This window comes from Noviherbaspirillum sp. L7-7A, assembly GCF_019052805.1.
In the GTDB taxonomy this organism is placed as follows: domain Bacteria; phylum Pseudomonadota; class Gammaproteobacteria; order Burkholderiales; family Burkholderiaceae_D; genus Noviherbaspirillum_A.
This window is the reverse complement of record NZ_JAHQRJ010000001.1, coordinates 222,933-338,275: the sequence shown is the minus strand read 5'-3', so window position 1 is coordinate 338,275 and position 115,343 is coordinate 222,933. Positions and strand designations below refer to the sequence as shown.

Annotated in this window: 86 protein-coding genes and 3 pseudogenes (2 of these 89 cut by a window edge); 47 read left to right on the top strand and 42 right to left on the bottom strand. The window is 62.1% G+C overall.

Annotated features, from left to right (window positions below; translation table 11 throughout):
* Positions 1–632: the 5' portion of an NAD-dependent protein deacetylase gene (locus KTQ42_RS01530; protein WP_217343897.1), read on the bottom strand. It extends 226 nt beyond the left edge of the window; the window shows 632 of its 858 coding nt (coding positions 1–632); the start codon lies at positions 630–632; the stop codon falls past the left edge of the window.
* 94 nt (positions 633–726) lie between these two features.
* On the opposite strand from KTQ42_RS01530, the gene KTQ42_RS01525 reads away from it, so the two are divergent.
* Positions 727–1,440 (top strand): SGNH/GDSL hydrolase family protein, encoded by a 714-nt coding sequence (locus KTQ42_RS01525; protein WP_217343896.1) that lies wholly within the window; start codon positions 727–729, stop codon positions 1,438–1,440.
* A gap of 14 nt (positions 1,441–1,454) precedes the next feature.
* On the opposite strand, the gene KTQ42_RS01520 is transcribed toward KTQ42_RS01525, so the two are convergent.
* The 4 genes from KTQ42_RS01520 to KTQ42_RS01505 form a co-directional block, all read right to left on the bottom strand.
* The gene (locus KTQ42_RS01520; protein ID WP_217343895.1) at positions 1,455–2,501 is read right to left on the bottom strand and encodes a hypothetical protein; all 1,047 of its coding nucleotides are present in this window, start codon (positions 2,499–2,501) and stop codon (positions 1,455–1,457) included.
* 113 nt (positions 2,502–2,614) lie between these two features.
* Complete coding sequence (locus tag KTQ42_RS01515) at positions 2,615–3,865, bottom strand: MFS transporter (RefSeq protein ID WP_249222606.1); 1,251 nt, start codon at positions 3,863–3,865, stop codon at positions 2,615–2,617.
* A gap of 58 nt (positions 3,866–3,923) precedes the next feature.
* Entirely contained in the window at positions 3,924–4,439 is a 516-nt protein-coding gene (locus tag KTQ42_RS01510; protein ID WP_249222605.1) for a hypothetical protein, read from the bottom strand.
* Positions 4,436–4,930, bottom strand: coding sequence for a hypothetical protein (locus KTQ42_RS01505; RefSeq protein WP_249222604.1), 495 nt, complete (start codon positions 4,928–4,930; stop codon positions 4,436–4,438). The genes KTQ42_RS01510 and KTQ42_RS01505 overlap by 4 nt, the downstream gene beginning before the upstream one ends.
* A 293-nt stretch (positions 4,931–5,223) precedes the next feature.
* Here KTQ42_RS01505 and KTQ42_RS01500 point away from each other — a divergent pair, with 293 nt between their 5' ends.
* From KTQ42_RS01500 to KTQ42_RS01485, 4 genes are all read left to right on the top strand, one after another.
* Positions 5,224–6,138, top strand: coding sequence for a phytanoyl-CoA dioxygenase family protein (locus KTQ42_RS01500; protein ID WP_217343893.1), 915 nt, complete (start codon positions 5,224–5,226; stop codon positions 6,136–6,138).
* A 204-nt stretch (positions 6,139–6,342) separates the two neighbouring features.
* Positions 6,343–8,241 carry a histidine kinase gene (locus KTQ42_RS01495; protein ID WP_217343892.1) on the top strand — a complete coding sequence of 633 codons (1,899 nt, stop codon included), beginning with the start codon at positions 6,343–6,345 and terminating at the stop codon, positions 8,239–8,241.
* A 132-nt stretch (positions 8,242–8,373) separates the two neighbouring features.
* Positions 8,374–9,888, top strand: a complete 1,515-nt coding sequence (locus KTQ42_RS01490; protein WP_217343891.1) for a tyrosinase family protein — start codon at positions 8,374–8,376, stop codon at positions 9,886–9,888.
* Positions 9,889–10,240: 352 nt separating this feature from the next.
* Entirely contained in the window at positions 10,241–11,683 is a 1,443-nt protein-coding gene (locus tag KTQ42_RS01485; RefSeq protein WP_217343890.1) for an alpha/beta hydrolase, read from the top strand.
* A 53-nt stretch (positions 11,684–11,736) separates the two neighbouring features.
* Here the strand turns inward: KTQ42_RS01485 and KTQ42_RS01480 are convergent, their stop codons facing one another.
* The 4 genes from KTQ42_RS01480 to KTQ42_RS01465 all read right to left on the bottom strand — a co-directional run bounded on the left by KTQ42_RS01480 (position 11,737) and on the right by KTQ42_RS01465 (position 14,560).
* Entirely contained in the window at positions 11,737–11,934 is a 198-nt protein-coding gene (locus KTQ42_RS01480; protein ID WP_217343889.1) for a 4-oxalocrotonate tautomerase, read from the bottom strand.
* 12 nt (positions 11,935–11,946) lie between these two features.
* Positions 11,947–12,708, bottom strand: coding sequence for a class II aldolase/adducin family protein (locus KTQ42_RS01475; RefSeq protein WP_217343888.1), 762 nt, complete (start codon positions 12,706–12,708; stop codon positions 11,947–11,949).
* A 114-nt stretch (positions 12,709–12,822) separates the two neighbouring features.
* The gene (locus tag KTQ42_RS01470; protein ID WP_217343887.1) at positions 12,823–13,287 is read right to left on the bottom strand and encodes a DUF2269 domain-containing protein; all 465 of its coding nucleotides are present in this window, start codon (positions 13,285–13,287) and stop codon (positions 12,823–12,825) included.
* Between the two features lies 1 nt (position 13,288).
* Positions 13,289–14,560 (bottom strand): NAD(P)H-binding protein, encoded by a 1,272-nt coding sequence (locus KTQ42_RS01465; RefSeq protein ID WP_249222603.1) that lies wholly within the window; start codon positions 14,558–14,560, stop codon positions 13,289–13,291.
* A 158-nt stretch (positions 14,561–14,718) separates the two neighbouring features.
* On the opposite strand from KTQ42_RS01465, the gene KTQ42_RS01460 reads away from it, so the two are divergent.
* The 8 genes from KTQ42_RS01460 to KTQ42_RS01425 all read left to right on the top strand — a co-directional run bounded on the left by KTQ42_RS01460 (position 14,719) and on the right by KTQ42_RS01425 (position 27,119).
* Positions 14,719–15,177 carry a hypothetical protein gene (locus KTQ42_RS01460; RefSeq protein WP_217343885.1) on the top strand — a complete coding sequence of 153 codons (459 nt, stop codon included), beginning with the start codon at positions 14,719–14,721 and terminating at the stop codon, positions 15,175–15,177.
* 309 nt (positions 15,178–15,486) lie between these two features.
* Positions 15,487–18,138 (top strand): FAD-dependent oxidoreductase, encoded by a 2,652-nt coding sequence (locus KTQ42_RS01455; protein ID WP_217343884.1) that lies wholly within the window; start codon positions 15,487–15,489, stop codon positions 18,136–18,138.
* A gap of 254 nt (positions 18,139–18,392) precedes the next feature.
* A complete protein-coding gene (locus tag KTQ42_RS01450; protein ID WP_249222602.1) occupies positions 18,393–20,564 on the top strand; it encodes a family 1 glycosylhydrolase in 2,172 nt (723 codons plus the stop codon).
* A 254-nt stretch (positions 20,565–20,818) separates the two neighbouring features.
* Positions 20,819–21,160 (top strand): hypothetical protein, encoded by a 342-nt coding sequence (locus KTQ42_RS01445; RefSeq protein WP_217343883.1) that lies wholly within the window; start codon positions 20,819–20,821, stop codon positions 21,158–21,160.
* A 756-nt stretch (positions 21,161–21,916) separates the two neighbouring features.
* The gene (galT, locus tag KTQ42_RS01440) at positions 21,917–23,053 is read left to right on the top strand and encodes a galactose-1-phosphate uridylyltransferase (protein WP_249222601.1); all 1,137 of its coding nucleotides are present in this window, start codon (positions 21,917–21,919) and stop codon (positions 23,051–23,053) included.
* 18 nt (positions 23,054–23,071) lie between these two features.
* On the top strand, positions 23,072–24,169 hold the full coding sequence (locus tag KTQ42_RS01435; protein WP_217343882.1) for a M24 family metallopeptidase: 1,098 nt from the start codon (positions 23,072–23,074) through the stop codon (positions 24,167–24,169).
* Positions 24,166–25,281: a galactokinase gene (gene galK / locus KTQ42_RS01430; protein WP_217343881.1), complete on the top strand. Its 1,116-nt coding sequence runs from the start codon at positions 24,166–24,168 to the stop codon at positions 25,279–25,281. Before KTQ42_RS01435 ends, galK begins: the two co-directional genes overlap by 4 nt.
* A gap of 14 nt (positions 25,282–25,295) precedes the next feature.
* Positions 25,296–27,119 (top strand): glycoside hydrolase family 2 TIM barrel-domain containing protein, encoded by a 1,824-nt coding sequence (locus KTQ42_RS01425; protein ID WP_217343880.1) that lies wholly within the window; start codon positions 25,296–25,298, stop codon positions 27,117–27,119.
* Between the two features lie 231 nt (positions 27,120–27,350).
* On the opposite strand, the gene KTQ42_RS01420 is transcribed toward KTQ42_RS01425, so the two are convergent.
* A complete protein-coding gene (locus KTQ42_RS01420; RefSeq protein ID WP_217343879.1) occupies positions 27,351–27,617 on the bottom strand; it encodes a hypothetical protein in 267 nt (88 codons plus the stop codon).
* A 148-nt stretch (positions 27,618–27,765) separates the two neighbouring features.
* Here KTQ42_RS01420 and KTQ42_RS01415 point away from each other — a divergent pair, with 148 nt between their 5' ends.
* Positions 27,766–27,996, top strand: coding sequence for a hypothetical protein (locus KTQ42_RS01415; RefSeq protein WP_217343878.1), 231 nt, complete (start codon positions 27,766–27,768; stop codon positions 27,994–27,996).
* 488 nt (positions 27,997–28,484) lie between these two features.
* On the opposite strand, the gene KTQ42_RS01410 is transcribed toward KTQ42_RS01415, so the two are convergent.
* Entirely contained in the window at positions 28,485–29,534 is a 1,050-nt protein-coding gene (locus KTQ42_RS01410; RefSeq protein ID WP_217343877.1) for an NAD(P)-dependent alcohol dehydrogenase, read from the bottom strand.
* A 293-nt stretch (positions 29,535–29,827) separates the two neighbouring features.
* Here KTQ42_RS01410 and KTQ42_RS01405 point away from each other — a divergent pair, with 293 nt between their 5' ends.
* Positions 29,828–30,046, top strand: a complete 219-nt coding sequence (locus KTQ42_RS01405) for a hypothetical protein (RefSeq protein ID WP_217343876.1) — start codon at positions 29,828–29,830, stop codon at positions 30,044–30,046.
* A 110-nt stretch (positions 30,047–30,156) separates the two neighbouring features.
* Here the strand turns inward: KTQ42_RS01405 and KTQ42_RS01400 are convergent, their stop codons facing one another.
* Positions 30,157–30,837, bottom strand: a complete 681-nt coding sequence (locus KTQ42_RS01400; protein WP_217343875.1) for a type 1 glutamine amidotransferase domain-containing protein — start codon at positions 30,835–30,837, stop codon at positions 30,157–30,159.
* A 177-nt stretch (positions 30,838–31,014) separates the two neighbouring features.
* Here KTQ42_RS01400 and KTQ42_RS01395 point away from each other — a divergent pair, with 177 nt between their 5' ends.
* The gene (locus KTQ42_RS01395) at positions 31,015–33,375 is read left to right on the top strand and encodes a transglycosylase domain-containing protein (RefSeq protein WP_217343874.1); all 2,361 of its coding nucleotides are present in this window, start codon (positions 31,015–31,017) and stop codon (positions 33,373–33,375) included.
* 81 nt (positions 33,376–33,456) lie between these two features.
* Here KTQ42_RS01395 and KTQ42_RS01390 read toward each other — a convergent pair whose 3' ends face one another.
* Positions 33,457–34,290, bottom strand: a complete 834-nt coding sequence (locus KTQ42_RS01390; RefSeq protein ID WP_217343873.1) for an ankyrin repeat domain-containing protein — start codon at positions 34,288–34,290, stop codon at positions 33,457–33,459.
* 303 nt (positions 34,291–34,593) lie between these two features.
* Between KTQ42_RS01390 and KTQ42_RS01385 the strand changes: the two genes are divergently transcribed.
* From KTQ42_RS01385 to KTQ42_RS01370, 4 genes are all read left to right on the top strand, one after another.
* Positions 34,594–36,063 carry a Wadjet anti-phage system protein JetA family protein gene (locus KTQ42_RS01385; RefSeq protein ID WP_217343872.1) on the top strand — a complete coding sequence of 490 codons (1,470 nt, stop codon included), beginning with the start codon at positions 34,594–34,596 and terminating at the stop codon, positions 36,061–36,063.
* Entirely contained in the window at positions 36,060–36,740 is a 681-nt protein-coding gene (locus KTQ42_RS01380) for a DUF4194 domain-containing protein (RefSeq protein ID WP_217343871.1), read from the top strand. Before KTQ42_RS01385 ends, KTQ42_RS01380 begins: the two co-directional genes overlap by 4 nt.
* Positions 36,737–40,375, top strand: a complete 3,639-nt coding sequence (locus tag KTQ42_RS01375; protein ID WP_217343870.1) for an ATP-binding protein — start codon at positions 36,737–36,739, stop codon at positions 40,373–40,375. Before KTQ42_RS01380 ends, KTQ42_RS01375 begins: the two co-directional genes overlap by 4 nt.
* Before the next feature lie 427 nt (positions 40,376–40,802).
* Positions 40,803–41,954 carry an ATP-grasp domain-containing protein gene (locus KTQ42_RS01370; RefSeq protein WP_217343869.1) on the top strand — a complete coding sequence of 384 codons (1,152 nt, stop codon included), beginning with the start codon at positions 40,803–40,805 and terminating at the stop codon, positions 41,952–41,954.
* A gap of 327 nt (positions 41,955–42,281) precedes the next feature.
* Here the strand turns inward: KTQ42_RS01370 and KTQ42_RS01365 are convergent, their stop codons facing one another.
* Positions 42,282–42,827: a hypothetical protein gene (locus KTQ42_RS01365; protein WP_217343868.1), complete on the bottom strand. Its 546-nt coding sequence runs from the start codon at positions 42,825–42,827 to the stop codon at positions 42,282–42,284.
* 409 nt (positions 42,828–43,236) lie between these two features.
* Between KTQ42_RS01365 and KTQ42_RS01360 the strand changes: the two genes are divergently transcribed.
* On the top strand, positions 43,237–44,535 hold the full coding sequence (locus KTQ42_RS01360) for a DUF4832 domain-containing protein (RefSeq protein WP_217343867.1): 1,299 nt from the start codon (positions 43,237–43,239) through the stop codon (positions 44,533–44,535).
* 14 nt (positions 44,536–44,549) lie between these two features.
* Here the strand turns inward: KTQ42_RS01360 and KTQ42_RS01355 are convergent, their stop codons facing one another.
* Together KTQ42_RS01355 and KTQ42_RS01350 are read right to left on the bottom strand one after the other, a co-directional pair.
* Positions 44,550–46,766 (bottom strand): polysaccharide biosynthesis tyrosine autokinase, encoded by a 2,217-nt coding sequence (locus tag KTQ42_RS01355; RefSeq protein ID WP_217343866.1) that lies wholly within the window; start codon positions 46,764–46,766, stop codon positions 44,550–44,552.
* Between the two features lie 146 nt (positions 46,767–46,912).
* Positions 46,913–47,980, bottom strand: coding sequence for a polysaccharide biosynthesis/export family protein (locus tag KTQ42_RS01350; protein WP_349292112.1), 1,068 nt, complete (start codon positions 47,978–47,980; stop codon positions 46,913–46,915).
* A gap of 1,082 nt (positions 47,981–49,062) precedes the next feature.
* On the opposite strand from KTQ42_RS01350, the gene KTQ42_RS01345 reads away from it, so the two are divergent.
* Complete coding sequence (locus KTQ42_RS01345; protein ID WP_217343864.1) at positions 49,063–50,907, top strand: DUF4832 domain-containing protein; 1,845 nt, start codon at positions 49,063–49,065, stop codon at positions 50,905–50,907.
* A gap of 246 nt (positions 50,908–51,153) precedes the next feature.
* Here KTQ42_RS01345 and KTQ42_RS01340 read toward each other — a convergent pair whose 3' ends face one another.
* The 11 genes from KTQ42_RS01340 to KTQ42_RS01295 form a co-directional block, all read right to left on the bottom strand.
* Complete coding sequence (locus tag KTQ42_RS01340) at positions 51,154–52,380, bottom strand: glycosyltransferase family 4 protein (protein WP_217343863.1); 1,227 nt, start codon at positions 52,378–52,380, stop codon at positions 51,154–51,156.
* Positions 52,381–52,516: 136 nt separating this feature from the next.
* Positions 52,517–54,493 carry an asparagine synthase (glutamine-hydrolyzing) gene (gene asnB / locus KTQ42_RS01335; RefSeq protein ID WP_217343862.1) on the bottom strand — a complete coding sequence of 659 codons (1,977 nt, stop codon included), beginning with the start codon at positions 54,491–54,493 and terminating at the stop codon, positions 52,517–52,519.
* A gap of 2 nt (positions 54,494–54,495) precedes the next feature.
* On the bottom strand, positions 54,496–55,620 hold the full coding sequence (locus KTQ42_RS01330; protein ID WP_217343861.1) for a glycosyltransferase: 1,125 nt from the start codon (positions 55,618–55,620) through the stop codon (positions 54,496–54,498).
* 54 nt (positions 55,621–55,674) lie between these two features.
* Positions 55,675–56,646: a polysaccharide deacetylase family protein gene (locus KTQ42_RS01325; protein WP_217343860.1), complete on the bottom strand. Its 972-nt coding sequence runs from the start codon at positions 56,644–56,646 to the stop codon at positions 55,675–55,677.
* A gap of 17 nt (positions 56,647–56,663) precedes the next feature.
* A complete protein-coding gene (locus KTQ42_RS01320) occupies positions 56,664–57,962 on the bottom strand; it encodes an O-antigen ligase family protein (RefSeq protein WP_217343857.1) in 1,299 nt (432 codons plus the stop codon).
* A gap of 15 nt (positions 57,963–57,977) precedes the next feature.
* The gene (locus tag KTQ42_RS23835; RefSeq protein WP_349292111.1) at positions 57,978–58,898 is read right to left on the bottom strand and encodes a glycosyltransferase; all 921 of its coding nucleotides are present in this window, start codon (positions 58,896–58,898) and stop codon (positions 57,978–57,980) included.
* Positions 58,899–58,966: 68 nt separating this feature from the next.
* Positions 58,967–59,143 carry a glycosyltransferase gene (locus KTQ42_RS23830; RefSeq protein WP_249222600.1) on the bottom strand — a complete coding sequence of 59 codons (177 nt, stop codon included), beginning with the start codon at positions 59,141–59,143 and terminating at the stop codon, positions 58,967–58,969.
* On the bottom strand, positions 59,140–60,480 hold the full coding sequence (locus tag KTQ42_RS01310; RefSeq protein ID WP_349292164.1) for a lipid II flippase MurJ: 1,341 nt from the start codon (positions 60,478–60,480) through the stop codon (positions 59,140–59,142). The genes KTQ42_RS23830 and KTQ42_RS01310 overlap by 4 nt, the downstream gene beginning before the upstream one ends.
* Before the next feature lie 2 nt (positions 60,481–60,482).
* Complete coding sequence (locus tag KTQ42_RS01305; protein ID WP_217346767.1) at positions 60,483–61,523, bottom strand: SDR family oxidoreductase; 1,041 nt, start codon at positions 61,521–61,523, stop codon at positions 60,483–60,485.
* Positions 61,524–61,549: 26 nt separating this feature from the next.
* A complete protein-coding gene (gene tviB / locus KTQ42_RS01300) occupies positions 61,550–62,827 on the bottom strand; it encodes a Vi polysaccharide biosynthesis UDP-N-acetylglucosamine C-6 dehydrogenase TviB (protein ID WP_217343855.1) in 1,278 nt (425 codons plus the stop codon).
* 68 nt (positions 62,828–62,895) lie between these two features.
* Positions 62,896–64,053, bottom strand: coding sequence for a glycosyltransferase (locus KTQ42_RS01295; RefSeq protein WP_217343853.1), 1,158 nt, complete (start codon positions 64,051–64,053; stop codon positions 62,896–62,898).
* A 461-nt stretch (positions 64,054–64,514) separates the two neighbouring features.
* Between KTQ42_RS01295 and KTQ42_RS01290 the strand changes: the two genes are divergently transcribed.
* Together KTQ42_RS01290 and KTQ42_RS01285 are read left to right on the top strand one after the other, a co-directional pair.
* Positions 64,515–65,540, top strand: coding sequence for a LysR family transcriptional regulator (locus KTQ42_RS01290; RefSeq protein ID WP_217343852.1), 1,026 nt, complete (start codon positions 64,515–64,517; stop codon positions 65,538–65,540).
* A 321-nt stretch (positions 65,541–65,861) separates the two neighbouring features.
* Complete coding sequence (locus tag KTQ42_RS01285) at positions 65,862–67,958, top strand: acyltransferase family protein (RefSeq protein ID WP_217343851.1); 2,097 nt, start codon at positions 65,862–65,864, stop codon at positions 67,956–67,958.
* Positions 67,959–68,128: 170 nt separating this feature from the next.
* Here KTQ42_RS01285 and hrpA read toward each other — a convergent pair whose 3' ends face one another.
* On the bottom strand, positions 68,129–72,052 hold the full coding sequence (hrpA, locus tag KTQ42_RS01280; protein ID WP_217343850.1) for an ATP-dependent RNA helicase HrpA: 3,924 nt from the start codon (positions 72,050–72,052) through the stop codon (positions 68,129–68,131).
* A gap of 55 nt (positions 72,053–72,107) precedes the next feature.
* Between hrpA and argA the strand changes: the two genes are divergently transcribed.
* From argA to KTQ42_RS01265, 3 genes are all read left to right on the top strand, one after another.
* Positions 72,108–73,418: an amino-acid N-acetyltransferase gene (argA, locus tag KTQ42_RS01275; protein ID WP_217343849.1), complete on the top strand. Its 1,311-nt coding sequence runs from the start codon at positions 72,108–72,110 to the stop codon at positions 73,416–73,418.
* 79 nt (positions 73,419–73,497) lie between these two features.
* On the top strand, positions 73,498–73,770 hold the full coding sequence (locus KTQ42_RS01270) for an oxidative damage protection protein (protein WP_217343848.1): 273 nt from the start codon (positions 73,498–73,500) through the stop codon (positions 73,768–73,770).
* Positions 73,771–74,332: 562 nt separating this feature from the next.
* Positions 74,333–76,015, top strand: coding sequence for a hypothetical protein (locus tag KTQ42_RS01265; RefSeq protein ID WP_217343847.1), 1,683 nt, complete (start codon positions 74,333–74,335; stop codon positions 76,013–76,015).
* An 18-nt stretch (positions 76,016–76,033) separates the two neighbouring features.
* Here the strand turns inward: KTQ42_RS01265 and KTQ42_RS01260 are convergent, their stop codons facing one another.
* Entirely contained in the window at positions 76,034–76,255 is a 222-nt protein-coding gene (locus KTQ42_RS01260) for a hypothetical protein (protein ID WP_217343846.1), read from the bottom strand.
* A gap of 226 nt (positions 76,256–76,481) precedes the next feature.
* Here KTQ42_RS01260 and KTQ42_RS01255 point away from each other — a divergent pair, with 226 nt between their 5' ends.
* Together KTQ42_RS01255 and KTQ42_RS01250 are read left to right on the top strand one after the other, a co-directional pair.
* Entirely contained in the window at positions 76,482–77,678 is a 1,197-nt protein-coding gene (locus tag KTQ42_RS01255) for a GNAT family N-acetyltransferase (RefSeq protein ID WP_217343845.1), read from the top strand.
* 184 nt (positions 77,679–77,862) lie between these two features.
* Entirely contained in the window at positions 77,863–78,975 is a 1,113-nt protein-coding gene (locus tag KTQ42_RS01250) for a GNAT family N-acetyltransferase (RefSeq protein WP_217343844.1), read from the top strand.
* A 195-nt stretch (positions 78,976–79,170) separates the two neighbouring features.
* Here KTQ42_RS01250 and rpiA read toward each other — a convergent pair whose 3' ends face one another.
* The 6 genes from rpiA to edd all read right to left on the bottom strand — a co-directional run bounded on the left by rpiA (position 79,171) and on the right by edd (position 86,289).
* Positions 79,171–79,842 carry a ribose-5-phosphate isomerase RpiA gene (rpiA, locus tag KTQ42_RS01245; protein ID WP_217343843.1) on the bottom strand — a complete coding sequence of 224 codons (672 nt, stop codon included), beginning with the start codon at positions 79,840–79,842 and terminating at the stop codon, positions 79,171–79,173.
* Between the two features lie 73 nt (positions 79,843–79,915).
* Positions 79,916–81,250 (bottom strand): hemolysin family protein, encoded by a 1,335-nt coding sequence (locus KTQ42_RS01240; RefSeq protein ID WP_217343842.1) that lies wholly within the window; start codon positions 81,248–81,250, stop codon positions 79,916–79,918.
* Between the two features lie 97 nt (positions 81,251–81,347).
* Positions 81,348–83,039, bottom strand: a complete 1,692-nt coding sequence (locus KTQ42_RS01235) for a CHASE domain-containing protein (protein WP_217343841.1) — start codon at positions 83,037–83,039, stop codon at positions 81,348–81,350.
* Positions 83,040–83,042: 3 nt separating this feature from the next.
* Complete coding sequence (locus KTQ42_RS01230) at positions 83,043–83,408, bottom strand: hypothetical protein (RefSeq protein ID WP_217343840.1); 366 nt, start codon at positions 83,406–83,408, stop codon at positions 83,043–83,045.
* Positions 83,409–83,707: 299 nt separating this feature from the next.
* Positions 83,708–84,340, bottom strand: a complete 633-nt coding sequence (eda, locus tag KTQ42_RS01225) for a bifunctional 4-hydroxy-2-oxoglutarate aldolase/2-dehydro-3-deoxy-phosphogluconate aldolase (RefSeq protein WP_217343839.1) — start codon at positions 84,338–84,340, stop codon at positions 83,708–83,710.
* On the bottom strand, positions 84,340–86,289 hold the full coding sequence (gene edd, locus KTQ42_RS01220) for a phosphogluconate dehydratase (RefSeq protein WP_217343838.1): 1,950 nt from the start codon (positions 86,287–86,289) through the stop codon (positions 84,340–84,342). The genes eda and edd overlap by 1 nt, the downstream gene beginning before the upstream one ends.
* A gap of 246 nt (positions 86,290–86,535) precedes the next feature.
* Between edd and pgi the strand changes: the two genes are divergently transcribed.
* From pgi to tal, 4 genes are all read left to right on the top strand, one after another.
* The gene (pgi, locus tag KTQ42_RS01215) at positions 86,536–88,203 is read left to right on the top strand and encodes a glucose-6-phosphate isomerase (RefSeq protein ID WP_217343837.1); all 1,668 of its coding nucleotides are present in this window, start codon (positions 86,536–86,538) and stop codon (positions 88,201–88,203) included.
* Positions 88,204–88,206: 3 nt separating this feature from the next.
* On the top strand, positions 88,207–89,679 hold the full coding sequence (zwf, locus tag KTQ42_RS01210; protein ID WP_217343836.1) for a glucose-6-phosphate dehydrogenase: 1,473 nt from the start codon (positions 88,207–88,209) through the stop codon (positions 89,677–89,679).
* Positions 89,680–89,685: 6 nt separating this feature from the next.
* A complete protein-coding gene (locus KTQ42_RS01205; RefSeq protein ID WP_217343835.1) occupies positions 89,686–90,555 on the top strand; it encodes an SIS domain-containing protein in 870 nt (289 codons plus the stop codon).
* A 106-nt stretch (positions 90,556–90,661) separates the two neighbouring features.
* Complete coding sequence (gene tal, locus KTQ42_RS01200; protein WP_217343834.1) at positions 90,662–91,594, top strand: transaldolase; 933 nt, start codon at positions 90,662–90,664, stop codon at positions 91,592–91,594.
* Positions 91,595–91,741: 147 nt separating this feature from the next.
* Here the strand turns inward: tal and alaS are convergent, their stop codons facing one another.
* Positions 91,742–94,363, bottom strand: coding sequence for an alanine--tRNA ligase (gene alaS / locus KTQ42_RS01195; RefSeq protein ID WP_217343833.1), 2,622 nt, complete (start codon positions 94,361–94,363; stop codon positions 91,742–91,744).
* 557 nt (positions 94,364–94,920) lie between these two features.
* On the bottom strand, positions 94,921–95,196 hold the full coding sequence (locus KTQ42_RS01190) for a hypothetical protein (protein ID WP_217343832.1): 276 nt from the start codon (positions 95,194–95,196) through the stop codon (positions 94,921–94,923).
* Between the two features lie 374 nt (positions 95,197–95,570).
* Here KTQ42_RS01190 and KTQ42_RS01185 point away from each other — a divergent pair, with 374 nt between their 5' ends.
* The 6 genes from KTQ42_RS01185 to KTQ42_RS01160 all read left to right on the top strand — a co-directional run bounded on the left by KTQ42_RS01185 (position 95,571) and on the right by KTQ42_RS01160 (position 101,571).
* Positions 95,571–96,809, top strand: a complete 1,239-nt coding sequence (locus KTQ42_RS01185; protein WP_217343831.1) for a CaiB/BaiF CoA-transferase family protein — start codon at positions 95,571–95,573, stop codon at positions 96,807–96,809.
* Between the two features lie 134 nt (positions 96,810–96,943).
* Positions 96,944–97,324, top strand: a complete 381-nt coding sequence (locus KTQ42_RS01180) for a DUF2306 domain-containing protein (RefSeq protein ID WP_217343830.1) — start codon at positions 96,944–96,946, stop codon at positions 97,322–97,324.
* Between the two features lie 3 nt (positions 97,325–97,327).
* Complete coding sequence (locus tag KTQ42_RS01175) at positions 97,328–98,392, top strand: histidine kinase (RefSeq protein ID WP_217343829.1); 1,065 nt, start codon at positions 97,328–97,330, stop codon at positions 98,390–98,392.
* Positions 98,389–99,183, top strand: coding sequence for a LytTR family DNA-binding domain-containing protein (locus KTQ42_RS01170; protein WP_217343827.1), 795 nt, complete (start codon positions 98,389–98,391; stop codon positions 99,181–99,183). Before KTQ42_RS01175 ends, KTQ42_RS01170 begins: the two co-directional genes overlap by 4 nt.
* Positions 99,184–99,235: 52 nt before the next feature.
* Positions 99,236–99,733: a DUF1499 domain-containing protein gene (locus KTQ42_RS01165; protein WP_217343826.1), complete on the top strand. Its 498-nt coding sequence runs from the start codon at positions 99,236–99,238 to the stop codon at positions 99,731–99,733.
* A gap of 83 nt (positions 99,734–99,816) precedes the next feature.
* Entirely contained in the window at positions 99,817–101,571 is a 1,755-nt protein-coding gene (locus KTQ42_RS01160; RefSeq protein WP_217343825.1) for a glutamine--tRNA ligase/YqeY domain fusion protein, read from the top strand.
* Positions 101,572–101,814: 243 nt separating this feature from the next.
* Here the strand turns inward: KTQ42_RS01160 and KTQ42_RS01155 are convergent, their stop codons facing one another.
* Entirely contained in the window at positions 101,815–102,600 is a 786-nt protein-coding gene (locus tag KTQ42_RS01155; RefSeq protein WP_249222826.1) for a helix-turn-helix domain-containing protein, read from the bottom strand.
* Between KTQ42_RS01155 and KTQ42_RS23825 the strand changes: the two genes are divergently transcribed.
* The 4 genes and pseudogenes from KTQ42_RS23825 to KTQ42_RS01140 all read left to right on the top strand — a co-directional run.
* Entirely contained in the window at positions 102,481–102,855 is a 375-nt protein-coding gene (locus KTQ42_RS23825; RefSeq protein WP_249222978.1) for a hypothetical protein, read from the top strand. The two genes, KTQ42_RS01155 and KTQ42_RS23825, sit on opposite strands and share 120 nt — an antisense overlap.
* Positions 102,852–104,033 (top strand): 4-hydroxybenzoate 3-monooxygenase, encoded by a 1,182-nt coding sequence (gene pobA, locus KTQ42_RS01150; RefSeq protein WP_217343823.1) that lies wholly within the window; start codon positions 102,852–102,854, stop codon positions 104,031–104,033. The genes KTQ42_RS23825 and pobA overlap by 4 nt, the downstream gene beginning before the upstream one ends.
* A 344-nt stretch (positions 104,034–104,377) precedes the next feature.
* Entirely contained in the window at positions 104,378–105,538 is a 1,161-nt protein-coding gene (locus KTQ42_RS01145) for an ABC transporter substrate-binding protein (RefSeq protein WP_249222825.1), read from the top strand.
* A 752-nt stretch (positions 105,539–106,290) separates the two neighbouring features.
* Positions 106,291–106,691 (top strand): annotated as a pseudogene (locus tag KTQ42_RS01140) (IS30 family transposase); the annotation flags it as partial.
* A gap of 266 nt (positions 106,692–106,957) precedes the next feature.
* On the opposite strand, the gene KTQ42_RS01135 reads toward KTQ42_RS01140, so the two are convergent.
* Positions 106,958–108,397, bottom strand: a complete 1,440-nt coding sequence (locus tag KTQ42_RS01135) for a tyrosinase family protein (RefSeq protein WP_217343821.1) — start codon at positions 108,395–108,397, stop codon at positions 106,958–106,960.
* Positions 108,398–108,925: 528 nt separating this feature from the next.
* Here KTQ42_RS01135 and KTQ42_RS01130 point away from each other — a divergent pair.
* Positions 108,926–109,758: pseudogene (locus KTQ42_RS01130) on the top strand (IS5 family transposase).
* A gap of 275 nt (positions 109,759–110,033) precedes the next feature.
* Here the strand turns inward: KTQ42_RS01130 and KTQ42_RS01125 are convergent.
* Positions 110,034–111,048 (bottom strand): annotated as a pseudogene (locus KTQ42_RS01125) (IS701 family transposase); the annotation flags it as partial.
* Between the two features lie 290 nt (positions 111,049–111,338).
* Positions 111,339–112,070 (bottom strand): XRE family transcriptional regulator, encoded by a 732-nt coding sequence (locus KTQ42_RS01120; RefSeq protein WP_283093281.1) that lies wholly within the window; start codon positions 112,068–112,070, stop codon positions 111,339–111,341.
* A gap of 427 nt (positions 112,071–112,497) precedes the next feature.
* Here KTQ42_RS01120 and KTQ42_RS01115 point away from each other — a divergent pair, with 427 nt between their 5' ends.
* The 3 genes from KTQ42_RS01115 to KTQ42_RS01105 are packed head-to-tail and all read left to right on the top strand — an operon-like array spanning position 112,498 to position 114,321.
* Positions 112,498–112,947: a hypothetical protein gene (locus KTQ42_RS01115; protein WP_217343819.1), complete on the top strand. Its 450-nt coding sequence runs from the start codon at positions 112,498–112,500 to the stop codon at positions 112,945–112,947.
* A complete protein-coding gene (locus KTQ42_RS01110) occupies positions 112,944–113,918 on the top strand; it encodes a helix-turn-helix domain-containing protein (protein ID WP_217343818.1) in 975 nt (324 codons plus the stop codon). The genes KTQ42_RS01115 and KTQ42_RS01110 overlap by 4 nt, the downstream gene beginning before the upstream one ends.
* Before the next feature lie 19 nt (positions 113,919–113,937).
* Positions 113,938–114,321, top strand: coding sequence for a hypothetical protein (locus tag KTQ42_RS01105; RefSeq protein ID WP_217343817.1), 384 nt, complete (start codon positions 113,938–113,940; stop codon positions 114,319–114,321).
* Between the two features lie 570 nt (positions 114,322–114,891).
* Here the strand turns inward: KTQ42_RS01105 and KTQ42_RS01100 are convergent.
* Positions 114,892–115,343: the 3' portion of a fumarylacetoacetate hydrolase family protein gene (locus KTQ42_RS01100; protein ID WP_217343816.1), read on the bottom strand. 256 nt of this gene lie beyond the right edge of the window; the window shows 452 of its 708 coding nt (coding positions 257–708); its start codon lies off the right edge, out of view; its stop codon occupies positions 114,892–114,894.

Sequence of the window (115,343 nt, the reverse complement as noted above, 5' to 3'; positions counted from 1 at the left end):
AGCCGGTCGCTGGCGGCGGCCGTGCGCTCGGCGGGCACCATGTCGCCGAAGAACACCACGTCCGGCTGCAGCATGCCGCCGCAGCGCGGACAGTCGGGTATGCGAAAGCTTTCCAGCCATGCCGGGTCGAGATGGGCGTCGCCGTCCGGCGCCGGCACTGCCGTGACTTCGGCCATCTGCGGGTTGGCCGCGCGAAGCTGGGCCTGCACATCCGCCCTCTCCCGCCTGTCGCCGCAATGCAGGCAGCGCACCGCGCGTATGCTGCCATGCAACTCCAGCACATCGCTGCTGCCGGCGCGCTGGTGCAGGCCATCGACATTCTGGGTGATCGTTGCGCCCAGCCGGCCATGCGCCTGCAGGCGGGCCAGCGCCCGATGGCCGGCGTTGGGGGCTGCCTGGTCGATCACGGGCCAGCCGGCAAAGCTGCGCGCCCAGTAGCGTCGGCGCACCGCCTCGGATGTCCGGAATTCCGGCCCCTGGATCGGTGCCCGGCCACGGCGCACGCCGTCCGCATCCCGGTAGCCGGGAATGCCGGAAGCGGTGCTGATGCCGGCGCCGGTCAGCACCAGGGCATCGGGATGGCGTTCGATGAAACGGGCCAGCTGCTGCAGGCCATCGTCGGTGCTGCTCAAGTTCTTCTCCTGGTGACGGACTGATTAACTGCTGACTTGAACGCCGGGCCCGAAACGGGGTCATTACCGTTCATGGCAAGACAACAATCGATTCATGAATCCCTTACGTCGGCGTTTTCTGGCGGGTTCCACGCTACTGGCGGCCGCACCCATCGTCAATAGCATGCCCTCCTCTGCCCATATCCAACTGCTGGGTGATTCGATTTTCGACAATGCCGCCTATGTCGGCGGCCAGCCGGATGTGATCGCCCGCCTGCGCTCGCGCCTGCCCGCCGGCTGGAAGGCGCAGTTGCTGGCGCAGGATGGCGCCACCACACGCGATATTGCATCCCAGCTGGCGCGCCTGGCGCCGGATGCGACGCACCTGGTGCTGAGCGTCGGCGGCAATGATGCGCTGATGCGGCAGAATTTGCTGGACACGCCGGTGCGCTCCAGCGCCGAGGCGCTCGACAGGCTGGCGCTGGCGGCACGGGAATTCGAGGCATCCTACCGGCGCGCGGTCGAAGCCTGCCTCCAGCGCCGCCTGCCGCTGGTGGTCTGCACCATCTACAACGGCAATTTTCCCGACGCCGGCTATCGGCAGCGGGTGGCGTTTGCGCTGGCCGGCTTCAATGACGTGATCATCAGGCTGGCGCTGGAAAAGCGGCTGCGGGTGCTGGAGCTGCGCCAGATCTGCCGCCGGCCCGGGGATTATGCCAATGCGATCGAGCCTTCCAGCCTGGGCGCCGACAACATCGCCCGCGCCATCCTGCGCACGCTGGCCGAGACCGATGCGCCGCGTCGCGGCGCCCTGCTGCTGGGGGAGTGAAGGTGCTTTGCCGTTCAGGCAGCCTGGCGCATGTCGGCCTGACGATGCGGCAGGAACATCTCACGCTGGCTGCGCACGCCGTTGGACACATCGGCAACACGGTAGCGGTCCAGGTCAAAGCCGGGATAAGCCGCGCATTCCTGTTCGATCGCCACAACGATGTCTAGCCAGTCGATCGTGCCAGCCAGCCTGGCCGCGCCGTGCAGCGCGACCTCCAATTGGACTTCGCACGGCCGGCCCTGCCGGTTCAGATAGAAGACCGTGAAGCAGGTGCCCGCCGCATTGCCGCGGATCTGCAGCGCCTCGTCCTGGCCGATGTCGTCAGCCCAGAAGAATCCTTCCCGCAGCAATCTTCCGTGCACCGGCACCTCGAATGCCTGGTAATCCTCGCGCCGGATGTCGGCGCAGCGCGAGAACTGCTTTTCCACCGCCTGCAGGATCTCGGCCGGCGTGCTCCAGCCGGAAGCGCAGGCCGGGCGCGGCAGCGACTTGTCGACATGGTTGCGCATGTCGATGCCAAAGCAGCCACGCGATCCGTCGGCGGCGATGTAATCGACCAGGAAACTTTCGGGCGCCATTTTCCCGGCGGTCGAGGGCCTTTGCCGCACCCGCAGTGTCTTGCGCTGCATGGCTTGGGTCGCCCACAGCGGCAATTTGTTGAATGCGCTGCGCTGGCAGTCGTTCAGGATGTCTGCATAGGCCTGGCGGTAGTCAGCCGGGTCGGCCACGGTCACTTCCGGGAATTCCTGCGGCGGCCCGTAACGTTCGGCAATGGTGTCGAGGTAGGCAATGGCCAGCGGCATGCCCGTAGCCGGATTCCTGTCACCCAGCGCGCGTTCGGCCGAAAAACCGGGCGTCTGCCGCAGCGGCGTGATCGCCAGCGGATAGACCTGGTAGCACAGGACGCCGTTGCCATCGGTAAATGGCGCCGCCGCATCGTAATGGTAGGCGCCGTAGATCGCGCCGCCGGCGGCGTCGAGCAGGCCGGCGTCCGCGCACTGGGCGCTGACGTCGACCACGATGACGCGCGGCTGGATAATGACAGGCTGGACGAAATGCATGATGGATGGCCTCGGTTGACAGGGCTGACCCGACCGATTATATCCATGAGGCAACTTGTGTAAAGCAAACTTTTTACGCTGCCAACAGAACGTCGGCTAAACAATACAGTTGTTTATCGAACGACATCCTGGCCAGCGCGTGGCGCCGGCAGCAGGGTGAAGGCCAGCACTCCAGCTGTCAGCATCGCGGCGATCAGCGCCAGCGCGGCCGAATGCGGATCGGCATGCCAGGCCGGCGCGGCGGAGGCCACTGCACCGCTGAGCCATTGCACCAGCGCCACGCCGAGGAACATCGCCATGTTCAGCAGGGCCATTGCGCGGCCGATCTGCGCCACCGGATAGGAGGCGCGCACATCGGCATACTGCAGCACGACGAAGCCGGACAGGAAGCCGACCAGCACCGAGCAGCCGACCACCACCGCGCGGCTCGACACCATGGCCATGATGGCGAACAGCGCCACCAGCGCCAGCGTGAAGGCGATGATGCAGCGGCGGCGTCCGGCGCCTTGCGGACCGAAGCGGCCGAACAGCGGCGGCCCGAACAGCGACACCACCGATACCAGTAGAGCCACATTGCCGCTCTGCACCAGGGTGTAGCCATAGCGGCTGATCAGCAGCGGACCCAGCCACAATCCGCGAAGCGCCATGAAGGCGGCATAGGTCACCGCACCCAATGCCATGATGCCCAGCGTATGCGGCAGCACCAGCAATGCTCCTAGTCCACGCAGGGCGGTTGCCAGGGATTCGTGGCAACCGCCCTGCCCTTGCGCCGGCTCGCGCACCCGCAGGAAGATCACCAGCCAGGCCAGCGCCGACAGGCCGGCCAGCATCAGGAAGCCGGCCCGCCAGGACGCTTCCTGCACCACCCAGGCCAGCGGCGTGGCAGTGAGCAGCATGCCGCCTCCGCCTATGCCCAGCACCAGGCCGGACACCGAAGCGAAGCGCTCCTGCGGAAAATAACGGCTGATGAAGACGGTGCAGACCAGGAAGGCGGCGGCGCAGCCGACACCGATCAGCACCTGGCCCAGGACCAGCATGGCATAGCTGTGCGCCGACGCGGACAGCAGCGCGCCGACGATGGCTACCGGGAAGGAGGCCAGCATGGTCTTGCGCACGCCATGCAGGTCGATGCCCAGCCCCATGAACAGCTGCATCGCGCCAAAGGCGAAATGGAATGCGCCGGCATAGCTGCCCAGCTGTTGCGGCGACAATGAAAATTCGGCCTGCAGGCGGCTGGCCATCATGGCGGCGGCGGTGCGATAGGCCTGGCTCAGCATGAAGGCCATGCACAGCGCAGCCAGCATGGCCCACAGGGAACGGACAGTCGGCGCCGCAGCACAGCCGACGGAGGATTGCAGGGGCATGTCTCTTCCTTTTTATTGTGGCCGTATCCGCTTTTTCCGGTACGGCAAGCGCGCCACTTTAATGCAAGGCGCCCCAGCGTTCCACTGCCGGTTCGGCATTTGCCCATTTCCAGCCGTTTTCCTGAAGGCAGACATGTGCTGCAAACCAGCCGCGCGCCGCGCCATCGGACACCTGGGCTGCCCTGGCATCGTCCACTGTGAACATCACTTCCTTGCAACTGGCCAGGGGCGTGACGATGGCGCGGGTTATCTGCATGTCGCCCTGGTTATTTCCATATGGAATTTTATGCCGCACTTTCCAGGAACGCACTTCCCCTTCCTGCATCGCGCCGGCAAGCGCGGCGATCTCATCCTGCTCATCCTGTTGCAGGGAACGCAGCAGATTCTTGATGCCGGCGTCGGTGGCCGCCTTGACGCTCACCGACACCGCGATGCCGATGGCCGGGTTGCTGGTGAAGGAACCGGTGGCAATGCCGGCCACCGTGCCGGCCAGGCCGCCCACCGTCGAACAGGCTGGCAGCGCCAGCGCCGCCGAGGCCATGAGCGCCCTGGCGGCCAACCGCAGCGTCATCATTGCAGCGATCCCCAGCGCTCGGTGGCAGGCTCCGCGGATGCCCATTTCCAGCGGGTGCCGTCGCGGCAGATCATGGCCACGTAGAAGCCCTTGCCATTCTCCGCACGTGGTCCGTTTTCCACGGAAAACACGATTTCCCGGCAATCCAGCGCACGCGCGCCCACGATACGGCTAACCGTCACCTCGCCACGGCTGGCCGGCTCGATCGGAATGTCATGCACCACTTCCCAGTTGCCGACCTCGCCCACCGCCAGACCGCCGGCGACGGCGGCGATCCGGTCCTGGAAGGTGGTATGCACCGCCTTCTGGGCTCTTTGCACACCCGCTTGGGCAAGGGACTGCAAGCCCACGCCTATGCCGGTCGCCACCGCGGCATCAGAGGTAACGCTGGCGGCAACCCCGGCACCTCCTACGCCCGCAACGGCACCGGCGCCCTGTTGCAAAAAGGAACTACAGCCGCTCAGTGCGCCGAGCGTCCCGATTGCCGTCATGGCAATGGCTGAACGTACAGTAAAAAAGATCATTATCTGGTGCGTTTATCGCTGGCATGAAAGGGGAAAAATTATAGCCAGCGAAAGCATGTGCCTTGCTCACAGCAGCGCGCCGATACCGATTTCCTTAAATCGCCTCCGTATGACCAAGAGATTTTCTTATAAGAAAGTTGCTTTTGTTAAAAGTTAATGAATATTAACTTTTACACCAGGAAAGCTAGTACGATTTCCAAAAAGGCAACTTTTATACGGCACTTCAATGTCATTCCTGTTTCTTTCATAAAGGAAATTTGATGGATTATGTGCAATTGATGCCGGGACGCACTTTCAGGCCATGGCACAGCCTGATGTACTACGCACAGCGGGCCGTAACGCCACGCCCCCTGCGGCGAGCGGTCGCCAATGGCGTGGCAGGCTACCTGCGCATCCGGCACGGCATGCCGGAGCTGGTCAATGCAGCCAGCAAGGATGACACGGCAAGCCTGCAGGCGCTGCGTGCCGAAGGCCTTGCGATGCTCCCCAGGCTGCTCGACCATAACCAGATCGACGATATTCATGCCTACCTGCGCAACCGGCCGCTGTCGCCACATGGCCGCTCGACGCCCACGTTCCTGGCCGATGCGCCACCGCCGGAAGTGCGCATGGCGGAATACAGCCTGGCGGACGTGCTTGGCTGCCCGCACCTGCTCGAACTGGCCAACAGCGCGCCCCTGATCAGGCTCGCCGCCCACTATATCGGCTGCAAGCCGACGATTTCCGCCATCGGCCTGCGCTGGTCTTATCCGCGGGAAGGCACCGGTACCGGATTGCAGGGCTTTCACCGCGACTGCGACGACTGGCGCTTCATCAAGGTGTTTGCCTACCTGACCGATGTCGACGAAGGCGCCGGCCCCCATGTCTATGTCACCGGCAGCCACCGCGAGCATTGCAGCGCGCGGCTGGCACCGTATGCGGACGAGGAAGTCGCTGCGCGCTACGGCCAGCAAAAGATGGTCAGGGTCACCGGGCCGGCTGGCACCTTCTTTGCCGTCGATACCCATGGCATACACAAGGGCCTGCTTCCCAAAAGCAAGCCACGGCTGCTGCTGCAGATCCAGTATTCGCTGCTTCCGGTTTATATGTACGACTATGCGCCGGCGGCCGGCTTGCAAATGGCCAAGATCGATCGCTATATAAACCGGCTTTTGTTGAAGAGGCCCAAAGCCTGAGTCCATGAGCGCCATGACAATCAGCCATCATGTGTCGTAACATTCGGACACGATTTTCGCCGCCAGCCACCAGTCGCTCCGGCGATTGCCCCAGGACCGGAGATGGATGACAGAGGCGTTTCAAGACTCATCAGAATGTGCGTTGCCCTGGCCTTTGTCCTGATGGCGGGATTTGTCGGCTGGGATACCGCGCGAACGCTGTCCATGATGTCCGCGTCCGGAGCAAACCTAGCGAACGCACTTGGCCACCTTGTCGACGCCAGCCTGCATGTTCCCGCCACCGGCCCGCGCGACCGCGAGCAGCGCAGCGCGGCGCTGGCCGGCCTCGACGACAGCCTGGCGGGCTATCCCGCGCTGCAGGGCAGCGTCGCGCAACTGCGCGCCGGGTTGCAGGACAGCTCGCAGCATCAACAGCAGGCCGAGCGCATCGCTGCGCTTGCAGCCCAGGTGAAGTCGGAAGCCAGCCGCAACGATGCCGGCCTACAGGTGCGCTTTTATGCCGATATGGCGGCACTTGCGCTGCTGTCAGGCCTGCTGGGGGCGCTGGCTGTCCTGTCCTGGCGCGGCCGCGGCAGCGCTGCCGGAGCGCCGGACCATCATGACGGCCTGCTGCACCAGGCGCTGCAGGCCTTGCCCTATCCGTTCTGCATGGTCGACCGGGATGGTCAGCCAGTCATAGTGAATGCGGCCGCCCAACGGCTATGGACCGAAGACCTTACCCAGCAGCGCGAGTGGCGGCGGCCGGACCTGGAGATGCGGCCTGAAAACCGCGCGCTGTTTCTGGCGCTGCGCCGCGGCACCGAGCGCAGCATGGACCCGGTCGACATCGTGGCGCAGGACGGCGCCACCAGGCGGCTGATGGTCAGCGCGGCGCCGCTGCGCGACGCCAAGCGCAAGGTGGCTGGCGCCTTTGCCATCTATCTTGACTCCAGCACGGCCGCTCTGGTCGCGCCTGATCAGAAGTCCGCGCAGATTTCCAGCATCACCGCACCACCGCTGTCGGACTACAGCACCGAGAGCCGTCCGGGTGCCGTGCAGCCCTCGCATGTGTTCCTGCTCGACCGCGACGGCAAGATCCTGATGGTCAACCAGCCACTCATTGAATTCAGCGGCATGGACTGCACCGGCAGGAATTATCTGGACGTGTGCGCTTCATCGGCAGCCCAGGGCGTGGCCGAAGCGGCGCGGATCGCAGCCGGCATACGTTCGGTGGCAGCGGGCGAGATGCCGATGTTTTCGATGGAATATATCTGCCGTACCGCTGGGGAATACTTCTGGTGCCGTGCCACGGTAAGCCGCATGGGCAGCAGCGGCACGCCGCATATCCTGGTGGTGCATGAGAACATTACCCAGCACAAGGCGACCGAGTCGGCATTGCGCGCCTCGGCGGTGTCGATGCGCGAACTGGCCGAGCATCAGGAATCGGTGCGCGAGGAAGAGCGCAAGCGCATCGCGCGTGAAATCCATGACGAGCTCGGCCAGCAGCTGCTGGCGCTGAAGATCGATGTCTCGATACTGCAGGGCCAGTTGTCGCATGTGCCGCAGGCAGCCGCGCAGCTGGACGGCATGCTGCGCAGCATGACCACCCTGATGCAGAGCATGCGCGCCATCATCAATGACCTGCGCCCGGCCGTTCTGGACCTGGGCCTGCATGCGGCAGTGGAGTGGCAGACAAGGGAATTCCAGCGCAAGACCGGCATTGCCTGCACCCTGCTCTCCGACGGCGAGGACATTGCGCTGCCGGATGCCTGCGCCACTGCGCTGTTTCGCACCCTGCAGGAATCGCTGACGAATGTAAGCCGCCATGCGCATGCGAGCCATGTCGATGTCCAGCTCTATACCACCGAAGAAAGCCTGCTGATGCGCATTTCCGATGATGGCATTGGCCAGCTCGGCAAGCAGGACAAGCCCGAAGCCTTTGGCCTGCGCGGCATGCGCGAGCGCATCGGCTCGCTTGGCGGCAAGCTCACCATCACCGCCGCACCCGACCAGGGCGTGACGGTCACCGCGGCGATACCGCTCAGCCCGGAACTGCAGATGCTGCAGCCCGGCTTCGACCGCAGGTCCGCCACCGACCGGCGCGCGCGCGCCCGCGTGAGCTAGAGCGCTTTTTAGCTGCCGCCCCAGAATTCTTCCATTCGATGCCGAGGCATGTATACCGGCATCGTTGAGGTTTCTCAAGGGAGCATGAGTCAACGTCAATAACATGGTCTGGTGATTCACTGGAGACAGACCATGCACAGGAGAGTAGTTACGCGCCGCGGTTTTCTCAAGGGCGCATCGGCGCTGCTGGCCGCCGCCTTGCCTGGCCAGCACCTGCTTGCCCAGTCCACCGCCATGCGGCGCCTCGACTGGAATACCTTTCGCAACACACGCGACTATGGCTCGCTGGTCGACGGCATATCGCGCATGCGTGAAAACACCAATGCCAGCGACAAGCGCAGCTGGGCCTACTGGACCAATATCCATCTCAATTCCTGCCCGCATGGCATTGCCTATTTCCTGGCATGGCACCGAGGCTACCTGTATTACTTCGAGCAGCAGCTGCGCGCCGTATCGGGCAACAAGTCACTGGTGCTGCCCTACTGGGACTACTACACCACGCCCGAGATGCCGGGCGAATTCACCAATCCGTCGCCATTCAATCCGCTTTACCTCGCGCGCCAGAACACCAACGTGATCGACGCCCTGACCCTGGCGCCATTTGCCAGCACCGTCACCAACATGCAGCGCGGGCTCGCGAATCCGTTCGAGGTGCTGATCGAGGACCAGCCGCACAACCCGGTGCACAACATTATCGGCACCACCATGGCGACCCTGCAGTCACCCACCGATCCGATCTTCTGGCTTCACCACGCCAACATCGATCGCCTGTGGTCGGCATGGCAGCAGGCCGGCGGCGGACGCACCACGCCACCGGCCGATAGCACCTACTGGGCCGGCACCTTCACCTATGCCAACCGGCTGGCGATGCAGCGCAGCCGTACGATCGATACGCGCAACCAGCTGTCCTACTACTACCAGAACGAGACCATGCCCACGTCCCTGCCGGCGGCGCAAGTCGCCCAGGCCGGCGATGGCGGCTTCGTGCTCGCCTCGATGCGGCAGGGCGACAGCCCGCTGCAACTGGCGCAGCTCGGCCCGCGGCCCAGCGGCGCCGCGCCGCGCCTGCTCCTGCGGCCCGCAATCGCCGAGCTTGCCGCTTCACCGAGCCGTCAGATCAGCGGCAACCGGCTGGCGGTCGGCGGCGTGCTGCGCATACCGCTGAATGAAAACTCGCTCAGCGTGCAACTGCAGCTGGACCAGACCAGCGCCGACCTGTTGCAACGCACGCTCAGCACCGCCGCGCCGCAGGCTGCCAGTCCGTACCGCTCGGCCCGGGTGGTGCTGGACAGCGTACGCATCAGCGGCAGCGGGGATATTGGCGGCTATTTCTATCACCTGTACCTGAACCTGCCCTCCAGCACCGACGTCAGCAGCGCCACCGCCTACCGCATCGGCAGCGTCGGGCCATTCGAAATCGACGCGGCAGCGCACCGGGTGCATATGCGGCAGGATCCCGGCGGCAGCGAACCGGGGACCGTGGCGCTGACGTTCGCGCTGAGCCGGCAACTGAGCGAACTGGTGGCGGCAGACCCGCGCAACATCACGCTGTCCTTCGTTCGCGTCAGCGGCAACAGCGCGCCCGGCGGCGAAGTCATTCGGGTCGGCGAGGCGCGTCTGGAACTGTCTACCGATACGCCGCAGTAATCCCGAGCCGGGCAGCACGGCAGGAAGGGCAACAGGAGGCTGCGATCCCGCGTCGCAGCCTCCTGTTGCCCTTCCTGCCATTCCCGTTCCCTTCGCTGCTTTCCTCTTCCTGGCCTCCAGCCCAGTACAGGTCTGCGGCAGCGCCTGTTGCGCCTGGTCGCAATCATTCCTGACAAGCTGGCCTGACGCCCTGGCGTTGCAAAAAACTAACTAAGTCGCTTTCTCCTTTACAAGCTTTTAGCGCCGCTTTAACATTTCCAAGCCAATTTCGAAACCGTGTTTCGCAGTGCAGAACACGTCTTTTGCAGGCAGCTTTTCCAAAATTATTCCAATCAAAACGGAGACTGTTTTAATGAAACAACCAGTACGTTCCGCGTTTGCGCTCGCGACGCTCACGCTTGCCCTGTCCGCCTGCGGCGGCGGTTCCAGTGACCCCGCCCCCGAAGCCCAACGCCCGCAAGACACCCGCACTTTCGCTGTCACCGAGACCAGCCTGCCCTTCACCGCGCTGGCCGGCGCACCTGAAACAGACCGCTGGTCGGGCACGCTGGAAGGCGCGGGCTATCGCATCGAAGTGCCCAAGAACTGGAATGGCAAGCTGGTCATGTATGCCCATGGCTATGCAGGGACCGGCGCCGCTCTCACCGTCAGCAACCCGGCCATCCGCCGCTACCTGATCGAGCAGGGCTATGCCTGGGCTGCATCGAGCTACTCCAGGAATTACTATGACGTCCGGGCCGGCGTGGAAGACACCAATGCGCTGGCGCTGGCATTCAACAAGATCGCCGCCGCCAACAGCCGCCCCTTGGCCACGCCCAGCAAGATATACATCACCGGCGTCTCCATGGGCGGCCACGTGACTGCGGCGGCGATCGACGAAGAGGCGCTCGCTTATGCCAACCACAAGGTCAGCTACAACGGCGCAGTGCCAATGTGCGGCGTGCTGGGCGACACCGAACTGTATGACTTCTTTGCCGCCTACCAGGCAGCCGCGATGCAGCTTGCCGGCGTGCCTGCCACGAGCTGGCCGGTGACGAACTGGGCGACCATCCAACCCGCAGTCAAGAACGCCCTGTTCACAACCTTTCCGAGCACCACCGCGACCGGCGCGACCACCGCGCAGGGCGACAAGCTCAAGACCATCGTGCAGAACCTGACCGGCGGCCAGCGTCCCATGTTCGACGTCGGCTTCGCCGGCCCCTACACCGATACGGTCTGGGGCACGTTCGGACGGGACGGCAAGATGCTGGGCATCCTAAACGATGACGTGGTCTCGACCAAAAATTTCGTCTACCAGCTCGACAATGCACCGGCGCTGTCGGCGGAGGAAACCGCCTTGAACAACACGATCTACCGCGTGCAGGCAACGCCCGACGCAAACCGGCTGCGTACCGATGGCCTGCGCTGGGTGCCCAAGACCAATGCGCGCTTCAACATCCCCGTCGTGACCATCCATACCCTGGGCGACATGTATGTGCCGTTCAGCATGGAGCAGATCTTCAAAAAGCGCGCTGATGCAGAAGGCACCTCCGGGATGCTGGTGCAGCGGGCGATCCGTGGCGTGGCGCACTGCGACTTCACCATCAATGAGCAGGTGAAGGCATTCCAGGACATGGTGACCTGGGAAAGCGGCGGCGCCAAGCCGCAGGGCGACGACGTGCTGACCGCTTCAACGGTGGCCGATCCGAAGTATGGCTGCAAGTTCACCGACAACACGCTGACCGTCGATGAACCGGCAAGCTCCGCCATCGCCAGGTCGCGCGCCCAGCTGGCCGCGGCCTATTCCTGCAATTAACCCAAGCTGTCGTGTGCCCGGCCGCTGTTGAAGCGGCGGCCGGGCGCGGCTTGTCAGTCTGCTGGCGCCGGCTCGCTCCAGAGCCTGCCGCCGGTAGCCCAGTTATCGCGGCTGACATCCTGGATGATGATGTCCACGCTGCCGGGCGCGCAGCCCAGGCTCCTGCAGGTGGCTTCCGTCACCGCCTCCACGAAAGCGCGTTTCTGTTCCACGCTGCGGCCTTCAAACAGTTGTACGTTAATGGTGGGCATGGCTGTTTTTCCTCATTGCTGATAAGTGGGATCGATGTCGTTGAGCAGGCGCAGCAGCGCCGGCCATTCCAGCGCGCCTTCCGGAGCGCCGTCGCCGACCAGTTCGCGCCAGGTCTTGCGGCATACGTCGGGAGACGGCTGCACCAGCCTGCCGCCGCCGGACTGCCCCTTTAATTGGTAGGCGCAGGCCTTGTCCAGCGTATCCATCAACACAAAGGCTTCAGCCACGGTACGGCCGCACACCAGGGTGCCATGGTTACGCAGGAACAGCGCCGGATAGCTGCCCAGGCGCTGCACCAGCCTGCCCTGCTCCTGCGCCGACAGCGCAAGGCCTTCATAGTCGTGATAGCCGACCTGCTCGTAGAAGCGCAGCGCATGCTGCGATAGCGGCAGCAGGCCCTGCTCCTGCATGCCCACCGCGATGCCGTTGGCATGATGCAGGTGCATCACGCACATGGCGTCGGGGCGCGCCGCATGCACTGCGCCATGGATCGCAAAGCCGGTCACGTTGACCCGGCGCGTGGCGTCGCCCAGGATGCGTCCCTGCAGATCGATCTTGACCAGGCCGGAGGCGCGGATTTCATCGAAGCGTTCGCCGAAGGGATTGATCAGGTAATGGCCCGGCTCGCCAGGCACGGTGGCCGAGATATGGGTGTAGATGATGTCGTCCCACTGGCGCAGCGCGCACAGGCGGTAGCAGGCGGCGAGGTCGACCCGGACCCGCCATTCGGCATCGCTGATGCCGTCGCTTCGCGACGAAGGTGCAAGGTTCATGAGCAGGCAGGCAGAAGCGGCGCAACGGCCGCGATGCCGTGCATTTAATCAGCCGGCGGGCCCGCTTGTAAAGCCTGCCGCGCCGCCTCTTGGAAAGGGCCTCGGCGCCAATTTCTACGCCGGCTTGGCCACCATCAGGTAGAACACCACCACCAGCGCCAGGAAAGCGGGTATGCCCAGCAGCACCCAGTAGCGCAGGTAGCGCCAGTAGATGGGCGGCAGCTCGGTGCCGGCCTTGACCGCATCCTGGGCGAAGCCGCGCATCCTGATCTGCAGCCATACCACCGGCAGCCAGCAGGCGCCGGCCAGCAGGTAGAGCCCAATGGTCCACATGATCCAGCGGCTGGTCAGCGGATAGCCCGCCAGATGGATCAGGTAAAAACCCGTCAGCGGCTGGATGATGATGGTGGGCGTGGTAAAGAGCCAGTCGGCCAGCACCACATGGCGCACCACCACCGCGGTGGCCCGCACATCCCGCGACAGGCTGGTAAACAGCATGTAGAACGCTGAACCGATGCCGGTGCCGAACAGGAAGGTCGACGACAGGATGTGCAGCCACTTCACGAGTACGTATTCCATCTCATTTCTCCAGTTCGTAAAGCAGCCAGATGGCAGCCAGCATCGGCAGGTTCTTCAGGAGCGGGCCGTAGGGATGCAGCCAGAATTCAGGCAGGCGAATGCTGATGACGACGGTGTAGAACAGGATCAGACCCAGCTGCAGCAGCCACAGCCAGCGCCGCCGCTTCAGGAGCAGCGTACCGATGCCGAAGGCCAGGTCCATCAGCGCCGCGCCATACAGCATCAGCGGCGCCAGCGCCCCGGTGATGCCGGTGCGTGCCAGCAGCGCATAGCTTTCCTGTACCGGATACAGGCCCAGCGAGACGATGCCGGTCACGATCCATACCAGCGCGATCGACCAGCGCAGCACCGGCAGCAGCCAGTTGAGCTGGGCACGCAGCCGCACCGCGGGCGCCTCGGCGGGCGTGATGAACAGCGACAGCGGGCGTGGCGCATGGCCCAGCAAGGCAGTCATGTCAGCCACCTCGCCGGTATTGCCGCGTTCCAGCATGGACAGGGTTTCCGCGTCCAGCAGGCCGCCCGGCAGCAGCGTGCCGGCCGATGCGGCCATGCGGGCCAGCGGCATCGGCATTGGCAGCACATGGAGCCGTCCCAGACCCATGGCGGCGCGCAAGCCGGCCAGCATGGCGCGCAGCGTGATGGGCTGCGGGCCGGCCACGGTAATGGTGCGCACCGATGCAGGGGGCGCGGACAATACGGCCAGCACCAGCGCGCACAGGTCGTCCACATGCACCGGCTGCACGCGCTGCCGGCCACCGCCGGGCAAGGCTAGCATTGGCAGGCTGGCCAGGGTGGAGAACAGGGTGGCGCTGGCGCCGTCGGCGCCATACACCAGCGAAGGCTGCAGGATCACCGCCGGCAGGCCAAGCCAGCGCAGGTAATCGTCAGCCGCCTTCTTGCTCAGGTGGTAGCGGCTGGTTGCATGCTGGTCCGCGCCCAGGGCCGACAGTTGTATCACCAGCTTCACGCCCGCCTCGGCGCAGGCGGCGAACAGCGCGCATGGCGCGCGTTCATGCAGCAGGTCGAAACGCTGGCCCGGGCTTTCCCGCAGGATGCCAACGGCATTGATCACCACGTCCACGCCGACCAGCCTTGGCAGCCAGGCCGCAGGCTCGATGTCCCTGCTGAAGTCCGCTTCCAGCTCGCGCAGGCCGGGCCGGGCGGCATGGCCTGGCCTGCGCGAGGTGACGATCACGTCATGGCCGCGCGCCTGCAGCGTGTCGGCAAGATGGCGGCCGATGAAGCCGCTGGCGCCGGTAAGCAATATGATCAAGAGCCCTCCTTTTGAATGCGGTGCGAGAAGCGATTTGTTTTTATCCCGGTGCGCATGCCATGCCGGGAACCGACGGCCATTTCTCCCATCCCACCGCATGCCGGTACGACCCCGGCCTGAACGGCGAGTTCATGGGGAACAGTTTGATGAAAGACAGCATGAAGACATGGCGACAAGCCTGGAAGGACGGCCTGGTGTCCGGCGCCGTCGGCAGCCTGGCGTCGACGGCTGCCTTGTCCCTGGCCGGCCAGAAGGAAATCGGCTCTGTGCTCGGGCCGATCAATGTGATCAGCCGCTGGTTATGGGGCGACCGCACCGCGCATCATCATGAAGCCAGCCTGCGCTATACCGCCACCGGCTATGCGATCCACCATGCATCGGCGACCCTGTGGGCCGTGGTCTATGAAAAGCGGTTTGAAAGGTCCGGGCAATCGCTTCCTGCCAGGATAGGCGGCGGCCTGGGCGTGGCGGCGATGGCCTGCTTCACCGACTACAAGCTGGCGCCCTACCGGCTCCAGCCCGGTTATGAAAAGCACCTGTCGGCGCCTTCGCTTGCGCTGGTGTATGCCAGCTTCGGGCTGGCGCTGGCAGCGCGCGGCGCGCTTGCGCGGCATTGACTGGACGGACTTATTTTCATAGGGGAACCTCCTGCATTCCTACAAAGGCATAAGGCAATGTCCGATAGTGACAAAATTAACATTCTAGTAATCTTCGGTGACGAATACCGTTGCAATGCGAGCCGGTTCATACGCCGGTCGGCTAGCCCGACCAGATTTTCGCGTGACCGTTTCCGCCCCTGATGGAACGGCTTGTCACAGACCAGCCTCCTGCTTTGGCGCTCCAAGTCACTGCGTCCGCTACAGGCGATGACGCCAGGCGACGCATTGCGTGTCATCAAGCGCTGCACGTGCCAACCAGGAGATAGCATGCCGACCATACTAGTGTTTTCCCATCTTCGCTGGGATTTTGTCTATCAGCGTCCCCAGCACCTGTTGTCACGACTGGCTCAGCATTACAAGATCTGCTTCTTTGAGGAACCGGTTTTCCGACAGGGCGAAAGCGGCCTCGAATCCACTAGTCCCCTTCCCAACATCACCGTCTGCAAGCCCCATACGCCGGTCGACATGCCCGGCTTCCACGATGACCACCTGCCTTACCTGAAGAAAATGGTGCGCGAACTGGTGCGCGACGGCGAGGAATACATCGTCTGGTTCTATACGCCGATGGCATTGCCGCTGCTGCAGGAACTGCCGCCGCGCCTGGTGGTGTATGACTGCATGGATGAACTGGCCGCCTTCAAGAATCCGCCGCGCCAGCTGCTGCAGCGCGAGAATTCGCTGTTGAAGCGGGCCGAGATCGTCTTCACCGGCGGCCCCAGCCTGTACAACGCCAAGAAGGACCGGCATCCGAATGTGCACTGCTTTCCCAGCAGCGTGGATGTCAGGCATTTCGCGCAGGCGCTGGACCGCGCCAATGCCCATCCGGCGCACCGCGACATTCCCGGCCCGCGTTTGGGCTTCTATGGCGTGATCGACGAGCGCTTCGATACCGAACTGATCGGCAAGGTGGCGCAGGCCCATCCGCAATGGCAGATCGTGCTGGTCGGCCCGGTGGTCAAGATCGACCCGGCCACGCTGCCGCGCCACGACAACATCCATTATCTCGGGCAGCAGCCGTATGAAGCGCTGCCGCAGCTGCTGGCGGGCTGGGACGTATGCCTGATGCCGTTCGCGATGAATGAATCGACCAAGTTCATCAGCCCGACCAAGTCGCTGGAATACATGGCGGCCGAACTGCCCATCGTCAGCACCCCGGTGCGCGACGTGGTCGACCTGCACAGCGACGTGGTGGCGATTGCGCACACGCCCGAGGAGTTCATCGCCGCCTGCGAGGCTGCGCTGCTGATCTCGATGGAAGAGCGCGAGGAAATGATCCAGAAGATGCGCGACAAGCTTACCCGCACTTCCTGGGACAGCACCGCGCTGACCATGCGCGACCTGATGAGCGCGCTGGAAGAGTCCGCACGCGAGCGCGCCGCCGCCGCGGAAAGCGCCGTGCCTGTCACGTCGCGCAATGTCAACCAGCTCTACAGCCACCAGCCCACCCGCAGCTATGACACGGTGGTGATCGGCGGCGGCCCGACCGGCCTGTCCGCGGCCTATCACCTGGACCAGGACACGCTGCTGCTGGAACGTAACGAGACTGTCGGCGGCTGGTGCCGTTCGATCGAGGACAAGGGCTTCACCTTCGATTACGCCGGCCACATCATGTTTTCCAATGATCCTTATGTACTGGATCTGTACCGTACCCTGCTGGGCGACAACCTGCACTGGCAGAACCGCGAAGCCTGGGTCTACAGCAAGGGCGTGCATACCCGCTACCCGTTCCAGGGCGCGCTATATGGCCTGCCATCCAGAGTGATTGCCGAATGCATCACTGGGGCCATCGAAGCCCGCTATGGCAGCACCCGCCAGCCCGACACCACGTCCAGCGCCGCCAACTGCAAGGTGGCGTCCGGCGACGTGAAGGACCTGGACGACTGCTGCGCCGACGGCGCGGTGTTGCCCTCAACCGCAGCATCGCCCACCGCCAGCGCCGTGGCGCTGCAGAGCCAGGCACCGCGCAACTTCGAGGAATTCATCTACAAGGTATGGGGCGCCGGCATTGCCAAGCACTTCGCCATCCCCTACAACCGCAAGCTCTGGACCGTGCCGCTGACCGAGATGGAAACCTCCTGGCTCGGCGGCCGCGTGCCCCTGCCCGATCTGAATGAAATCATCGAGGGCGCGCTGGAGCCGGTAGCCAAGCCCATGGGTCCGAACGCCCGCTTCGGCTATCCGTTGAAGGGCGGCTTCGAGGCGCTGATGAAGGGCTTCCTGCCGCATATCAAGGGCACGGTGGAAACCAGCGCCAAGGTGGTGCAGCTCATTCCCCAGGAAAAGCTGGTGGCGCTTGCCGACGGCCGGCGCTTCCACTACGAACAGCTGGTCAGCACGATGCCGCTGCCGGAGCTGGTCAAGGTGATTGGGGCCAACGCGCCGGCCGAGGTGCAGCAGGCCGCGCAGGGACTGCGCCATATCTCTATCCGTTGCGTCAACCTGGGCATTGCCCGTGAAAACATCACCGACAAGCACTGGATCTATTACCCCGAAGACAGCATCTTCCACCGCATCTTCGTGCAGGGCAATGCGAGCCCGCATTGCAATCCGCCGGGCGGATTCGGCCTGACCTGCGAGATTTCCTACTCCGAGCACAAGCCGCTGCCGCTCGACGGCGACGCGCTGGTGCAGCGCTGCATGGAAGACCTGGTGAAGGTCGGCCTGCTGCAACCGGACGACAAGCTGATCACCTCCAGCCTGGTCGACATGCCCTATGCCTACGTGCTGTACGACCATGCGCGCTCGCGCAACGTGGAGCTGATCCGGCGCTGGATGGCGCAGCACGACATCATCCTGGCCGGCCGCTACAGCGAATGGGAATACTACAACTCCGATCATGCTTTCCTGGCTGGCAGGAAGGCAGCAAAGGCCGTGGAAGCCATGCGTCCGAAGAAAAGGGCGCTGGGCTTGAGCGAGTAAGCAATCATCACGCATGTCAATCGAGTGCGGGCCGGCCGGCGGGACGGCTTGGACAGGAGCCTGCGCGACAGAAGTCGGCGAAGCGAAACGTGCAAAATACGAGGGCAATCTGGTATCAGCGACAAGTCCAGGGTGGGCTCCTGGGCGCAGGCGGTGATGCCGGATTGCACCGTTTTCTCGCCCGTTGCAGCCGCCGATCCTTCTGCCGCGCAGGCTCCTGACCTGCCCGTCGCTCCCGTTGTTAAGGACAAAGTATGACGATGGTCAGCAAGAATGCACGCCGACGAGCGCTGCCCGAGGTATGGGGTGGCATCGAATGCACGGTGGCGAGGGTACATGACACCGTGCGCGACCAATCCCGGGAAACCGGGCACTGGGAGCGCGAAAGCGATCTGGAACAGGTCGCTGCGCTGGGCATCCGTACGCTGCGTTATCCCGTACTCTGGGAAACCATCGCGCCGGAATCGCCAGACCGCTGCGACTGGCGCTGGCACGACCAGCGCCTTGCCAAGCTGCGCGAACTGGGCATCAGCCCGATCGCCGGCCTGGTGCATCATGGCAGCGGCCCGCGCTATACCAGCCTGGCCGATCCCGCGTTTCCCGAGATGGTGGCGCAGCATGCGGCCCGCGTCGCCGAACGCTATCCCTGGATCGACAAATACACGCCGGTCAACGAGCCGCTGACCACAGCGCGTTTTTCGGGCCTTTACGGCCACTGGTATCCGCACGGCACCGACGAAGCCTGCTTTCTGCGCACCCTGATCCACCAGTGCCGCGCGGTGGTGCTGTCGATGCAGGCGATACGCCGCATCAACCCGGCCGCCCAGCTGGTGCAGACCGAGGACCTTGGCAAGGTGTTCGCCACGCCGGCCCTGCAATACCAGGCCGACTATGAAAACGAACGGCGCTGGCTGAGCTTCGACCTGCTGTGCGGCCGCGTCGACCGCAGCCATGCCTGGTATCAGCGCTTCCTCGACCATGGCATCGGCGCCGAGGAGCTTGCCTTCTTCGTCGAGCAGCCCTACCCGCCCGACATCATCGGCATCAACCACTACCTGACCAGCGAACGCTATCTCGACGAGCGCTTCGAGCTGTTTCCGGCCCATCATCACAGCGGCAACCTGCGCGAGCGTTATGCCGACGTGGAGGCCGTGCGCATCGACTTCGAAGGCCGGCCGACCGGGCCGCTGGCGCGCCTGCGCGAAGTCTGGGAACGCTATCGGCTGCCCGTGGCCGTCACCGAAGTCCATCACGGCAACACCCGCGACGAGCAGCTGCGCTGGCTCAAGGAAGTATGGGACGCCGCCTGCACCTTGCGCGACGAAGGCGCCGATATACGGGCCGTCACGGTCTGGTCCCTGTTCGGCTGCGTCGACTGGAATTCCCTGCTGACCCAGCGCAATGGCTTTTACGAGCCCGGCGTATTCGACGTGCGCTGCGACCCGCCGCGCCCGACGGCGCTGGCACTGGCCGCGGGTGCGCTGGCCACGAACGGCGACTTCAGCCACCCGGTGCTGGACCATGCCGGCTGGTGGCACCGGCACGACCGCTACTACCAGCCGCCGCAGCGCGAGCCGGCATCGCCCGCCCTGGTGCACAGGCCACGCGTGATTGCCATCGTCGGCGCCACCGGCACGCTGGGCCGGGCCTTTGCTCGGGTCTGCAATCACCGCGGCCTGCCGCACATCCTGCTCTCGCGCAGCGACATGGACATCACCGATGCCGACTCGATCGATGCCGCGCTGGAGCGGGTGCGCCCCTGGGCCGTGATCAATGCGGCGGGGTACGTCCGGGTCGACCAGGCAGAGCGCGAGGAAGAACGCTGCTTCCGCGAGAACGCCCACGGTGCCGGCATGCTGGCCCGCGCCTGCGCCCGCTTCGACATTCCGTACGTGGCCTTCTCCTCGGACCTGGTATTCGACGGTCGCCTGGGGCGTGCATACGTCGAAAGCGATGCGGTCTGCCCGACCGGCGTGTATGGCCGCAGCAAGGCCTTCGCCGAGCAGCTGGTGCAGGAAGCCTTCCCCGAGGCCCTGGTCGTGCGAACCAGCGCCTTCTTCGGCCCATGGGACCAATACAACTTCGTGCACATGACGCTGCGCGCGCTGAAGGAAGGCCGGCATGTCGAAGCCAGCGACGCGGTGATGGTATCGCCGACCTACGTGCCCGACCTGGTGCATGCAACGCTGGACCTGCTGGTCGACCGCGCCGCAGGCGTCTGGCACCTGGCCAACCAGGGCGTGATTTCCTGGCACGAGCTCGCCGCCCGCGCCGCGAGCGAGGCAGGGGTGGATGCATCACGGCTGGTGCGGGTGGACGGCGGCAGCAGGAGCGCGACGGCGCTGTCGTCGGAGCGGGGGCTGCTGCTGCCGACGCTGGAAGGGGCGATCCAGCGGTATGTGAGGGACGCGGCGGCGTACGAATGAGGGGTGGGCCGGCAGCGCGGCTGGCTTGCGAATGCGGATGCATTGGACCTTGAGTGACGGTGCGGCCGTTCAACTCAGCTCCAACTGCGCCGTGACAGCGATGTCTGGCAAGGGAACGGTGGATCGTCCGTAGTCCGTAGGGTGCAATACCCCGCAGGGGCATTGCACGAATGGTTGATCAAGAAAATCGGTCGCCAACGCCATTGCGGTCTGCGAACGGCCGTGCAATGCCCTTCGGGTATTGCACCCTACGAATGCAGTTGCAGTTGCAGTTGCAGTTGCAGTTGCAGTTGCAGTTGCAGTTGCAGTTGCAGTTGCAGTTGCAGTTGCAGTTGCAGTTGCAGTTGCAGTTGCAGTTGCAGTTGCAGTTGCAGTTGCGGTTACGCGTAACGACAGTTGCCGTTGCCGTTGCCGTTGCCGTTGCCGTTGCCGTTGCCGTTGCCGTTGCCGTTGCCGTTGCCGTTGCCGTTGCCGTTGCCGTTGCCGTTGCCGTTGCCGTTAGATGTGAAATCCCGTTGAGCGCGCCGTGTCAGCGGTGCCCGGAGCGGGAAAAGGTGCGGCGTCTGTCTGAGCGCAACGCAGTGGAGCGAGTTTAGCCGCGCCCCGCTCCGGGTACCGCTGACACGGGCACCCCGCGCAGCGGGGCGCGATCACCGGGTCGCCTTTTTTGGTTACTTTTTTGGCGAAGCAAAAAAAGTGACCCGGCCGCCGGGACGGACTCCCGGCTTGTCTCCACGGCAGTGCAAGCGCATTGCGTCACCCTGCAAGGCACGGGCAGCACTGTCGGTGTTGTCGTTCAACGTGGTTCGAGCAAAACCCTTAACGTCAAAAGCAACTGCTGCTTCGCAGTGACGCCTTTACGCCGGGTGAAACAAGCCCACTGCACTGTCGTCATGACCAGGCCGGGTGTTCGCCCCGGCAGGCGACCTACTTCTTTTGCTTCGCCAAAAGAAGTAGGCAAGAAAAGGCGACCCGGTGATCGCGCCCCGCTGCGCGGGGTCCCCGTGCCGTCGACGCCTGAAGCGGGGCGCGGCTAAACTCGCTACGCTGCGCTGCGCTCAAACAGACGCCGCACCTTATCCGCTTCAGGCATCGCCGTCACGGCGCGCTCAACGGGACTTCACTGCAACGGCCACTTCAAAAGCAACGACAACAGCAACAGCAGAAGCAATAGCAGAAGCAACAGCAGAAGCAACTGCAACAGCAGAAGCAACTGCATCCTGCATCCGCAACCCCACCCTTCACCCGCCGCATCCCCTCCCCATCAACACCCCTGCGCAAATATGCGACTCTTTTTTGAATCCTTTTCCAGGAACACGATCAAACCCGTGATCAGGTGACTGGAGACAACATTGGAGCAAGACCAACATCAACCACCCCCGCCCACACCCGCCAGCCCGCAATACATGCTGGACCTGACCAAGCCGGATGGCCGCGCCATGACACTCTACGGTTGCGGCGGTCCGGTGCGGCTCGATGGCCCGGTGCCCAGCCCCTTCCCCGATCCGCTGCATGCCAATCCCCACCTGCGCTGGCATCCGATGCGCGGCGAGTGGATTACCTATGCAGCCTACCGGCAGGGCCGCACCTTCCTGCCGCCGCCGGAATATAACCCGCTCGCGGTCTGCGTCGATCCGGCCAATCCGACCGAGCTGCCTGCCGGCGACTATGCGATCGCGGTGTTTGAAAACCGCTTCCCCTCGCTCTCGCCCGAAGCCCATGACCCGCCCTCCGCGCTGGTCGAGACCGCGCCCGGCAACGGCCTGTGCGAGGTGGTGGTGTTCACCACCGACCCCAAGGCCTCGCTGGGCGCTCTGCCGCTGCCGCAGATCGAGCTGCTGCTCCAGGTCTGGGGCGACCGCACCAGCCGCGCCGCGGCGCGTGGCGATATCCGGTATGTGCTGCCGTTCGAGAACCGCGGCGCGGAAGTGGGCGTGACGCTGCATCATCCGCATGGCCAGATCTATGCCTATCCCTTCGTGCCGCCGGTGCCGGCGCGCATGCAGGCCATGCAGGAGGAATTTCATGCGAAGCATGGCCGGGCGCTGCTGGCCGACATGGTGCAAAAGCACATGGCCGCCGGCGACAACATGGTCTACCAGGGCGAGCACGCAGTGGCCTTCGTGCCGGCCTGCGCCCGCTATCCGTATGAAGTCTGGGTCAGCACCATTGAACCGGTGGCCTACTTCAGCGATCTGTCGGATGCGCAGCGAGCCGACCTGGCGCGGGCGCTCAAGACCGTGCTGCTGAAGTACGACGGCCTGTGGCAGCGGCCCTTCCCCTACCTGATGGCGTGGTACCAGGCGCCGACCGATGGCAAGCCGCATCCGGAGAGCATGCTGCACGCCACGTTCTCGCCGCCCTATCGCACCCGCGACCGCCTCAAGTACCTGGCCGGCACCGAACTGGGCGCCGGCATGTTCGCCATGGACGTGCTGCCGGAGGAAAAGGCGCGCGAGCTGCAGCAGGTCCAGGTTTCGCTAGATTGATTCAAGCAGGGAGCATCGATGCAAGAACGCAGTAAGGAAATACAGGAAAAGCTGGCCGCCATGCGCGGCTGGCTGCGCCACAGCGGCGCGGCCATGCTGCGCCTGCGCGGCACCGACTGGTTTGCCTGGGCCACCGCCGGCGGCTCCAACACGGTGCTGCTGGCGGCCGAGACCGGCGTGGCCGAGATCGCGGTCACGGCCAGCCAGGCCTATGTGCTGACCGACGAGATCGAGGCGCAGCGGCTGCAGGACGAGGAAGTGCCGGCAGGTTGCTATGAATGGCATGTCGCCCCCTGGGCCGATCCGCGGGCCAGGCGCGCCTTCTGCGCCGAGCTTGCCGCCGGCGGCAAGGTGCTGTCGGACCGGCCCGCAACCGGCGAACAGGCGCTGGACCAGCACATGCTGCGCCAGCGCTATTGCCTGGTTGACAGCGAGATTGCGCGCTATCGCGAAGTCGGCCTGCTGGCGGCGCAGGCAATGACGGAAGTGATGCAGGCGGCGCGGCCCGGCTGGACCGAGTTTGCCCTCGCCGGCGCCGGCGCCGAGGCAATGTGGGCGCGCGGCCTGCATCCGACGCTGACGCTGGTGGCCAACGAGCGGCGGCTGCCTATCTATCGCCATGCAACGCCGACCCGCGAGAAGCTGGGGCGGCGCGCCATGCTGGTGTTCTGCGCCCGCGGCTACGGGCTGTATGCCAACCTGACCCGCTTCGTGCATTTCGCCGGCGCGCCGGCCCAGCCCGACTTCCCGGCGCTGATGGAGATCGAAGCGGCGGGGCTGGCGGCCTGCCGGACCGGCACGCCGCTATCGGATGTCTATGCGACGCTCGAGCAGGCTTATTGCAAGCACGGCTTTTCCGACGGCATCCGGCGCCATCATCAGGGCGGCATCTGCGGTTACCTGTCGCGCGAGGTGGTGGCCACGCCCGCCACCGATACGCCGCTGGCGGCACGCATGGCGGTGGCCTTCAATCCCAGCCTGCCTGGCATCAAGCTGGAAGACACCTTTCTGATCCATGACGACGGCCTGGAGAATCTGACCATGGACCCCGACTGGCCCACCGTGGAACATGCCGGCCGCCAGCGCGCCCTTCCCCTGGAAACGGAGGCATCATGAGCGAGACATCGACATTCTTTGCCGAAGGCGGCGTCCAGGTCTCGGCGCCGGGAAGGGTCAACCTGCTGGGCGAGCACACCGATTACAACGACGGCTTCGTGCTGCCGGTGGCCATACCGCAGCGCACCCATGTGCAGGCCGCGCCCAGCCCGGATGAGCGCTTCCATGTCTATTCCAGCAACCTCGACGAGCATGCCGAATTCGAGGTCGATGGCGAGCTGCCGGACGGCTTTGCCCGCTATGTCGCCGGCTGCGTGCACATCCTGCGCGACCATGGCGTGGCGGTGCCGCCGCTGTCGATGAAGGTGCATTCGGACGTGCCGATGGGCTCGGGCCTGTCGTCATCGGCCGCGCTCGAAGTGGCGGTGCTGCGCGCGCTGCGGCGCATGCTGGGCCTGGAACTGGACGACGTGCAGATCGCGCAATATGCGCAGGCCGCCGAGATCCGCTATGCCGGCGTGCAGTGCGGCATCATGGACCAGATGGCGTCCAGCCTGGCCGACACCGGCCACATGCTGTTCCTGGATACCCGCACGCTGGACCGCAAGATCCTGCCGATGCCGGCCGACACCGAATTGATCGTGATCGACTCCGGCGTGGCGCGCACCCTGGCCGGCTCCAAGTACAACGAGCGCTTCGCCGAATGCCGCGAGGCCGCGCGCCTCCTGGGCGTGCCGATGCTGCGCGATGTCACCGACGTGGCCGCGCTGAGCCAGCTGCCGTCGACGCTGCAGAAGCGCGCCCGCCATGTGGTCACGGAAAACGCCCGGGTGCTGGCGGCGATTGCAGAAGGCGTCGACGGCCCGGCCTTCGGCCGCCTGATGAACGCGTCCCATGCCAGCCTGCGCGACGACTATGAAGTCTCGGTGCCGGCGCTCGACACGCTGTGCGACATGCTGCGCGCCGAGGACGGCGTGCACGGCGCCCGCCTGACCGGCGCCGGCTTCGGCGGCGCCTGCGTGGCGCTCTGCAGGCGCGGCCAGGCTGCCAGGATCGCCGAGGCCGTCACCACCCGCTACAACCAGGACCGCCTGCTGCAACTGGCAGGCGTGCTGCTGCCGGCCCCGGCCAGCCAGAATGGCGACAGCCAGCCGCAGCCCTTATTCGACTGATGGAAAGGAAAGACATGGCTGATGCATATCCGCGACCGCAACTGGTGCGGCCCAACTGGACTTCGCTGAACGGGAAGTGGCAATTCACCTTCGACAACGAGCAGCGCTACGACCTGCCGATGCGCCCGGTGCAGTGGACCAGTGAAATCCTGGTGCCCTTCCCGCCCGAGTCGCAGACCAGCGGCATAGGCGACCGCGGCTTCCACCTGGCCTGCTGGTACCAGCGCGAGTTCGACTGCATGCCGGGCGACGACCGTGTGCTGCTGCACTTCGGCGCGGTGGATTACAAGGCCACGGTCTGGGTCAATGGCCATCGGGTCGCGATCCATGAAGGCGGCCATTCGCCGTTTTCCGCCGACATCACCAGCGCGCTCGACCCGTCCGGCAAGCAGACCGTCACTGTCCATGCCGAGGACGATCCGCACGATCTGGCCAAGCCGCGCGGCAAGCAGGACTGGCAGCTCGAAGCCCATTCGATCTGGTATCCGCGCACCACCGGCATCTGGCAGACGGTGTGGATCGAGCGGGTGCCCAAGACCTATATCCACAAGCTGCAATGGACGCCGCACTTCGAAGGCTTCGAGATCGGCTGCGCCGTGTTCGTGCATGGCGACCCGGAAGACAACCTGTCGGTGGAAGTCGAGATCCGTCATGGCGACAAGGTGCTGGCCTATGACCTCTACAAGGTGATCGGCAACGAGGCCCACCGCAAGATCGGCCTGTCGGATCCTGGCATCGACGATTCCCGCAACGAGTTGCTGTGGAGCCCCGAGCGCCCCACCCTGCTCGACGCCCGCATCACGCTGCGCCGCGACGGCCAGGTGCTGGATGAAGTGACCTCCTACACCGCGATGCGCTCGGTGGCGATCTCGCGCGACCGCTTCATGCTCAACGGCCGGCCCTATCACCTGCGGCTGGTGCTTGACCAGGGCTACTGGGAAGACACCCTGATGACCGCGCCCGATGATGACGCCTTGAAGCGCGACGTCGAGCTGGCCAAGGAAATGGGCTTCAATGGCGTGCGCAAGCACCAGAAGATCGAGGACCCGCGCTACCTGTACTGGGCCGACAAGCTGGGCCTGATGGTGTGGGAGGAAATGCCCTCGGCCTACCGCTTCACGGCCAAGGCCATCACCCGCATGGTGCATGAATGGACCGAGGTGATCGAGCGCGACTACAGCCATCCCTGCATCGTGGTCTGGGTGCCGTTCAATGAATCGTGGGGCGTGCCCAACCTGATGTCGACCCAGTCGCATCGCAACGCGGTGGAGGCGCTCTACCACCTGACCCGCACGCTCGACACCACCCGCCCCGTGATCGGCAACGACGGCTGGGAAGCGGCGGCCACCGACATCATCGGCATCCATGATTACGACGCCGACCCGGAGAAGATCAAGGCGCGTTATTCCGACAAGACCCAGGAACTGTTCGACCGCAGGCGCCCCGGCGGCCGCATCCTGACGCTGGACGGCTATCCGCACCGCGGCCAGCCCATCATGCTGACCGAGTTCGGCGGCATCGCCTTCGTCAAGCCGCAGCAGAACGAGGGCAACACCTGGGGCTATTCGGTTGCCAATGAGCAGAAGCAGTTCGCCACCAAGTACCGCAAGCTGCTGGAAGTGGTCAACACCACGGTGATGTTCTCTGGCTTCTGCTACACCCAGTTTACCGACACCTTCCAGGAAGCCAACGGCCTGCTGTATGCCGACCGCACGCCGAAGTTTCCGATCGAGCAGATCCACGCGGCCACCAAGTCGGCGCGCTATGGCTTTGACGGCCATCCGGTGCCGGCGGAGAAGGATGGCGACCAGGCCGAACTGGCCGGCAACGCGGAGTAAGGGGAAGGAAGGTCGGGAAGTCAGCAAGGTCAGCAAGGCGGGCACGCCTTGCTGCAATACGCCCCGACGGCGCAGGCCACCGGGCGTTTTCACGTTTTCACCCTTTCAGGCAAGCATGGCCGGATCAAGCTTGCCGGACATCCGCATGACGAATTTCTCATGCCACGATGCTGTTGCAATAGTCACCCCAGGCCATGCCGCCGGTATGCATTTCCTCGTTGTTGCAGTTCCCTACAAAACCATACTCGCAATCTTGTTCCATTCCCATGCTGCAGGCATCGCACTGGGGGAGACGGTACTACCCCATTCATCGCGCCAGGTCCACAGGCCGGAGTCGCATGCGCCGCAGTTCCGGATCAGCATCTGCGCGTGATGCGAGCCGGTGTCGTGCAGCTGGAAGTCAGGGCGCTGGCCGCCATTGCTGGTAATGGCGGCACGATCGGCCTTTGAATTGAAGCATGGTATGTCTTCATGGGGGATCAGGATGGTGTCGGCCAACGCTGCCAGAAACGAGAAAGAAATCCGGTAGCTGAACCAGCCAGGTTTTTCTGATACATAAATTCAGCCGGGGCACGCATGTGCTGTGCCTGCGCCGTGATTGATTTTCCAACGTACCGCCCTGACTACTATTCCACCGGAGGGAATCATGGATGAAGACAACATTTCCATTAACGATAAAGCGCTTGAAGCAATTTCGGCCGGACAACTCTTATCCTATGAGGAATTCGTGGATCAACAAAGCCAAAAGGATAAGGAGGAAAAAATACGTCATTCCAACCAAGGCTATTATTCACCCACGCTTGACTACAAAAATTATCTGGAAGCCGAATTGAAAAAGCTTTTTCCAGGATGTATGCCTTGGTTCGAGAAACCCTAAGGCCCGCGCGGGTGCCAGAGCCCGGGAGGGGCCCGTGAGTGCTGCTCCCGGATAGATGCGAGGTGCGGCAACAAAACGGTCACTAATTACGACAACGGACCGCCATGCCGCAAGTACCGGGTGATGGCTACCCCTACTCCCTGTAAACTTCCGGCCCCTTTATACCCTTTCAATCATGGCTCTGGACGCCCTTGCCACCCGAACGTTATGCGGCAAGCGTCTGAAAAGCCGCTTTATACCCACGCTGCCCAGTCATTCCCATCACTGCGCATCCCAACCGCTCCAACTGCCATAACACCTCCCGCGCAGCCTCTTCCGACGACGCCGGATTCTACCCGGCGAACAGATTCCCGTCGCTCACCAACCGACGCTGCCAGTCCGGTCCGCGGCCGAAGTCCGCGCCGCCTTGCTTAATGGAGTCTTCCACCAGCAAGGGGAACTCTTCTCCGAAGACCCGATGGCACATGCCGCCGGGCGTGTTCCCGCACTCACGCCAGCGTGCCCATGTCGATCACGAAGCGGTACTTCACGTCGCTTTTCAGCATGCGCTCATAGGCCTCGTTGATCTGGTCCATCCGTATCATCTCGATGTCCGACACGATGCCGTGCTCGGCGCAGAAATCCAGCATTTCCTGCGTTTCGGCGATGCCGCCGATCAGCGAGCCGGCCAGGTGGCGGCGCTTCATGATCAGGTTGAACACCTGCGGCGACGGATGCGGCGTGGCCGGCGCGCCGACCAGGGTCATGGTGCCCTCGCGCTTCAACAGCACCAGGAAGGCATCCAGGCTGTGGGGCGCGGCCACGGTGTTCAGGATGAAATCGAAGCTGTTCTCATGCCGGGCCATTGCGTCGGCATCCTTCGACACCACCACTTCATCGGCACCCAGGCGCAAACCATCCTCGCGCTTGCCAGGCGAGGTGGTGAACAGCACCACCTGCGCGCCCATTGCATGGGCCAGCTTGATGCCCATGTGGCCGAGTCCGCCCAGGCCAACCACGCCCACCTTCTGCCCCGGCCCCACCTTCCAGTGGCGCAGCGGCGAATAGGTAGTGATGCCGGCGCACAGCAGCGGCGCGGCGGCGGCCGGGTCGAGCTTGCCGGGTACCCGCAGCACGAATTTCTCATGGACCACGATGCTGTCGGAATAGCCGCCATAGGTCATGCCGCCGGTATGCATTTCCTCGCCGTTGTAGGTGCCGACGAAGCCGTTCTCGCAATACTGTTCCAGTCCGATGCCGCAGGCGTCGCAGCGCTGGCAGGAGTCGACCATGCATCCAACGCCGACGATGTCATCCACCTTGTGGCGCGTCACATGGTTGCCGACCGCGACCACGCGGCCGATGATTTCATGGCCCGGCACCACCGGATAGATGGTATTGCCCCATTCATTGCGCACGGTATGCAGGTCGGAATGGCAGACGCCGCAGTACTGGATCTGGATCTGCACGTCATGCGGGCCGGGGTCGCGGCGCTGGAAGTCGAGGTGGTGCAGTGCATCGTCGGCGCTGGTCGCGCCATAGCCTTTGGATTGAAGCATGGTGTCCTTTTGCGTTTTGAGAAAATCAATGTTCCAGGCAGTGAACCGCTAGCTGGCCGACATAGGCGCAGGCGCAAGCGGTATTTGCAGGTGCATGCGATAGGAAGGCGCCATATGAAACAGGGGCGCTGCGGGAACCGGTTGCAATTGCTCAGTACTCACTTTCAGGCAATTGTTTTTTCTTCCTGCGATTGAAATCCCGAGTTGAGACATATCCATCACGGACCGAATGCGCCAACCGGAGCGCCTGCAACGTGCAATATGCACCTTGCCAACTCTTGTGAAGACCCGCCATGAACGACAAAGTCACCTGCCTATCCGACAACGCGTTATCCGCCATTCGCGCAGGCGACTACATCACATTGGAGGAATTCATAAAGATGAATAATCTTGATGCCTTTCGGGTGGAGAGCGACCCAAAATACCAGCGCCTAGTCACCTATGCATTAGCGCTGGTTAATTACACAGCCGGGTTGGAAAAAGCAGCAAGCCTGCCAAAAAAACCAAAATAATGGGCATAGTCGACCAACCAACCAGAAAAGCCGCACTGTACGAAGCTTGTTTCGGAAAACCTGGACCTGGCTGACGCGCCCTTCGCCTGACAACTGTCCGGCTAAATTCACTACCGCTGCAACCGCCCCAGCACTTCCCGCGCAGCCTCCTCCGACGAGGCCGGATTCTGCCCCGTGATCAGGTTCCCGTCGCTTACCACATAAGACTGCCAGTCCGGCCCGCGGCTGTAGTTCGCGCCGCTCTGCTTCATCGCGTCTTCCACCAGGAAGGGCACTACATTGGTCAGCTGCACCGCCTCTTCCTCGCTATTGGTGAAGCCGGTCACCTTCTTGCCAGCCACCAGCGGCTTGCCGTCCGCGCCGCGCACATTGCGCAGCGCCCCGGGCGCGTGGCAGACCAACGCGACCTGCTTGCCGGCCTGGTGCATGGTTTCGATCAGGCGGATGGAATCGGCATCCTGCGCCAGGTCCCACAGCGGGCCGTGGCCGCCTGGATAGAACACCGCGTCATAGTCTTCCGCCTCCACGCTCGCCAGCGGCACGGTCGAGGCCAGCGCGCGTTGCGACTGCTCGTCGCCCTTGAAGCGGCGGGTGGCGTCGGTCTGGGCATCGGGCTCGTCGCTCTTCGGGTCCAGCGGCGGCTGGCCGCCCTTGGGCGAGGCCAGCCTGATGTCGGCGCCGGCATCCTTGAACACGTAATACGGCGCGGCAAACTCTTCCAGCCAGAAGCCGGTTTTCCTGCCGGTGTCGCCGAGCTGGTCATGCGAGGTAAGCACCATCAGTATCTTCATGAAAACTCCGGGGTGGCTGTATTGTCGGGCTTGTTTGGATTACAACTGCAGCCAATGGTTCCAGCAACCCAAGCAAGCGCATGGCGGCGCTCGGGTATCATCGCCGTTTTCGCGCGCAGCGCCACCGAACCACGCAGGGAGCAATTCTTGGAACACCAATCACCAGCCGCGAAGCGGATGGAGGCCGCACGACGGCTGGCACGCCGCATCGCCGGCTATTTCAATGGCGCGATCGCGCCCGGCGCCAGCCGCAGCGAGCGCGCAAGGTCCGCGGCCAAGGCCCTGGGCGCGTCGGCCGCAATCCTGTTCGTGCTGCTGTTTTTCTATACTTTGCTGCTGATCCCCTTCACACCCGGCATCAGCGACATCCGCAAGGCCAAGGCCGACCAGCCCAGCGTGCTCATGTCCCTCGACGGCAAGCGCATCGCCGCCTTCCGCCGCAGCAACCGGGAATGGGTGCCGCTGGCGAAGATCTCGCCGAATGTGGTCAAGGCGCTGATCGCCACCGAGGACCGCCGCTTCTACGAGCACCACGGCATCGACTTCAAGCGCACCGCGGCCAGCATGGCGCATACCCTCGCCGGCGATACCCAGGGCGGCTCGACCCTGACCCAGCAGCTGGCGCGCAACCTGTATCCGGAGGAGATAGGCCGCAGCCGCTCGGTCACGCGCAAGATCAAGGAAGTGATCACTGCGCTCAAGATCGAGCATGCCTACACCAAGGACGAGATCCTGGAAACCTATCTCAACACCGTGCCCTTCCTCTACAACGCCTTCGGCATCGAGATGGCGGCCCGCACCTACTTCGACAAATCCGCCGCCAAGCTCAATGTGCTGGAAAGCGCCACCCTGATCGGCATGTTGAAGGGCACCAGCTATTACAACCCGGTGACCAATCCGGAGCGGGCGCAGAAGCGGCGCAATGTCGTGCTGGCGCAGATGCACAAGGCCGGCCACCTGAGCGAGGCCAACCTTGCCAGCCTTGCGAGGCGGCCGATACGGCTGGACTTCGAGCGCCAGGATGAAGAGACGGGCCCGGCGCCGCATTTCGCCGAGTATGTGCGGCGCTGGCTCATTGAATGGGCCGACAACAATGACTACAACATCTACCTCGACGGCCTAGTGGTCAGCACCACGATCGACAGCCGCCTGCAGGCGGCGGCCAACCAGGCAGTGGCGCGCCAGCTGTCCGGCCTGCAGGCGGTGGCCGATGTCGAATGGGGCGTGGCCTCGCCGCGCCTGCTGTCGTCGTCGATGTCCGCCTATGCCGGCATGCGGCAGCGGGTCGCGCCGTTCGGCTATTTCTGGAGCAGCCGCGACGAGGTGGTGAACGCCTTCGTGCGCGAATCCGGCGCCTACCGCAATGCGGTCGAGGGCGGCGAGGCCGCAGCCGATGCGCTGGCCAGGCTGCGTGCCGACAAGGCCTTCATGAACCGGCTCCGCGAGGACAAGACCCGGCTGCAGGCCGGCTTCATCGCCATGGACCCGAACAGCGGCGAAGTGCGGGCCTGGGTCGGCAGCCGCGACTTCCAGACCGACCAGTACGACCACGTGGCGCGCGCGCAGCGCCAGCCGGGATCGACCTTCAAGCCCTTTGTCTATGGCGCGGCGCTGGCCCAGGGGATGACGCCGGAGACCGAGTTCGTCGACCGCGCAGTGGAGATACCGCTCGGCGGCGGCGCGGTGTGGCGGCCCAGCGACCTGAACCCGCCCAGCAACCAGCCGATGACGCTGCGCCAGGGCCTGATGTATTCCAGGAACACCATCACGGCCCAGGTGATGCAGGAAGTCGGGCCGAAGCGGGTGGTGGATCTGGCGACCCGCATGGGCGTCAACCAGAGCCGGCTGGAAGCGGTGCCGGCGCTGGCATTGGGCGCCAGCCCGGTCACCATGCTCGAAATGGCCACGGCCTATGGCGCCATTGCCAATGGCGGCGACTATCGCCAGCCGGTGGTGGTGACCCGCATTACCGATCGCCGAGGCAAGGTGCTGGCCGAGTTCGAAGGCATGCAGCAGCGCGCGCTGCCGGCGCGGGTGGCGCATGAGCTGGTGGACATCCTGCGCGCCGCGGTGAACCAGGGTACCGGCACGGCGATTCGCTCGCAGTTCGGCATCACGGCCGATGTGGCCGGCAAGACCGGCACCACGCAGAACAATACCGATGGCTGGTTCATGCTGATGCATCCGACGCTCGTATCAGGCGCATGGGTGGGCTTCAACGACGCCCGCGTCACCATGCGCAGCAGCTACTGGGGCCAGGGTGCGCACAATGCGCTGTACCTGGTGGGCGACTTTTTCCGGCAGGCGCAGAACGGCAGGCTGGTGGACGTCAATGCCCGCTTTGGCGGCTTGTCGGCGCAAATGGCGCAGCCGGCTCCGCAGCAGGGACAGGGGCAGGAAAGAAACCCGCTGGCCGTGCCGGAGGCGCAACCGGATGCGGATACGCCGGTGCCAGCCGAACCTGGCCAGGATGAACTGGAACGCATCATCGAGCAGGCACGGGAAGCCTCGCGCGAACCGGCACAGGCGCCGCGCTGACCGCTTCCACAAACCCGCACCGTCCCGCTTCCTGCAGCAGCCATGCCAGGGCTGACTGCACGGTAGCGCCAGGCAAGGATGCTATTGGTCTGCATCGCATCGCGGCGAGACAGCCATGCCGGCTTGTTCCAGCAGGCGCACGCAGCGGCTCCAGTTCATGCCCAGTTCCGGGTCGTGCATGCTGGTGTTGAACAGCATGCTGCCTCGTGCCAGCCACTGCCTGGCATGCGCCAGCGCCGTCATGCCGTCGACATCCACGGCATTGGCAGCGGCGCCATGGGCAAGCAGAATATCAACGACACTGTCATGGCCTTCCCTGGCAGCGATGATGAGCGGCGTGCGGCGGTTTTCCGGGTTGCAGCTTTCCAGCGATACGCCAAGCGCGCACAGGTCCTTGACCGCATTTGCATGGCCCATTTGGGCCGCGAAACACAGGGCGTTGTTGCCGTGATGCCAGTTCATGCCGATATTGCATGCATACATCAGCACCTGCTCCTTTTTCATTGCCCGTGCCGCGCCATGCATCGCGATCAGGGCATGCCGGACATCCCGGGCAACGACATTCCTGACCACGAGCGCTGTGCGCATGATGGTATCGGCGTCGGTTTCGCCGCGATCGAATGCCTCCAGCAGGCTGTCCACATAGTGCCCGAGCAGGCGCGCATCCAGCCGTGCCCGCGGCCTTTGCGCCATGGCCAGCAGCGGGCTGGCCTGTGCGGGTTCGGCACGCAGCACGGGTTGCGTGGCGGTGGCCGTGCCTGTCGTGATCGTTGTCGTTACGGTGGTGGCAGTGGTGCTGGTGGTCGTGGTTGTGATGGCTCCAGGCGTCGCTGTCGTCGTCAGCGGACTGCTTGCTGGAAAGGCGGGGGGAAAGCGATCGGGCTGATGCCCGTTTGCAGAAGAAGAGGCGTGCATGTATGGAATCCCTGGTGCTGGTTGATCGAGGCGGACAGGCTGCGGCGCTGCCTGAGGCAGCCGCCTGCGGTTTGTACCGGGCGTGGCCAGATGCTGCCTGCCATGGGCCGCCAGGCTCACATTCCTTGCGGTGCCACAAAGAGGCAGCAGGCCAGCCGCGGGCAGCAGAACGCTGGATGGCAACGACAGGCGCGCCGCACCGCCAAACTGCGGCGGCACGGTCACACCGGCGGCAAAACCAGTAGCGCTGCGCGGCCTCTTGCCCTTATAGTTGCACGCTGCTGATTTCTGACTGCAACATTTGTGTTTTTTGAAACTGAACGACGCCACTTCTTCCGTCCCCTCTCTGGCAAGCACCGTGAAGTCATCGTCGCCTGCGTACGCGCCCTGTACGAGCGGCTGCATGGCCCGAGTGCAAATTACGCGCAGAACCTGAGCCGCGACGGCTTGCGCGACCTGCTGCTGCCCGTCGTGCGCGAGGCGCGCCGGCTGCCGGCGCCGGAGGACGACAATGATGGCGAACCGGCGCTGATCCCCGAGCATGCGGACGATGTGCAGGGAACAGCCGCAGTGGTGCGCGCGCTGCAGCGCGACGGCTGGGTGGAAGCCTTTCCCGACCGTGCCGGCCTCGTCACCGCCTACCGCCTGACCCGCGCCGGCAAGCTGTTTGCCGAAGCCTTCTGGTCGGTCGAGCGGCGCAGCAGCCGCACCCGGCAGCGCAATGTGCGCAGCTGCCGCAATGCATTGGATGCCACCCTGCGCAACCTCGATGCGCACGACCTCGTCGACGCCTGGGACTATGCGGAAAAGGTCATCAGCGACCTGTCCGAGGGCGTGGATTATTTCCAGGAGCTGGTGCGCCGGCTGATGCTGGAAGCGTCGCAGACGCCGTGGGAAGGCTTCATGGAATTCCTCGACCGCTTCGAGAAGGAATTCAAGAAGCAGCTCACCGCGGACAGCGTGGAGCGGCACCGCCAGGCGATACGGGAAGCGATCGTGCAGCTGCATGCGCTGGACCCGGTGCGCCGCGACCTGCTGGAGAACCGGCTCAACGACGTGGCCCGCTGGGCCATGCAGGAACGCAGCGGCGGCTCCACGCTGGACTGGATGCTGTTTCGCATCGAGGACATGGTGGAAGCGGCCTGCAACAGCCGGCATCCGGAACTGATCAAGGCGATGAGCGTGTACATGCAGCGCGCCGCCGCCATCGTGCAGCAGGCATTGCTGCTGGGCGGCGGCCGCGGCCGGCGCGCCTGGAGCGACGCCATCGGCCGCGTGGCCGATGCCGGCCAGGCGCAGCAGGCGCTGCTGCTGCGGCTGGGCCAGGCCATGGCGCCGGCCGAGGTGCGGCTGCTGGACCCATCGGCATTCCGGCTGCGCGGGCCGTCGCAGCGGCGGCGCGCGCTGGCCGTCACCGCCCGGCCCAGGGTCAGCCGCGATGCCCGGCTGGCGGCCGCGATGCAGCGCGCCGAGGCCGATGCCTTTGCCCTGCCCAATGACGATGTGCTGCGCCGGGTCGGCGCGGCGCTGGCCGCACGGCGCGAGCCGCTGCGCCTGTCGCAACTGCCCGCCGCCAGCGCGGCCGACCTGCTGGCCAACATGCAGCTGGTCGAAGCCATCCGCAGCGGCCGCGGCCACGGCATGAGGGCGACAAGGCTGGCGGCGCGCATGGAAAACGACTACTACAGCGGCGCGGATTACCGCATCGCGCTGAATGCATCGGATGCATCGGATGCACAGGATGAAGTGAACGAAGGGGAAAAGCAGCCATGAGCCTGACCGACGCGCTGATGGCGCAACTGGAGCCGCACAACGTGCCGCTGGAACGTTTCCGCGAGATCGTCGGCCGCATGTATGCCGCCGGCATCATGGTGCGCGACGAGGATGGCGTCGAGCAGCGGCTGTACGACGACATGCGCCGCATCGAGGCGCCGCTGGCCGAGTACTTCGGCCTGGCCGGCTTTACCCTGGTGCACGATGCGCAGAACGCCTTCTTCCGGCTGTATGCGTCAGGCGCCGACATTCCCGGCATCGCCGACGGCAGCGACGGCGATGCGATGCCCGGCCTGCGCGCCCGGCTCTCGGCCGACTTCGTGGCGGCCGCGCTGGCGCTGCGCTTCCTGTACCAGCAGGGCCTGGCCGATGCCGGCGGCCGTCTGACCGACGACGGCGAAGTGCTGGCCCGCTTCGAGGAACTGGCCGCCACCCTGCAGACGCAACTGAAGCGGCCGCTGCCGGCCGGCGCGGTGGAACGTCAGCGCCTGCTCAATGACCTGAAGCGGCACCGGCTGATCCGCCTGGCGCCGCTGTTCGCGATGGAAGACGAGGAAGCGCTGCTGGCGATCCGCCCCACCATACTGGGCATCATCAGCGACGACATGCTGGCGCGCGCGCTGGAATCGGAAGAGCCGATCCCCGAAGCCGCCGAGGAAGAAGGAAACCCGCAATGAAACTGGACCGGCTGATCCTGGTGAACTGGGGCGCGCTGCGCAGCCAGGAATATGCCATGGGCGACATGACCCTGCTGACCGGCCCGACCGGCTCCGGCAAGTCGACCATGCTGGACGCGCTGCAGACCGTGATGACCGCGGTCTACCAGAACATCTTCAACTACAACCCGGGCCAGGATGAAACCACCCAGTCGGCGCGCAACGGCAAGACCAAGCGCACCCTGTGGTCCTACATCGTCGGCGCCGAGGACAACCTGTTCGCCCGCCCCGATGGCGCCCATGGCTATGTGGGCGCGGTGTTTCGCCCCAGCGAAGGCGAGGAAGGCCGCGAGTTCACCGCGCTGGTGGCCGCCTCGGCCCGGGTCGACGGCAGCGGCGGCAGGCGCCAGGCGGTGGCCGAGCGGCTGGCGCTCTTGATCATCGACGATGCGGCGCTGCGGCTGGAAGACCTGACCGCCCGCGATGAGGGGGCGGAGGGCGGCGCTGGCGCGCTGCTGGTGGTGCCGGCCGAGCGCATCGAGGCGCATCTATCGTCACGCTATCGCGGCGTGACGAGTTTTCGCGACAGCAAGCGCGAGTACCTGTGCCAGCTGTATGGCCGCTTCCGCGGCCAGAAGGCGGTGTCCTTCGCCGAAGCCGAAAGCGCGGCCCGGGCCTGGAGCCAGTCGATTGCGCACAAGCCCATCGGCAGCGTCGATGAACTGGTGCGGCGCCAGATCCTGGAGCTCGACGCCGGCATGCTGGCGCAGCGCATTGCCCAGACCAGCCGCCTGATGCGGCAGGTCAATGAACTGCGGCGCGAGGGCGAGCGGCTGTCGGCCAATGTGGAACGCCTGGAACGGCTGGGCACGGCCGCGGCCGCCGCCGGCGGCGCGCATGAGGCGGCGGCGCTGGCCCAGTTGCTGGCCTCGTCGCTGGCGCTGCGCGACGACCAGCGCCAGGTCGAACGCGCCAACGCCGCCATCGCCGGACTGGAAGCGTCGATTGCGCAGGACAATGACACCCTCTCCAGGCTGGAACAGGAGCGCAGCGCGCGCGGCCGCAGCCTGACCCAGGTGCATGCGCAGATGATGGGCATACCGGCGGTGGAGCAGCAGCGCCGCATCCAGGGCCAGATCGATGAACTCAATGGCCGGGTCCGCACTGCCCTGTCGGCGCTGCGCCAGAATGCCGATGCCGCGCGCCGCCTGGAGACAGCGGCGCGCACGGTGGCAGACATGCAGATACCGGCGCAGCAGGCCGAGCTGTCGCGCGCCGCGCAGGCGGTGGCCGGGGCGCTGGCCGCGGCCGACGCCCGCGGCCTGGCCGCGCCCCTGGATGCGGTGACGCGCCTGGCCGCCCTGCCCGAGGCCGATGTGCTGCAGTCGCTGCTTCTGGCGCAGGAGCTGGAGGGCATCGAGGCTGCGCTGGAACAGCTGTTTGCGGCGCTGGCCGGCGCCGACCACAGCTTCGTGGCGGCGCTGCATGCGCAGATGGCCCAGTTGCGCGGCATCGAGGCCGACGCCCTGCGACGCGAGCGCGATGCCCAGTCGCGCCGCGCCAACCTGGCCGAAGGCGGCGCCGACTACCCGGCCCATGTGCGCCATGCATTGAAGGAATTGCGCAGCGAACTGCCGCAAGCGCGGGCCCAGGTGCTGTGCGACCTGGTCGAGCCGCTGTCGCCGGAATGGCAGGGGGCCATCGAGGGCTATCTCGGCGGCGCCCGCTTCAACCTGGTGGTGGACCAGGAATGGGAAGCGCGGGCGATTGCCTTCGTGCGCCAGAAGAAGCTGCGGCTCTCGGTGATCCAGGGCAGCCTGTGCCTGAAGAACGTCAGGACCGAGCGCACGCCTGCCGAATCCATCGTGCACGAGCTGCGCGCCGAGCATCCGGTGGCGCATGCCTACCTGCATGAGCAGTACGGCCCGGTGGTCAAGGTGGCCGATGTCGATGCGCTGCGCCATGCGCCGCGCGGCCTGACCCGTGACGGCAAGGGCAGCGGCGCGCGCACCATGTTCGTCTCAGACGCCGAGCAGCTGGTGCTGGGCCAGGAGTCGCGGCGCCAGGCCAGGGCACGGGCCGAAGAGGAGCATGCAGCAGCCGAGCAGGAACTGCAGGCGCTGCGGGCCATGCTGCGCGAGCTGCAGGGCGCGCTGGCCTTGCTTGCGCAACTGCAGCGGCCTTCCTTCGCCGCCCGCGCGGATCTTGAGCATGCGGTGCGCGAGCTCGATGCGGCGCGCGCCGACCTCGGCCGGCTCGACCTGGCCGCGGCCGGCAAGCTGCAGGACGAGGCCGAGGCGCTGGGCGAGGAAATCGCGCTGCTCGAACAGAAGAAGGCGGCCTGCAACAAGCAGATCGGGGGCCATGAACGCGCGCTGCAACAGCAGCAGGCCGCGCTGGCGCGCATCGTCGCCGGCAGCGCAGAACGCAGGCAGGCGGTGGAAGCCGACCGCAGCCGGCTGCGCGCGCTGTGCGCGGTCAATGCCAGCCTGTCGCTGGTGGCGCTGGAAGACCAGATTGCGGCGCAGGTCGAGCGCGGCCGCCAGGGCCAGGCCGATGCACAGGAAGACGTGGCGCGCCAGCGCGAACACGCCTGGCAGCTCTACAGCGACGTGCGCGCCGCGCTCGGCGCCTACCATGCCCATGCCCGAGCCGACGAGCAGTTCGACGCCCAGTCCGGACTGGACAGCCGCGACGGCGACTTCGGTCCGCTGTATGCGCAGATGATCGCCCTGCGCGACCAGACCCGCGCCCAGCTGCTGCGGCAGAAGGACATCGGCCTGGTGCGCAACCTCGAACAGCTGCGCACCGCCGAGCTGTCGTTCAACGATGTCTTCACCAAGCAGTTCTGCTACGAGATCAGGAATGGCGTCGACGCCGGCGTGCATACGCTGCGCACGTTGAACATGGAACTGGAAAAGCTGCGCTTCGGCACCGACCGCTTCCGCATCGACTGGTCTGAATGGGTGCCCGAATACAAGGCCTATTACGACTTCTTCCGCGCCACCGCAGCGCTGTCGGATGGCGAGGAAACCGCCAGCCTGTTCGGCGATCCGCAGCTCACCCATGAGCAGCGCGAAGTGCGCGACCGGCTGCTGGGCCTGTTGCTGTCGGAGGACGAGGAACATGGATTGCGCGAACTGCAGCGGGTAGCCGACTTCCGCAATTACCGCCGCTATGAAATCTACAAGGAATCCGATACCGGCTCCAAGGTCAGGCTGTCCGAATGGGGCACCGGCTCCGGCGGCCAGCTGGAGACGCCGGCCTACATCATCCATGCGGCGGTGGTGACCAACAAGCTGAAGCATTTCGAGAAAGGCCCCAGCCTGCGCCTGCTGGTCAATGACGAATCCTTTTCCAAGATGGACGAGGTGCGGGCGCGCGATGTGCTGAAGTTCCTGCGCGAGAACCTCGGCATGCAGCTGCTGTGCGCCATGCCGACCAAGCATGCCGGCGCGATCAAGCCGGAATTCTGCCGCGAGTGGAGCTTTTCCCGCACCGAGGCCGTGGGCAATGGCGAGGTTGGCTTCGTGTCCGAGGCGGATGAGCGTGAACTGCGCCCCGACCGCCTGCGCGAGTTATGGGAGCTGCGCCGCAGGCAGGTGCGCGAGCAGGCGCGCATGGCCTTCGAGGATGGCGAGCGCGAGGCGGCGTGAGTGCTTATGCCAATCCCAACAGGATTGGCATTAAACAGGCCGACCAGTCGCCAGTCGAGGCAGCCGGCCTTGGTCGCAGGCCCCTTCATCAATATGGCAGGGCCTGGCTTCCCTCGTCCGTAAATCATCGGCTTCATCGCCTCGCCCTCTCGCTGCGGACCTATCGGGAACGCCAACAGGCTACCCGGGAGAACTCTTGGTTCCCGCGCAAGGCAGTTACGTGGATGTCGGGGTTCCCGGTCTAGCAGGAAAGACGGGCGCGGGCGATGGCTTACCATCCGGGAAAACCATCTAAATGTTAGATCGGTTTTGTGTCGGACAGCGTGACTCCCGGCGTATAGTGAGGGCCATAGAAACAGGATTGCGGACTTTGCGTTCTCTTCCGACCTTCCCCGACTGGCTATTCACTGTTCATTTAGGTGAAGTAATGACAACCAGGAAAAAGCCCTTCATTCTTTTAAGCGAGGCAGCGGGTATCCTGGTACAGGTGCTGACTGCCGTTCATGCGATTGGTCCCGCCAACTGCACTGTTGTCATTTCAAGGGAAACGCGCCATTTTTCCCTTACGAACATGACCAGCCAGTCCATCCAAGCCAACTTTGATGGCAGCGATGACGATTACCTGGTTACGGCAATAAACCGATTGGCCATGGAGATGCCCGACTTGACCGTCATTCCCTGCGACTGTCCTGCCGAAAGAGTCGTGGACCGCATCGGCCCTAGACTGAACGCCTCGGTTATCCCCGCGCCGAACGCAGCCATGCTGGACTGCTTCGACGACAAATGGGAGTTTTACCAATTCTGCAAGAAGCATGGGCTCAATGTTCCGCCAGCCCGACTGGTCGCTTGCAAGCAGGATATTGATTTTCACGAGATATCAGGCGAGTTGGGGCTGCCCATCGTTTTCAAGCCGCTAAACCAGGCTGGCTCGGCAGGCGTCCAGGTGATTCATTCCGAACAGGAATACCAAAAGAAAATCGTGGAGGCTGACGATTACCAGTTCGCGCCCTTACTCGTCCAGCAGTACGTTCGAGGGCTTGATATCGGCTTGAATCTGCTGGCTATTCACGGCAGTATCACGGCCATTGCGGTCCAGCAGCGCGACTTCCCGCAAAATTTCGGCGCTCCCATCGAATTCCTTTCCAGCCCTGAGCTGGAAAACGCAGCACGCACGATTTGCGAAAGCAGCAACTACCACGGCGTAATGAATATCGATGCGCGCGTCGAGGAAAAAACCGGGCGGGTATTCCTGTTCGAGTCCAATCCCCGATTCTGGGGGAGCCTGTCGGCTTCCGTCTGGTGCGGCCTCAACTTTGTTGAAGCATGCATGGAGGCGGCACCGCCGCCGCCACAGGTACGCCGCCTGCAATCCGGCAGGGCCAATGTGCATTACCATCCCATGGTGCAACCGGCACTCTGGGGCCAGGCGCTGTTTTCACGGCATGGGCAGCGGCGGAGGATGGTCAGGTTCATGATGGGCGACCTATGGACCTTTCTTGTGCAGGCCAAATCCTTGCGTCAGAAAGTGGAGCGGTATATCAGCAGCATACAGATGCACTTTTTTCAGATCAGGCATTAACGCTTGCTTTCAGGCCAACCCTGCAGACAGCAGCAGCGTCACGATCCTGATCAATTTCCATGTTGGCCTTTCGATGTTCAGCTTTAAGCGCCGGACCTGCAGCAATCCGGTTCGCTCGGCACCTTCCACAGCTGGCATATCACCCGCGGACCAGGGAACGGCAACGGCATCAGCACCGACGTTGCGGGCCGCCAGCGCTCATCCGCCCGGCAAGCGCTGCCATGACCGGCCTCGAAACACCCGCCTGGACAGGCTTACAGCGTCGCTGGTGCGAGTTGGCACTGCGAACGCGGACAAGGGACCGGGCGTTGCCGTGCGACGCTTGCCTCAATCAGCGTTACCGGGGCAGAGCTGCATTGCGCGCAGCGCTTCGGGGCAGGCGCCTGGCGGCGCGGCGGCGGATGGCTGCGCCGCCGCCTCGGGCACGGCGGCCCGCAATGGCACCTGGGCGCCAGGCGTTTCCCCGGCCGCGGGCGCCCTGGCGAGCGTGGGCGCCGACGACGCAGGCCTTGTTGCCGCGGCGGGCGACTGCACGGACGCAGCGGGCGTGGCTGGGTCTGCGGCGGATACTGGCGCGGGCAAGGGATCATCGAACGGATCGTCGCTCGCGGCCGCGCTGCGCGGCAGGTACGACGCCATGCGCACAGCCTGCGCTGCAGCTTCGGCGCTGGCCGCGCCGGGTTCGGGATGTCCTGGCTTGACCAACACGCTGGACAGGTCCATGAAGCGCAGCGCAATCGCGACCGCCGCCAGCGCGACCAGCAGCCACAGTCCCAGCAGCGCGACGAACTCGGTGCGACGCGCTGGCCTGGGCTGCCAGGCGCCGGCGGTCGCCGGATGCCGCGCTGTATGGACAAATGCCTGTGCCGGCATGGGCTGTTGCAGCTGATGTTGCGGCTCCCGTTGCCACTGTCTCGGCAATGGCTCTACCCGGTTGCGGGGACGGTAGCCAGACCGGACCGGATCGTTAGCGGCCGGTTGCGGATCTGCGTTGCTGTTGGACATAGTTGATTTCAAATGGAAGGTGAGCGCACGCCCGCAGGCCTGATGCGCATACCGGAAAGGCCGCTTCCCATTTGAATGCCGGCCGGCCTCCCTGTTATTGAGAAGCGTCAAGCCGATTTGCGGAAGCCGTGATATCACCTCCAAAAGACTGTGCAAAATGATATCGCGCCTACTCACCTCTTCCAAACTTTGCTCATTACCAGCTGTGCCGCGGGCCCTGGCGCTCGGGGTCGCACTGGCATGTTGTGTCGTGCCGGCCGTGGCCCAGGTTGCCGGCATGCCCGAAGCGACCGTTGCCTACCCGCCGTCCGGCGAGGCCTTCAGCAATCCAGAACGCGGCTTTTACCAGCAGGTGGACTGCAGCAGCGGACCGCTGGATGCGGCCCGGCTGCGTACATACCGCAATGTGCTTCATCAGAGCCTCGTGCTATGCGCCTTCATTCTCAGCGATGCGCTTGAAGGGCCGATACCGCCGTCGCGGCTGGCGCTTTTCCAGCGCCAAATGGATGCGGTGCGAACCGCCGGCCTGAAGGTAGTGCTGCGCTTTGCCTATAACTACGCTGACAATGCGCAGGATGCGCCGCGCGCGCTCGTGCTTTCACACCTGGATCAGCTTGCGCCCTACCTGGAGCGCAACAGCGATGTCATTGCGGTGCTGCAGGCCGGCTTCATCGGCAGCTGGGGCGAATGGGCCAACAGCCGCAACTATGGCAGCGGCAACTTCAGCGAGGAAAACTGGCGCGACCGCAAGGCCATCTTCGACAAGCTGCTGCAGGTAGTGCCGTCAGGGCGCATGGTGCAGTTGCGAACGCCGGAGTTCAAGTACCGGCTCGCCGGCCCCGGCGCCCTGTCGCCGGAGGACGCATTCCAGAACACGCTTAGCGCGCGCACCGGGCATCACAACGACTGCTTTCTTGCCTCCGACAACGACTGGGGCACCTACCGGGCAATGTCGCCGGCGAGCCGTGACTATCTCGCCGCCGACACCTCCTACGTGCCGATGGGCGGCGAGACCTGCAACTACAATCCGCCGCGCAGCGACTGCAAGTCGGCGCTGCGCGAGATGGCGCGGTTTCACTGGTCCTACCTGAACGGCCATTTCCATGAAGCCGTACTGTCGGCATGGAAGGAACAGGGCTGCCATGCCGAGGTAGAGCGGCGCCTGGGCTACCGCATCAGCCTGCGCCACGGCATCTTCGACCGCACGGCCACGGCGGGCGGGCCGATGCACCTGCTTCTGACATTGCAGAACGAAGGCTGGGCCGCGCCCTTCAATGCCAGGCCGGTGGAACTGGTCCTGCGCAGCGAGAGCGACGGCGTCAGCTATCCCGTGCGCCTCGACGCGGACCCGCGATCCTGGCTGCCCGGTCGCACCCTGGTGCTGCGCCAGACGGTCACGCTGCCGCGGTCATTGCCGCCGGGGGACTATGCGCTGCTGCTGCATCTGCCCGATGCGGCGCCGGCGCTGCGGGGCCGCAGCGACTATGCGCTGCGGCTCTCCAACCAGGATATCTGGGAAGCCAGCACCGGCTTCCATCAACTGGGGGCGACGGTGAAGGTACGGCAGGCGCCGTAGCGCGCCGGGCCGCCTCAAGCTTGCTTCTCTTCAACCGCCGGCCGCGTGCCGTACTCCACCTTCCAGTCGCGCCCGTAGCCATAGCCATACTGCCGGTTGCGCAGAGGCACGCCGTTGAACAGGAACCCGTTTGCCGAGAGGCCGGCCTGGTTCAGCTGCTTGAGCGACTCCGACACATCGCCAGCCGTGGTGACACCGGCACGCGTAAGCAGGTATATGGCTGAGGCGTGCATGCCGAGGATGACAGAGTCGGACACCGCCAGCACCGGCGCGCTGTCAATCAGGATCACGTCGTATTGCGCCTCGAGGGCGCCAAGCAGGTTGCCCAGCACCGGCCTCATCAGCAGCTCGGAAGAGTCTTCCGGCAGCGTCCCGGTGGACAGGAAGTCCACGCTGGGCAAGACCTCGCGATGCAGCACGTTGTCAATACGCTTGGCGCCGGCCAGCACCTCGGCAAGGCCCAACTGCCGAACCACGCCGAAGTAGGTGTGCAGGTGGCCGTTGCGCAGGTCGCCGTCGATCAGCAGCACCCGCTTGCCGCCGGAACCCAGCAGTGCCGCCAGGTTGGCCGATACGAACGATTTGCCGGTGCCGGCGGTTGGTCCCGTGATCAGGACCACCTTGCCGCTTTGCCGGGACATCGTGTACTGCAAAACGGTGCGGAAGCTGCGCAGGCTTTCGATGGCCACGTCGGTGGGGGCGCTTCTCGCCAGGAGCGGCATATGAACTCCGCCTGGGCCGGAGTTGGCCAACAGTTCCGCCTGCATTTTGCTGTGAGGAATGGCAGCAAATACCGGCACCCCTATCATCTGCTCGATTTCCGCAGGATCATCGATCGCCTTCTGCAGAGCCTTGCGCACGAATGCCGCGAACACGCCCAGCATCAGGCCGGCCATCAGCGATATGCCGACAATGCGCACCCGGTTGGGCGACATCGGCTTCTCCGGCATGAGCGGCATGTCGACCAGCCGCACATTGCTGGTCTTGGCCACTGTGGTCAGGCGCAGCTGGCGCGCGGTGTTGAGCAGCGCGGTGTAGAGTTCGGTGTTGACTTTCACGTCGCGGGAGAGCCGCACCAGTTCCTGCTCAACCTGGGGCAGCGTGCGGATATGCCCGGCCAGCTTGCGAATCTCGCCGTTCACGTCGGCCAGCTGCGCGTCCACCCCCTTGACGAAAGGATGCTCCGGCATGAAGCGCGTCAGCATATCGATGCGCTTCTGCTCCAGCTCGATCTTGCGCGTCTTCAGCGCTGCCGACTGCTGCAGGCCAATCCGCGCTTCCTCGCCAAGGTCGATAGTGCTGTTCTGATTGCGGAACTGGGAATAGCGCATTTCGGACAGGTCAAGCTGCTTCTTCATGTCGGGCAGCTGCTTTTCCAGGAACGCCAGCGCGCTATCGGCCTCCTGCGTCTTACGTGCCGCGTTCTGGGCGATATAGGAGCGGGCGATCTCGCCCAGCAGGTTGGTTACGTCGACCGGGTCATTGCCTACCAGCGAAGCGCGAATGATGCCCGACTGCTTGCCCTGCTCTGTGACGGACATGCGTTTCAGGATGTCGTCTATCAGTACCTGGCGGGACGCATGCTTCAGGATGAAGCGGGTGCCCGGCCAGGCGTCGATGCTGTCGATCAGCAGCTCGAAGCGACCGTTTGGCAGAGTAATGGACAGCGGCTCGCCGACGTATCCGGATGCGGCAAAGCGACTCTCGGGTTCGTTGATCCGGAATTTTCCCTTGCCTTCCAGCGTCAGGCTGAATTCCCGATTGAGCAGTTCGTCCGGCACCGTCATCAGGGCGACCTTGATCTTTTCCTTGCCCCAGGCATAACCCCGCTCCCTGACCCAGGCGGGCGATGGCAGTATCTCTCCGTAGTTCGCCAGCCACTTGCCGACCACTGGCAGGTAATCCGGCTTGCCGCTGATGTCGAGATGCAGCTTGTCGACCGCACGCGATATCACCAGCCGCGACTGGAACAACTCGATCTCTGCGCTTGCGCTGGTTTTCATGCTGAACATCGAGCCGCTCTCAGCCAGAAGATTGCGTGACTCCTTGGGATTTTCCTCTTCCACGTGGATCAGCACATTGGCCTCGTAGACCGGGGTGGCGAGCAGCGCATACCCTGTGCCGATCAGCAGCAGCACCACTGTGAAGATGGTAATCAGCCAGCGCTGCTCGTACAGAAGATTGAGATAGCTTGAAAGTTCAGGCTCTTCACCACTTTTCGGCGGTGGCATGATGAACTGCTGTACCGGTAGTGCACCGGGCTGTTGTCTTTGTAGGGAATTTGCCATGGCTACTCTTCAGGTCGTATTAAATGAAGCGCCGGCGTACGAATCCGGCACATTTTCAGACTAGGCAACACTGCAAGGCGGACCGCCCGCTAGCGCATTGGCGTTATCGCGCCAACGGCCGATGAAAGCGCGCCGGGGAATATCTGGCTGATGGTTCGATGCCAGTTTGTCAGCGGCGTGGCGGCAACATAGATCAGGTCCTTCGGATCGAGTTCGAAGCTTTCGGCCATGGCCAGCGCGCCGGGCGCCTGGGCATCGAGGCGATACACGATCGGCTCGGAGGCGGAGCGCCTCACGACATAGACCTGGCTCGCGTCGCCGGAAAGTGGATTGATGCCGCCCGCCTCGCCCAGGGCCTCGTTGAGGGAGAGCCTGCCGTTATGCATGATCAGAGCGCGCGGCGCCACGACTTCGCCCGATACGAACACCTTGCTCTCATCGCGCGAACGGATCCGCAGCACGTCGCCGTTGCGCAGCATGATGCTGGACGGATTGATGCCGCGCTGCACCAGTTGCGGCAAATCGATCGGGTGGCTCACGCCTTCGCGGATCAGGATGATGCGGCTCTGGTCAGCGCTGGGCAACATGCCGCCGGCGCGGTTGATGGCTTCCATGAGCGTCATTGCGATGTCATTGATCGGCTGCACGCCGGGCTGCTTGACCTCGCCGTCTATATAGACCCGCTTGCTGCGGAAGGACTGGACCCGGATGGTGATGTTCGGGTCTCTTATATAGCGTGCCAGGCGCGAGGCCAGCAGGGCGCGGGCGCCCTCTTCCGTCAGGCCCGTGACCTTGATCTTGCCGGCATAGGGAAACTGGATCAGGCCTTCATGATCAACGGTGAAGCCGGCCGATGGCATCACCACGGAAGGGTTGGTGGGGGAGCTCGCCGGCGGGGCGAGTCCATTGTTGAGTTCCGGATGGTCCCATACGACGATGGAGAGGACATCGCCGCTTTCGATCGCATAGGGCGCCACCGGTTCCGTCAGGCGGCTGATGTCCTGGTTGTTCTGACTGCTGCGCGCCATGCGCTCGGCCTGCAGCAACTGCGGCGTGATTTCCTTGAACGATGCCGGCGTCGCTTTGCCTCCCGCTTCGGTCGCAGTGGACGCGGTGGACGCCGTGGCGCTTCCTGTGGCGAGGCCCAGAGTTGGCACAGTGGGCGAGCCGCAGGCACCAACGAACAGGCTTATTCCTGCAATTGAGCAAACTTTGCAGGGCCAACCAAAAATTTTTTTCATATCCCAGCCTCGGACAGGTTTGTCATTCATGCATGAATAAATCTAGGCTAGTGGCCTGTCTGCGCATTGACACAGGTCAGCAATCCAAACATATCGTTTGCTGTTCGCACATTTCCCTGCCCAAGCAGGCATAAATGTTGCTTTACATAAATCCAATTGAAATACTTAAATTTTTAAACTAATTCCAAGGAACTCAACAATAAGGCGCAACATCCATGCGCTTAATGCGTAAGCGTTTCATTAAAGATAGACACGTTATTAACTTACGGTAACGCAACTTTCAGTAGAATATTTACTATGTCCCGGTTTTATAAGGACTTTTATATTTGAAAGTTATCGAAAGTCACCGTAAAAGTTCCGTGTTTCCCAAAAAAAATAATCGCATTTTTTTTCGGCTCAAGGGTTGCATCGTTCGATCACCACACGTACTATTGCCCCCGGTTCAGCGCAAAAGTTGCACTAAGTAAATATCGTCGCAGTGAGCCAGCATCTACTGCAGCCGCCTTAATCCAAAGCCTAGCGGCCTGTCCCATCAAGCACGGTGATGTTTAGCCGTCGAGGGATGGCTTGAGCCTTAATTTTGCCCGATGGCATTTCTGCAACGGACCTGCTCCGTCGCCGGGATTGCCACGTCCATGATTTTGGCGTGCCGTAAAAGCAATTGATAAAGCCAGTTCAGCCTATGAAAACTGACACGCCTGTCCAAACCGTGCAACCGCCTGATGTCCATGGCGCGGCTGGCACGTCCCGCTTGGCAGGCGCGACATCGTCACGGTCGCGCGGCCTGCCGATGGGAAGCATGCATCACCCTGCGCGCATGGCGCGGCGGCGCTAGGTCCAAGCCGCCCGCTTAATTAACGAAGGTCCGCAACGCCTTGTGCGCAAGGTGGGGGACTCCTGCATCCTAAAAACTTAATCAGCACTTTTAATCAATGAAAAAACTATCCAAGTCCAAGTTACGCTCCGCCCAGGTTTTCGTATTGTCCGCAGGCTGCTGCATGGTTTCCATGGCCATGGCGCAGGTCGCCACGCCTACCGTCACCAGCGACGCCAACAACGTCTATTACAAGATCCCGTATTCCGGCACGCCCAGCTTCGTGCGGGTGTTCGTCGACAATGACCACACAGCATCGACCGGCTATCCGACCGGCGGCGCCGGATCGGGCTTCTTGATCGAGAACGGCAATCTGTACCGCTATGCCGGAAGCAACGGCAGCTGGGCCTGGACCTGGGTCAAAAAAGTGCCCTACACCGCAGCCGGCGGCAGCGCCACCATCAGCGTGCCACGCGCCGACCTGAATCCGACGGCCATCATCGACTCCGTGGCGCAAATCACATCGCCGACCTCCACCTCGGCAAAAGTGTCGACCACCCTTTACGTGGCTGGCACGACCACCACCACGACTGCGCCGACCGCGCCGACGACTACCACGACTGCGCCTACCACCACCACGACCGCGCCGACGACCACTACCACTGCGCCTACCACCACCACGACCGCGCCGACGACCACCACCACTGCGCCTACCACCACCACTGCCCCGGTCTCCACCAGCGCCACCACCGATGTCAGCTATGGTTCCACCAGCGCGACCATTGCCAATCCGGAGCGCGGTTTCTACAACCAGGTCAACTGCACCGACAACGTGATGAGCCAGTCGCAGCTGACGAACTACCGCACCTCCAACAACCAGTCTCTGGTGATGTGCGCCTTCCTGATGGCCGATTCGGTGAACTCGCCGCTGACCCAGTCCAAGCTCGACCTGCTGCAGCGCCAGTTTGACACCGCGCGCGCCGCTGGCGTGAAGATGGTGCTGCGCTTTGCCTACAACTACAGCGACAACGCCACCGACGCGCCGCTGTCGATGATGATGACGCACATGGACCAGCTCAAGCCGGTTCTGGCGCGCAACGACGACGTGCTGGCAGTGGTGCAGGCCGGCTTCATCGGAAGCTGGGGCGAGTGGGGCAACAGCCGCAACTACGGCACCGGCACGCTGACCAGCCAGCAGCTAGCCGATCGCAAAACCATCCTGACCAAGCTAATGGACATGGTGCCTGCCAATCGCTTTGTGCAGATCCGCACTCCGGACTTCAAGTACAAGCTGGTCAGCACCACCGCCCTCAACGCATCGGAAGCCTTCAACGGTAGCGCCAAGGCACGTCTGGGACACCACAACGACTGCTTTTTGGCATCGAGCAACGACTGGGGCACCTATAACAACACGTCGGTCGATTATCCCTACCTGGCCGCTGAAACCACTTACCTGCCGATGGGCGGCGAGACCTGCAACTACAGCGCGCCGCGCAGCGACTGCCCGACCGCAACCGGCGAGATGAGCCGTTTCCATTGGTCCTACCTGAACGCCGGCTTCAACACCACGGTGCTCAACAACTGGCGCAGCCAGGGCTGCTACGAGCAGATCAACCAGAAGATGGGCTACCGCTTCGTGCTGAAGAATGGCAGCTTCTCCAACAGCGCCAAGCCGGGTGGCGGATTTGCCGTCAACCTGAGCCTGGCCAACGAAGGCTATGCGGCCGTCTACAACAGCCGCCCGGTCGAACTGGTGTTGCGTAATAACAGCAGCGGCGCGGTGTACCGCGTGGCCCTCAATGCCGATCCGCGCAAGTGGCTGCCCGGCCAGGCCATCAGCATCAATGAAACCGTGACGCTGCCATCCGGCATGGAAAGCGGCAACTACAGCGTGCTGCTGGCCCTGCCCGACGCTTCGGCGTCGATCAAGAGCCGCCCGGAGTATTCGATCCAGCTAGCCAACAGCAACACCTGGGAAGCCTCGACCGGCTTCAACAAGCTGAACCACACAGCCAGCATCGCGCCGTAAGGCAGGCCGCGAGCCCAGGCCCGGCTCCTGGCTGCGTTGCCAGCCAGGAGCCGGCTTCCTGGGCCCTGTTGCACGCCGCCCGCTCGCGGGCGCGCAGCCGCAGGCCCCCCTCCGCATGCCGGCGGATATGAAAGGCGCGACAGCGCCGGTCGTATCCGCCGGCATTTTTTCGTTCATGTCGCTGCCGCGGGAACGGTCATCCTTTTCCCGTGCCGCCGGGCTTCAACCGCGTTAGCCGTCTCATTCCTAGCCACCCCTTTTCAGCTCGTGCCCGTGGTGCGGACAGCGTCCTTTCCCATCCAGCGTTGCAGCCGCGCCGCCGGACCACGCCCGCGCCGGCAATCTGCCCTCGCAGCGCTCTGCGACGGCGGTGATCGCATCCAGGTACTTCCCGATCACCAGGGCCTCGTCAAACTGCTGCTCCACCTTGCGCCGCCCCGCCATGCCCATGCGCTCGCGCTCGGCGGCAGGCAGCGCGGCCATGCGCAGCATCTTGTCAGCCAAGTCGGCAGGGTCGCGCGCCCGGCACAGCATGCCATTGATCCCATCCTCCACCACATCGACGCAGCCGGCGACATCGGTTGCGATGATGGGGCGGCCAATAGCGGCAGCCTCCAACAAGGTGCGCGGCACGCCTTCCCGGTACGAGGGCAGCACAACGCAGTCAGCCGCCGCAATATGCGGACGGACGTCATCGACCGCGCCCAGGTACTCCACCAGGCGTTCCGCCTCCCATGCCGCGATGGTGTGCGCTGGAACCAGGTTGGAATTGGCCTCGTTGACCGGCCCCAGCAGTTGGAAGCGCGCTTGGGGCAGGCTGCGCCTGACGATGCGCGCCGCCTCGGCAAATTCGACCACGCCCTTGTTCACCAACATGCGTCCCACGAGCAGAAAGCATGGCGACGCCGCACCGGACGCAGCGGGTTGCACCTGATAGCGGGCGAGGCAAATGCCCGAGCCTGGCAGCAGATCCGTCACGTCTGCCCGCGCCAGGCCCGCTTCCAGGAACAGGCTCCTGTCCTGCGGGTTCTGGAAGAACACGCGCGCCGAGCGTCGCAGCGAAGTGCGGTACAGCAGCCGTGCTACCCGTGTCACCATGCTGTCGCTGATGAAGGCCGCGCCCAGGCCGGCGATATTGTTGATGACCGGGATGCCCAGGACCTGCGCCGCCAGCGAACCATAGATATTGGGCTTGATGGTGTAGCCGAGGTAGACGGCCGGCGCCTGCTGGCGAAACAGCGCCAGGTATCGCATCAACAGCCGCAGGTCGCGGCCCGGATGGGTTCCGTTGCTGTCCATGGGCAGATCGATAAATTCACAGCCCGCTGCAACCAGCCGCTCGGCATAGGGGTCGGCTGGCGCTGCCACCACCATGCGGTAGCCATGGCCGATGATGGCGTCAATCAGCCCGGTGCGGAAGTTCCACGCATTCCAGGCGGTATTGACCGACAAAAGTACGGTGGGTCTATCCATGCCGCTTTCTCCGGTGCGGGCGGCAGGCTCCAGCCGCCGGGGCACGCCCTGCTTCAAAGGCGCGGCAAGTGTGTTCTCCAGTCATGCCGGACTCCTATTGCGGCTGGCCGATACAGTGCCAGCGTTCAGTTGCCAATCAGGTCGACTGGCGCTGATGCTCCAGCCATGCCTGAAACATCAGGACATTCCACAATGCATGCTGCCAGTTGCGCTTGCCGCCCAGATGCTCGCGCCAGCGCCGCACGATGGGTTCCGGCTCGAAGTAACCTTCACGCCGCAGCCGTCCTTCGTCCAGCAGCGCGGCGGCCCAGTCGCGGAGCGGGCCGCGTAGCCAGGCGCCTATCGGCACGCCAAAGCCCATCTTCGGCCGTTCTATCAGTGCGGCAGGCACATGCCGGTACAGGACCTGGCGCAGGGCCCACTTGGTGACGCCGGCACGCAGCTTCATCGCGTCCGGAAGGCGCATGGCGAATTCCACCACTTCATGGTCCAGCATGGGCACCCGGGTTTCCAGCGACACGCCCATCGCCGCCCGGTCCACCTTGGCCAGGATGTCGTCGGGGAGGTAATGCAGCAGATCCATCGCCATCATGCGCTGGATGTCGTCGAAGCCGTCAAGCCGGGAAGCCAGGTCCAGCATCGAGGGGCCTGGCTCATGGCCGCGCAGCACGATTGCGCCGGGGTCGCGCCAGTGCGAGGTCAGCCCCAGGTAGAGATCATCGATCGTGCGGCTATCCAGCACGCCCGCCCCCTTGTGCAGCTTGTCGCCGACGTTGGCAAGTTGCAGCGACGGCGGCAGCATTGGCATGAACGGGCCGGCCATGCGGTCCCAGGTATCCGGCGACAGGCTGGTCAGCATGCGCGCGGCAAGACGCCGCAAGGACAGCGGGCGTGCACGCAGCCGGCTCCACAGGCGCCGGGTCAGGCTGTATCGGCTGTAGCCGCAAAACAGCTCATCGCCGGCATCGCCCGACAGCGATACCGTCACATGCTGGCGCGCCAGCTGCGACACCAGAAAAGTGGGGATCTGCGACGAGTCCGAAAAAGGCTCGCTGTAGATTTCAGGCAGGCGGGGTATCACCGCCAACGCTTCCTGGGCGGTCACGTATAGCTCGGTGTGGCTGGTCCCGAGATGCGCGGCGACTGCCTTGGCATGGTCGGCTTCGTTGTATTGCGCCTCATGGAAGCCGATGGAGAACGTCCTCACCGGCTGCACGGACTGCGCCTGCATCAGCGCCACCACGGCCGACGAATCGATGCCGCCCGACAGGAATGCGCCCAGGGGCACATCGGCCATCATCTGCCGCTTCACCGCCTTGCCCAGCAGCGTCTCGAGTGCGTCGACGGCTTCCGTCGGACTGCCCTCGAACGGCTGTGCCAGCGCTGCCCGGTAACGATCCACGCCGGACCAGTAAACGGATTTGCGCGGCACGCCGTCGCGCAGGCTGATTCCCAGCATGCTGCCGGCTTCCAGCTTGGAGATGCCTTCATAGATCGCATGCGGCGCGGCGATGTAGTTGTGGCGCAGCAGCTGGGTCAGCGCGCCGCGGTTGATGCCGCCTTCGAATGCGGGATGACGGCGCAGCGCGGCCAGGTCGGAGCCAAACAGGAACACCCGGTCGCGGCCCCAGCCCTGCCAGCCGTAATACAGCGGCTTTTCCCCAAGCCGGTCACGCACCAGGATGAGATTGCGGCTGGTGGCATCCCAGGCAGCGAACGCAAACATGCCTACCGACTTTTCTACAGTTTCGCGTACGCCCCAGGCTTCAAAGCCCGCCAGTAGCGTCTCGGTGTCGGATTGGCCACGCCAGGACGGCGCACGGCCACTGTCCAGGAGCTGCCTGCGCAACGCCTGGTGGTTATAGATTTCCCCATTGAAGGCAATCGTCCAGCGGCCGCTCGCCGATGGCATCGGCTGGTGGCCGGCCGGCGACAGGTCGACGATCGCCAGCCGTCTGTGCCCGAGCGCTATGCCGGCGGCTGCATCCAGCCAGTAGCCGGCATCGTCCGGGCCGCGCGCATGCATCGCGTCGGTCATGCGCGCCAGGGCCGCGTTGCAGGCCGCAACATCATGCCAGCCGCCGCCTCCCAGAAAACCGACGAATCCACACATGGTCAGACTCCGCTTCTCATGACGGTGCCGTACAGCAGTTCGAACCGCTCCTGCGCATGGCGCACCGTGAATTGCTCGCGCACCCGGTCGCTCGCGCGACGGCCGAGGGCGCGCCTGTCATCGGGCGTCATTGCCAGCAACCGCTGCAGGCCGGTGGCCAGCGCAGCCGGGTTTTCCTTGGGCACCACGACGCCAGTGTCGCCAACCAGCAGCGCCGTGTCGCCAACATCGGTCACCACGCACGGCACGCCCGCCGCCATTGCCTCCCCAACGACATTCGGAAATCCTTCGTTGCGCGACGACAGGCAGAACACATCCATCGCGGCCAGGCAGTTCATCGCGTCGCTGCGTTCGCGCAGCAGCACGAAGCGGTTGCCATGGCCGGTGCGCGCGATCCATGACTCCAGCTGTGCGCGTTCGCAATCACTGCGGTAGCCCACCATCAGGATGCGCAGTTCGGGATGGGCCGGCGCCAGGAATCCAGCTGCCCGGATGAAGTTTTCCAGGTCCTTGTCAAGGTCGAACCGGCTCAGGTTGCCTACTACCACATGGCTGTCGTCGAAGCCGCATTGCAGGCGCAGATCCAGGCTGGTTGCGGCTGCCGCCATGCTTGAGGGATTGAAACCGTTATGCACAACCACCATGCGTGCGCCGTCATAGCCCTTGTCGACGTGGGCACGACGCGATGCATCGGCAACGCAGACAATGGTGTGTGGCAACCAGCCCGACAGCCAGGCGCAGATTCTTCGCACCACTGCGGTGGCGCGCGAGCCGTGCGTGATCCCGGTAGTGCGTATTCCCCAGATGACCTTGCGGTTGCCCGACAGCCGGGCGGCAAGGCCTCCGACCAGGTCGGCGTGGTACATCCATGTCTGCACGATGTCGGGGCGCAGTTCGCGCACCAGGCGCAGCAGCCGCATGAAACTGGACAGCGGGGCGCGCCGCAGGTCGAACTGGGTGACCTGAATGCCGGCGGCAAGGAACGCCGGCAGCATCGCGCCTCCAGGCGTCAGGGCCACCACCCGGTGCCGGTACTGGCCCCCTGCGGAATTTGCAATAAGGCGCAGTAGCGCGGTCTCGGCACCGCCAGTGTCAAGGCCGGTAATGATATGCAGAACAGTAGGCATCTTTTTTCTTATTCTCCACGCTGGATTGGCAAGGCCCTGACCGGACTTCGCCTATCATGGATGCTGGAATGCCGGCTTGTCCTGCGATTGCTCAAAGTCGCGCATGGTCACCGACTGCATGCCTATACCGTCGCGAAGCATTGCGTAATGCTGCAGCACGTTCTCCAGCACCTGCAGGTTTTCCTCCCGGTTGATTCCGAAGTTATGCGGATGCCACCACAGGTGAAAGATGCCATCGCGCCGCGCCACCTCAGTCATGGCGGTGCGCAGTCGGTGCATGCGCAACGGTTCCAGCCGCGCCAGCCGGCGCGACCATGGTCTCAGGAAAAGGCTGGCAGGCACGTCGACCAGGCCGTTCTCCAGCTTGGCTGAGCGCACCGTGGCTGAACGCATCGGCAGCCAGGCATCGGCCAGCCGCGCGACGCGGCCGGCCAGGCCGCCTGGCGCAGCATGACCATTGCGGTACAGCCAGTGGTCGGCGTTGCCCCGGAACACGCGTATTCCCAGCGCCGGTAGCGCATTCAGATAGGAAGCGCGTACCTGGTTGCGCGGCAGGACCAAGCTGTGCAGCCCGGCGCCCAGGTCTGCGGCAATGTGCACCGCGCAAGCCATGTCGGCGCAGAATTGCTCGCGCGAGGCGCCTTCCTCGCCGCAGAGATAATGGCTGTACGTATGGCTGGCCAGTTCCTGGCCCGGTGTTTCGAGTACCTGCTCAACCAGAGGCCGCGCGAAAAACAGCTTTGGATGGGCCCGGGCCATATCGGCATGGTGATAAGCCGATAACCGTGGATTGCGGTAGGCCGGCATCACGGCCGGACGCAGCGACTCCCATTGGCGGTAGTCACGGCACATGGCCATGCCCACCGTGGCCCAGGTAGCGCGAACCTGATAGCGGCGAAATAGCGCCAGCATGGCCGGCACCGCCTCCCATTCGCCTTCCACATTGGGGCCGTAAGCCTTGAGTTCCGCGGTGTCGGCGACACCCCAGAACAGTTCGAAATCGAGTGAGATGACAAAAGCGGACAAGATCTTGTCTGATGCTATCAAACGGTGCCGAAATCAGGCATGGCAACCACCCTGCCCTGCGCGTTTTCGCGCTGTGACAATAGCGCAAAGGTAAGCAGCCAATACGGGAAGTCGAACATGTTGTGCGTGAAAAACGTCATTGCGCAAAACAGCAGGATCACGCTGGCCTGTAGCGTGCGGTCCGAGAAATAGCGGCCGCGCACCAGCAGAATCAGCAGCCACAGCCACATGATCACGCCTGCCACGCCGTATTCGGCGGCCAGCGCAATCAACTGGTTATGGGTGCCGACTTCGTACGGCCACAAACGGCTATGGCCGGCGTCGGTCACACCGGCACCGATGCCAGTCACCGGGTTGTCGATGAACGCGTCCCAGCCGGCCTGCAGCACGGCTGCGCGTTCCCTGGCGCTGTCATCATCAATACGACCCTTGGAGAAAAACATCAGCCGCTGCTGGATGTTGTCGATCGCGCTTGTAAAGTCGGCACGCTTGCTGATGTAGCTTTCCAGCCCGCCCATGGCCAGCGGCAGCGCCACCACCGCCAGGGCTGCAATCGCGCCCAGGGCTGGCAGCCGCCTGCGCAGCATCAGGAACACCCAGACTACCAGCCAGGAAATCATGGCGGCGCGGGTGAAAGTCACCAGCACCGCGATGCCCGCCAGGAGTATCAGCGCGGTGCGGTAGCGCTTGTGGACCATCGGATAGGACAGCAGAAAGACCAGCATTATGGCTTCGCCGGCAATGGTGGGATTAATGAAGGTGCCGGATGCCCTGCCCAGTACTACGCCCGGGGTGTCAGGTGGATACAGCAGGCCGGGATAGAGGAAGTCGGCAATGACCAGGCCGGGCACAATGACCGCCAGCAGCACGAAATACCGCTCCCATCCGCTATGACGCATTTGGGTGAAGGCGAAGCCGAGAAGAAGGACCATGGCGATTGCCTGGGTCCGGAAGCCGACCAGTGCCTCGCCGCGCGCAGTAAGGGTTTGCGCATCGCTTGCGAGGTGCAGCAGGTTGAGGGCCAGCAGCGCAAGCGCCCACAAGCCAAACGGAGAAGTCAGGTAAGACAGGAAAGCATGCAGCCGCGACAGCAGGATCGGGAACAGCAAGATCATGAAGGCAAAGTAGAAAAGCTTGGGCTGCATGCTCTGGTCCAGGCTACGGACATAGACAGGCAGATTGAGGAAGATGCACACAAGGATCGCAGACAGCACCACGCCGGCCCACGCTACCAGCGCGCGCCTGGAACTGCGCGCGGCGCGGCTGGCGTGGTAGGGAGCGGGGTCCGTACCGGCATACGCTTTAATCTGCATCATCGCCCCTGCCCTGTCCTAGCAGGTGCCGTCGCGGGTCGGAGCGACAGTTGAAAGGGCCGGCCTTTCGACGCCAGGCGGCTCGGAAAACAACGACTCCCACATGCCCGCCACGCGCTCCATCGAGAACCGTTCGCGCGCGTCCACCGCACGCGCCCCGAGCCGCGCGCGCAGGGCTTCGTCAGCCATCACCAGAGACAGCGCCTGCTCCAGCGCGTTGCGGTCGCCAACCGGAGTCAGAAGCCCGTCCACGTCATGGCGGATGATGTCGCGCGGCCCGGTGTCGCAGTCGACGCTGACCGCGGGCAGGCCGTGGGCCAGCGCTTCGGCCAGCGTGTTGGGGAAACCCTCGAAATGCGAACTCATCACGTACAGGTCGGCGCGTTCATACCAATGGCGCAGGTTGCCCACCACGCCGGGCAGAAAAACTCGGTCGGACAGGCCCTGTTCTGCAGCCTGGCCGCGCAGTGCCTCGTGGTCCGGACCGGCGCCAAGTATCACCAGATCCCAATCGGGATGGGATGGTGCAAGCCGTGCGAATACATCGATCAGCAGCGGGAAATTCTTCTGGTAGGACAGCCGGCCCACGCCGAGCAGAATGCGGCGCCCCCGCCTGCACAGCGAGTCCGGCGGCAGCACCGGCTCCTGCAACGGCAGCGGCCAGCCGGCAGCATTGGGTATGACCGGCGCCTGCTTCGCCGATGTGTTGCGCATGATCCATTCCCTGCATTCGGGCGTCAGGGCCGCCACTGCATGCAGTCCGCGGTAATGGATGCGGCGCAGCACCTCCCAGACCCGCCCTACCGACACCTGGGCTGGATAGATGTGTTCCGATCCGACTGCGCAGAAGCGCGGCAGGCCGCGGCAGGCCAGCGCAAGAATCACGTTGGCGTTGGTCATCATCGCCAGCGCTGCGTCGGGCCGGATTTCCCGGATCACGGCGCGCAGGCGGCGGATGCGTGCCGCGTTGCGGAATGCTCCCTCCAGAATGCCCCGGCTGTCGCCGCTCAGGCCAAAACCGATGCGGCGTACCCGGGGTGCAGTTCGTAGAAGTCACGCTCAGTGGTTTCGACCGTGACGATTGTCACTTCCCAGCCTTTCCTGGCCCAGTGATTCGCCAGATTGGCCGCTACACGTTCGGCCCCTCCGGATTCGAGCGAATGCAGGTAGATAAGCAGCTTCATGCACAAGTCCCCTTTATCTTATGGATGCGCCGCGCATACCAGTACAGCATTGCAAACGACGCCAGGTACATCGCGCCGGTCGCCAGCGCGATACCCTGCATGCCCAGCGCCGGCACCAGCAGCAGGCTGGCGCCGACCTTGACCAGCAGGTTGACAGCTGCACCGATGGCGACCGCGCGGTACAAGCCGCGCGATACCAGGCTGGATACCAGTACCAGCGCGGCGAAGTAGAAGGGCATTTGCACGGCGCCGTAGCGCAGCACACTGGCTACCGACTCGGTATTGGCGGCGTCGAAGGCGCCGCGCTCGAAGAGCAGCCTGACTGCCAGCGGCGCGAGCCACCAGACCATGACAGTGGCTAGCGCTCCCACGCCAAGCATGACGCCAACCCAGCGGCTGGCAACCTCGTGGATGTGTTGTGGCGTTTCATGCTGAGCGCGCGCAAACACCGGCAGGGTGGCGCGGCTGACCGCGGTGCCGCCTAGTCCGAGCAGCAGCGCCAGCACCCGGTTGGCGTAGCTGAGCGTGGACACCACGCCGGTGCCGAGATGGACGGCGAACATCAGGTCGACAATGTCGATCAGGCTCATCACCGCATTCCCGGCCAGCATGATGGCAAAGCTTTGCCAGAACCAGCGCCAACCGGGCGAACTGAAGCTGATGCGCGGCCTGACAAGTTCGCGGCGCTTCAGAAGGGGCAGCGCCAGGCAGGCCATGTGAAGCGTATAGCCGGCCACCGTGCCCCATATCAGCGCCGAGATGCCGCCGTCCCCCAGCATCACCGCTGCTGCGATGGCCAGCGCGGGCACGCCTTCCAGCAGGGTGTTGGCGTGCAGGCCAGCAGCCAGCATCCATGCGGAAAACAGGCTGGCCAGCACGCCCAGCGGCATCAGCAGCGTCAGTCCCTTTGCGGCTTCGGCAGCGTAGGCCGCGGTGGCTGGCGTGAGGCCGGCCCAAGGTGCCCGTATCAGCGCCGGCAGCAGCAGCGCGGCAGCCATCCATAGCAGCAGACCCAGGCCCAGCCCGGCGCCCAGCAGCTCGGCGCGAAAGCGCGGCAGCTCGCCGGGATGCTCCTGCTGCAGCCGGGCCGCCAGCGGCACCAGCACCATGGTCAGTACGCCGAACCAGAGCGCCAGCGGCCAGCTCACCAGGTTGAGCACGAACAGATAGCCGTCCACCTCTGCGCCAATGCCGTAGCGGTAGGCCACCGCCATTTCCTTGGCGGCGCCGGACAGTTTGCCGAGCATGACGAACACCGTCACCCAGGCCATGCCCCGCAGTATGGCCAGATGGTCGGGATGAAAGCCCCGGACGCGGTTGTTCCAGGCGACAAACACGTTCAATCGAGACTCCCCAGCAGCTGCCGCTCGCGCTGCAGATACCATGACATCGAGATCGACAGGCCCTCGCGGATGCGGTAACGCGGCGCATAACCGAGAGCCTGCGCAGCGCGGCTGATGTCGGCCAGTGAATGCTGCACATCGCCGGCGCGCGGCGGCCTGTGCACCGGCGCGCGCTCGTAATGCAGGCCCTGCTCGGCCAGCGCCGAACGCAGCGCCGCATGCAACTCCAGCAGCGTGGTGGTGTCGCCTACAGCCACGTTGTAGACCCGCCCGCGCGCCTCCTCCGGCGCCAGCGCCGCCAGCAGATTCGCCTGCACCGCGTTATCGACATGGCAGAAGTCGCGGCTTGTCAGGCCGTCGCCGTTAATGGCGACTTCTTCGTCCCGTATCATGGCCGCAGCCCATTTCGGTATCACCGCGGCATAGGCGCCATTCGGGTCCTGGCGCTTGCCGAAGACATTGAAATAGCGCAGGCCGGTGGCGCGCATGCCGTAGCAGCGCGCAAATACATCGGCATACAGTTCATTGACGTACTTGGTGACCGCATACGGCGACAGCGGCTTGCCTATCCGGTCCTCGACCTTGGGCAGCCCCGGATGGTCTCCGTAAGTGGAACTGGAAGCCGCGTAGGTGAAGCTCAGTACGCGGGCGTCACGGGCGGCCACCAGCATGTTGAGGAAGCCTCCGACGTTCACTGCATTGCTGGTAACCGGGTCGTCGATGGACCGCGGGACCGAGCCGAGCGCAGCCTGGTGCAGTACATGATCGATGCCGCTCATCGCGTGTGCACAGACGGCCGCATCGCGGATGTCGCCTTCAATGAAACGGAAGCGCGCCCATTGCGCGGCTTCCAGCGCGGACTTTACCTCGCGCAGGTTGGACGGGTGGCCGGTGGAAAAATTATCAAGGCCAACCACGTTCTGGTCATGCGCCAGCAGGGTTTCCAGCAAGTTGGAGCCGATAAAGCCGGCACAGCCCGTCACTAGCCATGTGTCCTGTCGCAGCTGCAGCCGCTGCCTGAGCGTCTCCGGCAGCATGGCGCCGGCCCGGCCTGTCCGCGCGTTCACAGCCGCATGTCCGATTCGTCCTTGGGCAGCATGTACTTGAGGTCGTACAGTACATGCATAGGCTTGCCATAGCTGTGCAGCTTCTGGCTGCCGATCGCGCGGAACTCATCGTGCGCCACTGCCAGGATAATGGCGTCGTACTTGCCTTCATGCAGTTCACGCACCGGCGTCACGCCGTATTCATGCTGCGCATCTTCCGGAATGATCCACGGGTCATACACATCGATGTTGACGTTGTAGCTCTTCAACTCGTTGATGATGTCGGCCACCTTGGTGTTGCGCAGGTCCGGGCAGTTTTCCTTGAATGACAGGCCCATGATGAGAATGGACGCGTTCACCACAGGTATCTGTGACTTCAGCATCTTCTTGACCAGCTGGCCCACGACATAGCCACCCATGTTGTCGTTGATGCGGCGCCCGGCCAGGATCACCTGCGGGTGATAGCCCAGCGCCGCCGCCTTGTGCGTGAGGTAGTACGGGTCCACGCCTATGCAGTGGCCGCCAACCAGGCCAGGCCGGAAGCCCAGGAAGTTCCACTTGGTGCCAGCCGCCTGGAGCACTTCCTCGGTGTCTATGCCTATCTTCTTGAAGATGATCGCGAACTCGTTCATCAGCGCGATGTTCAGGTCGCGCTGGGTGTTTTCGATCACCTTGGCCGCCTCCGCCACCTTGACCGACGACGCCTTGTGGGTTCCGGCCGGGATGATGCTGGCATAGAGCGCATTAACGAAATCGGCCGCTTCCGGCGTTGAGCCGGACGTCACTTTCATGATGCTGGTGAGCCGGTGGCTGCGGTCGCCCGGATTGATGCGCTCGGGGCTGTAGCCAACGGTAAAGTCCTTGTTGAATTGCAGTCCGGATGCGCGCTCGAGCACCGGCACCGCGAATTCCTCGGTGGCTCCAGGATAAACGGTCGATTCGTACACCACCACGTCGCCGCGCTTCAGGACATTGCCTATGGTTTCAGACGCTCTTTCAATCGGTGTCAGATCGGGCTGCTTGTGGCGGTCTATCGGGGTCGGCACGGTCACGATGTAGACCGAGGCGCGCACCAGTTCCTGCGGCCGGGTAGTGAAGGTGAGACGGCTCGCCGCCGTGAGGTCGGCCTGGTCGATTTCCAGTGTCGTGTCCACGCCCTGCATCAATTCGCTTACCCTGCGCTGATTGATATCAAAACCGATGGTGGGGTACTGCTTGCCGAACTCGACGGCCAGTGGGAGGCCGACATAGCCCAGGCCAACAACGGCAATGACGGTTGATGAGGAAACATTCATGAAGGACTCTCCCTGCTGCAGGTTAATCAAATTCGGGCCCTGGCCCGGCCGCCCCGTAAGTTGCATGCTCATGCCGCCACCCTGGTACGTTCGGCGCGCAGACCCAGCATCACGATCACGTTCAGGCACCAGTGCCCTCGCACCAGCCGCGCATATACCGCCATGTAAATCAGGATTTGCAGCACCACCAGGTTGAAGGCCACCCAGGATTTGCTGCCAAGCAGGATGGCTGCAAGACTGGCGCTGCTGAGCCAGACCACGACGATGCCAGCCACAACGGCATTCCCCTTCCAGCGCGGCAGCGTGGTGACCGGCAGCCAGCGGCATATCAGCCGCCGGTATAGCAACGTATGCAGGTGCAATCGGTCCGGCGCGCCAGGGCTGCTCCTGCGCACGATTTTTCGGCGATAGATGCTGTACAGCACCTCGATCACCGGATAAGCGCAGATAGCCAGCACCTGCCAAGGCGACATGGTCGGGTGACGGATCACGAGCAGCACCGCAGTCTCGGCCACCCAGAAGCCGGCCACGTAGGCGCCGCCGTCACCCATGAACAGGCGGCCGGTCGGGTAATTCACGGCCAGGAAGCCCAGCATGGTGCCGATGCCGGCAAGTATCAGCGTCACCATGAACATGTCATTGAACTGCCAGGCCAGGATTCCCATGCCGCACAGCATGATTGTGACCGCGCTGCCGGCCAGGCCATTGAAACCATCGATGATATTGATCGCGTTGGCGACCCCGGCCACGGCCACTGCGGTAACGATCAATGCCAACGGCCCGTATTGCATCAGATGGTCGACGCCGTAGATATCGAGCCTGGGCAGGTAAGCGCCTAACAACCATGCTGCCAGCAGGCCGCTGCCGAATGTCGCCATCAGCCGCGCACGCACCGAAACCCGCTTTGTCAGGTCTTCCTTCAGGCCCATCAGAAAACATGGCATGCCGGCCACCAGCAGCAGCAGTACGTCATGGCTATGGTTTTTCATCGCCGAGGGCGGACGGTACAGCCACCCGAACAGCACGACCGCAGCCACGCCGGCAATGAGGGCGATGCCGCCCACACGCGGCACCGGCTTGCGGTGCATCTTCTGTATGCCGGCGATATCGATATCGAACGTGTACTTGCCGTGCCAGCGCTCGGTCCACACGATAAGCAGGCTGACAAGAAAGCTGGTAATGGCCGGTACGCCTACCACCGCCCACATGTCGGACATGGGTATCATTGTGTCCCTCCATCCCAATATTGCCCATAGTCAGCTGCCCTGCGCAGCTGCCCAGTCAAGGCATGGCCTCTGGCGTCACTCTGAGACAAATTCATTGTTTGCTCCCGGCAGCACGAGCATCGGTTTGGTTTGCGGATGGCTGGTGCGCAGTCAGATTCTACGGATTCGACCTTGGCACAATAAGTATGAAAATTCGATAGAACGCGCTTTAAACACAACGCTCGTATCCATCCATGAGATCGAATGCATGACTTGCTTCGGATTCTTGCCGTTTGTTAATTGGCGTGAACGCTGTGGCCGATGTTCGTCAATCTTGACAAATGTTAAAGATGCGCCCGTCAAGCTCTCGTATTCTGGATTTTCTAAACGACCCTTCGACCCATGTTGGTGTCTGCGAAAAGGTCGGTCACATCCCTTGCCCGCCAGATTTTTGGTCTATTCATCAGGCGATACGTTAAAAAATGAAACTGGTAGAAACCAATACTGACATCCTGGCAGTGCGAGAGCAGCAGAACATGCCAGCGACACGCAACTCCCGGGCTTACGACAGCCGACGCGCGAGAATTACATTGAAGCAGTGGCGCATGCTGCATGCAGTCATCGACTGCAACGGCTTCAGCGCAGCAGCCGAGTACCTGCATGTCAGCCAGTCTGCCATCAGCTATACATTGGCCAAGATGCAGGAGCAGCTGGGAATTGCGCTCTTGAAGGTAGAGGGCCGCAAGGCGCATGTGACGGAAGAGGGCCGCGCCCTGATGGAATACTCGCGGGAGGTCATCCGCAGCGCAATCGAACTCGAAGTCCTGGCGGAAAAAATGCGCATGGGCTGGGAGCCGGAATTGCGCCTGATGGTGGACCATAATTGTCCGCAGGATTTTCTGATGGCGGCCATACGCCGCTTCACCACCAGCGCGCCGCACGTGAAGGTCACCCTGTTCGAAGACAGTGGCCCGCAGGTCGAACAGGCCATTGCGCATAACACGGTGGATCTGGCAATTTGCGCCAATGTGCCGCCGGGCTTGATCGCCGACCGGCTGCTGTCCGTGCAATATGCAATGGTCACCTGTTTCGACCATCCGCTGGCGCAAGCCAATATGCCGCCTTCGGAAATGGAGTTGAAACGGCATAGACGCATCGTTCTCGATGTCGGCGGAAGCGTAAAGGCGGCTTCTGCGGGTCGCAAGTCAGACGCGTCTTCCTGGCATGTCAGCAGCATTGACACCGCGCTGGCGGCACTGGAAGCCGGCATGGGTTATGCGTGGCTGCCGCTGCAACGCGTGGAGCGCTATTTGCGCGATGAGCGCCTGTGCCTGTTGCCCATCCCGGCGCACTATCACAGCAGCATGGACTTCTATGTGGTGCATGCCCGCCAGGCCTCGCCCGGCGTCGGCGCCAGCACGCTTTCAGGGCTGCTGCATTCCCATGCGGCCATGTATAGAGAAGCGACCGCCATGCCAGGCCACGGCATCGGCCAGGGTCAAGCGTGATATCGATACTGATCCATGACGTGCCAGATGAATCGATGGATTTTTTTGGCTGGCAAGGCGGGTAAAGAGCCAATGGCACTGCTGTTGGCGACGATCCCAGCGGCGCCAGACGGAATAAGACGCGGTTTCAAGGCGCCTCATGGGTTGGGATGGGTAGAAGTACGCACCCGGAACGACAACGCAGGCTGGCGGCACGGCGGCTTGGCGTTCAACGACCTCTCCGCGCGAGCGTGAACACGCAAGACCTTCGCATGCATGGGGCCCGGCCGGGGTTTTCCAAGGCGGATGAGAGGACAACCACGGACTGGAACAACGAAGGCCATGGATAGCAAGGACAGATTGGCGTATCGACCCGACATCGACGGCCTGCGCGCGGTTGCCGTCATCTCGGTGGTGCTGTTCCATATAGAGAAAAGACTCGTCCCGGGCGGATTTGCGGGCGTCGATATCTTTTTTGTCATATCCGGCTACCTGATAACGTTGCTGATCTATAGCCAGATCCGGAACGGCAATTTTTGCTTTGCCGCCTTTTACCGGCGCCGCATCAACCGCATTATTCCCCCACTGTTTGTCATGATTGCCGTTGTACTGGCATTTGGCCTGGCGATCCTGTCGCCAACAGATCTGACGCGCCTGTTCAAGGGCGCGGTCGCTGCGGCTGCCGCGGTGTCGAATATCTACTTCTGGCGCGAATATGGAAATTACTTCAATGGCGGCGTCGATGAGGCGGCGCTGCTGCATACGTGGTCCCTAGGCGTCGAGGAACAGTTTTACATTATCTGGCCCATCCTTCTCCTGGCGCTTGCACGCTTGCGCCCGACCGCGCTGTTCATCTCGATCATGCTGGGCCTGCTGGCTGCCGTGGTGGCATCGGAGCTCGGTGTACGCGTTGCCGCTTCCGCCTCCTATTACCTGCTGCCCACCCGGTTCTTTGAACTGATGACCGGCGGCGCGCTGGCCATTTTAATTTGCCACAAAGGCGCTCCGTTCAGCTTCCTTGCGTCCACGGTATGCGGCCTGGCTGGCTCGGCGCTGATGTTCGGGAGCCTTTTCTTCCTTACCGAAGCCGCCCCTTTCCCTGGCGTGAATGCGCTTTATCCCTGCCTGGGGACTGCCCTGCTGATCGCCTCCGGTGCAAACTCGCGGACATTGACCGCACGGGCGCTGTCAGCCAAACCCATGGTATTCATCGGTCTGATTTCGTATTCCCTCTACCTCTGGCATTGGCCCGTGATTGCCTATGCCACTTATCTGGAGATACCAATCACCCTCGTCAGCGGCGTGCTGATCTTCGCAGGTTCCATCGTGATCGCATTCCTGTCGTGGAAATTCGTTGAAATTCCGTTCCGCCGCTCGGGTGCCGAGATGACATTTGCCATGACCGCAGGGCGGCGCTATGTCATGCCGCTCACCATGCTGGCCTTTGCATCGGTTGCGGTCATTGGAAATGGCGGGCTGCCAGGCCGGTTCGACCCACGCGTGGTGGAGTATGAAAAGATCATCGCCACGGCGCCGGAGAAATTGCACCATCAATGCCATTCCCCCACGTTCTTTTATCAGCGCGCCCTGGACTCGTCCTGCATCCTCGGCGCTTCGTCCAAGCCGGCCGAGATGATTCTCATCGGCGACTCCTATGCGAACCATTTCACCGGCATGGTGGATGTGCTGGCAAGGCAGGACGACGTGGCCGTGATGCACTACACGATGGATGGCTGCATGCCGCTCAAGGAAATCGCCTTGGGGCCAAGCGCCTCCTATGCCGAAAAGTGCAGGTCAAGGAACAGGCTGAGCTACGACATCATCGCGTCAGGCAGTTACAAGTATGTGATCCTGGCCGCTTCCTGGCCGAACGATGGCACGGCCGCTTACTTTGCGCGGCTTCACGAGGGCCTGAGGGATTCGGTTTCCAGTATTCTTTCCGCCGGCGCAAAACCAATCATTATTCTGAACAATCAAGGCACGACGAATGCCAATTGCCCGATCCGGCGACTACTGTTTGGCAGTGCTGACAGCTGCGACACGGTCGCTCAGCCCAATGGCAGGCAACGGCTGATGTTCGAGACCCTGAAGCGGGAATTTCCCACGATAAGCTATATCGATCCGAACAAGGCGATCTGCGATGGCGGGCATTGCCACGCCATCATAGACAACGTCCCGCTGTACAGGGATAGCGGGCACCTGAATGATATCGGTTCGCGACTGATCGGCAGGATGCTCGTGGAGAAGGGAATAAGCCTTCTGCAGGGCGATCCGTCACCCAGCATCTTTGAATCGTCCCGTGCCGTGGTTGCCGATCAGGGATCAGGGATGGCCGGTAACGGCCTGATGCCCGGTACACGGGCCGACGCGCCTTACTTGCGCCACCAGCGATCGAACCAGATTGCCAACACGAGCAGGCCTGCTGCGGCAATCAGGTAATCGATCAGGTCCAGCGTCATGCAGCGTCCTTCCTATAAAAACAATACCGGGCACACTGTCCCGGGCAGCGACGATTATGAGTAATTTTCAGGGATAAACCTAGCGTCGTGCCACGTGCCGCGCAGACTGTTTCGCAAGCGCAACATATGGCAACCTGAAAATCCCTGCCATTACCGCTGCATCGCCTCCCATACCTTCTGCAGCCGCTTGGCCGACACCGGCATCGGCGTCTTCAGTTCTTGCGCGAACAGCGACACCCGCAGTTCTTCCAGCAGCCAGCGGTATTCCTGCATTTTCGGGTCGCGCCCACCCTGCCCCTTCATCGCCCGTTGCCAGGGGGCGGCAGCCTGCTGCCATTCCGCCATCAGCTTCGCGTCGCGCGCCGGGTCGGCCCGCAGCTTGTCCAGCCGCACGCCTATGGCCTTCAGATAGCGCGGGTAGTGCGCAAGCTGGGCATAGTCGGTCTCGGTGATGAAGCGCTTGCCCACCAGCGCCTGCACCTGCGACTGGATGTCGGCCACCGCCTGCGCATGCGCGCGGGCGCCCTGCAGCTTCTTGGGCAGCGCATGGAATTCCGCCAGCACCTGCGCCGCCAGCCGGGCGATCTCGTTGACCAGCAGCCCGAGCCTGGCCTTGCCCTGGTCGCGCCGGGCGCTGAATTCCTCGGCGTTCTTCGGCAACGGCTCCTGCAGGCAGGCGCGGTCCAGACCGGCCTCGATGATCTGGTCGCGCAACTCTTCCTGCGAGCCCAGCGCCATGTACTGCATGCCCATCTGCTGCAGGCCGGGGATGTTCTTTTCCAGGAACTTGATCTGCTCCTTCAGCTGCAGGGCAAACAGGCGACGCAGGCCATTGCGGTGGATGCGCGCGGCCTCGGCCGGGTCGTCGAACACTTCCAGGTCGCAGTGGCCGCCGCGGTCCACCAGCGCCGGGAAGCCGATCAGCTTCTGTTTGCCCTGCTGGATTTCCAGCAGTTCGGGCAATTCGCCGAAGGACCAGGTCGTCAGATTGGTATAGGCGCCAGGCGCGGCGGCGGCCGTCCCGCCATCGCTGCCCTTGCTGTTGCCGGCGTTGCCTCTGCCGGCCGCTGCCGGCGCCGGCGCGTCGGCGATCACGGTCTGCTCGGCGATCTTCTGGAACTGCTCGCGCGCCTGGCCGCCGAACTCGGCCTGCAGCGCCGCCAGGTTGCGGCCCATGTCAAGCTGGCGGCCATGCTCGTCGATCACCTTGAAGTTCATGAAGTGATGCGCCGGCAGGGTCTCCAGCTTGAAGTCGCCAACCCGGACCATCACGCCGGTCTGCTCGCGCACATCGGCAATCAGCGCATCGAGCAGGCTGCCGCGGCCGTGGATCTTGCGCTCCTCCACCCTGGCAACGAAGCCGGCCGCATAGTCGGGCAGCGGCACGCAGTGGCGGCGCAGCTTCTGCGGCAGCGACTTCAGCAGCAGATGCGTCTTTTCCTTCAGCATGCCCGGCACCAGCCATTCGGCACGCTCGGCCGACACCTGGTTCAGCGCAAACAGCGGCACCGTCAGCGTCACCCCGTCGCGGGCGGCGCCCGGCTCGAAATGGTAAGACAGGCCCATTTCCACGCCGGCTACTCGCATTACCTTCGGAAACAGCTCGGTGGTGACGCCGGCGGCTTCATGCCGCATGAGGTCTTCCCGGTTCAGGTACAGCAGCTTGGGGTTGTCGGCGCTGGCCTTGCGATACCACTTCTCGAAGGCGGCGCCGTTATGGATATCCTCCGGCACCAGTTCATCGTAGAACGCGGCGATCAGCTCGTCGTCCACCAGCACGTCCAGCCGGCGCGACTTGTGCTCCAGGTTCTCGATCTCCCGCACCAGCTTCTGGTTATGGGCCAGGAACGGCGCGCGGGTGTCGAAGTCGCCGCCCACCAGCGCGTCGCGGATGAAGATCTCGCGCGCCTCGGCCGGATTGATCGCGCCATAGCTGATGCGGCGCTGGCTGTAAACCACCAGGCCATACAGCGTGGCGCGCTCGGACGCCACCACCTGGGCGCCGCGCTTTTCCCAGCGCGGCTCGCCATAGGACTTCTTCAGCAGATGGCCGCCGATGCGCTCCAGCCATTCCGGCTGGATCTGCGCGATCGTGCGGGCATACAGCCGGGTAGTGTCGACCAGTTCGGCCGCCACCATCCAGCGCCCGGCCTTCTTCTGCAGGTAGGAGCCCGGCCAGATATGGAACTTGATGCCGCGCGCGCCGAGATAGAGGTTGTCCTCTTCCGATTTGAAGCCGATATTGCCCAGCAGGCCAGTCAACAGCGCCGAATGCAGCTGTTCATAGGTGGCTGGCGCATCGTTCAAGCGCCAGCCCTGCTCGCGCACCACGGTCAGCAGCTGGGTATGCACATCGCGCCATTCGCGCAGCCGCATCTGCGACAGGAAATTGGCGCGGCAGTTGTCCTGCAGCTGGCGGTTGGTCTTCTTGTGCTCGATCGCTTCCTCGAACCATTTCCAGATCTTCAGCCAGCTCAGGAATTCGGACTTGTCATCGGCGAACTTGCGATGCGCCTGGTCGGCCGCGGCCTGCGCTTCCAGCGGCCGGTCGCGCGGGTCCTGCACCGACAGCGCCGAGGCGATGATCAGCATTTCATGCAGGCAGTCATGGTCGCGGCTGGCCAGGATCATGCGGCCCACCCGCGGGTCCAGCGGCAGCTTGGCCAGTTGCCGGCCCAGGGGCGTCAGGGCATTCGCGTCGTCCACCGCGCCCAATTCCTGCAGCAGCTGGTAGCCGTCGGCGATCGCGCGGCCCAGCGGCGGCTCGATGAAGGGAAAGCTTTCCACATCGGCCAGCTTCAGCGACTTCATGCGCAGGATGACCGCGGCCAGGGACGAGCGCAGGATTTCCGGCTCGGTGAATTTCGGCCGCTGCAGGAAGTCCTGCTCGTCATAGAGCCGGATGCAGACGCCGGCGGCGACCCGGCCGCAACGGCCGGCGCGCTGGTTGGCAGCCGACTGCGCGATCGGCTCGATCTGCAGCTGCTCGACCTTGTTGCGATAGCTGTAGCGCTTCACGCGCGCGGTGCCGGCATCGACCACATAGCGTATGCCAGGCACCGTCAGCGAGGTTTCGGCGACGTTGGTGGCCAGTACGATGCGGCGCGCATTGGTCGACTTGAACACCCGCTCCTGCTCCTGCGCCGAAAGCCGGGCAAACAGCGGCAGGATCTCGACATGCGGCGGATGATGCTTGCGCAGGGTTTCGGCGACATCGCGGATCTCGCGCTCGCCCGGCAGGAACACCAGCACGTCACCAGAACCCACGCCGCACAGCTCATCGACGGCATCGGCCACCGCGCCCATCAGGTCGCGCTTCCCGCGGCCCTTCTGCGCCGCAGTCGGCACCGCGCCCGGCTTGGCCGCGCCTTCGCCGGGCTCCACCGGCCGGTAGCGGATTTCCACCGGGTACATGCGGCCCGACACCTCGATCACCGGCGCCGGCTTGCCATGGCGGCCGAAATGACGCGCGAAGCGCTCGGCATCGATGGTGGCCGAGGTGATGATGATCTTCAAATCCGGGCGGCGCGGCAGTAGCTGCTTCAGGTAGCCCAGCAGGAAATCGATGTTCAGGCTGCGTTCATGCGCCTCGTCGATGATGATGGTGTCGTACTGCTTCAGAAGCGGGTCGGTCTGGGTCTCGGCAAGCAAAATGCCGTCGGTCATCAGCTTGACCCAGGCGCCCTTGGTCAGGTTGTCGTTGAAGCGGACCTTGAAGCCGACATGCTCGCCCAGCGGCGAGCCAAGCTCCTGCGCGATGCGGCGTGCAGTCGACGAGGCGGCGATGCGGCGCGGCTGGGTGTGGCCGATCAGGCCGCGCTCGCCGCGACCCAGCGCCAGGCAGATCTTGGGCAGCTGGGTGGTCTTGCCGGAACCGGTTTCGCCGCTGACGATGATGACCTGGTGCGCCGCCAGCGCGGCCGTGATCTCATCGCGCCGGCCCGAGACCGGCAGTTCTTCGGGGAAATGGATTCTTGGCAGCGGATTGCGCGGGGGTGGCTGCCGACGGCCATTATCCGACTGCTGCGGCGGCTGCGACTGCTGCGGCGTCTGTGCCTGGGGTTCTCTATGCATGGATTCTTGGAAAGGTTCAGGTGCAGACTGAGCGGACCGAATTATAATGCCGCTCATGGAAAATCCCGTTCAGTTCGTTGCCTGGCTGCGTTCGGTCGCGCCATATATTCATGCCTTTCGCGGTAAAACATTCGTGGTTGCCTTTCCGGGCGAGCTGGTCAAGGCCGGCGCGCTGCCGGTGCTGGCCCACGACCTGTCGCTGCTGCACGCGCTGGGTATCCGCATTGTGGTGGTGCATGGCTCGCGGCCGCAGGTCGAGGAGCAACTGGCCTTACGCAATGTCGAAGCCCGCTTCCACAAGGGGATCCGCATCACCGACGTGGCGGCGCTCGAATGTGCCAAGGAAGCGGCCGGCGAACTGCGGCTGGACATCGAGGCAGCGTTCAGCCAGGGCCTGCCCAACACGCCGATGGCGCATGCCGCAATTCGCATCATTTCCGGCAATTTCGTGACCGCCCGTCCGATCGGCATCATCGACGGCGTCGACCTGGAACTGACCGGCGTGTCCCGGAAAATCGCATATGAGACCATCCAGCCGATTCTCAATGCCGGTGGCCTGGTGCTGCTGTCGCCGCTGGGCTTTTCGCCGACCGGCGAGATTTTCAACCTGACCATGGAAGACGTCGCGGTCGCCGCAGCGATTGCGCTACGCGCCGACAAGCTCATCTTCATCACTGAAACCCCGATGATGACCGACCTAACGGGCGCCGAGATCCACGAGCTGTCGAGCCACCAGGCGCGCGCCATCATCGACAGCGGCGCCCTGCCGCCCGACTCGGCCTTCTACCTGAAGCATGCGATGCAGGCCTGCACCGGCGGCGTGCCGCGCGCCCACGTCGTGTCCTTCTCCACCGACGGCTCGGCGCTGCTGGAGCTGTTCACTCACGACGGCGTCGGCACCATGATCTCGTCGCAGAACCTGGAAAGCCTGCGCGACGCCACCATCGACGACGTTGGCGGCATCCTGAAGCTGATCGAGCCGCTGGAAGCCGACGGCACCCTGGTCAAGCGCGGCCGCGAGCTGATCGAACGGGAAATCGATTATTTCTCGGTGATCGAGCATGACGGCGTGATCTTCGGCTGCGCGGCGCTCTATCCTTTCCCCGAGGAACAGATGGCCGAAATGGCTTGCCTGACGGTGAACCCCGAAGTGCAGGCACAGGGCGATGGCGAACGCCTGCTGAAGCATATGGAAAACCGGGCGCGGGCGGCGGGCGTGAAGAAGCTGTTCGTACTGACCACCCGCACCGCCCACTGGTTCATCAAGCGCGGCTTCGTGCCCGCCTCGGTGGACGATCTGCCGGAAGACCGGCAGCATATGTACAACTGGCAACGCAAGTCGCTCGTGCTGATCAAGACTTTTTGAGACCCGTTGATACCCTTCAAGACTCTTTAAACGCGCGCATCCGGCCGCACTTATTCGCATCAACCAATTGGAGAATTTTATGGCCCGCATGGTCCACTGCATCAAACTCAACAAGGAAGCCGAAGGCCTGGATTTCCCGCCGTATCCCGGCGAACTCGGCAAGCGTCTCTGGGAAAACGTATCCAAGGAAGCCTGGGCCGCCTGGCTCAAGCACCAGACCATGCTGGTCAATGAAAACCGCCTGAACCTTGCCGACACCCGTGCCCGCAAATACCTGGCTACGCAGATGGAGAAGCATTTCTTTGGCGAAGGCGCCGATGCGGCGCAGGGCTATGTGCCGCCGTCCGAGTGAAGCGGTGCCATATCCTATTCAAAGCCGCCCGTGGGCCCGTGGGCGGCTTTTTTGTTGGCAGGTTAAAGCCGGTTAACGCCAATAAAGTACAGGTACAGGACCGGTCCGCCCGACAGCGCGGCGGGGAGCGCGGGATGCCTGGCGGACAGGAAACCCGGGCGAAGAGGCGTTTCCGCAGCAAAATGCCTGTCTGTGACTCTGACCAAGATCAAGAAAGCTCCCAACTGCGGCGCCCGATTATTGCCAGACTCTGAAATTGCGCAGAAACTAATATCGACCTGTGATTTCAATCCTTGCAGAGCTGAACCAATATATTTGCCGGATTACTTTTCGCGGCGCGGCTTTTAAAACATCTGTTTGATTTAATCCTGCTTTTAGCCATTGCACATCTGGCAGGAAGTTTTCCCTCACTCCACAAAAAGAACTGTATCGCCCGATTTTCCACGTTACCATCAGAAAACGTCAAGGCTTATCCAGGCCTGTCTTGATGGCAGCATGAAACCAGGCGAGATTATAAGCAACACAGCGTTTTCCAGAATAATGTCAAGAACGGAGAACAAGTATGCAAGGTTCATTGCCCCCCCTTCATGTCGGCCTTATTGTCGATTCAAAAACCACGACTAAATATACTTATGAAATAGCGGAGTGGTGCCAGAGGCAGGGGAATATACTGGTTTCGCATCTGATCATCCAGAATGACAAAACAGCCCGGCAGGGGAAGTTCTCGAAAGCCTTCGATTATTTTAGAAAGCACGGATCGCTATTTCTGGTTGCACAGGCGTCCTTTTCCGTTCTAAGCAGACTGGAAAGTATTCTTCTCAGGAGAAACAGCCATCACCGAAATCATTTCCAGGCTTATAAGCTGGACGATATCGTTCCACAGTCCCTATATATCGAACCTCAAAAATCAAAGAGCGGATATATATACCGCTACTCCGAGCAAGACGTAAGCAAGATAAAGTCGCTGGAACTGGATGTACTGATCAGATATGGTTCCGGCATACTCAGCGGCTCCATTCTCAGTGCCGCTAAATTCGGTATTTTGTCGTTTCACCATGCGGATAACGAGATTAACCGCGGTGGGCCGCCCGGGTTCTGGGAAGTACTATTCAGGCAGGACGCTACCGGTTTCGTCATCCAGCAGCTCACAGAGGAGCTGGATGGTGGCCATATTCTGGTAAGCGGCAAATTTCCCACTAGGTTCCATTTCCTGCTCAACCAGGCCGCATTGTATAAAAAAGCCAATTTTTATATGAAAAGCCTGCTCAATGAAATTGCCACGACAAGGAAACTGCCAGCGGCCAAGGAGGCCCATCCTTATTTCAACCAGTTGTTCAAGAAGCCCGGCCTGTTCGATCAGGCCACTTATACAGCCAGGCTGGTGTCTTCCTTGGCAGAAAAGGTGATAACGCGCCGGTTACTGAAGAGGAAGTATCGCTGGGGTGTCGCGTTCTCGCGAAATGAGTGGAAAAATCTCGTCATGTGGCGCTCCAGCAGGATACCGAATCCCCCAAATTGTTCATTGGCCACGCCATTTTCCATCACGGAGAACAATAGGGATTTCTGTTTCGTTGAAAAATTCGACTTCAACGCTGAAAAAGCCTGCATATCGGTCTATGAACTGGTTGGCAAAAAGCCGGAACTGGTTGGAGATGCCCTAATAGAGCCTTTTCATGTATCGTTCCCTTACCTGTTTCGTTTCAATGGCAAGCTCTATATGTGCCCGGAAACGTCAGGTATCGGCGAGATCAGATTGTATGAATGTGTAGACTTCCCGCTGAAATGGTCGTTATCCAGGGTCCTGATGCATGACGTGGAAGCGGTGGGAACCATGATTTTCCAAAGGGATGGTCTATGGTGGCTGTTTACGAACATTGACCCCAGCGACAGCGGGGAAAACTGTTCTGAATTGTTTATTTTCTTTTCCGACGATCCAGTCAATGGAAAGTGGACGCCGCACTCCAAAAACCCTTTCATCTCGGATTCCACGAAAGCCCGGAATGGCGGGCTTTTAATTCAGCAAGGCGATTATTTCCGTATTGGTCAAAAACAGGGTTTCGACAGGTATGGAAATGGATTTTCGATCAACAAGATAACGACTCTCGACAAGGAAAGCTATATTGAAAACGAGATTTGTTCCGTCGCGCCAAATTTTTTCCCGAGCATCAAGGGAACCCACCATTTGCACGGCGATAATGGCGTAATCCTGTTTGACTACCTTGAGTTGTCAAGGGTAAAAAATTAGGATTACCCTTGCATTCAATCATTCAAAAGAGGGTTTTCGCAAAGGCGATTTGGTAGATTTGCGAAGATTTACATCTTCCTGAGCGGTGCAAAACAATGGCAAACGCTTCTTTACCACCGAAATCATGCCATCGACCTTGATTGCCGCATCGTCCAGCCAGACAGCGCTGACAATCTGAGAACCGGGAATAGTTTCCGGCTGGATGGGCAATACCTTCCATGCATGCGCACTTTGGCGCATTCTGGGCACTGCTCGCTGGGGACGCAGCGGCAATATCCCTGGACCATGCGCGTATTCCCCTGCTCGGCATCTACTTTTATGATCAAAACGCGCCAAGCCGGGCTGGTTTAATCGACTTATGTTATTTATTTTTTCAATATCACCTTAGTACAATTGCGACAGAAAAGCCCCGTGCGTCGTGTCTCGCGAATAAATTTCCTGATCGATAGAAAACAGAGTCCACCCCATGAATAACCCTATTGATTACCCAGAAATCATTGGCGCGTTTTCTAGTGACCATGACGATTCAATGCTTCAGCAGAGAGAAAATAAATTCCTGATATCGTGCCACGAAAATACAGTTCCCGGATTTGTATGCAATGCGCTGGAAAATCTGTATGGAGATCTTTTTTCCTCGCTGCCTTATCTGGAGACCAATACAAAAATAACCGCGGATACCAGCACTTACGTCGTCAGAGATAATGATTCCATCATTACTGTATTATTGTTTCAGCGAAAAAAGAACCAAGTGGAGGTTATTAACAAAGGAATGGAAATAAGCGGCGATGACTTGCGTCGTTTCTGTGATTTTATATTTGAAAAATATGGAACAGTAGATGTCATATTATTTGATTCCATACAACTGCAAATTGAAAATTTCCCTTATCCCTGTCAGCGCGTCGATTGTCCTTCCGACATCGTCCTCGATCTTCCTGCTACCCGGAAAGACTATCTCGCAACGCTCGGCAGCAAGACACGGGGCAATATAAAACGGGCAATGGCCCGCCTTTCCTCCGACTGCCCTTCATTCCGCATGACGTTTTCTGATGGGAATCTCGCGGAAGAAAAAGACCTGTACAAGCTTATCAACCTCAATAAAGCGCGAATGAACCATATCAATAAAGTGTATGCAAGAGAATCCGAAGAGATTCAGAAAGTGATTGGGCTTTCCAAAACGTCCGGCTTGATAGGTGTCGCCAGGATCGACGGATCAGTCTGCGGCGGCAGCATAGGCTACATCGTGGGTAGCACTCACATAGGCCATATCGTTTCGCATGATCCGAAATACGACAAGTATTCCCTGGGCATGCTCAGCATCTATCTGACTATTTGCGAATGCATCGACCGGGGCTACAAGAGATTTAATTTTATGAGCGGAAACAATCACTACAAGAGCTTGTTCGGGGGAGCGCCTCGGAGTCTTGAAAGCATAGCCATATATCGCTCCAGATTTCAATTGGCATTGAATCCGCAGTTTGCTTTGCGCATGATCTATGGACGATGGATTTACCGGTCCCGACTTTGGGTGCAGTTAAAACTGGCTGCGCTTAAAAAATCCAAGGCGGAAGGCAAGCTTGATGCGCAGTCGAAGATCCTGTATTTCATCCTCGATCATTTGCGAACCATGAAAGATCGTGCGTCTGGCTTGATGAAGCGATTTTAGAAATGTGCAACATCTAAGGGTGCGGCATAGTTTTACATTCCTGAAGACTGCTTATTCCATCAAGCGCTTCGAAAAGTCCGCCTGAGTTTGGTGACCTTCCGACAACAAGATGTTAGCGGAACAGAGGACCAGGATAGAGCGGCAGATCGGATCCGAAAATTCGTATCAAGAACAGGAGGTTGCGATGACGGTTTCTGTCAAAACCGGAGACGAGGCGATAGCCTGGATCAGTTCTCAACAATTCATGGCCGGATGGCAGTGCCTTTTAGACGACTGCAGCTGGTCAACCGCTTGCCAGCATCCTGACTTCATTCTTCCGTGGTACCAGATCTACGCAGAAAGATGTATTCCAGTCGTTCTTGCCGACCAGAGTGATGATTTGGTAACAGGATTTTTGCCGTTGGCCTTGATTAACAATGGAAAAATGCTGGTTGGCGCGGGAATGGTAGAGGCGGAATATCAGTGCTGGATTGAACGCGCGGACAATGACAATCGATTCATTACACAGGCCATCGAAGCGATAAGGAGGGCTTTTCCGAGTGCAATACTGCATTTAAGGTATATCAACGATGGCGCTCCCCTGGAATGGATTAAATCCTCCAGATCCGGCTGCTTTTATCGCCTGCAAAGCCATCATCGACCCCTGATGAAGCTTTCCGCCTCTGACATCGCTGTCCGCCTGAACAGCAAGAAGAACAGGGGAAAAATCAACAAGCTCAAAAGATCAGGCGAGCTTTCTTTCGAGAGGATCAAGGACCACCAAGAATTCATGAATTCATTTGGCGAGATCTGCGAAAAATACGATTCACGCCAGAAGGAAAAGAACTTCGTATCGCCCTTCAAGGACGATCAACTGAAGGGAAAGTTCTACATTGAACTTCACAAGCGGGGAATTCTCCACACGACGATTCTGAATGTGGGCAAGCAAATGGCTGCATTCCACGCCGGCCTGATCAGCCGGGATTGGCTGCATTTGGGAATCAACGGACAATCCAGCTACTTTGGGGAACAGTCCCCGGGGAAAATCCAGTTATTGATGCTAGGGGCGTTTCTTCACCAGGAAAATTTTTCCACGCTTGACCTCACTCCGGGCGGGGACGAATACAAGGAGCAGTTTGCGACGCAGCATGACACGGTATTTGAACTGCTTATGTTTCCTAGCTTTTTTTCCTTCATGACAAATCAGATAAAATTTTCTGGCCGGAATTTTGCCAAATCCCTGTTCAAGTCTATGAACATACGCCCCACCCTTGTGCGGCGCGTCGTGGCCAGATTGAACAGGGCATCCCAGAACTGACTCGTGAAAGTGCCAAGCTCTGCAATCCTTGCGTCATCGAAACAGGAAAGCAGCCGGGGCCGGTCTGCAGACTTCACCGTGCGGGAAGCGAACAGAAGGCGTTGTTCTGCCTGCTACCCATATCCGGTCATGCGTCTGGCGCCAGGCCTGTCGCTCGCTGGACGAAGCAGGCCCCGGCTACCATCAATCGCGCCTCTAAAATGTCAGCTTCCGCACGCCGTCTTTTGTTCCCAGCAGGGCCACGTCGGCACACCGCTGGGCAAACAGGCCTACCGTCACCACGCCGACGATGTTGTTGACGGTTGCTTCGAACTGCGCCGGATTGCTGATCTGCAAGCCAGCCACATCCAGGATGTAGCAACCGTTGTCGGTGACCAGGGGCTGGCCATCTTTCAGGCGCAACGTCGGCTGGCCGCCCAGCGCCGCCAGCTTGCGGCTGACGACGCGATGCGCCATCGGGATCACTTCCACCGGCAGCGGGAACTTGCCGAGGGTGTCCACCAGTTTGGATCTGTCGGCGATGCAGATGAATTTGTCCGCCGCCGAGGTGACAATTTTTTCCCGCGTCAATGCCGCGCCGCCGCCCTTGATCATCGCGCCCTGGGCGTTGATCTCGTCCGCGCCATCGATATAGACCGGCAGCGCGTCCACGTCATTCAGGTCGAACACGCGGATGCCATGCGACTGCAGCCGTGCCGCCGTGGCTTCCGAAGAGGCGACGGCACCCCGGATACGGTCACGCACCTTGCCCAGTTCGTCGATGAAGAAATTGGCGGTGGAACCGGTGCCAACGCCGATGATGACGCCGTCGTCAACGTAATCGATTGCTGCGCGGGCAACCGCCTGCTTTTGTTTGTCCTGGGTCATGATGGTGAAGGCAAAAAGGGAAAAGCGGCATTTTACGCGCTTGGCCTTCAAACGTCCTTCATTCAAACCTGCATCAGACGCCGGTTTCTTCCTCGCTGTTTTTCCGCGGATAGATGCGCAGCAGCACGATGCGCGGCCCGTTCATTTTCTTGACCACCACATCGAACTGGGCAAACGCGATCTTCTGGCCTTCGCGCGGAATGTCGCCCAGCTTCTCCATAACGAGGCCGCCGACCGAGTCGGCCTCTTCCAAATCGACTTCCTCGTTTTCCACATCGATGCCCAGCGCCCGCTCCAGGGTGAAAATCGGCAGACTGCCCTTGCCCATCAGGGTGCCGTCGTCCAGCCGGGTCCAGTCGTTGTCGCTCTGGCGGAATTCATCGCGGATTTCACCCACCAGCGCGCCCAGCAGGTTGTCCAGGGTCAGGAAGCCAAGCGGCTTGTGGCCTTTCTTGCCCACCACGGCGAAATGCGGCGCGCCGGTGCGGAAGCGGCGCATCAGTTCCACCGCCGGCATGCGCGGCGTCACATGCGACACCGGCCTCAGGAACGGCGTCAGGTCGGTGATCTTGCGGCCGTCCTGTTCCGCCAGGAACAGGTCTTTCAGGTGAATCACGCCCAGGACTTCGATGCCATCCTCGGCAAAATAGGGATAGCGGCTGTAGCGCGTGCGATAAACAGTGGCAAGGTTTTCGGCCAGTGAGCTGCCGCGGTGCAGGGCAGCGATTTCATGGATGGGACGCATCAGGTCAGCCACGTCGAGTTCGCCGAAGTCCAGCGTCTGCGCCAGCACATTCCATTCGTCCGTGCTGAATTTGCTGCTGTTGCGGCTGCTGCGCAGGATCAGTTTCAGTTCTTCAGCCGAATAGTGCGTGTCGTGGCCTCCGGAAGCATTCAGGCCAGCCAGGCGCAGCACGCCGTTCGCGCTGGCATTCAACACCCAGATAATCGGGTACATCGTCCAGTAAAAGCTGTACAGCGGCGTAGCGGCCCACAGGCCGATGCGCTCGGGATAGCGGATTGCCATCGACTTGGGCGCCAGTTCGCCGACAACGATATGCAGGAAGGAGATCAGGAAAAAGGCGAAGAAAAAGGATACGCCGTGGATGATTTCCTGCGATGTCACGCCCGCCGCCGCGAACAGCGGCTCCAGCAGACGCGCAAAGGCGGGTTCGCCGACCCAGCCCAGGCCCAGGGAAGCCAGCGTAATGCCGAGCTGGCAAGCCGACAGATAGGCATCGAGCTGGCCATGCACCTTGGCCAGCATGCGGCCACGCAAGCCGTGGGTCCGGGCGATGGCGCGGATGCGGGTCTGCCGCAGCTTGACCAAGCCGAATTCGGCGGCCACGAAAAATCCGTTCAGTGCAACCAGGAACAGGGCAAGAATGACCAGCAAAAAGTTGTTCATACAAAAGTTGTTGTTGACGAACAGGCATTATCGGCGAGATTGTCCACTTGTGCTAACGATGCCCGGGCTGGAAGTCAGCCCTGTTAAGCAGGCCCTATTAAGCAAGCCCTGTTAAGCCGCCGACGCGGCGGCAGTCTTCCGGCGGCGCGCCCCTGCCATTGTCGGCAATAGCCATGTTGACCGTGCGGGCGGTGCTACCCAGAGTGATGGTGACTTCGCTGGCGCCGGCATGCCGCAGCACATTGGTCAGGGCTTCCTGGACGATGCGAAACAGCGCAGTGGCCACGCGCTCTTCCAGGCTGGTGGCGCCGCTGTTCCGGGCCAGGTGGCAACGTATTCCGCTGCGGCGCTGAAACTGTCCGACCTGCCATTCAATCGCCGCGTCCAGCCCCAGGTCCAGCACCGGCGGACGCAGGTCATTGATGATGTTGCGTACTGCCCTGATGGTGAGGTCGATTTGCGAAAGCGCCAACCCGACCCGCTCCTGCAGCCGTGCCTGTCCCCCGACACGCACATACAGACTTGCCACATCCAGCCGCAGTGCCAGCAAGGTCTGCCCCAGTTCATCGTGGATTTCCCGGGCGATACGCTTGCGCTCCTGTTCCTTGATCGATTCCCGGTGCGCAGTCAGTTCGCGCAAGGCTTGCTCCGAACGCTTGCGCTGGCTGATATCCCGCCCTGTGCGTCGATAGCTGGCAAACTGCCCATTCTCGTCAAACACAGGTTCGCCATTCACGCTGAGCCAGACCTGCTGGCTGGCATTGACCGTGAGCAGATATTCGAAATTCTGAAACGGCCTGTGCGACTCCACCAGCGCACGATGGGTGGCCAGAGCATCGGGATCGGCATCGCCCGCGACTTCCCAACGGGTGCGACCGATGACTCTGGCCAGGATGCCCGGCATTTGCTCTACTTTGGGACCAGCCAGCAGGCTGAAACGATAGGCGGCGTCCTGCTCCCAATACCAGTCGGACGACAGTTCGACCAGACGCCGGAAACGGTCTTCGCTGCGGCATAGGGCCAGTTCAATGCCGCAGCGCTCGGCAATATCCCGATTCAGCATCGCATTGGCATGCGTCAGGTCCAGCGTGTGCCGATTCAGTTTTCTCAAATAGCATGCCGCCGACAGGGTCGACGCCAACCCCAGCAACAGCACCAGAAGCGACCCCGCATGATTCCCGACATGAAAGGCGGAGGCAGATTCGGCCGTAACGCGCCAGGCGCTGCCGCCGATATCGATTTCCTCGTGCAGCGCGAGGTACCTGGCACCGAACAGCCGGGCCACATGCTGCTCAAGCCAGAAGCTATCCGGCACCGCATCAGCGTCGCGGAAAACCTGTTCGGCCATCCGGCCCGGCGCCAGGGCATGCACGCTCATTGTCAGTCCCGGGCTCGTTACCAAGCCGACTGGCGCCAGTATTCGTGCAAACAGTTCTTCAGCGACAAACACGGCCGCGTTGTACCCGGCCACGCGCATCGGCGCAGGGCCTTCCTCCTCGCTGTATTTCCATGCATGGACTGGCAGCAGCACCAGGAAGCCTTTCTTCATTCCCTTGAATTGAGGTAGCTCGAACAGCGTCGTCGCCGCCGGCAGGCCAGTTTGCGCAGCCCGTCGCGCCGCCGCGTTATGCGCTTCCAGATAGCCCGAATCCATGCCAAACACTACTTCATTGCCGGCCAGAGGCTCGATATATTCGATGACCCGGTAAGTCGGGCGGTGAGAGGCGCGGACCAGGCTGCCATCCGATGCCGGTTCAGTGATCTGGAATGCTGGCAAAAGCAAGCGCATGCGCTATTCATACGCTGTTCTGTCTTCGGCCAGCACGTTGCGCTGGAAACCCAGCGCAACCAGGTAAGGATGCGCCCGCAGCAACGGCCGGGTGTAAATGCTGAACTGCTCTCCGCTGACTGTACCCATCGCGGCAAACAGTTGGTTGACAGCATGCAAGGCAGCCAGCGCGCCTTCGGTACCGATACGTATTGCGGTGAAGCGACGCTGCGCCAATTCCTGAAACCGGAGTTCTTCCTGCCGCGTTTCCAGCCGGCTGACCAGGAAAAAAAGCGCAGCGGTGGCGCACGAGCCGGCCATCAACACCGACAGCAGCACCATGCGCGCCGATACCGGAGGAAAAGCGGACGTGCGACGCAATAGCGGCATGGGCCTCCCGGCTGGCGCAAGGGTCTGTCGATGGAGTTGTGGCGATCCGTATCAGTGAGCGGACGGCTGCGGCGGCAGGCGCCTCTGCAGGCCGTTGGTCGAGGGGGATTCTATTTCAGCTCGGGGGCTGCCTCAACAGAATTGTCGAGCAGATTGCCGCTTTTCCCGGCACGGCCGGAAACAGGAAGCTATTCAGAATCAGGAGGTCGATCACCGCCTTCTTGGCGAGGCGGTGAGGCCAGCGTGGCGTGCGCGACAGGCAAAATTTCGCGCTGTGGCAGCCACGCCGGGAAACCAGTTCAGCCGCGCAGCGCCGAGGCTGCGCGCGCCAGTGCGGTGATGCGCTCCCAGTCGCCCGCGACCAGGGCGTCCCTGGGCGTGAGCCAGGAGCCGCCGACGCAGGCGACATTGCGGCAGGCCAGGAATTGCGGCGCGTTTTCCTGTGATACGCCGCCGGTGGGGCAAAACATCACATCGCCCAGCGGACCGGCAAGCGCATTGAGCATGCCGACGCCGCCGGCCTGCATGGCCGGGAACAGCTTCAGCTGGCGAAAGCCCGCCTCGCGCGCGGCCATCACTTCCGATGGCGTCATCACGCCCGGCAGCAGCGGCAGGCCGCTGGACCTGGCGGCCTCGATCAGCGCCGGCGTCAGGCCGGGCGATACGCCGAACACGGCGCCGGCGTCGCGCGCCGCCGCGAATTCAGACGGCTGCGCCAGAGTGCCGACGCCAACGATCGCATCGGGCACCTGTTCGGCCATGGCCTTGATCGCCGGCAGGCCGTGGGCGGTGCGCAGGGTCACTTCCAGCACCCGGATGCCGCCCGCCACCAGCGCGCGCGCCAGCGGCACCGCATGGTTTATGTCGTCGATGGCGATGACGGGAATCACCGCCGAGGTGCGCATGATGTCAAGCACGGACAGGTTGGCCATTAGCCGATCTCCTTCTGGGTTGTCGCGTCGCCGCTGTTGGAGCGGATCAGCGTGTCTTCGTCGCTGAATTCCTTGGATTCCTTCTCGCCGCCCGGCTGGTTGATTTCCGGGTCCACCTGTTTGATCAGCGGCGGCAGGCCAAAGGTAGCGGCGCCTTCCTCGGCGGTGGTGACGGCGTTGCGGAACATCGCGAACAGTTCGCGGCCATGACCGACCTCGTTCGACGCAAGATCAGCCGATTCGCGTATGCGCGCCTTCCATTCGTCCTCCGGCACCAGCGCCTGCAGCACGCCCTGTTCGGCATCCAGCAGGATCATGTCGCCGGTGCGCACCTTGCCCAGCGGACCGCCGGCCAGCACCTCGGGCGACACATGGATCGCGGCCGGCACCTTGCCCGATGCGCCCGACATGCGGCCGTCGGTCACCAGCGCCACGTGGCGGCCGGCGTCCTGCAGCACGCCCAGCGCCGGCGTGAGCGAGTGCAGCTCCGGCATGCCGTTGGCGCGCGGCCCCTGGAAACGCACCACGGCCACGAAGTCGCGGTCGAGCTTGCCGTCGTTGAAGGCATGCAGGAACTGCTCCTGCGAATCGAACACGATGGCCGGCGCCTTCACCACCCGGTACTGCGGCTTGACCGCCGACACCTTGATCACCGAGCGGCCCAGGTTGCCCGACATCAGGCGCAGGCCGCCGTCGGCCGAGAAAGGCGCGCTGGCCGGCCGCACCACGTTGTCGTCGCCGCTCTTGGCCGGCGCGTCGCGCCAGGTCAGCCTGCCGTCGATCAGCAGCGGCTCGGCCGCATGCTTGCGCAGGCCCTGGCCGAGGATGGTCTTCACGTCCTCGTGCAGCAGGCCGGCGTCCAGCAGTTCGCGGATCACGAAACCGGTGCCGCCGGCGGCATGGAAATGGTTGACATCGGCCTCGCCGTTCGGATAGATGCGCGCCAGCAGCGGCACCACGCCCGACAGTTCGCTGAAGTCGTTCCAGTCGATCACGATGCCGGCCGCGCGCGCGATCGCCACCAGGTGCATGGTGTGGTTGGTCGAGCCGCCGGTGGTCAGCAGCGCGATGATGGCATTGACGATGGCTTTCTCGTCGACCACATGGCCCACCGGCAGATATTCGCCGGACTGGTCGGTGATCTGCACCGCGCGCTGGGCCGCGGCGGCGGTCAGCGCGTCGCGCAGCGGGGTGCCGGGCGTGATGAAGGCCGCGCCCGGCAGATGCAGGCCCATCACTTCCATCAGCATCTGGTTGCTGTTGGCGGTGCCGTAGAAGGTGCAGGTGCCGGCCGAATGATAGGAGCGCGACTCGGCCTCCAGCAGCTCCTCGCGCGACAGCTTGCCCTGGGCATACAGCTGGCGGATACGCGCCTTTTCCGAATTGGCCATGCCGGTGGTCATCGGTCCGCCCGGAATGAACACCGCCGGCAGATGGGAATAATGCAGCGCACCGATCAACAGGCCCGGCACGATCTTGTCGCAGATGCCGAGATAGACGGCGGCGTCGAACATGTTGTGCGACAGCGCCACGGCCGTGGCCATGGCTATCGTGTCCCGGGAGAACAGCGACAGCTCCATGCCCGGCTGGCCCTGGGTGACGCCGTCGCACATGGCGGGCGTGCCGCCGGCGAACTGGGCCACGCCGCCGACCTGGCGCACGGCTTCCTTGATCCTGGCCGGGAAATGCTCGAAGGGCTGGTGCGCCGACAGCATGTCGTTGTACGAGGAGACGATGGCCACGGAAGGCTTTTTCTGCTCCTTCAGCACCAGCTTGTCACTGGCTGGGAAGGCGGCGAAACCGTGGGCGAGATTGGTGCAGCCGAGAGCGCCGCGCTGCACGCCCTGGCGCCGCGCCAGTTCGAGCCGGGCCAGGTAGGCGCTGCGGTACGGCCGGCTGCGCAGGGTGATGCGTTCGGTAACGGACGCGACGACAGGGTTGAGCGTCATGAGAATTCCTCGCTAAAAATAATCGTGAAATTATACTACAAAGTATGGGTTCGGAATTTCCATCGCAAGCCCGTATCACCATTGATCAGACGCAATCAAAATGAAGCTTTTCCCCGCTTGCGCTCGTGAATTCTATAGCTTAAGGTATGCTGTCATTCGAACTCTGTTTGGCCAGCGCAATAAAATGTAGTGAAATTACTTAAAGTTCCTATATACTTGACCGAATTTCATCTTTCATCCCTTCCCATGCCCGCTAACGACCTGCGCTCCTCGTCCGCCTGGACCGCCCTGCAGCGCCACTTTTCCCAAGCCCGCGACTGGCGGCTGCGCGATCTGTTCGCCGCCGACAGCCAGCGCTTCCAGTCCTTTTCGGAACAGGCCGCCGGGATATTTCTCGACTATTCCAAGAACCTGGTGTCGCGCGAGACCATGGACCTCTTGTGCGCCCTGGCGCGGGAGCGCGGCGTCGAGGCGCGGCGGGAAGCGATGTTCAGCGGCGAGAAGATCAACCACACCGAGCAGCGCGCCGTGCTGCACACCCTGCTGCGTGCGCCCCGTGGCGAACAACTGGTGATCGATGGACAGGACCTGGCCGCCGAGGTTCACCAGGTACTGGACCGGCTTGGACATTTTGCCGAGCGGGTACGTTCCGGCGCCTGGACGGGCTATACCGGCCAGCCGATCACCGATGTCGTCAATATCGGCATCGGCGGCTCCTATCTCGGCCCGAAAATGGCCTGCCAGGCACTGCGCAGCGTCAGCCATCCGCGCATTGCGATGCACTTCGTCTCGAACGTCGACGGCCACGACCTCGCTGCGCTGCTGGCGCGGGTGAAGCCCGAGACCACGCTGTTCATCGTCGCCTCCAAGACCTTTACCACCCAGGAAACCATGATGAATGCGCAGTCGGCGCGCGCCTGGTTCCTGATGCACGGCGAGGAAAAACACCTGGCGCAGCATTTCGTCGCGGTCTCCACCAACACCAGGGCAGTCACCGAATTCGGCATCGATCCGGCCAACATGTTCGGCTTCTGGGACTGGGTCGGCGGCCGCTACTCGGTCTGGTCCGCGATCGGCCTGCCGGTGGCGATTGCCATCGGCGCCGATGGCTTCCGCGAATTCCTGTCCGGCGCCCACGGCATGGACCAGCATTTCCGCAGCGCCCCGCTGGAGCGCAACCTGCCGGCCATCCTTGCGCTGGTGGGCATCTGGAACCGCAATTTCCTGGGCAGCACCTCGATCTCGGTTGCGCCCTATCACCAGGACCTGGCCAGCTTCCCCGGCTACCTGGAGCAGCTGGAAATGGAGAGCAACGGCAAGGGCGTGGACCAGGAAGGCGCGCCGGTTGCGGTCGCCACCTGCCCGGTGATCTGGGGCGACACCGGCACCAACGGCCAGCATGCCTACTTCCAGATGCTGCACCAGGGCACCGACCCGGTGCCGGTCGACTTCATCGCGGCGCTGCAGCCGTCCCATGCGCTGCCCGGCCATCAGGAAGCGTTGCTTGCCAACTGCTTTGCCCAGAGCGAGGCGCTGATGCGCGGCAAGACCGCCGACGAGGTGCGCGCCGAGCTGCAGGCGCAAGGCATGGCGCCGGAGCGCGTCGAGGCGCTGGTGGCGCATCGCACCTTCCCCGGCAACCGGCCCAGCAACACCCTGCTGCTGGGTGCGCTGACGCCGGCCAGCCTGGGCGCGCTGATCGCGCTGTACGAGCACAAGGTGTTCGTGCAGGGCGTGCTCTGGGGTGTCAACAGCTTCGACCAGTGGGGCGTGGAACTGGGCAAGGTGCTGGCCAGGGCGATCCAGCATGAACTGAGCGGCGCCACCAATGCCGGGGCGCATGACGCTTCCACCAACGGCCTGATCGCACGCGCCCGCCAGGCGCTGCTGGCCCAACCTTCTACGGATGCCTGATCCATGGCAATGAGCGATTTCGATTTTGTCCTGTTCGGCGGCGGCGGCGATCTCGCCATGCGCAAGCTGATTCCCGCCCTCTACGCCTTAAGCCGCGGCAAGGGCTTTCCGCCCTCGGGCCGCGTGATCGCGGTCGGCCGCCATGAATGGCGCCGCGAGCAGTACCTCGAGGAAATCACGCGCCAGGCCAAGCCCCATATCGAAAAGGAGCGGCTGGACGAAGCCGCCTGGAAGGCTTTCTGCGAACGGGTCGACTACGTCTCGCTCGACGCCACCGACGCCGGCACCTATGCCCCGCTGAAGGAGGCGATGCGCGACGACGAGAAGCTGACCCGCGTTTACTACCTGGCCACCCCGCCCAGCCTGTTCGCCGCGATCTGCGGGAACCTGGCCGACGCCGGCCTGGCCACCCCGAATGCCCGCGTGGTGCTGGAAAAGCCGCTCGGCCGCGACCTGGAGAGCGCGCGCCAGATCAATGCCGATGTCGGCCGCGTGTTTGCCGAATCGCAGATCTTCCGCATCGACCATTACCTGGGCAAGGAAGCGGTGCAGAACCTGCTGGCCCTGCGCTTCGGCAACATCCTGTTCGAGCCGCTGTGGCGGCGCGAATGGATTTCCGACGTGCAGATCACCATCGCCGAGGAGCTCGGCGTGGGCAACCGCATGGGCTACTACGAAACCTCCGGCGCGCTGCGCGACATGCTGCAGAACCATCTGCTGCAGCTGCTGTGCATCGTCGCCATGGAGCCGCCGGTCGACAGCACGCCCGACGCGGTGCGCGATGAAAAGCTCAAGGTGCTGCGCGCCCTGCGCCGCTTCACGCCCAATACCCTGGTGCAGAACGTGGTGCGCGGCCAGTACAAGAGCGGCCATGTAGAGGGCAAGGCGGTGCCGGGCTACCGCAAGGAAGACGACGCCAATCCCGGTTCCCGCACCGAGACCTTCGTCGCGGTCAAGGCCGAGATCGACACCTGGCGCTGGTCCGGCGTGCCCTTCTACCTGCGCACCGGCAAGCGCATGGCCGACTCGCTGGCCGAGATCGTGGTGCGCTTCAAGTCCATCCCGCATTCCATCTTCAACCAGCCCATCAGCAGCTTCCAGCCGAACTCGCTGGTGATCAGGCTCCAGCCCGACGAAGGACTGAGCCTGAACCTGATGGCCAAGACGCCTGGCGACGGCATGCGCCTGAAGCTGGTCGACCTGGAACTGGACTTCCGCGAAACCTTCAAGAAGCCGCGCATGGAAGCCTACGAGCGGCTGCTGATAGACGTGCTGCGCGGCCAGCTCACGCTCTTCATGCGCAGCGACGAACTGGAAGCGGCCTGGGAATGGGTCGAGCCCATCCTGCATTTCTGGGACCAGGAGGACAACGACCCGGTGTTCTACACCGCCGGCTCCTGGGGGCCGGGCGCGGCCAGCGCGCTAATTGGCCGCGATGGCCTGCAGTGGCGCGAAGAAGCGCTGCCGGAGGACTAGCCGGCCATGCTGCTGGATGCCATCCGCACCCAGATGGATGCATTGTCGAAGTCCGAGCGCAAGGTGGCGATGGCGGTGCTGGACAATCCCCAACTGACCATCTCGGAAAACATCACCGCGCTGGCGCGCACCGCCCAGGTCTCCGAACCCACCGTGGTGCGCTTCTGCCGCGCGGTCGGCTGCGACGGCTGGCATGAGTTCAAGCTCAAGCTGGCCCAGGGCCTGGCGCTGGCCCCCAGCGGCCGCGACGAGACGCCGCTGCAGGACGACCTGGCCGAAGACTTGGTCAGCAAGATCTGCGGCCGCTCGGTCAATACCCTGCTCGACCTGCGCAACACGCTCGACCCGCAGGCGGTGCAGCGCGCGCTCGACATCCTGGCGGCGGCGGCCAAGATCGAGTTCTACGGCCAGGGCAGCTCCGGCCTGGTCGCGGCCGACGCCCAGCACAAGTTCTTCCGCTCCGGCGTGCCTACCGTCGCCTATTCCGATCCGCATATCCATGCGATCTCGGCGGCGCTGCTGGAAGCCGGCGACGCGGTGGTGGCGATCTCGCAGCGCGGCGGCAGCACGGCGCTCCTGCACAGCGTGCAGCTGGCGCGCCGCGCCGGCGCCGACGTGATCGTGATCGCGCCGTCCGGCACGCCGCTGGCGGCGCTGGCCACCGTGCTGCTGCCGGTCGACCTGCCGGTCGACACCGATCCCTACCGCCCGATCACGGCGCGCCTGGCGCACCTGGTGGTGATCGACATCCTCGCCGTAGGCCTGGCGCTGCGGCGCGGGCCGGATTTCCGGCGCAGGATGGAGGCGGCGCAAAAGGCGCTGCAGCGCATCGACATACAGTTCGACTCCTACACCGAAGCGCCGGAGCCGCCATGACAGTCATGACAGTTACGACAAGCAGGACGCCCATGGCCGCCGGTGTGGCCGGGCGATTACACTATCCCGGCCCGACCACCGATTACCTTCTCACCGCGAACCAACCATGAACCAACTCGAACAGCTCAAGCAATACACCACCATCGTTGCCGACACGGGCGACTTCCAGTCCATCAAGGCCTATTCGCCGCAGGACGCCACCACCAACCCGTCCCTGATCCTGAAAGCCGTGCAGAAGGATGAATACCGTCCGCTGCTGGAACAGGCCGCGCGCGACTTCAAGGGCAAGGGAGCGGGTCATATCATCGACCAGCTGCTGGTGGTCTTTGGCCGGCGCATTCTGGACATCATCCCGGGCCGCGTCTCCACCGAAGTCGACGCCCGGCTGTCCTTCGACACCGAAGCCACCATCGCCAAGGGCCGCGAGCTGATCGCGCTGTACGAAGCCGCCGGCGTGTCGCGCGAACGGGTGTTGATCAAGATCGCGTCGACCTGGGAAGGCATCCGCGCCGCCGAGGCGCTGGAGCGCGACGGCATTCGCTGCAACATGACCCTGCTGTTCTCGCTGCCCCAGGCAGTGGCCTGCGCCGATGCCGGCGCCCAGCTGATCTCGCCCTTCGTCGGCCGCATCTACGACTGGTACAAGAAGTCCAGCGGACAGGAATACAGCGGCGCCGACGATCCCGGCGTGCAGTCGGTGCAGCGCATCTACAACTATTACCGCAAGTTCGGCCACAAGACCGAAGTCATGGGCGCAAGCTTCCGCAATACCTCCCAGATCATCGAGCTGGCCGGCTGCGACCTGCTGACCATCAGCCCGGAACTGCTGCAGAAGCTGGCCGACGGCACCGCGCCCGTGACCAGAAAGCTCAGCCCGGACGCGGCCCGCGACAGCGATTTGCAAAAGCTGAACCTGGATGAAAAATCCTTCCGCTTCCAGCTCAATGAAGACGCGATGGCGACCGAGAAGCTGGCCGAAGGCATACGCCAGTTCTGCGCCGACGCGGTGAAGCTGGAAGGATTGATCGCGGCGCTCTAGGAAAGAAATGGCGGTGCGGCGCAGTGCTGCGCTGACCTGCACTGCGCCGAACTGAACTGAACTGAACTGAACTGAACTGAGGCGCAGTTGCAGCACAATAAAAAACGGGCGGCCCAGGCCGCCCGTTTTTCTTATGCCTTGGCAGGCTTATGCCCGCTCGCGCACCCAGCCGGCCACGCCTTCCAGCGCGCGCGGCAGGCCGCTCGGATCGGTGCCGCCAGCCTGCGCCATGTCAGGCCGGCCGCCGCCCTTGCCGCCCACCTGCTGGGCCACGAAGTTCACCAGCTCGCCGGCCTTGACCTTGCCGGTGGCGTCGGGCGTCACGCCGGCGATCAGGCTGACCTTGCCGTCGTTGACTGCCGCCAGCACGATGGCGGCCGACTTCAGCTTGTCCTTCAACTTGTCCATAGTGCTGCGCAGTGCGGCGACGTCGGCGCCGTCCAGCGTTGCCGCCAGCACCTTCAGGCCGTTGATGTCGACCGCCTGGCCTACCAGCTCATCGCCCTTGCTGGCCGCGGCCTTGGCCTTCATTGCATTGAGCTCGCGCTCCAGCGTGCGCACCTGGTCCTGCACCTGCTGGATACGGGCTGCCAGCTCGTCCGGCTGCGCCTTCAGCGCGGCAGCCGCCTCGCTGACCTGCGACGACAGCTTCTGCACCAGCGCCAGCGCGTTCTCGCCGGTCACGGCTTCGACCCGCCGGATGCCGGATGCCACGCCGCCTTCGGAGACGATCTTGAACAGGCCGATATCGCCGGTGCGGGTCACGTGGGTACCGCCGCACAGCTCGCGCGAGGAACCAATGCCCAGCACCCGCACTTCGTCGCCATACTTCTCGCCGAACAGCGCCATGGCGCCATGGGAAATGGCGTCGTCGTAGGGCATGTGCTTCGCCTCGGTCGCGTGGTTTTCCAGGATCTCGTGGTTGACGATGGCTTCGACGCGGCGGATCTCATCCTGCGTCAGCGGCGCATTGTGGCTGAAGTCGAAGCGGGTTTTATCCGCATCGACCAGCGAGCCCTTCTGCGACACATGGCCGCCCAGCACCATGCGCAACGCCGTGTGCATTAGGTGGGTGGCTGAGTGGTTGCGCATCGTCTGGGCGCGGTGGCGCGCGTCCACCTTCGCACCGATCACGTCGCCAACCGCCAGCGTGCCGGACTCCAGCACGCCGTGGTGGCCATGCACTTCCGGCTGCAGCTTTTTCGTGTCCTGCACCCGGAACTCGCCGGCTTCGGATTCGAGAGTGCCGATGTCGCCCGCCTGGCCGCCGGACTCGGCATAGAACGGCGTGCTGTCCAGCACCACGATGGCTTCCTGGCCGGCCTCGATTTTCTCCACCGCCGCGCCGTTGACATACAGCGCCACGACCTCGCCTTCCTGCTGCAGGGTGTCGTAGCCGACGAAGCGGGTTTTCGGGCCGCTATACTCGACCGAGGTCGCCATCTCGAACTTGCCGGCCGCGCGCGCGGTCGACTTCTGGTGCGCCATCGCGGCCTGGAAGCCTTCCTCGTCCAGCGTCACGTCACGCTCGCGGCAGATGTCAGCGGTCAGGTCCAGCGGGAAGCCGTAGGTGTCGTACAGCGTGAAGGCGGTCTTGCCGTCCAGGTGGGCCGGGTCTTTCGCCAGCGCCGCTTCCAGGATCTTCATGCCGTTTTCCAACGTCTCGCCGAAGCGCTCCTCTTCGACCTTCAGCGCCTGCTCGACGCGGGCAGCGGCTTCCTTCAGTTCCGGATAGGCATTGCCCATTTCCTGCACCAGGTCGGGCACCAGGCGGTGGAAGAACGGCCTGGTCTGGCCCAGCTTGTGGCCATGGCGCAGCGCGCGGCGGATGATACGGCGCAGCACATAGCCGCGGCCTTCGCTGGACGGGATCACGCCGTCGACGATCAGGAAGGCGCAGGCACGGATATGGTCGGCGATCACGCGCAACGAATTGTTGGCGAGATCAGTGGTATTGGTTTCGCGGGCGGCGGCGGCGATCAGGCGGGCGAACAGGTCGATCTCGTAGTTGCTGTGCACATGCTGCAGCACCGCGGCCAGGCGCTCCAGGCCCATGCCGGTATCGACGCAGGGCGCCGGCAGCGGCGTCAGCGTGGCCACGCCATTGGCGTCGATCTGGCGGTCGAACTGCATGAACACGTTGTTCCAGATCTCGATATAGCGGTCGCCATCTTGCTCCGGGCTGCCCGGCGGGCCGCCCCAGACGTCCGGGCCGTGGTCGTAGAAGATTTCCGAGCACGGGCCGCAGGGGCCGGTGTCGGCCATCTGCCAGAAATTGTCGGATGCATACGGCGCGCCCTTGTTGTCGCCGATGCGCACCACCCGCTCCGGCGGCAGGCCGATCACATTGACCCAGATGTCGAAGGCTTCGTCGTCGGTTTCATAGACGGTGGCCCACAGTTTTTCCGGCGGCAGGCCGTAGACCGTGGTCAGCAGCTCCCAGGCCCAGACCAGCGCGTCGCGCTTGAAGTAGTCGCCGAAGGACCAGTTGCCCAGCATCTCGAAGAAGGTATGGTGGCGCGCGGTGTAACCGACGTTTTCCAGGTCATTGTGCTTGCCGCCGGCGCGCAGGCAGCGCTGCACCGAGGCGGCCCGCACGTAATTGCGCTTGTCGGTGCCGAGGAACACGTCCTTGAACTGCACCATGCCGGAGTTGGTGAACAGCAGCGTCGGGTCGTTGCCCGGCACCAGGCTGGACGAACGGACGACGGTGTGGCCTTTGGATTCGAAAAACTTGAGGAATTTATCGCGTATATCGGACGAGTTCATGGTCTGGGCGTAGTGGCGGCATATTGCAAACGGCTGATTATACGGGATACGGGGTGGGCGGGAATCGGTGAGCGCCAGAGGGTGGCCATGACTGGTGGCAAACCCTTGGCGAGAGCAGGAGCAAGGCCGTTCTATACCCCCGAAAAATAGTGAAAGTAATTACAATTTTGCAAGATCGGTGTAGTCGAACGAGCGTTTCATGCCAATGGAATGGCTTGCACCTACGGTGTTAAAGACTGCTCAGCCGTAATAACTTGTCTGCCTGTGCAAGGTGCAATGGCAAATAAGTACACGATTACCGTGCCAATGCGGGTGACGAGGATGGACACCATGGCGCAGGTGCAAACGCCACTGTAAGAGCCTGCTTTGCCTTTAGGGACAATAAATGGTGTCAAAGGAACAGCTTTGGAATCAAGATATCCGATCAACACGAATGCCATCGATCACATCTGGCACATTTATCATCAGAAATCGGTCGCGCTCAAGCCCTGGATTTTTGATGATTACACTAAACCGCTTAAGCCCGACATTGGAATGTGAAGCGCGCACCAGATTTTTCATTTCTTGACAAGAGATTCGATCACAAAACGATACGCCAGAAAAAGAAGAAGTTCCTGCTGGGTTTCAGGGTCCACATTTCTAAAGTCACTGTGTTGCAATTTCGAAAAATCCGAACCCGCCTCAAATGGATTCAAGTTCAAAAACTGGGACAGGTTTCCCGGGTCGAAAAGTCTTGGCTTTCGGGGCACTTCCGATTCCCCATTCAGCGTTCTATTCTCAGAATAAGAATCCACCATTGCCCGACTTGGTAAAGATAGCTTTTTCCCATCCATGGCGTTTCCTTCGTTAACTGCAATTTACTTTGTGACAAATACACCAGCAATATCCTTACTTAATGACGATTGTGGTCTAAAAAATTTCTCATCAAGACCCGGACATATTGCTTGGGAAAGTTCTTTGTACTCCGAAAAATACGATCGTTTGGTTATCCGCACCCAAAAATTCGTTCCACAAGAGAGAGAACGTTAACAATGGCAGAGCAAGAACGTGCTCAAAGAATGACTGACCGATCTTTTGCCAATAAACACATTGCGCATCACAAAGGATGCAAGGGTTCTGCCCCGGCATGAAATGATCTACCCTGCTGCGTCTTCCCTCCCCTTGCCCTACACTCCATGCACCGCAAAAACCGCAGGAGACAACAACCATGACCACCTCCCCTAACAAGACCGCGCTCGGCCATATCCGCGTGCTGGACCTGACCCGCGTGCTGGCCGGCCCCTGGTGCGCCCAGAACCTGGCCGACCTCGGCGCCGACGTCATCAAGGTAGAGCGCCCCGGCGCCGGCGACGACACCCGGTCCTGGGGACCGCCTTACCTGAAGGACGCTGAAGGTCGCGACACTACCGAAGCCGCCTATTACCTGGCGGCCAATCGCGGCAAGCGCTCGATCACCCTGGATATTTCCAGTGCTGAAGGCCAGAAGATCGTGCGTGAACTGGTGCAGCAATGCGACGTGGTTCTGGAAAACTACAAGGTCGGACAGCTGAAGAAATACGGCCTAGACTATGAATCGCTGCGTGCCGTAAAGCCCGACCTGATCTTCTGCTCCGTAACCGGCTTCGGCCAGGACGGGCCGTACTCGCACCGGCCGGGCTATGACTTCATCATCCAGGGCATGGGCGGCTTCATGTCCGTCACCGGCGAGCGCGACGACCTGCCCGGCGGCGGTCCGCAAAAGGCTGGCGTGGCGATTTCCGACCTGATGACCGGCATGTACGCCACGATTGCCGTGATGGCCGCCCTCACCCACCGCGACCGTACCGGCGAAGGCCAGGCGATCGACATGGCGCTACTGGATGTGCAGGTGGCGATGATGGCCAACATGGCCACCAACTTCCTGGCCAGTGGCAATCCGCCGGTGCGCTGGGGCAATGCCCATCCGAATATCGTGCCCTACCAGACCTTCGCCACCGCCGACGGCCACATCATCGTGGCGGTGGGCAATGACGGCCAGTACCGCAAATTCGTCGCCGCCGGCGGCCGGCCCGACCTCGCCGAGGATGCGCGCTTCGCCACCAACCCGGAGCGGGTGCGCAACCGCGACCTGCTGGTGCCGCTGCTGGCCCATATGGTCAAACAAAGGACCAAGCAGGAATGGATAGACCTGCTGGAGCAGGCCGGCGTGCCCTGCGGGCCGATCAACAAACTCGATGAAGTGTTCGACAATCCGCAGGTGCAGGCGCGCGGCATGCAGGTGCAGCTGCCGCATCCCACCGCCGACCAGGTGAAACTGGTCAGGAGCCCGATGAAGATGTCGGCCACGCCGCCGCGGCATGATGCGCCGCCGCCGCTGCTGGGCCAGCATACCGGCGAAGTCCTGTCGCAACTGCTGGGTCGCAGCGAGGAGGACATCGCCGCGCTGCGGGCCAAGGGCGTGGTCTGACAGCGCTCCCCCGCGCTTCGTCGCTGCTGATCGCAACTGGCGGCATGCAGGCTGCATTTCGTCGCATGGCGCTGGGCTGGCGCCGTCCTGGTCCGGAAAATGGGTGCATCGACACCTTTTTCCGGAGAGCTGCCATGAGTTTCACACCCGTCATACTGATTCATCTGGCTACCGCGCTGGCCGCCGTAGTCGTCGGCGCCGCGATGTTCCTGTTCAGGAAAGGCACGCCGCTGCACCGGATTTCCGGCAGGGTGTGGCTACTGCTGATGGCGATTACCGCACTGGCATCCTTCGGCATCCGGCACAATGGCTCTTTTTCCTGGATACATCTGTTGTCGCTGATGACCCTCTATTCGCTGTTCCAGGCGGTGCGGTCGATCCGTGGCCGCGATATCGTCAGCCATCGCCGCTTTGTCACCGGCGCCTATGGCGGTCTGGTGATCGCCGGCCTGTTCACGCTGGCGCCGGGGCGCCGCCTGGGCTATCTGGTCTGGCATGCCTTTCATCTGGTGTAAGGCATGGAACAGACACTGCCCCTGACAACCTGGCGCCGGCAGCTGCCGCTGCGGCTGCTGATCGTCATCGCGTTCAACCTGCTGTGCGCGCTGGTCATTACCTATCTGCTGCACCGGGGCGGCAGTCTTCTTGAAAACCTGGTGTTTTCCTTATGCATCGGCACGCTGGCCTGGCTGTTCATCGATGTTGGCCGGCTGCTGCTGTGGGGGGACGACAAGCCGCCCGGCCTGCCGTTTGCTGCACTCACCCTGGTGTCACTGCCGGCGGCGCAGATGGGCGGCAGCCTGCTGGCGGCCTGGCTGCTGGGCATGGACGATCATCCGGTGCTGCCTATCCATTCCAGCCATGCAGCGCAAATTCTGCTGTTTTCGGTGCTGGCCGGCCTGACCGCCACCTGGTTCTTCTGGAATCGCGGCAAGCTCGCCTATCTTCAGGCCCAGGCCGAAGCGGAGAAGGCGCGCGCGGCTGGGATCGAGCGGCAAGCCATGCAGGCCCAGCTGCAACTGTTGCAGGCCCAGATCGAGCCGCACATGCTGTTCAACACCCTGGCCAACCTGCAGGGCCTGATCGCGATCGATCCGCCGCGTGCCCAGCTGCTGCTGGACCAGCTGATCGAATACCTGCGCGCCACCCTGGGCAGTTCCCGCCTTGCCGCCACCACGCTGGCCCAGGAATTCCGGCTGATGCAAGCCTATCTCGGCCTGATGTCGGTGCGCATGGGCGACCGCCTGGCTTATGCGCTGGACCTGCCGGCTGAACTGGCCGACGTCGGGGTCGCGCCCATGCTGCTGCAGCCGCTGGTCGAAAATGCGATACGCCACGGGCTGGAACCCAATATGGAAGGCGGCCGGATCGATGTCGGCGCGGCCCGGCATGGCGATCTGCTGGTGCTGACCGTGCGCGATACCGGCGCGGGACTGGACGCGCCGGGCGTGCCAGGCAACGGGCTGGCGCTAGGCAATGTGCGGGAACGCCTGGTGGCGCTCTACGGCGACGCCGCCACACTGACCCTCGCGCCGAACACGCCGCATGGCGCCATCGCCGAGATAAGGATGCCGCTACGATGACTGGATTTCGCGCCCTGATTGCCGAAGACGAACCGGTACTGGCCCAGGCCCTGGCTCACACCCTGCAACGGCTGTGGCCGGAACTGGCCATTGAAGCCATCGTCCCGAATGGCGTGCACGCGGTGGAAAAGGCGCTGGCCTTGCAGCCCGACCTGCTGTTTCTCGATATCCGCATGCCGGGCATGACCGGCCTGCAGGCGGCCGAAGTGCTGGCCGAGGACTGGCCCGACGGCCGCCCTTTTCCATTGATCGTGTTCGTCACCGCCTATGACGACTATGCGCTGCAGGCCTTCGAGCAGGCAGCGGCTGACTACGTGCAGAAACCGGTGTCGGATGCCCGCCTGGCCAAAACCGTGGCGCGTCTGCAGGCGCGCCTGGCCGCGCCGGCCCCCGGCGATGCAGCGCTGGAACAGGTGCTGCGGCAGTTGCGCGCCCTCGCGCCGCCGGCCGCCTCCCAACCGGCTGCCCGGCTGAGCGTGATACGGGCGGCGGTGGGCAACCAGGTTCGTCTGATCCCGGTGTCGGAGGTGATCTACTTCGAGGCCACGGACAAGTATGTGAATGTGGTCACCGCCGACAGCCAGTCCCTGATCCGGCTGTCGCTGCGCGAGTTGCTGGACCAGCTCGACCCGGCGCAGTTCTGGCAGATCCATCGCGGCACCGTGGTCAATATCGGCCAGGTCATGGCAGCGGTAAGGGACGAAGCCGGGCGGCTGCGCCTGTCCCTGCGCAACCGCAGCGAAACGCTGGCCGTGAGCCGCGTCTTTGCCCACCTGTTCCGGCAAATGTAGCGCCCGCCCTGCTCTGCTATGATCGACGGCTTGTTCCTGCACCGGAGTCAGCATGCTGAAAAACTGGGGTGTGATTGCCACCGTCTTCGTCGTCGGCCTGCCTGCGATAGCCTTGCTCGCCGGCCAGATGAATCTGCTGGCGGGCCGCCGTCCGGATGACCTGGGCGTGCGCGACGGCCTGCTCAAGCCGCCGGTAGCCCGTTCCTGGAATTCCGTATCCAGCCAGGCGGGGCGTCACGAGCACACCGACTATCACCTCATTGCGCCGCTGCGCTACAGCGGCGACGCCAATGCGGCATTTGCCCGCCTGGATCAGGTGGTTGCCGGCATGCAGGGCGCCACTGTCGTCGAGCGACGGCCAGGCTACCTGTATGCGCAGTTCCAGACCCGGATGCTCAAGTTTGTCGACGATGTCGAATTCCTGCTCGATGCGCCGGCCGGGGTGATCCACATGCGCTCCGCCTCCCGCCTGGGACGCAAGGACTTCGGCGCCAACCGGCAGCGCCTGGAAACCATCCGGCAGCGCTTCGACGCCACCGCGCAACGCTGAAGCGCCTCCCTGCCGCCCGGGCCGGGGCGGCTGCTACGGTAAAATGCCGCCATCCACAATTTGCACGCCTTTCTTCCGACTCCATGAGCAACGAACCAAAAAGCACCACCGCTGCTGCGCCAGCGCCATCGAACTTCCTGCGCGCCATCATCGAGAATGACAACGCCGCCGGCCACTATGCCGGCCGCAAGGACGCCCATGGCCAGCCGCTGCCCGCAGTCGTCACCCGCTTCCCGCCCGAGCCGAACGGCTATCTGCATATCGGCCATGCCAAGTCGATCTGCCTGAACTTCGGCCTGGCCCGCGACTATGCCGGCCGCTGCCACCTGCGCTTCGACGACACCAACCCGGCCAAGGAAGAGCAGGAATATGTCGACACCATCATCGACAGCGTGCGCTGGCTGGGCTTCGAATGGAAACAGAACGACGGCGAGCACCTGTACTACGCCAGCGACTATTTCCCGATGCTCTACCAGATGGCCCAATACCTGATCACCGCCGGCCATGCCTACGTCGACAGCCAGAGCGCCGAGGAAATGGCCGCCAGCCGCGGCAGCTTCTCCGAGCCGGGCAAGGATTCGCCCTTCCGCAACCGGCCGGCCGAGGAATCGCTGGACCTGTTCCGCCGCATGAAGGCCGGCGAGTTCAAGGATGGCGAGCACATCCTGCGCGCGAAGATCGACATGGCCTCGCCCAACATGAACATGCGCGATCCGGCGATCTACCGCATCCGCTATGCGCATCACCACCGCACCGGCGACGCCTGGTGCATCTATCCGATGTACGACTATGCGCACCCGATTTCGGACGCGCTGGAAAACATCACCCATTCCCTGTGCACCCTTGAATTCCAGGACCACCGGCCGTTCTACGACTGGGTGCTGGAGCGCCTGGCCGAAGGCGGCTTCCTGCAGCGGCCGCTGCCGCGCCAGTATGAATTCGCGCGGCTGAACCTGACCTATGCCATCACCAGCAAGCGCAAGCTGCTGCAGCTGGTGGAAGAAAAGATTGTCGACGGCTGGGACGATCCGCGCATGCCCACCATCGTCGGCATCCGCCGCCGCGGCTATACGCCGGAGGCGGTGCAGCTGTTCTGCGAACGCATCGGCGTGGCCAAGGCAGACAGCTGGATCGACATGAGCATCCTGGAAGGCGCGCTGCGCGACGACCTCGACCCCAAGGCGCCCCGCGCGACAGCGGTGCTCAATCCGCTCAGGCTCGTCATCGACAACTTCCCGGAAAACGAGACCGTGGAATGCAGCGCTCCGGTGCATCCGCATGACCCGTCGCGCGGCGTACGCACTTTCCCGATCAGCAGGGAACTGTGGATCGAGGCTGACGACTTCATGGAAACGCCGAGCAAGGGATTCTTCCGGCTCTACCCCGGCAACAAGGTCAGGCTGCGCTATGGCTATGTGGTTGAATGCACCGGCTGCGACAAGGACGCCGATGGCAACGTCATCGCGGTGCACTGCACCTATTACCCGGACAGCAAGAGCGGCACCGAGGGTTCGGCCAACTACAAGGTCAAGGGCAACATCCACTGGGTCAGCGCGGATCGAGCCCTGCAGGCCGAGGTGCGGCTCTATGACCGCCTGTTCTCCGAGCCGCAGCCTGACGCCGGCGGCAGGGACTTCAAGCAGGCGCTCAATCCCCAGGCCAAGACGGTGGTCAACGCCTATCTGGAGCCGGGCCTGGCCAACGCGCTACCGGAACAGCGTTTCCAGTTTGAACGCCACGGCTATTTCGTGGCAGACCGGGTGGACTCCCAGCCAGGCAAGCCGGTGTTCAACCGGATCACCACCCTGAAGGACAGCTGGGGTGGCAAGGGCGCTTGACGGTTGAATAAAGCCGGCACGGCTAAGCTTCCAATCCTTAGAAAGCCTCTACATGCTTCATCAAAAACGCTAGCGACGCTGAAAGCGGCGACATTGACGGATGATGCACAATTAGTTGGAAACGGTCATAAGTTGCACCAGTCATGGACGGACACTGCACCTGCCAGATGACCAAAGCAAAGTCACCGGGTAACCTCGTATCGTTTAGTCGTGCCCACTACATGGCAGCAGCCAGCCCGCCGCTCAGGTGACAAACGCAGCGGACGCCCGGGCTCGGAAGGCCTTCGGAGATAAGCCGGCGCGCTGCTTGAAAAAACGCGTGAAATAGGCCGGATCGGCAAAGCCGAGCGCATAAGACACCTGGCTTACCGACATCGAGGTGTAGACCAGATTGCGCCTGGCTTCCAGCACCAGTCGTTCATGCACCAGCTCCAGCGCCGACTGGCCGGCTGTCTTACGGCACAGGGCATTCAGGTGCGCCGCCGTGATGCCGAGCTGGCCGGCATACCAGGCGACCGGATGCTGCCGGGCATACGCTGTTTCGATGAGCTGGCAAAAAGCCGAAAAATGGCGCACCCCGCGCGTCGCCTGCATCGCCCGCATGCCCGGCGGCGCCATCTGCCGCGCCAGCCAGGCCAGCAGCACGGCCAGCAATGACTCCAGAACCAGTTCGCGATGCACGGCAACGCTGCGGTACTCCCGATCGATCGCGCTGAAATGCGCATGCAGGCCGGCCCCCTCCTCGCCGGGTGGGAGCCGGTGCAGATGCGGCCGGCGCAATGCCAGCAGAGCCGCGCCGGCATCACCGCCACGGAGTTCCACCACTGGATAGGCCATGGTCAGCACATGGCCCTGCGCATTCGGCGCAAACAGGAAGCCGTGGATGCACATCTGCGGCACCAGCGCGACATGGCCGGCACGCATGTCGAATTCGTCATCGTCGATCCGCATGCGCGCCTTGCCGGTCTTGAGGTATACGATCTGAAACAGGCCGTGATGCTGATGGGGCCGAATCTGCCAATTGTGCAAGACGCTGCGTTCAGCAATGGTTTCGCAGTGCACCATATCAGGCGTCAGCCAATGCTCACGTTCGCCATACAGCTTGAATACAGGCACTGTCGCATCTTGCTGCAGGACGGGAGGCAAGGGCCTATGGGACATGGAAGAAACCACAATCTGCGAAAAATGCAAATTTTAACGGCAAAAATCCATTCTCACCGCTACCCTGGCGGAGCGATGATAACGAGCGCTGCAATGGCCAGCCATACAAAGGAGACAACATGAAAACGCAGGTCGCCATCATCGGCGCCGGTCCATCCGGCTTGCTGCTCGGGCATCTACTCCATCTGCAGGGTATCGATACCGTGATCCTGGAAGCGAAATCGCCGGATTACGTCCTTGGCCGCATACGCGCCGGCGTCCTCGAACAGGGCACCGTGGATCTGCTGCGGGAAGCAGGCGTGGCCGCGCGCATGGAGCGCGAGGGGCAGGTGCATGAGGGCGTGGCTTTCTCCTTTGGAGGACGGCAGGAAAGAATCGACTTGAAGGCACTCAGCGGCGGCAAGACTGTGATGGTCTACGGGCAGACCGAAGTGACCCGCGACCTGATGGAAGCCAGGCGCGCCGCCGGCGGCGTTTCAATTTATGAAGCGCAGGATGTCGCGCTGCATGATTTCTATTCGGACAGGCCGCGCGTCACCTTCGCCAGGGACGGCCAGACTATCCAACTGGAGTGCGACTACATCGCGGGATGCGACGGCTTCCATGGCATATCGCGCCGCAGCGCCCCTGCCGACAGGATCCGCACATTCGAGCGCGTCTATCCTTTTGGCTGGCTTGGCGTGCTGTCGCGCACGCCGCCGGTAGCGCACGAGCTGATCTATGCCAACCATGAACGCGGCTTTGCCCTTTGCAGCATGCGGTCCGAACAGCTGAGCCGCTACTACGTTCAATGCAGCCTGGACGACAAGGTGGATGACTGGTCCGACCAGCGCTTCTGGGATGAACTCAGGGCGCGTCTGCCGCAGGCGACGGCTGCAGCCCTGGTGACCGGACCATCCATTGAAAAAAGCATCGCCCCGCTGCGCAGCTTCGTTGCCGAACCGATGCAGTTCGGCCGTCTGTTCCTGGTCGGCGACGCCGCCCATATCGTGCCTCCGACCGGGGCCAAGGGACTCAACCTGGCTGCCAGCGACGTCCACGCGCTGTACCACATCCTGCGCAGGACGCTGCTGCACGGACGCACCGATCTGGTTGCGCGCTATTCCGAGATCTGCCTGCGTCGCATCTGGAAAGCCGAGCGTTTTTCCTGGTGGATGACCTCGGTGCTGCATAAATTTTCCGAGGATGGCTTCAGCCAGCGCATGCAGCTCGCCGAACTGGATTACTACACCGGCTCCGAAGCGGGTCGCACGACGATTGCGGAAAACTATGTTGGCCTGCCTTATGAAGCGATCGAATGATATGGCTTTCACTGGGCGCACGGCCTCTTCCGCGCCGCGATTCCCGGCTGGCGCTGCATCGAGAAGCAGGATGCAGGTACCGCCATTGAAACAGAAATGAAAAATTGTGCGTTTAACGCACATAACTTTCTTGATCGAACTTTACAGCAAGGCGCCTTCCGCTATTCTTGACGTGTCCGGCAAAGTTGGCGCCGCCATTGGTGACATCGTGTGCCCGAAGGCGCCCGGCATGAACATGAATCGATGCAGGAATGCCGCTCAGAATGCCGCAAGCGTCGGCATACAGGCTTAGCTTCATGCAGAACATAAAAACTTTTTGAGGAGACGAGATGACATTGCGTACTATGCTGCGATCCGCCGTGACACTGGGCCTGTTCGGCCTGACCGCCCTTTCCGTCCAGGCCCAGGAAACCATCAAGGTTGGCGTGATTGCCGCCTTTTCCGGCCCGTTCGCGGATTATGGCAAGCAGATGGAAGGCGGCATCAAGGCCTATATGAAGCAGCACGGCGATACCGTCGCCGGCAAGAAAATCGAACTGGTCATCAAGGACACGACCGGCCCCTCGCCCGAAATCGCCAAGCGCCTGGCCCAGGAACTGGTGGTGCGCGACAAGGTCGACTTTCTGGCCGGCTTTGGGCTGACGCCGGAAGCGCTCGCAGTTGCACCAATTGCCGAGCAAGCCAAGAAGCCGATGATCGTGATGAATGCGGCCACTTCCATCATCACCACCAAGTCCAATTACATTGCGCGCGTCTCGATGACGCTGCCGCAGATATCCGGCCCGATGGCAACCTGGGCGGTGAAAAACAACATCAAACGGGTGGTCACCCTGGTTGCCGATTACGGCCCCGGCATCGATGCCGAAACCGCCTTCAAGACCAATCTGCTCGGCGGCGGCGGCCAGGTGGTCGAATCGATACGCGTACCACTGCGCAATCCGGAATTCGCGCCCTTCGTCCAGCGCATCAAAGATGCCAAGCCGGAGGCGGTTTTCGTCTTCGTTCCCGCTGGCGAACAGGGCGTGGCCTTCATGAAAAGCTACCGCGAGCGCGGACTGGCCGAAGCTGGCATCAAGGTGATCGCCACTGGCGACCTGACCGATGACCATGTGCTGCCGGCCATGGGCGACGCCACCCTAGGCGTGATCACGTCCTTTCACTACTCGGCGGCTCATGATTCCCCAGAAAACAAGGCTTTCCTGAAAAACTTCGCCGCGGCGAATCCCAACGGCGGCCGTCCGAACTTCATGGCAGTCGCGGCCTATGACGGCATGTATGCCATTTACGAAGTGGCGCGCAAACTTAACGGCAAGATCGATGGCGACAAGGCCATGGCGGTATTGAAAGGCATGAAGATTCCGAGCCCTCGCGGCCCGCTCAACATTGATCCGCAAACCCGCGACGCGGTGCAGACGGTTTATATCCGCAAGGTGGAGAAGGTCAATGGCGAACTGTACAACGTTGAATTCGATAAGTTTGAAAATATGAAGGACACCGGAAAATAAGCTTATAAGTCTATTAAAGAGGACTTGATCCCGTCGCAACTGCCGGGTCAATTCCTTCTTTGACTTCAAAGAAGGGCCAGACTTTCCAAAAATGAAGGGCCAGTGGGTCACTTGGCAACTGCCTCGGTTTAGATATGTTATAGCCCACTGGGCCGGGCGCGTATGGGATAACGTGCACACGCCCCGGATCCACCCAAAACATGTTGACGTTGTCGATGGCGATTCGTTGCGCATACCGTTTTCCGTCCCAATGGAAAGGCGTGGGTGACTGATTCCATCCACTGACTGTCGCTTCCAGCGCGTCAATGATTTGCTCAGGCGTTTGCGGATACTGCCCGGCCAGTGCGCGGCGAACCACAATGCGTTACATCGACTCCGCCATGTTCAGCCATGCCCCGCCCAGCGGGGTATAGAGCGGCATGACGCCGTGTGAGAACAACCACCCGATCAATGCCGGTATCCGGGCCCCTGCAGGTTGTCCCAGACCAGCAGTAAGCGTAGCGCCGGCAGAACAGGCGGCAGCGTAATGCGGACCTGCGATCCCTGCTGCCAAGATTCCCACACTGCGTGATTCTGATCGGCATTTGTGACCGGCAAGGGCTGGGGTAGGCGATCCAGCACCGCTCCAGTTCCTGCTGCAGCCAGAGATACAGTACCGCATTGGTCGTGTGGGTCACGCCCCGGGCGCGCACTTCGCCACTGCGCGAACAGAATAACGTCAACAACTTGGCTGTCCCGTTGCGCACATACTCGGCAACCAGTCCGCGATCGGCGTGTTCGTTGAGCGCACAAGCCGCCTGGTACTACTGGCGCGCATGGAAGATGCCACTGCCGCCGCTGCGCTGGCGGCCTTCACAGCCGAGCTCAATGCTATCAGTGCGCCGTTACGCCAGAGTCTGACCTACGATCAGGGAAAGGAAATGACCCGCCATGCCGAGCTGGCCGCTAACGTCGGCGTACGCGTCTACTTCTGCGATCCACATAGTCCATGGCAGCGCGGCATCTGTGAGAGCACTAATGCTTGTTGCGTCAGTACTTGCCCAAGGGAACGGACTTGTCGATCTATAGCCAGGAACAGTTCGATGCCATTTCTAACAGCCTCAATACGCGGCCGCGCGCGACGCATAACTGGCTCTCGCCATTACAGGTCTAGGCCGCCGCTCTGGCGAGTGCCCATCAACCCAATACGTCAGTTCATTAACAGCCGTTGCACTTCAGACTTGAAACCGCCCTAGTTAAAGCTGCATTACTGCCGTAAGCGTCGTCCGTGCGCCGTGTAGACAGGGAGATGTGCCAGCGAGATGATTCGGTCGATATGACACATCTGGGTTGTGTCCACGATTGACATCGTGGACGTAATGGATCGCACAGTTTTTTCTCCTTCTCATACGAAGCACTACCACCGCGCCGCAGCACGACTTATGGATTGCTCTCCCAAGGTGCATCGGTTGAAACTTCAATCCTTACTTCTCCTATACGTAGCACCTGTCCCTTCGGGGCATTCTCGCCGCTGATACGCTCGAATGAAATAGTCACTTCCTTCAATTCAGACGAGGAGAAATTAGACAAGACTTCGGTGGCCGGAAATTCCAGAGTGGCCGTTCCATGATGGGAAGCGCCCGCAATCTCGAATGGTCCCACTGTGCCAAGTAAGTATTTCTGTCCCCCATCAGTGGCATCGCCGGAAGGCGGTAGATTGATATAAATGTTATAGAAATAGCCGCCTCGAGCACCGGCACCGAACAGTTGTAGATTGTCCAACACCACCTTGACTGAGCGAAGAGTATTAGCCGCCAATTGCACAGGCGGATTAAGTGCCGCCGACACTGCATTCTGCACCACCTGCACATTAGATGCCGTTAAAGGAAGTTGCGCACTGACCGAAGTTTCAGTAAGAACAACATTGCTTACTCCGCCTAGCGACCGGCTAGTCTGAGAAACCGCCCTTGCTGCCGTGGCTGGGAAATTGCCAAGTCCCGGACGAGGCACAAATCGCGGCATTTCCGCCTGTGTCAGTTTAAATGGACTGGAGGACTTCGCCGATGGCGGCAAAGAAGACGGTTGAGTTTTGTTAGCATAGTCATAGTTCAACGAGCTAGGCGCATAGGTTTGGGATTTCGTAATTGTTAAGCTGGGTGCATAAGTGAAGGACCCGGCCCAGTAAGAGTCAGTCAATGACGGTACCTTCTTTCCTCCAGACAGCACCCATGCATACCACAGTCGGTCGATATTGGCATGGTGCAAATAGAAAATCGGGTCCCGGGGGGACGTCATATTTGCCATTTCCCCACCAATCAAATTGTGCACCGGATTGTGCGGCTTGGACTCAATGCTTGTCTCGAATGCATTTCTAGTATTGCGTTGGAAGTTCACGACCTTAGAAGAGAATGGTGCCAGTGTTAGGGCGCTGTAGACATTGGTACCCGAGCGCGGCACATAAAGTGGATTGCCTGTCGTTGAATTGGTGAAGTCGTCCGGTATTCTCGGATACTTGTAGTAGTCCCAATACGGGAAGGGCATGTCGGCTAATCCTGGCATCTTGCGCAACTGTTGCTCGAAGTAATACAGGTAGCCGCGATGCCATGCAAGGAAGTAAGGGGAACCATGCGGGCAGTATTTGACATGAACGTTGACCCAGTATTCCCAAGATAACGGGTTGCTTGTGTCGGGATATGCGCGCATGTTCTGCACCGCCTTGTAAAAACTGTCGTAATATCCCGACGTCTTAAATTGATTCCACTCAAGACGGATGCTAGGGGGGGCAGTCTGCCCCAACACTAAGCTTGGTAAGGACATCGACGCTATGGCTCCTCCGGCACCTTTGAGGAAATTACGCCGGCTGATGAGTGAAAATGTCATTTCACACCTCTATGCGAAGAAAATGATAAGTAGCTATTAGTGCACCTCTCTGAAGCGCTGCACATTTCACGCTACACCTTTATCTTTGAGCATCCACAGCTTCAGGAAGAAAAAGCATGATTCACATCAGATTAAATACTTGTTCACAGTAGATGTGAAGGCGATGCGCTTCAGCAGAATATGGCTAGTGGTTCACTTGGCATGAAAATCGGTATTCATTCTGGAAATGTCGCTTAGTCCCCCATAGGGGCCAAACTCATCGTTCCCACAAAAATGCCAAGAGCGTTGCCAAGTGACCCACTAGTGAGGCGTTTTAACCTGGATGGGCTGGCGGCGCTAGGGCCACATGGCAAAGGTGGACCCAAGGCGATCTATAATGCTGCTGCCCGCGAGCGCATTCTGGCAGAAGCCAGGCGCACGCTAGATCCCCAACGGGACGCAAATGCAACGTGGTCCTTAGAGACTATTTCAGTAGGGACAAAAGCAAGTTTATGGTTGTCCAAGGCTATGTTTCTGATGGAGGACATCATGGGCATGGTCAAGCAGGACGATGGATGGCGATTGCCGGATGAACTATGGGAACAAATGGCACCGCTGTTGCCACCTCGAAAGCCGCATCCGTTGGGCTGTCACAATCCGCGCGTCCCAGATCGGGCGGCTATGAATGCCATCTTTTTCGTGCTTCGAACTGGCTGCCAGTGGAATGCCCTCAACGCCACTGGTATCTGTTCGAGCACGTCCGCTTACCGACGATTTCGTGAATGGCTTGATGCGGGCGTGTTCGAGGAGTTCTGGCGTCTGGGACTGCTGGCGGCCGACGCCCTGGAAGAAATTGACTGGACCTGGTTATCCCTGGACGGTGCCATGACCAAAGCCCCTCTGGGTGGGGAAAAAAATCGGCCCCAATCCTACGGATCGAGGCAAAGGCGGGGTCAAGCGCAGCCTGCTCACTTGAGGCCCATGGCATTCCTCTGGCAATTGTGATAGACGGCGCAAACCGGCATGACATGAAGCTGGTGAAGCCGACATTGGCTGATTTGAAGCTGCACCGGCCAAGACCGACATCGGCATTTCCGCAAGGACTTTGCCTACATAAAGGGTATGACTATGAGGAGGTGCGCGCGTTGGTCGCTGAGTTTGGCTTTACGGCGCATATTCGTGCGCGTGGCGAAGAGGCCGTCGCGATTAAACAGGAAGCCGGCTTTCGCGCCAGACGTTGGGTCGTCGAGCGTACGCATAGTTGGATGAACCGATTTCGCCGCGTTCTGATTCGTTGGGAAAAACGAGCGGAAACCTATCTCGCGTTTCTTCATCTGGCGTGTGCTGTCATTACCTGGCGTGCAATCGGCCTACTGGGATAGGCACTTAGTACTATAGTTGTATTTCACGGTGCTCTCGTGCGCCGCTGCCAATGGCACATCATTGAAATGGCTTGGTGATGCCGCCGCCAGAGCGACCAACCAATGTTGAATGCCAAACACGGGCGGACACACCAGAGCATCTGCCATTGCAACTTGCGTAGTTCTGGTACGCTGGACGGTACTAGCGCAATCGTTGTCTTTCCCAGCTCTGTATCGTCCTTTGAAAAGTCTTTTTCAAACGTCGGGCGTTGGTCTGCGATGGCATACAAGACAGTCAGGTACGCGTGAGCTGTCATTGCCAGCGTAATATGCCGATGCCAGCCGTGCCAGCTGCGTACTTCATACTGATCCAGCCCGACTTCGCCCTTGGCAGCCTCGAAACACTCTTCAATAGCCCAGCGCGATCCGGCCACCCGAACCATGTCCTGCAAAGGACAGTCGTGGAGCACATAAGCCATGTAGTAAGCGATGTCTTCCGGATTGGTCACACTACGGCGCAGCAGCAGCCAGCGTTCACCTGAGATTTGCCAACTGAGCAAGAGCAGTCTGGCCCAGTCATACAGCCGCGGCCCCTTGGCCCCATTGCTAGCGGCCAGTCGAACCCAGTCTTCAGCTTTGGCAATGGCTGCCAATTGCTGCACGGTGGTCTGCCGCATGGTGGGAAGCCAGTGCCATGACATGCCAGATTTGCTGTTGCTCCAGCCAAACCCGCAGACGACGATTATTGTCATACACCTCATACGCCGTGAACCATTTGAAGGGAACGCCGGCTTGCAGTGCGCGCTCAATCATCTGCCGCGCCATTTCTGGCTTTGTGGCAAAGCGGAAGGTATCAAGTATCTTGGCTGCCAGGCGCTCTTCCTGGCTATCCGTCCACTCTTTGGGCAGATAGAGCTTGCGGTCGATGAGGAGCCTTCCCTTATTGCTGACATAAGCGAGAAACGCGCCGATCTGGCAGTTCTCGATCCGGCCTGCAGTGCCGCTGTACTGCCGCAACACGCCGACCGACTGAGTGCGCTTCTTCAGGAAGCCCGTTTCATCGGCCGCCAGTATCGCATCCGGATCGGGCAGGTACTCCAGCGCATAGTCGCGCATCTCGTCGCGCACCGCATCGGCATCCCAGCGCGCCCGATCCAGCAAATGCTGGATGCTGTATGGCACGGCGTGCCCGGTCGCTTCCGCCAACTGCCAGCCATTCTTGCGCTCGACGGGTCGTAGCAAGCCTTGTAGATAATCCCTGGCTTGCTCCTGCATTTCCTTACGGCCAAAGTGAATACCAATACGATCCATTAGCGCGTTCAAAGTCTGTTGCCATGTCTGGCTTGCGTCCTAATATTTCTGAATAACGCGATCCATGATCACCACTCCGAGAAGCCGCAATCTTGGTTTACATCCAAGAATAGAGCTTGGAAATTATAACTGCAGTACTAAACATCAGGCCGCGTGAGCTGTAGCTAAACCCTTGTGGCCCCGGCTGCTGTAAATAAGTGGTCTATGCGTAAGGCCGCATGGATTGCGGCCACACAGTAGAGTGGATCCATGCTCTCTACTGTCGACAGATCGTACATAAAATCTGGCTTTTATATTTTTTCGCTTAACTTATAGACGACACGACCGATAATGCTGCACTCGCTGTCTGCATATCGTTTGCGCGGAAAACGTCGTGGTGCAGCACTATCCGAGCATAGCCACCAGCGTCCTGCATCGCGTACCAAGCGCCTGATCAAAACTGTTCCTTCATAGGCAAGCACAAAGACCTCGCCATCATGAGGCTGGCGATCGGACAGATTGACGACAAGGATATCTCCGGCATACAGGCCGGGCTCCATGCTGTCTCCATCCATTGCCAGCGCAATCAGCGCTTGATCGTGGTAGCCACGCGTCTGTAGCCATTCCTTTCTAAGATAAACCTCGTCACCTGATCTCTCATCAGCCTGGCCAGCAAACTCGGTGCCCTTGGCGGACGACCGCAATCTGACTGTTCTGATCGAAACCGGGCCCGCAGCTCTATCTGCCTCAGGTGATTTCGGGACGACAAACAGATTCTCAATGTCAGGTTCCGGCACGACCGACACGGCTCCTTCTGCAGCAGCGCCGCGCTCCGCATCCATCCCATCAGTAAGCCACTGAAACGACACCTCGCATGCCGTAGCCAGTTTTTTCAGCGTTTGGGTCGCAGGTCCCTGCTTGCCAACGCCGTTGAGAATGCGGTTAATCGTCGGCTGAGGCACGCCTGAGCGGCGCGCAAGCTCGCTCTGGCTTGCTATACCAGCCCCGTTCATGGCTTCTCGAAGGCGATATGCAATGATCATTTCCACAATATACACAAATGAATAAATTTAGAGCAATTCATTCATAAATAAATTGATAAGCTCAGCCAGTACGTTTAGTGTCGTTGTCATCAAAACAACAAAAGACGACCATGCGTGCAACGTGCAAAACCTATCGCAGTGAAGCGGCCGACTGATGTCGGAACCGATTGTCTCCATCGCAAAAATCCGGGCGACCGCTCAACAAGCCGTTCGAGAAGGCACCTCTGTTCATGACTGCCCGCCTGCGTTTAAGTTTGTAGAACAGCTCTGGCGCGCCGAGTACTGGTTCGCCCACTACGAGATGACCTGCAAGGACCCTGATGAGTAAGTCACGGATCGTCTTACTACCCAGCCCGGCTCCTCTGGGCGACGCAGTTTTCTCCCACATTCCCTACCTCTTATCCCAACCCACTCAAAGAAAGGCTGTATGAAGCGCACTGCCCTCCTTCGCAAAGTCCCGCTAAAGCCACAAAAGAAACCATTACAACGCTCCCCGATGTCACGCGGCCTGACCGGAAAACTGTCCTGGCAATCGCATCAGCGCGTCAAGCAATGCACCCAGAGCAAGAAGCCCAGACGCAAAAAACCACTGAGTGTCGAAACCGCACATTTCAAGCGCGTAGCGATGCTTCCCTGCGCCTGTTGCGGCATTGTCGGATATTCACAAGCAGCTCACAGCAACCGCTATCAGGACGGCAAAGGCGCCCGCATCAAGGCATATTATCTGGCGACCTTTCCCCTTTGCTGCAGCCGGCCGGGCATTCGCGGTTGCCACGTTGAACATGACCAGTGCATCGGCATGACCCGCGAAGAAACCGATGCCCGTACAGCTGTCTATATCGCCGACACACACCGCAAGTTGGGGATACATCAATGAGCATCAGCTTTATGGCACTTGCCTGGAAAACCGACATACCTGCGGGCAGAAAACTGGTGCTGCTATCGCTGTGCGACCATGCCGACAGCCAGGGGGAATGCTACCCCTCCGTCGAAGCCATTGCACATAAATGCAGCATGGGCCAGCGCACCGTGCAGCAGCACATCAGCGACCTGGAACGTGCCGGGATGCTGGTACGCCGGTTCCGCAAAGGCCGCAGTACCCTGTACCAGCTTCACCCGGACAAATTCTTCACACCCGCAGAATCTGCCATACCGCAGATTTCTCCTTCTACCTGTGCAGCATCCGACGCCTTGCCCCCGCAGCATACGCATTATGCCCCTGCAGATCCCGCACCCATAAACGTCAGTGATCCATCAACTAACCGTCAGGTGGTGCGCAGCACGCCTTTGCCGGCCAACTGGGCGCTTCCGCCAAGCTGGGGAGAATGGGCATCGCAACAGCAGCCGACCTGGACCATAACCGATGTGCAGCTCGTGGCTGAGAAATTCCGGGACCATTGGACAACGCTGCCAGGACCGCGTGGCATGAAAGCAGACTGGTTCGCTGCCTGGCGCAACTGGTGCCGCAACGAGCAGCGGTTCAGACGTCAACGGGCAGCAGACTACGGTGCATGGCGGCCAAGAAAGGTCGGAGCCATGGCGAGCCATAGCACGCCGAACCCCGCGCCTCTCCCGGGCGAATCGGTTGCCACCTTCAATACCCGAATCAGACAGCAGTTGGACAAGACAAGTCCGCAGACAACAGTACATCCTCTTCCACCACGCACCGATAGCGGCAAGGGTATGGCGAAACCTACCATTTCTTCAGCAAACCGGGCGGCAGCACTCCAGGCAGCGCGCGCCCTTCAAAGCCGGTGGGTCAGACAACGGCATGAAGCGAATGGCTTACATATAGAGCAGCCACCAGAGAAGCAGATGGTGTCATTTGTGCCTTCACTCGATCAATGAAATTAACGGGGAAAACAATATGGAAAACTGGGAAGTAATACTGAAAGCTGGAGTAGAAGGTGGCAGCATTACGCTGTACGGCAGGTACAACGGCAAAAACTGGGCATTCGAGCGAGACGTCCTCGATCAGACGCCCGCAATGATCGACGAGCCAAACATCCAGTACAAGTCTGACAGAGTGTATTCATGGGAAGAAGCCTTGGGGCTCCTCGACAACCATCCATGGCATCTCTTTTATCCACTGCAAGTCCACCCACTATTTCGAGGCGCTGTCCTCACAGCGGCGATTAGACGCAGCAAACCCGAAATGATGAGTGACGATTACGGTTTTCATAACTGGCTTCATATTTGTGGTGAGCTACCGCAGATTGAATGGAGGCTTGCATTAGGTTGGACCGAATAACGCAGTGACCTGCGATCCTTCTTCGTGGCAGCTGCCTTATCAAGGCACCACAATAAATATTCGATGCTGGCATTCCGGAAATGGTAGAGCTGAAATACTCGATACCCTTGCGGCGAATGGGATTTGAGAAAGGCTTACGTTTCAGCTTTTTGGTTGGCGCTGTTGGTCGCTTAGAGGACTTACGCAACACAACTTGCAGTGTGGAAGTCGATAGGCATTCTGACTCGCACGAGAAGTCTGCTAAGCGATGGATTATCAAATGAATGTGTACAGAGCCCAAAACCACTGTGAACCCTGGAAAAGTATCCGACAACCGACAACTAGAAGCGACACCATAAAATAAGTTTCTAAATAGAAACTATTTAGAAACTTAGTCTTTGATTATAGAGATCTTTTTTATTGAAAGAAAATTTTTGGTGCCGACAACCACAGCATTTTTTAGTCATTTTAGCGACAACCGACAACCGATACTTTGGAAGTGAACTCCTATGTATGTACGAAGATCGACACAATGCTAGTGTCGTCGCTAACCCAGTACTAGTGTAATTTCAAAGTCGATTGCGGGTTTGGTCACACCACCTGTACTTGCAGCCTGCCCAAGCCTGCAATTTCGCCGACCATGGTCTGGCCTGACTTGACAGCGCCCACGCCTTCCGGCGTGCCGGTAAAGATCAGATCGCCCGGCTGCAGCTCGAACAGCGTCGACAGGTTGGCAATGGTTTCCGGCACCGACCAGATCAGGTGGGTCAGGTCGCTGGTCTGCCTGACTGCGCCATCGACAGCAAGGCTGATGGCGCCGCTGTCGATGATGCCGGTTTTGGCAACCGGATGCACCGGGCCGACAGGCGCTGAAAAATCAAAGGCCTTGCCGATTTCCCATGGCCGGCCGGCTTCGCGCATGCGCATCTGCAGGTCGCGCCGGGTCATGTCCAGGCCAACTGCATAACCGTAGATGTGATTGTTGGCGTCTTCCACCGCAATGTTCTTGCCGCCCTTGCCAATTGCCACCACCAGCTCGATTT

Excerpts from the sequence above, each read along its gene's own strand:
- KTQ42_RS01525 (WP_217343896.1), top strand. The coding sequence starts at position 727 with ATGAATCCCTTACGTCGGCGTTTTCTGGCGGGTTCCACGCTACTGGCG.
- KTQ42_RS01520 (WP_217343895.1), bottom strand. The coding sequence starts at position 2,501 with ATGCATTTCGTCCAGCCTGTCATTATCCAGCCGCGCGTCATCGTGGTC.
- KTQ42_RS01515 (WP_249222606.1), bottom strand. The coding sequence starts at position 3,865 with ATGCCCCTGCAATCCTCCGTCGGCTGTGCTGCGGCGCCGACTGTCCGT.
- KTQ42_RS01510 (WP_249222605.1), bottom strand. The coding sequence starts at position 4,439 with ATGATGACGCTGCGGTTGGCCGCCAGGGCGCTCATGGCCTCGGCGGCG.
- KTQ42_RS01505 (WP_249222604.1), bottom strand. The coding sequence starts at position 4,930 with ATGACGGCAATCGGGACGCTCGGCGCACTGAGCGGCTGTAGTTCCTTT.
- KTQ42_RS01500 (WP_217343893.1), top strand. The coding sequence starts at position 5,224 with ATGGATTATGTGCAATTGATGCCGGGACGCACTTTCAGGCCATGGCAC.
- KTQ42_RS01495 (WP_217343892.1), top strand. The coding sequence starts at position 6,343 with ATGATGTCCGCGTCCGGAGCAAACCTAGCGAACGCACTTGGCCACCTT.
- KTQ42_RS01490 (WP_217343891.1), top strand. The coding sequence starts at position 8,374 with ATGCACAGGAGAGTAGTTACGCGCCGCGGTTTTCTCAAGGGCGCATCG.
- KTQ42_RS01485 (WP_217343890.1), top strand. The coding sequence starts at position 10,241 with ATGAAACAACCAGTACGTTCCGCGTTTGCGCTCGCGACGCTCACGCTT.
- KTQ42_RS01480 (WP_217343889.1), bottom strand. The coding sequence starts at position 11,934 with ATGCCCACCATTAACGTACAACTGTTTGAAGGCCGCAGCGTGGAACAG.
- KTQ42_RS01475 (WP_217343888.1), bottom strand. The coding sequence starts at position 12,708 with ATGAACCTTGCACCTTCGTCGCGAAGCGACGGCATCAGCGATGCCGAA.
- KTQ42_RS01470 (WP_217343887.1), bottom strand. The coding sequence starts at position 13,287 with ATGGAATACGTACTCGTGAAGTGGCTGCACATCCTGTCGTCGACCTTC.
- KTQ42_RS01460 (WP_217343885.1), top strand. The coding sequence starts at position 14,719 with ATGAAGACATGGCGACAAGCCTGGAAGGACGGCCTGGTGTCCGGCGCC.
- KTQ42_RS01455 (WP_217343884.1), top strand. The coding sequence starts at position 15,487 with ATGCCGACCATACTAGTGTTTTCCCATCTTCGCTGGGATTTTGTCTAT.
- KTQ42_RS01450 (WP_249222602.1), top strand. The coding sequence starts at position 18,393 with ATGACGATGGTCAGCAAGAATGCACGCCGACGAGCGCTGCCCGAGGTA.
- KTQ42_RS01445 (WP_217343883.1), top strand. The coding sequence starts at position 20,819 with ATGCAGTTGCAGTTGCAGTTGCAGTTGCAGTTGCAGTTGCAGTTGCAG.
- KTQ42_RS01435 (WP_217343882.1), top strand. The coding sequence starts at position 23,072 with ATGCAAGAACGCAGTAAGGAAATACAGGAAAAGCTGGCCGCCATGCGC.
- galK (WP_217343881.1), top strand. The coding sequence starts at position 24,166 with ATGAGCGAGACATCGACATTCTTTGCCGAAGGCGGCGTCCAGGTCTCG.
- KTQ42_RS01425 (WP_217343880.1), top strand. The coding sequence starts at position 25,296 with ATGGCTGATGCATATCCGCGACCGCAACTGGTGCGGCCCAACTGGACT.
- KTQ42_RS01415 (WP_217343878.1), top strand. The coding sequence starts at position 27,766 with ATGGATGAAGACAACATTTCCATTAACGATAAAGCGCTTGAAGCAATT.
- KTQ42_RS01410 (WP_217343877.1), bottom strand. The coding sequence starts at position 29,534 with ATGCTTCAATCCAAAGGCTATGGCGCGACCAGCGCCGACGATGCACTG.
- KTQ42_RS01405 (WP_217343876.1), top strand. The coding sequence starts at position 29,828 with ATGAACGACAAAGTCACCTGCCTATCCGACAACGCGTTATCCGCCATT.
- KTQ42_RS01400 (WP_217343875.1), bottom strand. The coding sequence starts at position 30,837 with ATGAAGATACTGATGGTGCTTACCTCGCATGACCAGCTCGGCGACACC.
- KTQ42_RS01395 (WP_217343874.1), top strand. The coding sequence starts at position 31,015 with ATGGAGGCCGCACGACGGCTGGCACGCCGCATCGCCGGCTATTTCAAT.
- KTQ42_RS01390 (WP_217343873.1), bottom strand. The coding sequence starts at position 34,290 with ATGCACGCCTCTTCTTCTGCAAACGGGCATCAGCCCGATCGCTTTCCC.
- KTQ42_RS01380 (WP_217343871.1), top strand. The coding sequence starts at position 36,060 with ATGAGCCTGACCGACGCGCTGATGGCGCAACTGGAGCCGCACAACGTG.
- KTQ42_RS01375 (WP_217343870.1), top strand. The coding sequence starts at position 36,737 with ATGAAACTGGACCGGCTGATCCTGGTGAACTGGGGCGCGCTGCGCAGC.
- KTQ42_RS01370 (WP_217343869.1), top strand. The coding sequence starts at position 40,803 with ATGACAACCAGGAAAAAGCCCTTCATTCTTTTAAGCGAGGCAGCGGGT.
- KTQ42_RS01365 (WP_217343868.1), bottom strand. The coding sequence starts at position 42,827 with ATGCCGGCACAGGCATTTGTCCATACAGCGCGGCATCCGGCGACCGCC.
- KTQ42_RS01360 (WP_217343867.1), top strand. The coding sequence starts at position 43,237 with ATGCCCGAAGCGACCGTTGCCTACCCGCCGTCCGGCGAGGCCTTCAGC.
- KTQ42_RS01355 (WP_217343866.1), bottom strand. The coding sequence starts at position 46,766 with ATGCCACCGCCGAAAAGTGGTGAAGAGCCTGAACTTTCAAGCTATCTC.
- KTQ42_RS01345 (WP_217343864.1), top strand. The coding sequence starts at position 49,063 with ATGGTTTCCATGGCCATGGCGCAGGTCGCCACGCCTACCGTCACCAGC.
- KTQ42_RS01340 (WP_217343863.1), bottom strand. The coding sequence starts at position 52,380 with ATGGATAGACCCACCGTACTTTTGTCGGTCAATACCGCCTGGAATGCG.
- asnB (WP_217343862.1), bottom strand. The coding sequence starts at position 54,493 with ATGTGTGGATTCGTCGGTTTTCTGGGAGGCGGCGGCTGGCATGATGTT.
- KTQ42_RS01330 (WP_217343861.1), bottom strand. The coding sequence starts at position 55,620 with ATGCCTACTGTTCTGCATATCATTACCGGCCTTGACACTGGCGGTGCC.
- KTQ42_RS01320 (WP_217343857.1), bottom strand. The coding sequence starts at position 57,962 with ATGATGCAGATTAAAGCGTATGCCGGTACGGACCCCGCTCCCTACCAC.
- KTQ42_RS23830 (WP_249222600.1), bottom strand. The coding sequence starts at position 59,143 with ATGAAGCTGCTTATCTACCTGCATTCGCTCGAATCCGGAGGGGCCGAA.
- KTQ42_RS01305 (WP_217346767.1), bottom strand. The coding sequence starts at position 61,523 with ATGCTGCCGGAGACGCTCAGGCAGCGGCTGCAGCTGCGACAGGACACA.
- tviB (WP_217343855.1), bottom strand. The coding sequence starts at position 62,827 with ATGAATGTTTCCTCATCAACCGTCATTGCCGTTGTTGGCCTGGGCTAT.
- KTQ42_RS01295 (WP_217343853.1), bottom strand. The coding sequence starts at position 64,053 with ATGATACCCATGTCCGACATGTGGGCGGTGGTAGGCGTACCGGCCATT.
- KTQ42_RS01290 (WP_217343852.1), top strand. The coding sequence starts at position 64,515 with ATGAAACTGGTAGAAACCAATACTGACATCCTGGCAGTGCGAGAGCAG.
- KTQ42_RS01285 (WP_217343851.1), top strand. The coding sequence starts at position 65,862 with ATGGATAGCAAGGACAGATTGGCGTATCGACCCGACATCGACGGCCTG.
- hrpA (WP_217343850.1), bottom strand. The coding sequence starts at position 72,052 with ATGCATAGAGAACCCCAGGCACAGACGCCGCAGCAGTCGCAGCCGCCG.
- argA (WP_217343849.1), top strand. The coding sequence starts at position 72,108 with ATGGAAAATCCCGTTCAGTTCGTTGCCTGGCTGCGTTCGGTCGCGCCA.
- KTQ42_RS01270 (WP_217343848.1), top strand. The coding sequence starts at position 73,498 with ATGGCCCGCATGGTCCACTGCATCAAACTCAACAAGGAAGCCGAAGGC.
- KTQ42_RS01265 (WP_217343847.1), top strand. The coding sequence starts at position 74,333 with ATGCAAGGTTCATTGCCCCCCCTTCATGTCGGCCTTATTGTCGATTCA.
- KTQ42_RS01260 (WP_217343846.1), bottom strand. The coding sequence starts at position 76,255 with ATGCGCCAAAGTGCGCATGCATGGAAGGTATTGCCCATCCAGCCGGAA.
- KTQ42_RS01255 (WP_217343845.1), top strand. The coding sequence starts at position 76,482 with ATGAATAACCCTATTGATTACCCAGAAATCATTGGCGCGTTTTCTAGT.
- KTQ42_RS01250 (WP_217343844.1), top strand. The coding sequence starts at position 77,863 with ATGACGGTTTCTGTCAAAACCGGAGACGAGGCGATAGCCTGGATCAGT.
- rpiA (WP_217343843.1), bottom strand. The coding sequence starts at position 79,842 with ATGACCCAGGACAAACAAAAGCAGGCGGTTGCCCGCGCAGCAATCGAT.
- KTQ42_RS01240 (WP_217343842.1), bottom strand. The coding sequence starts at position 81,250 with ATGAACAACTTTTTGCTGGTCATTCTTGCCCTGTTCCTGGTTGCACTG.
- KTQ42_RS01235 (WP_217343841.1), bottom strand. The coding sequence starts at position 83,039 with ATGCGCTTGCTTTTGCCAGCATTCCAGATCACTGAACCGGCATCGGAT.
- KTQ42_RS01230 (WP_217343840.1), bottom strand. The coding sequence starts at position 83,408 with ATGCCGCTATTGCGTCGCACGTCCGCTTTTCCTCCGGTATCGGCGCGC.
- eda (WP_217343839.1), bottom strand. The coding sequence starts at position 84,340 with ATGGCCAACCTGTCCGTGCTTGACATCATGCGCACCTCGGCGGTGATT.
- edd (WP_217343838.1), bottom strand. The coding sequence starts at position 86,289 with ATGACGCTCAACCCTGTCGTCGCGTCCGTTACCGAACGCATCACCCTG.
- pgi (WP_217343837.1), top strand. The coding sequence starts at position 86,536 with ATGCCCGCTAACGACCTGCGCTCCTCGTCCGCCTGGACCGCCCTGCAG.
- zwf (WP_217343836.1), top strand. The coding sequence starts at position 88,207 with ATGGCAATGAGCGATTTCGATTTTGTCCTGTTCGGCGGCGGCGGCGAT.
- KTQ42_RS01205 (WP_217343835.1), top strand. The coding sequence starts at position 89,686 with ATGCTGCTGGATGCCATCCGCACCCAGATGGATGCATTGTCGAAGTCC.
- tal (WP_217343834.1), top strand. The coding sequence starts at position 90,662 with ATGAACCAACTCGAACAGCTCAAGCAATACACCACCATCGTTGCCGAC.
- alaS (WP_217343833.1), bottom strand. The coding sequence starts at position 94,363 with ATGAACTCGTCCGATATACGCGATAAATTCCTCAAGTTTTTCGAATCC.
- KTQ42_RS01190 (WP_217343832.1), bottom strand. The coding sequence starts at position 95,196 with ATGGATGGGAAAAAGCTATCTTTACCAAGTCGGGCAATGGTGGATTCT.
- KTQ42_RS01185 (WP_217343831.1), top strand. The coding sequence starts at position 95,571 with ATGACCACCTCCCCTAACAAGACCGCGCTCGGCCATATCCGCGTGCTG.
- KTQ42_RS01180 (WP_217343830.1), top strand. The coding sequence starts at position 96,944 with ATGAGTTTCACACCCGTCATACTGATTCATCTGGCTACCGCGCTGGCC.
- KTQ42_RS01175 (WP_217343829.1), top strand. The coding sequence starts at position 97,328 with ATGGAACAGACACTGCCCCTGACAACCTGGCGCCGGCAGCTGCCGCTG.
- KTQ42_RS01170 (WP_217343827.1), top strand. The coding sequence starts at position 98,389 with ATGACTGGATTTCGCGCCCTGATTGCCGAAGACGAACCGGTACTGGCC.
- KTQ42_RS01165 (WP_217343826.1), top strand. The coding sequence starts at position 99,236 with ATGCTGAAAAACTGGGGTGTGATTGCCACCGTCTTCGTCGTCGGCCTG.
- KTQ42_RS01160 (WP_217343825.1), top strand. The coding sequence starts at position 99,817 with ATGAGCAACGAACCAAAAAGCACCACCGCTGCTGCGCCAGCGCCATCG.
- KTQ42_RS23825 (WP_249222978.1), top strand. The coding sequence starts at position 102,481 with ATGGCCGGCACGCATGTCGAATTCGTCATCGTCGATCCGCATGCGCGC.
- pobA (WP_217343823.1), top strand. The coding sequence starts at position 102,852 with ATGAAAACGCAGGTCGCCATCATCGGCGCCGGTCCATCCGGCTTGCTG.
- KTQ42_RS01145 (WP_249222825.1), top strand. The coding sequence starts at position 104,378 with ATGCTGCGATCCGCCGTGACACTGGGCCTGTTCGGCCTGACCGCCCTT.
- KTQ42_RS01135 (WP_217343821.1), bottom strand. The coding sequence starts at position 108,397 with ATGACATTTTCACTCATCAGCCGGCGTAATTTCCTCAAAGGTGCCGGA.
- KTQ42_RS01120 (WP_283093281.1), bottom strand. The coding sequence starts at position 112,070 with ATGATCATTGCATATCGCCTTCGAGAAGCCATGAACGGGGCTGGTATA.
- KTQ42_RS01115 (WP_217343819.1), top strand. The coding sequence starts at position 112,498 with ATGAAGCGCACTGCCCTCCTTCGCAAAGTCCCGCTAAAGCCACAAAAG.
- KTQ42_RS01110 (WP_217343818.1), top strand. The coding sequence starts at position 112,944 with ATGAGCATCAGCTTTATGGCACTTGCCTGGAAAACCGACATACCTGCG.
- KTQ42_RS01105 (WP_217343817.1), top strand. The coding sequence starts at position 113,938 with ATGGAAAACTGGGAAGTAATACTGAAAGCTGGAGTAGAAGGTGGCAGC.